General features: G+C 68.6%; 92 protein-coding genes, 1 tRNA gene and 4 pseudogenes (2 of these 97 running past the window's edge). 63 read left to right on the plus strand and 34 right to left on the minus strand.

Annotated features, from left to right (window positions below; all coding sequences use genetic code 11):
- The 4 genes from fdh to QSK39_RS44550 form a co-directional block, all read right to left on the minus strand.
- Window positions 1–300 carry the 5' portion of a formate dehydrogenase gene (gene fdh / locus QSK39_RS44535; RefSeq protein ID WP_285483853.1) on the minus strand. It extends 2,913 nt beyond the left edge of the window, so the window shows 300 of its 3,213 coding nt (coding positions 1–300); it begins with the start codon at window positions 298–300; its stop codon lies beyond the left edge, outside the window.
- A 24-nt stretch (window positions 301–324) separates the two neighbouring features.
- Entirely contained in the window at window positions 325–2,043 is a 1,719-nt protein-coding gene (gene selB / locus QSK39_RS44540; protein WP_285483854.1) for a selenocysteine-specific translation elongation factor, read from the minus strand.
- Window positions 2,034–3,317, minus strand: coding sequence for an L-seryl-tRNA(Sec) selenium transferase (selA, locus tag QSK39_RS44545; protein WP_285483855.1), 1,284 nt, complete (start codon window positions 3,315–3,317; stop codon window positions 2,034–2,036). The genes selB and selA overlap by 10 nt, the downstream gene beginning before the upstream one ends.
- A tRNA-Sec gene (locus QSK39_RS44550) sits at window positions 3,317–3,411 on the minus strand. The genes selA and QSK39_RS44550 overlap by 1 nt, the downstream gene beginning before the upstream one ends.
- Before the next feature lie 54 nt (window positions 3,412–3,465).
- Here QSK39_RS44550 and selD point away from each other — a divergent pair.
- The 13 genes from selD to QSK39_RS44615 all read left to right on the plus strand — a co-directional run bounded on the left by selD (window position 3,466) and on the right by QSK39_RS44615 (window position 14,035).
- Window positions 3,466–4,458, plus strand: a complete 993-nt coding sequence (selD, locus tag QSK39_RS44555) for a selenide, water dikinase SelD (protein ID WP_285484350.1) — start codon at window positions 3,466–3,468, stop codon at window positions 4,456–4,458.
- Window positions 4,459–4,541: 83 nt separating this feature from the next.
- Window positions 4,542–5,858, plus strand: coding sequence for a cation:proton antiporter (locus QSK39_RS44560; protein WP_285483856.1), 1,317 nt, complete (start codon window positions 4,542–4,544; stop codon window positions 5,856–5,858).
- Window positions 5,859–5,899: 41 nt separating this feature from the next.
- Complete coding sequence (locus QSK39_RS44565) at window positions 5,900–6,358, plus strand: Na+/H+ antiporter subunit E (RefSeq protein ID WP_285483857.1); 459 nt, start codon at window positions 5,900–5,902, stop codon at window positions 6,356–6,358.
- A complete protein-coding gene (locus tag QSK39_RS44570) occupies window positions 6,355–6,606 on the plus strand; it encodes a monovalent cation/H+ antiporter complex subunit F (protein ID WP_285483858.1) in 252 nt (83 codons plus the stop codon). The genes QSK39_RS44565 and QSK39_RS44570 overlap by 4 nt, the downstream gene beginning before the upstream one ends.
- The gene (locus QSK39_RS44575) at window positions 6,603–6,902 is read left to right on the plus strand and encodes a cation:proton antiporter (protein ID WP_285483859.1); all 300 of its coding nucleotides are present in this window, start codon (window positions 6,603–6,605) and stop codon (window positions 6,900–6,902) included. Before QSK39_RS44570 ends, QSK39_RS44575 begins: the two co-directional genes overlap by 4 nt.
- A complete protein-coding gene (locus QSK39_RS44580) occupies window positions 6,899–7,135 on the plus strand; it encodes a Na(+)/H(+) antiporter subunit B (protein ID WP_285483860.1) in 237 nt (78 codons plus the stop codon). Before QSK39_RS44575 ends, QSK39_RS44580 begins: the two co-directional genes overlap by 4 nt.
- Window positions 7,132–7,857: an MnhB domain-containing protein gene (locus QSK39_RS44585; protein WP_285483861.1), complete on the plus strand. Its 726-nt coding sequence runs from the start codon at window positions 7,132–7,134 to the stop codon at window positions 7,855–7,857. Before QSK39_RS44580 ends, QSK39_RS44585 begins: the two co-directional genes overlap by 4 nt.
- On the plus strand, window positions 7,854–8,207 hold the full coding sequence (locus QSK39_RS44590; RefSeq protein ID WP_285483862.1) for an NADH-quinone oxidoreductase subunit K: 354 nt from the start codon (window positions 7,854–7,856) through the stop codon (window positions 8,205–8,207). Before QSK39_RS44585 ends, QSK39_RS44590 begins: the two co-directional genes overlap by 4 nt.
- Before the next feature lie 3 nt (window positions 8,208–8,210).
- Window positions 8,211–9,992 (plus strand): complex I subunit 5 family protein, encoded by a 1,782-nt coding sequence (locus QSK39_RS44595; RefSeq protein WP_285483863.1) that lies wholly within the window; start codon window positions 8,211–8,213, stop codon window positions 9,990–9,992.
- Between the two features lie 39 nt (window positions 9,993–10,031).
- Window positions 10,032–10,208 (plus strand): hypothetical protein, encoded by a 177-nt coding sequence (locus tag QSK39_RS44600; RefSeq protein ID WP_285483864.1) that lies wholly within the window; start codon window positions 10,032–10,034, stop codon window positions 10,206–10,208.
- A gap of 70 nt (window positions 10,209–10,278) precedes the next feature.
- Window positions 10,279–10,716, plus strand: coding sequence for a PPOX class F420-dependent oxidoreductase (locus QSK39_RS44605; protein WP_285483865.1), 438 nt, complete (start codon window positions 10,279–10,281; stop codon window positions 10,714–10,716).
- A complete protein-coding gene (locus QSK39_RS44610) occupies window positions 10,716–12,998 on the plus strand; it encodes a phosphoketolase family protein (RefSeq protein WP_285483866.1) in 2,283 nt (760 codons plus the stop codon). The genes QSK39_RS44605 and QSK39_RS44610 overlap by 1 nt, the downstream gene beginning before the upstream one ends.
- Window positions 12,995–14,035, plus strand: a complete 1,041-nt coding sequence (locus QSK39_RS44615) for an acetate/propionate family kinase (RefSeq protein WP_502873371.1) — start codon at window positions 12,995–12,997, stop codon at window positions 14,033–14,035. Before QSK39_RS44610 ends, QSK39_RS44615 begins: the two co-directional genes overlap by 4 nt.
- A gap of 20 nt (window positions 14,036–14,055) precedes the next feature.
- On the opposite strand, the gene QSK39_RS44620 is transcribed toward QSK39_RS44615, so the two are convergent.
- Window positions 14,056–14,253, minus strand: coding sequence for a DUF2795 domain-containing protein (locus QSK39_RS44620; protein ID WP_285483868.1), 198 nt, complete (start codon window positions 14,251–14,253; stop codon window positions 14,056–14,058).
- 273 nt (window positions 14,254–14,526) lie between these two features.
- Between QSK39_RS44620 and QSK39_RS44625 the strand changes: the two are divergent.
- Both QSK39_RS44625 and QSK39_RS44630 read left to right on the plus strand, forming a co-directional pair.
- Window positions 14,527–14,724, plus strand: a pseudogene (locus QSK39_RS44625) (helix-turn-helix domain-containing protein); the annotation flags it as partial.
- Window positions 14,682–14,840 (plus strand): annotated as a pseudogene (locus tag QSK39_RS44630) (integrase core domain-containing protein); the annotation flags it as partial. The pseudogenes QSK39_RS44625 and QSK39_RS44630, both read left to right, overlap by 43 nt.
- Window positions 14,841–14,875: 35 nt before the next feature.
- Here QSK39_RS44630 and QSK39_RS44635 read toward each other — a convergent pair.
- Window positions 14,876–15,841 carry a TIGR03557 family F420-dependent LLM class oxidoreductase gene (locus QSK39_RS44635; RefSeq protein ID WP_285483869.1) on the minus strand — a complete coding sequence of 322 codons (966 nt, stop codon included), beginning with the start codon at window positions 15,839–15,841 and terminating at the stop codon, window positions 14,876–14,878.
- A 198-nt stretch (window positions 15,842–16,039) separates the two neighbouring features.
- On the opposite strand from QSK39_RS44635, the pseudogene QSK39_RS44640 reads away from it, so the two are divergent.
- Both QSK39_RS44640 and QSK39_RS44645 read left to right on the plus strand, forming a co-directional pair.
- Window positions 16,040–16,764: pseudogene (locus tag QSK39_RS44640) on the plus strand (SigB/SigF/SigG family RNA polymerase sigma factor).
- 42 nt (window positions 16,765–16,806) lie between these two features.
- Window positions 16,807–17,418, plus strand: coding sequence for a flavodoxin family protein (locus QSK39_RS44645; RefSeq protein ID WP_285483870.1), 612 nt, complete (start codon window positions 16,807–16,809; stop codon window positions 17,416–17,418).
- A 14-nt stretch (window positions 17,419–17,432) separates the two neighbouring features.
- On the opposite strand, the gene QSK39_RS44650 is transcribed toward QSK39_RS44645, so the two are convergent.
- From QSK39_RS44650 to QSK39_RS44670, 5 genes are all read right to left on the minus strand, one after another.
- The gene (locus QSK39_RS44650; RefSeq protein WP_285483871.1) at window positions 17,433–17,807 is read right to left on the minus strand and encodes an STAS domain-containing protein; all 375 of its coding nucleotides are present in this window, start codon (window positions 17,805–17,807) and stop codon (window positions 17,433–17,435) included.
- Window positions 17,804–20,002: a GAF domain-containing SpoIIE family protein phosphatase gene (locus QSK39_RS44655; protein WP_285483872.1), complete on the minus strand. Its 2,199-nt coding sequence runs from the start codon at window positions 20,000–20,002 to the stop codon at window positions 17,804–17,806. The genes QSK39_RS44650 and QSK39_RS44655 overlap by 4 nt, the downstream gene beginning before the upstream one ends.
- Window positions 20,003–20,348: 346 nt before the next feature.
- Complete coding sequence (locus tag QSK39_RS44660; protein ID WP_285483873.1) at window positions 20,349–22,082, minus strand: thiamine pyrophosphate-dependent enzyme; 1,734 nt, start codon at window positions 22,080–22,082, stop codon at window positions 20,349–20,351.
- A gap of 13 nt (window positions 22,083–22,095) precedes the next feature.
- On the minus strand, window positions 22,096–23,679 hold the full coding sequence (locus QSK39_RS44665) for an FMN-binding glutamate synthase family protein (protein ID WP_285483874.1): 1,584 nt from the start codon (window positions 23,677–23,679) through the stop codon (window positions 22,096–22,098).
- Between the two features lie 190 nt (window positions 23,680–23,869).
- Window positions 23,870–24,586, minus strand: a complete 717-nt coding sequence (locus tag QSK39_RS44670; RefSeq protein ID WP_285483875.1) for a hypothetical protein — start codon at window positions 24,584–24,586, stop codon at window positions 23,870–23,872.
- A 631-nt stretch (window positions 24,587–25,217) separates the two neighbouring features.
- Here QSK39_RS44670 and QSK39_RS44675 point away from each other — a divergent pair.
- Window positions 25,218–25,568 (plus strand): STAS domain-containing protein, encoded by a 351-nt coding sequence (locus QSK39_RS44675; RefSeq protein WP_285483876.1) that lies wholly within the window; start codon window positions 25,218–25,220, stop codon window positions 25,566–25,568.
- A 209-nt stretch (window positions 25,569–25,777) separates the two neighbouring features.
- Window positions 25,778–26,407: a hypothetical protein gene (locus QSK39_RS44680; RefSeq protein ID WP_285483877.1), complete on the plus strand. Its 630-nt coding sequence runs from the start codon at window positions 25,778–25,780 to the stop codon at window positions 26,405–26,407.
- On the opposite strand, the gene QSK39_RS44685 is transcribed toward QSK39_RS44680, so the two are convergent.
- Window positions 26,305–27,642: an NsdA family TPR-like regulatory protein gene (locus tag QSK39_RS44685; protein ID WP_285483878.1), complete on the minus strand. Its 1,338-nt coding sequence runs from the start codon at window positions 27,640–27,642 to the stop codon at window positions 26,305–26,307. The two genes, QSK39_RS44680 and QSK39_RS44685, sit on opposite strands and share 103 nt — an antisense overlap.
- A 26-nt stretch (window positions 27,643–27,668) precedes the next feature.
- Window positions 27,669–28,118, minus strand: a complete 450-nt coding sequence (locus tag QSK39_RS44690) for a hypothetical protein (protein WP_285483879.1) — start codon at window positions 28,116–28,118, stop codon at window positions 27,669–27,671.
- A 112-nt stretch (window positions 28,119–28,230) separates the two neighbouring features.
- On the opposite strand from QSK39_RS44690, the gene QSK39_RS44695 reads away from it, so the two are divergent.
- The 4 genes from QSK39_RS44695 to QSK39_RS44710 all read left to right on the plus strand — a co-directional run bounded on the left by QSK39_RS44695 (window position 28,231) and on the right by QSK39_RS44710 (window position 32,223).
- A complete protein-coding gene (locus tag QSK39_RS44695) occupies window positions 28,231–28,683 on the plus strand; it encodes a hypothetical protein (protein WP_285483880.1) in 453 nt (150 codons plus the stop codon).
- Window positions 28,684–28,708: 25 nt separating this feature from the next.
- Window positions 28,709–29,551, plus strand: coding sequence for an SAM-dependent methyltransferase (locus tag QSK39_RS44700; protein WP_285483881.1), 843 nt, complete (start codon window positions 28,709–28,711; stop codon window positions 29,549–29,551).
- A 220-nt stretch (window positions 29,552–29,771) separates the two neighbouring features.
- Window positions 29,772–30,593 (plus strand): Scr1 family TA system antitoxin-like transcriptional regulator, encoded by an 822-nt coding sequence (locus QSK39_RS44705; protein ID WP_285483882.1) that lies wholly within the window; start codon window positions 29,772–29,774, stop codon window positions 30,591–30,593.
- Between the two features lie 1,261 nt (window positions 30,594–31,854).
- Window positions 31,855–32,223, plus strand: coding sequence for a hypothetical protein (locus tag QSK39_RS44710; protein WP_285483883.1), 369 nt, complete (start codon window positions 31,855–31,857; stop codon window positions 32,221–32,223).
- 1,077 nt (window positions 32,224–33,300) lie between these two features.
- Here the strand turns inward: QSK39_RS44710 and QSK39_RS44715 are convergent.
- On the minus strand, window positions 33,301–36,330 hold the full coding sequence (locus tag QSK39_RS44715; RefSeq protein ID WP_285483884.1) for an AfsR/SARP family transcriptional regulator: 3,030 nt from the start codon (window positions 36,328–36,330) through the stop codon (window positions 33,301–33,303).
- Between the two features lie 522 nt (window positions 36,331–36,852).
- On the opposite strand from QSK39_RS44715, the gene QSK39_RS44720 reads away from it, so the two are divergent.
- From QSK39_RS44720 to QSK39_RS53190, 9 genes and pseudogenes are all read left to right on the plus strand, one after another.
- Window positions 36,853–38,076: a hypothetical protein gene (locus QSK39_RS44720; protein ID WP_285483885.1), complete on the plus strand. Its 1,224-nt coding sequence runs from the start codon at window positions 36,853–36,855 to the stop codon at window positions 38,074–38,076.
- A 242-nt stretch (window positions 38,077–38,318) separates the two neighbouring features.
- The gene (locus tag QSK39_RS44725; protein ID WP_285483886.1) at window positions 38,319–38,633 is read left to right on the plus strand and encodes a hypothetical protein; all 315 of its coding nucleotides are present in this window, start codon (window positions 38,319–38,321) and stop codon (window positions 38,631–38,633) included.
- A 988-nt stretch (window positions 38,634–39,621) separates the two neighbouring features.
- Window positions 39,622–40,047 carry a YbaB/EbfC family nucleoid-associated protein gene (locus tag QSK39_RS44730; RefSeq protein WP_285483887.1) on the plus strand — a complete coding sequence of 142 codons (426 nt, stop codon included), beginning with the start codon at window positions 39,622–39,624 and terminating at the stop codon, window positions 40,045–40,047.
- Window positions 40,044–40,349, plus strand: a complete 306-nt coding sequence (locus tag QSK39_RS44735) for a hypothetical protein (protein ID WP_285483888.1) — start codon at window positions 40,044–40,046, stop codon at window positions 40,347–40,349. Before QSK39_RS44730 ends, QSK39_RS44735 begins: the two co-directional genes overlap by 4 nt.
- Complete coding sequence (locus QSK39_RS44740) at window positions 40,346–40,711, plus strand: hypothetical protein (protein ID WP_285483889.1); 366 nt, start codon at window positions 40,346–40,348, stop codon at window positions 40,709–40,711. The genes QSK39_RS44735 and QSK39_RS44740 overlap by 4 nt, the downstream gene beginning before the upstream one ends.
- Window positions 40,712–40,713: 2 nt before the next feature.
- Complete coding sequence (locus QSK39_RS44745; protein ID WP_285483890.1) at window positions 40,714–41,442, plus strand: hypothetical protein; 729 nt, start codon at window positions 40,714–40,716, stop codon at window positions 41,440–41,442.
- A 23-nt stretch (window positions 41,443–41,465) separates the two neighbouring features.
- A complete protein-coding gene (locus tag QSK39_RS44750; protein ID WP_285483891.1) occupies window positions 41,466–42,050 on the plus strand; it encodes a DUF3558 domain-containing protein in 585 nt (194 codons plus the stop codon).
- A 1,407-nt stretch (window positions 42,051–43,457) separates the two neighbouring features.
- Entirely contained in the window at window positions 43,458–43,877 is a 420-nt protein-coding gene (locus tag QSK39_RS44755) for a DUF7715 family protein (protein WP_285483892.1), read from the plus strand.
- A 210-nt stretch (window positions 43,878–44,087) separates the two neighbouring features.
- Window positions 44,088–44,815, plus strand: a pseudogene (locus tag QSK39_RS53190) (DNA-processing protein DprA).
- A 23-nt stretch (window positions 44,816–44,838) separates the two neighbouring features.
- On the opposite strand, the gene QSK39_RS44760 reads toward QSK39_RS53190, so the two are convergent.
- Complete coding sequence (locus QSK39_RS44760) at window positions 44,839–48,237, minus strand: hypothetical protein (RefSeq protein WP_285483893.1); 3,399 nt, start codon at window positions 48,235–48,237, stop codon at window positions 44,839–44,841.
- A gap of 888 nt (window positions 48,238–49,125) precedes the next feature.
- On the opposite strand from QSK39_RS44760, the gene QSK39_RS53195 reads away from it, so the two are divergent.
- The 5 genes from QSK39_RS53195 (at window position 49,126) to QSK39_RS44780 (ending at window position 53,358) form a co-directional block, all read left to right on the plus strand.
- The gene (locus QSK39_RS53195) at window positions 49,126–49,578 is read left to right on the plus strand and encodes a response regulator transcription factor (protein ID WP_353051118.1); all 453 of its coding nucleotides are present in this window, start codon (window positions 49,126–49,128) and stop codon (window positions 49,576–49,578) included.
- A complete protein-coding gene (locus tag QSK39_RS44765) occupies window positions 49,485–49,694 on the plus strand; it encodes a hypothetical protein (RefSeq protein WP_285483894.1) in 210 nt (69 codons plus the stop codon). Before QSK39_RS53195 ends, QSK39_RS44765 begins: the two co-directional genes overlap by 94 nt.
- Before the next feature lie 396 nt (window positions 49,695–50,090).
- Entirely contained in the window at window positions 50,091–51,056 is a 966-nt protein-coding gene (locus QSK39_RS44770; RefSeq protein WP_285483895.1) for a hypothetical protein, read from the plus strand.
- 263 nt (window positions 51,057–51,319) lie between these two features.
- Window positions 51,320–52,324, plus strand: coding sequence for a DUF932 domain-containing protein (locus tag QSK39_RS44775; RefSeq protein WP_285483896.1), 1,005 nt, complete (start codon window positions 51,320–51,322; stop codon window positions 52,322–52,324).
- Between the two features lie 326 nt (window positions 52,325–52,650).
- On the plus strand, window positions 52,651–53,358 hold the full coding sequence (locus tag QSK39_RS44780) for a helix-turn-helix transcriptional regulator (RefSeq protein WP_285483897.1): 708 nt from the start codon (window positions 52,651–52,653) through the stop codon (window positions 53,356–53,358).
- 111 nt (window positions 53,359–53,469) lie between these two features.
- Here QSK39_RS44780 and QSK39_RS44785 read toward each other — a convergent pair whose 3' ends face one another.
- Entirely contained in the window at window positions 53,470–54,123 is a 654-nt protein-coding gene (locus tag QSK39_RS44785; RefSeq protein ID WP_285483898.1) for an RICIN domain-containing protein, read from the minus strand.
- Between the two features lie 514 nt (window positions 54,124–54,637).
- Between QSK39_RS44785 and QSK39_RS44790 the strand changes: the two genes are divergently transcribed.
- The 4 genes from QSK39_RS44790 (at window position 54,638) to QSK39_RS44805 (ending at window position 59,192) form a co-directional block, all read left to right on the plus strand.
- Entirely contained in the window at window positions 54,638–56,731 is a 2,094-nt protein-coding gene (locus QSK39_RS44790) for an ICP22 family protein (RefSeq protein ID WP_285483899.1), read from the plus strand.
- 142 nt (window positions 56,732–56,873) lie between these two features.
- Complete coding sequence (locus tag QSK39_RS44795; RefSeq protein WP_285483900.1) at window positions 56,874–57,830, plus strand: PP2C family protein-serine/threonine phosphatase; 957 nt, start codon at window positions 56,874–56,876, stop codon at window positions 57,828–57,830.
- Window positions 57,827–58,813, plus strand: coding sequence for a bifunctional DNA primase/polymerase (locus QSK39_RS44800; RefSeq protein WP_285483901.1), 987 nt, complete (start codon window positions 57,827–57,829; stop codon window positions 58,811–58,813). The genes QSK39_RS44795 and QSK39_RS44800 overlap by 4 nt, the downstream gene beginning before the upstream one ends.
- A 148-nt stretch (window positions 58,814–58,961) precedes the next feature.
- On the plus strand, window positions 58,962–59,192 hold the full coding sequence (locus QSK39_RS44805; RefSeq protein ID WP_285483902.1) for an NUDIX domain-containing protein: 231 nt from the start codon (window positions 58,962–58,964) through the stop codon (window positions 59,190–59,192).
- Window positions 59,193–59,766: 574 nt separating this feature from the next.
- On the opposite strand, the gene QSK39_RS44810 is transcribed toward QSK39_RS44805, so the two are convergent.
- The 3 genes from QSK39_RS44810 to QSK39_RS44820 are packed head-to-tail and all read right to left on the minus strand — an operon-like array spanning window position 59,767 to window position 71,110.
- The gene (locus QSK39_RS44810; protein WP_285483903.1) at window positions 59,767–60,099 is read right to left on the minus strand and encodes a hypothetical protein; all 333 of its coding nucleotides are present in this window, start codon (window positions 60,097–60,099) and stop codon (window positions 59,767–59,769) included.
- A complete protein-coding gene (locus tag QSK39_RS44815; protein ID WP_285483904.1) occupies window positions 60,089–67,033 on the minus strand; it encodes an RHS repeat-associated core domain-containing protein in 6,945 nt (2,314 codons plus the stop codon). Before QSK39_RS44815 ends, QSK39_RS44810 begins: the two co-directional genes overlap by 11 nt.
- 51 nt (window positions 67,034–67,084) lie before the next feature.
- The gene (locus QSK39_RS44820; protein WP_285483905.1) at window positions 67,085–71,110 is read right to left on the minus strand and encodes a LamG domain-containing protein; all 4,026 of its coding nucleotides are present in this window, start codon (window positions 71,108–71,110) and stop codon (window positions 67,085–67,087) included.
- A 680-nt stretch (window positions 71,111–71,790) separates the two neighbouring features.
- Between QSK39_RS44820 and QSK39_RS44825 the strand changes: the two genes are divergently transcribed.
- From QSK39_RS44825 to QSK39_RS44855, 7 genes are all read left to right on the plus strand, one after another.
- Entirely contained in the window at window positions 71,791–72,216 is a 426-nt protein-coding gene (locus QSK39_RS44825) for a hypothetical protein (protein ID WP_285483906.1), read from the plus strand.
- A gap of 435 nt (window positions 72,217–72,651) precedes the next feature.
- Window positions 72,652–73,083: a hypothetical protein gene (locus tag QSK39_RS44830; protein ID WP_285483907.1), complete on the plus strand. Its 432-nt coding sequence runs from the start codon at window positions 72,652–72,654 to the stop codon at window positions 73,081–73,083.
- A 502-nt stretch (window positions 73,084–73,585) separates the two neighbouring features.
- Window positions 73,586–74,002: a hypothetical protein gene (locus QSK39_RS44835; protein ID WP_285483908.1), complete on the plus strand. Its 417-nt coding sequence runs from the start codon at window positions 73,586–73,588 to the stop codon at window positions 74,000–74,002.
- A complete protein-coding gene (locus QSK39_RS44840) occupies window positions 73,995–74,432 on the plus strand; it encodes a hypothetical protein (protein WP_285483909.1) in 438 nt (145 codons plus the stop codon). Before QSK39_RS44835 ends, QSK39_RS44840 begins: the two co-directional genes overlap by 8 nt.
- Before the next feature lie 57 nt (window positions 74,433–74,489).
- Window positions 74,490–75,533, plus strand: coding sequence for a DUF4192 domain-containing protein (locus tag QSK39_RS44845; protein ID WP_285483910.1), 1,044 nt, complete (start codon window positions 74,490–74,492; stop codon window positions 75,531–75,533).
- Between the two features lie 390 nt (window positions 75,534–75,923).
- Window positions 75,924–76,436, plus strand: a complete 513-nt coding sequence (locus tag QSK39_RS44850) for a single-stranded DNA-binding protein (protein WP_285483911.1) — start codon at window positions 75,924–75,926, stop codon at window positions 76,434–76,436.
- 257 nt (window positions 76,437–76,693) lie between these two features.
- Complete coding sequence (locus QSK39_RS44855; RefSeq protein ID WP_285483912.1) at window positions 76,694–77,155, plus strand: hypothetical protein; 462 nt, start codon at window positions 76,694–76,696, stop codon at window positions 77,153–77,155.
- Between the two features lie 87 nt (window positions 77,156–77,242).
- On the opposite strand, the gene QSK39_RS44860 is transcribed toward QSK39_RS44855, so the two are convergent.
- Window positions 77,243–77,665 (minus strand): hypothetical protein, encoded by a 423-nt coding sequence (locus QSK39_RS44860; RefSeq protein ID WP_285483913.1) that lies wholly within the window; start codon window positions 77,663–77,665, stop codon window positions 77,243–77,245.
- Window positions 77,666–77,754: 89 nt separating this feature from the next.
- Complete coding sequence (locus QSK39_RS44865; RefSeq protein ID WP_285483914.1) at window positions 77,755–78,237, minus strand: hypothetical protein; 483 nt, start codon at window positions 78,235–78,237, stop codon at window positions 77,755–77,757.
- Between the two features lie 281 nt (window positions 78,238–78,518).
- Between QSK39_RS44865 and QSK39_RS44870 the strand changes: the two genes are divergently transcribed.
- The 6 genes from QSK39_RS44870 (at window position 78,519) to QSK39_RS44895 (ending at window position 90,019) form a co-directional block, all read left to right on the plus strand.
- Window positions 78,519–78,908 (plus strand): DUF6283 family protein, encoded by a 390-nt coding sequence (locus tag QSK39_RS44870; RefSeq protein WP_285483915.1) that lies wholly within the window; start codon window positions 78,519–78,521, stop codon window positions 78,906–78,908.
- Window positions 78,909–78,973: 65 nt separating this feature from the next.
- Window positions 78,974–79,807, plus strand: coding sequence for a DUF6283 family protein (locus QSK39_RS44875; protein WP_285483916.1), 834 nt, complete (start codon window positions 78,974–78,976; stop codon window positions 79,805–79,807).
- Window positions 79,808–80,644: 837 nt separating this feature from the next.
- Window positions 80,645–81,799, plus strand: coding sequence for a hypothetical protein (locus tag QSK39_RS44880; RefSeq protein WP_285483917.1), 1,155 nt, complete (start codon window positions 80,645–80,647; stop codon window positions 81,797–81,799).
- A gap of 68 nt (window positions 81,800–81,867) precedes the next feature.
- Window positions 81,868–82,089, plus strand: coding sequence for a hypothetical protein (locus QSK39_RS44885; protein WP_285483918.1), 222 nt, complete (start codon window positions 81,868–81,870; stop codon window positions 82,087–82,089).
- Window positions 82,090–82,446: 357 nt separating this feature from the next.
- Window positions 82,447–87,558 (plus strand): MobF family relaxase, encoded by a 5,112-nt coding sequence (mobF, locus tag QSK39_RS44890; RefSeq protein ID WP_285483919.1) that lies wholly within the window; start codon window positions 82,447–82,449, stop codon window positions 87,556–87,558.
- A 103-nt stretch (window positions 87,559–87,661) separates the two neighbouring features.
- On the plus strand, window positions 87,662–90,019 hold the full coding sequence (locus QSK39_RS44895) for an AAA family ATPase (RefSeq protein WP_285483920.1): 2,358 nt from the start codon (window positions 87,662–87,664) through the stop codon (window positions 90,017–90,019).
- 132 nt (window positions 90,020–90,151) lie between these two features.
- Here the strand turns inward: QSK39_RS44895 and QSK39_RS44900 are convergent, their stop codons facing one another.
- From QSK39_RS44900 to QSK39_RS44945, 10 genes are all read right to left on the minus strand, one after another.
- Window positions 90,152–91,171, minus strand: coding sequence for a YaaC family protein (locus tag QSK39_RS44900; RefSeq protein ID WP_285483921.1), 1,020 nt, complete (start codon window positions 91,169–91,171; stop codon window positions 90,152–90,154).
- Between the two features lie 46 nt (window positions 91,172–91,217).
- Window positions 91,218–91,901, minus strand: coding sequence for a hypothetical protein (locus QSK39_RS44905; protein WP_285483922.1), 684 nt, complete (start codon window positions 91,899–91,901; stop codon window positions 91,218–91,220).
- Window positions 91,898–93,778, minus strand: coding sequence for a type IV secretory system conjugative DNA transfer family protein (locus QSK39_RS44910; RefSeq protein WP_285483923.1), 1,881 nt, complete (start codon window positions 93,776–93,778; stop codon window positions 91,898–91,900). Before QSK39_RS44910 ends, QSK39_RS44905 begins: the two co-directional genes overlap by 4 nt.
- 45 nt (window positions 93,779–93,823) lie before the next feature.
- Complete coding sequence (locus QSK39_RS44915; RefSeq protein WP_285483924.1) at window positions 93,824–94,933, minus strand: C40 family peptidase; 1,110 nt, start codon at window positions 94,931–94,933, stop codon at window positions 93,824–93,826.
- Window positions 94,934–94,944: 11 nt separating this feature from the next.
- Window positions 94,945–96,312 (minus strand): putative type IV secretion/conjugal transfer ATPase, encoded by a 1,368-nt coding sequence (locus QSK39_RS44920; protein WP_285483925.1) that lies wholly within the window; start codon window positions 96,310–96,312, stop codon window positions 94,945–94,947.
- 167 nt (window positions 96,313–96,479) lie between these two features.
- Window positions 96,480–97,991: an SCO6880 family protein gene (locus QSK39_RS44925; RefSeq protein WP_285483926.1), complete on the minus strand. Its 1,512-nt coding sequence runs from the start codon at window positions 97,989–97,991 to the stop codon at window positions 96,480–96,482.
- Window positions 97,988–99,406 (minus strand): ICP22 family protein, encoded by a 1,419-nt coding sequence (locus tag QSK39_RS44930; protein WP_285483927.1) that lies wholly within the window; start codon window positions 99,404–99,406, stop codon window positions 97,988–97,990. Before QSK39_RS44930 ends, QSK39_RS44925 begins: the two co-directional genes overlap by 4 nt.
- Window positions 99,403–100,215 carry a hypothetical protein gene (locus tag QSK39_RS44935; protein ID WP_285483928.1) on the minus strand — a complete coding sequence of 271 codons (813 nt, stop codon included), beginning with the start codon at window positions 100,213–100,215 and terminating at the stop codon, window positions 99,403–99,405. Before QSK39_RS44935 ends, QSK39_RS44930 begins: the two co-directional genes overlap by 4 nt.
- A 3-nt stretch (window positions 100,216–100,218) precedes the next feature.
- Entirely contained in the window at window positions 100,219–100,509 is a 291-nt protein-coding gene (locus QSK39_RS44940; RefSeq protein ID WP_285483929.1) for a hypothetical protein, read from the minus strand.
- A 92-nt stretch (window positions 100,510–100,601) separates the two neighbouring features.
- On the minus strand, window positions 100,602–101,528 hold the full coding sequence (locus tag QSK39_RS44945; protein ID WP_285483930.1) for a P-loop NTPase family protein: 927 nt from the start codon (window positions 101,526–101,528) through the stop codon (window positions 100,602–100,604).
- Between the two features lie 235 nt (window positions 101,529–101,763).
- Here QSK39_RS44945 and QSK39_RS44950 point away from each other — a divergent pair, with 235 nt between their 5' ends.
- Window positions 101,764–102,411, plus strand: a complete 648-nt coding sequence (locus QSK39_RS44950; RefSeq protein ID WP_285483931.1) for a hypothetical protein — start codon at window positions 101,764–101,766, stop codon at window positions 102,409–102,411.
- 24 nt (window positions 102,412–102,435) lie between these two features.
- Here the strand turns inward: QSK39_RS44950 and QSK39_RS44955 are convergent, their stop codons facing one another.
- A complete protein-coding gene (locus tag QSK39_RS44955) occupies window positions 102,436–103,644 on the minus strand; it encodes a DUF6545 domain-containing protein (protein WP_285483932.1) in 1,209 nt (402 codons plus the stop codon).
- Window positions 103,637–104,263 (minus strand): hypothetical protein, encoded by a 627-nt coding sequence (locus QSK39_RS44960; protein ID WP_285483933.1) that lies wholly within the window; start codon window positions 104,261–104,263, stop codon window positions 103,637–103,639. The genes QSK39_RS44955 and QSK39_RS44960 overlap by 8 nt, the downstream gene beginning before the upstream one ends.
- 97 nt (window positions 104,264–104,360) lie before the next feature.
- On the opposite strand from QSK39_RS44960, the gene QSK39_RS44965 reads away from it, so the two are divergent.
- The gene (locus QSK39_RS44965) at window positions 104,361–105,596 is read left to right on the plus strand and encodes a cytochrome P450 (RefSeq protein WP_285483934.1); all 1,236 of its coding nucleotides are present in this window, start codon (window positions 104,361–104,363) and stop codon (window positions 105,594–105,596) included.
- Here QSK39_RS44965 and QSK39_RS44970 read toward each other — a convergent pair.
- Window positions 105,550–107,808 (minus strand): ATP-binding protein, encoded by a 2,259-nt coding sequence (locus QSK39_RS44970; RefSeq protein WP_285483935.1) that lies wholly within the window; start codon window positions 107,806–107,808, stop codon window positions 105,550–105,552. The two genes, QSK39_RS44965 and QSK39_RS44970, sit on opposite strands and share 47 nt — an antisense overlap.
- A gap of 888 nt (window positions 107,809–108,696) precedes the next feature.
- On the opposite strand from QSK39_RS44970, the gene QSK39_RS44975 reads away from it, so the two are divergent.
- From QSK39_RS44975 to QSK39_RS45005, 7 genes are all read left to right on the plus strand, one after another.
- Window positions 108,697–110,616: a S53 family peptidase gene (locus QSK39_RS44975; RefSeq protein ID WP_285483936.1), complete on the plus strand. Its 1,920-nt coding sequence runs from the start codon at window positions 108,697–108,699 to the stop codon at window positions 110,614–110,616.
- Between the two features lie 82 nt (window positions 110,617–110,698).
- The gene (locus QSK39_RS44980; protein WP_285483937.1) at window positions 110,699–111,571 is read left to right on the plus strand and encodes a L,D-transpeptidase family protein; all 873 of its coding nucleotides are present in this window, start codon (window positions 110,699–110,701) and stop codon (window positions 111,569–111,571) included.
- A 34-nt stretch (window positions 111,572–111,605) separates the two neighbouring features.
- Complete coding sequence (locus QSK39_RS44985; RefSeq protein ID WP_285483938.1) at window positions 111,606–112,355, plus strand: hypothetical protein; 750 nt, start codon at window positions 111,606–111,608, stop codon at window positions 112,353–112,355.
- Between the two features lie 153 nt (window positions 112,356–112,508).
- Window positions 112,509–113,618 (plus strand): hypothetical protein, encoded by a 1,110-nt coding sequence (locus QSK39_RS44990; RefSeq protein ID WP_285483939.1) that lies wholly within the window; start codon window positions 112,509–112,511, stop codon window positions 113,616–113,618.
- Between the two features lie 22 nt (window positions 113,619–113,640).
- On the plus strand, window positions 113,641–114,114 hold the full coding sequence (locus tag QSK39_RS44995; RefSeq protein WP_285483940.1) for a cupin domain-containing protein: 474 nt from the start codon (window positions 113,641–113,643) through the stop codon (window positions 114,112–114,114).
- Between the two features lie 100 nt (window positions 114,115–114,214).
- Complete coding sequence (locus QSK39_RS45000) at window positions 114,215–114,412, plus strand: hypothetical protein (protein WP_285483941.1); 198 nt, start codon at window positions 114,215–114,217, stop codon at window positions 114,410–114,412.
- A 2-nt stretch (window positions 114,413–114,414) separates the two neighbouring features.
- Window positions 114,415–115,343: the 5' portion of a 3-oxoacyl-[acyl-carrier-protein] synthase III C-terminal domain-containing protein gene (locus tag QSK39_RS45005; protein ID WP_285484351.1), read on the plus strand. The gene runs 205 nt beyond the window's last position; only the first 929 of its 1,134 coding nucleotides appear in the window; its start codon is at window positions 114,415–114,417; its stop codon lies off the right edge, out of view.

Below are 115,343 nucleotides of genomic sequence, written 5' to 3' on the forward strand. Positions count from 1 at the left end.
GCTCGGGCTGGTCACGAGCTGCTTGCTGGCCGAGCCCTTCGGGCAGAGGCGGCCGCGGGAGATCGGCGAGTCCGGGTCACCCTCGATCTGGGTGACGGCGCCGTCCTTGACGTACACCTTCTGGCCGCAGCCGACCGCGCAGTAGGGGCAGATCGAGCGGACGACCTGGTCGGCGTCCTCGGTGCGGGCGTGCCATTTCTCCGAACCGTCCGATTTGGCCGCCTGGCCTCGCCCGAGTGGGTCGGGACCGGTCAGCTGCCGGTACACCGGCCAGCCTTCGATCCACTGCCGTATGCCCACGGGATCACGGTAGCTCTTGGAGGGTCAGTGCGCGATGCGGCGCGTGCCGTCGCCGAGCGGTTCGGTCAGCCCGGCCGCGTCGAGTGCTTCAAGGAGCGGGATCATCACCCGGCGCGTGCTGCCCAGGGCCTGCCGGGCTTCGGAGACTGTGAACGTCTTTCTCAGCTCGGCCAGCGCTTTCACGGCGCGTTCGCGTGCGTCCGGGCCCAGCACGACTCCGTCGGCGATCGCACTCAAGCGCCCCAGGCGGACGGCGGCGGCGAGTTCCCGTCTGCCCAAGCCCAGTGCGCGGAGTTCGTCCGCTTCGGGTGCGCGGAACGGCTGCTCGGCGAACCGCTCGGCGAGCACGGCGACCGCGTGCTCGACCTCGGCGGTCAGTCCCGCACCGGGCTTTCGGACGAGCCCCCCGTCCGAGACCAGCCCTCCGCTCAGGATCGCGGCGACGAGGTCCGCGGCCGGGAGGTCCAACCATTGTCGCAGGGTCTCCACGGGCATTCCGGCTGCCACCGGGTGCTCTCGCGACCACTCGGCCATGACGGTGGGGACTTGGCTTCGCAGCTCGGCGAGGTGGGCCGGGTCGGCGTGCCAGTCGCCGAGGCGTTCGCCCACCTCAGGGAGTCCGAGCGCGTGGAAGTCGTCGTGGTGCAGGAAACCCTCGCGGCGCAGGAGATCCCAGCCCGGTTCCGGGGTGGTCAGTTCCTCGCCGCGGGCCCGCGCGGCGCCGCGGCGGGCCAAGGACGGTGGCCGGACGTCGAGGACGTCGAACCCGGCCGGGATGCGGTGCTCGCCCGGGTCGCGCAGCAGGCCGCGGTCGCCCACCCGCAGCGGCAACGGCGTCGCGAGCAGCAGCCGCGCGGTATCCGGCCCCAGCGGACGGACCCGGACAGGCACGGCGGCGGAACCCACGTGCAGCACGAGGTGGCGGTGCAGCTCGGTCGCGCCGCGCAGCCGGACGTCGAGCTCGGACGTCGTGCGCCACGCGCCGGGCGTCAGCAGGGCGTCACCACGCTCGGCCGCGTCCCGGGCGATGCCTCGCAGGTTGACCGCGACCCGGGCCACGGCGGACACGCTCTCGTGCGGCTCGCCGAGGGCCTGCAGCCCGCGGACCTGGACGCGAATGTCGCCGAGGACCAGCTCGTCGCCGACGCGGAGGCTTCCGGCGCCGAGCGTCCCGGTGACCACCGTGCCCGCGCCCTTGATCGTGAACACGCGGTCGATCCAGAGCCGCACGTCCGCGGCCGGGTCCGGCGCGGGCAGACGACCAGCCAGCTCGGCCAGGTGAGCACGCACTTCGTCGAGCCCGGTCGTGCTGCCGGTGCTCACCGCGGGCACCTCGCCGAGCGAGGTCGCGGCGATCTCGGCCAGGGCCGCGGCGGTGGCGGCCGCGGGGTCCGCGCGGTCGGCCTTGGTGACGACCAGCAGGCCGTGCTCGACGCCGAACGCGTCCAGCGCGGCCAGGTGCTCCGCGGACTGCGGCATCCAGCCCTCGTCGGCCGCGACGACGAACAGCGCGGCCGGCACCGGCCCGATCCCGGCCAGCATGTTCGGCACGAACCGTTGGTGGCCCGGGACGTCCACGAAGGCAATTTCCTCGCCGCCGAGGCGGGTCCAGGCGAAGCCGAGGTCGAGGGTGAGGCCGCGCCGGCGTTCCTCGGCCCACCGGTCCGGTTCCATGCCGGTGAGCCGGCGGATCAGCGTGGACTTCCCGTGGTCGACGTGCCCGGCCGTGGCGATCACCCGCATCGGCGGACTGCCTCCCGCAGCGTCGCGTCGTCGGCCGGGCGGACCGTCCGCAGGTCGAGCAGGCATCGGTCGCGCACGATCCGGCCGACGACCGGGGGCTCGCCGAGCCGCAACGCCGTCGCGTACCGGGCTGGCAGGGCGACGGCCGCGCTCGGCAGGTCGACGCCGGGAGCGCCGCCACCGCCGACGACCGCGGTGGACGTCACGGCCTCGGCGTCGATTCCGGCGGACCGCAACGACGTCGCCAGCGCTTCCGCCCGGGTCCGGAGTTCGCCGAGGGCGGCGCCGAGGGCGGCGCGCACCGGTGGTTCCGGCCCGCGGAGGGTGGCTTCGAGCGCGGCCAGCGTCAGCTTGTCGACCCGCAGAGCCCGGGCCGCGGGATGGCGCCGCAGCCGTTCGATGACGTCGGCGTCGCCGAACAGCAGCCCGGCCTGCGGGCCGCCGAGCAGCTTGTCCCCGCTCGCCGTCACGACGGTCGCGCCGTCGGCCAGCGCGGTCGTGACGTCCGGTTCGTCCGGCAGCAGCGGGTGCGGCGTGAGCAGGCCGGAGCCGACGTCGGCGACCACCGGCACGCCGAGCCCGGCCAGCTCGGCCATCGGCGCCTCCGCGGTGAAGCCGGTGACGCGGTAGTTCGACGGGTGGACTTTCAGGACAAACCCGGTGTCCGGGCCGAGGGCCGCCGCGTAGTCGCGCACCGAGGTCCGGTTGGTGGTGCCGACTTCGCGCAGCCGGGCGCCGGTCGAGGCGAGCAGGTCGGGGATGCGGAAGCCGTCGCCGATTTCGACCAGCTCACCTCGGCCGACGATGATTTCCTTGCCCTGCGCCAAAGTCAGCGCGCACAGCAGCAGGGCGGCGGCGTTGTTGTTGACCACGTGCGCCGCGCCCGGGACCGCGTCCGCCAGCGCGGCCAAAGCGCCACGGCCGCGTTTCGCGCGCTCCCCGGTTTCGAGGTCGAACTCGACGTCGGTGGTGCCGCCCGCAGCGACCACGGCGTCCAGCGCGGCCGGTGACAGGGGTGCCCGGCCGAGGTTGGTGTGGACGATGACGCCGGTCGCGTTGAGCACCGGCCGCAGCGACGACACGGTCACCGGCAGCCGGGCCAGCACGTCGTCGACGACCTCGCCGGGCTCGATCTCGCCGGCGCGCGCTCGCTGCTGGGCGGCCACGACCAGCGCCTTCACCAGGTCACGGCCGAGCGTCTCGGCGGCCTTCGCGATGCGTGGTTCGGCGAGGACGGTGTCGGTGCGGGGGATCGCCCGCCGCGGGTCAGCCATGGCGGAGGCGGACGGGAATCGAACCCGCCAGCGGCAGGACCTGCCGCTCAACGGTTTTGAAGACCGCGCCGGCCACCAGGCCGGGTACGCCTCCTTGCACCATGCCGTCATCCTGCCAAGGCCGCGTAGCCTGCGCATCATGGACCTCATGAGCGTCCGGCTGACCCAGTACGCCCACGGCGGCGGCTGCGCGTGCAAGATCCCGCCCGGCGAGCTGGAGGACGTCGTCCGCGGCCTCACCGGCACCACGCCCGCCAACCCTGCGGGCGAGCTGCTGGTCGGCCTGGACGACGGTGACGACGCAGCCGCGGTCCGGATCGCCGGCGGCGTCGCGCTGATCCTGACCACGGACTTCTTCACCCCGGTCGTCGACGACCCGTACGACTGGGGCCGGATCGCCGCGGTGAACGCGCTATCCGACGTCTACGCGATGGGCGGCACGCCCGTGGTCGCGGTGAACCTGCTCGGCTGGCCGCGCGACGTCCTGCCGTTCGAGCTGGCCGCCGAGGTGCTGCGCGGCGGCCTGGACGTCTGCGGCAAGGCGAGCTGCCACCTCGCGGGCGGGCACAGCGTCGACGACCCCGAACCCAAGTACGGCCTGGCCGTCACCGGCACCGCGGACCCGGACCGGTTGCTGCGCAACGACGCCGGCCGCGCGGGTGTCCCGCTGACGCTGACCAAGCCGCTCGGGATCGGCGTGCTGAACTCGCGCCACAAAGCCACCGGCGAACGGTTCGAGCAGGCGATCGCCACAATGACCACGCTGAATCTCGAGGCATCGCAGGCCGCACTCGCCGCCGGGGTCACGTGCGCGACCGACGTCACCGGCTTTGGGCTGCTGGGCCACTTGCACAAGCTGGCCCGCGCCAGTGGCGTCACCGCCCGGATCGACCCGGCCGCCGTGCCCTACCTCGACGGCGCCCGCGAAGCCCTCCGCGACGGGTACGTCAGTGGCGGGACGCGACGCAACCTCGACTGGGTGCGCCCGCACGCCGACCTGTCCCGGATCTCCGAGGACGAGGCGCTGATGCTCGCGGACGCCCAGACGTCGGGCGGCCTCCTCATCGCCGGCGAGGTCCCCGGCCATCCGGTGATCGGCGAGCTGGTCGCCCGCGGCGAGCACACCATCGTCGCAGGCTGAGCGGCACACCGGAGTTTGCGCTCCGGTCCGCCGGGTATCCCGCGAGCCGGTGTCCGCGCGAGATCAGCAGGTGTCCGGTGTCGATGTTGACAGTCCTCTTCGGTGTCGCCGGGCTGCTCGCGCTGGCCGCGGCGGTCCTGCCGAAACTGGTCGCCGAGCGGCCGTTCTCGACCCCGCTGGTCATGCTGATCGCCGGCGTCGGGCTCGGCCTGCTGCCCCTGCCGGCGCCCTACGGCAATGGCTGGGCCGACCCCACCGCCCACCTGACGAGCGTCGAATCGTTCGCCCAGCTGGGCATCCTCGTCTCCCTCGCCGGGGCCGGGCTGTCGGTCGACCGCCCGTTCGGGCTGCGCCGCTGGGCGTCGGCTTGGCGGCTGCTCGGCATCACGATGCCGGTGATGATCGCCGTCGTCGCCCTGCTCGGCTGGTGGTGGCTGGCCCTGACCCCAGCCGTCGCGATCCTGCTGGGCGCGGTGCTGGCCCCGACCGACCCGGTGCTCGCCGGCGAGGTCGGCGTCCCCTCGCCCGACGCGCACCCGGAACAGGCGCGCGACAACGAGATCCGCTCCACCCTCACAATCGAAGCCGGCCTGAACGACGGCCTCACCATGCCCTTCGTGCTGCTGGCACTGGCACTCGCCGGGCAGCGGCCGGAGCTGGACGTCCGGTGGGTCCTCGTGGCCCTGCTGCTGCCGGTGGCCATCGGGGTCCTGGTCGGGCTGGGCGCCGGACGGCTGCTCGGGTGGGCGATGTTCCGCACGTCGTCGTCCCGGTTCCGGCTGGCCGACTACGCCGACGGCCTCGTGCTGGTCGCCCTGGCGTTCCTCCCGTACGCGGTCGCGGAACTCGTGCACGGCAACGGGTTCGTGGCCGTGTTCGTCGCCGCCGTCGCGGTGCGCACCGAAGAGCGGTCCCACGACTACCACGAGGTGCTGCACTCCTTCGGCCGCCAGCTGGAACGGCTGTTCGTCGCGATCGCCCTGCTCGGTCTCGGCCTGGCCCTCGGTGACGGGCTGCTGCGCGGCTTCTCCGTCGTCGAGCTGCTGGTGGCGGGGGTCGCGGTGCTGGTCATCCGGCCGGTGGTGGGCTGGCTGTCGCTGCTCGGCTCCTCGGCTGGGCCGCACGCCTCGGGCGCGATCGCGTTCTTCGGCGTGCGCGGGATCGGGACGATCTTCTACCTCGCCTACGCCCTCGACCGCTTCCCCGTGCCCGGGCAGGACGTGCTCTGGCGGGTCGGTGCCCTCGCCGTCGCCCTGTCGGTCTTGGTCCACGGCGTGCTCGCCGAGCCCGCGATCCGCCGGATCGAAGCCCTCGGCGGCCACCTGCCGACCAGCGGCGACCCCGGCGGGCTGACCGAGGTACGTCGTGACCGGGCGGCCCGGGAGCCCGGCGCCGATTGACGCCGTCGAGGAACGGGTAGCACCCGAGCCGGAGGTGGCGGATGCGGGCGACAGCCGAGATCGTGGTGTGGTGGCTCGCGCTGACCGGGCTGTGGGTGCTCACCCTGGCCACGCCGTCGGCGCCCGAACTGGTCGCGGCCGCGGTGGCTGCCGTTCCCTGCGCCTCCGCGGCGTACTTCGCGCGCCGGGCCATGCGCGGGTCCTGGCGGCCTCAGGCTGCCTGGCTGAAGTGGTGGGTTTCGGTGCCCGTGGCAGCTGTCCGGGAGACCGCTGCCGCGCTCGTCACCGTCTTCCGGCACCCGTCGGCCGGCACCTTCGACGAGGTCACCGTCACGGACGAACCGGAGCCGGAGCACGAAGCCCGGCTCGCCGTCGCCACCGTCGTTGTCGGCTGCACGCCCGGCACGATGGTCGTCACGAGCCCGCCGGACGAAAACCGGCTCCTCGTGCACCGGCTGCTCCCGGGCCGGTCCGGGACGCTCGATCGGGTGACGCGATGACGTGGCTGCTGCTCGCCGCCGTGCTGCTCATGGCGGGCGGGCTCGGGCCCGCGTTGTGGCTGGCGTCCCGCGGCGGCGCCGTCGAACGCCTGGCCGGGATGCAGCTCGCGGGCGCCGTCACCGTGCTGACGCTGCTGTTGCTCGTGCAGGCCTACGGCCCGTCGAGCGCGATCATCCTGCCGTTGACGCTGACCGTGCTCGCCTTCGCCGGCACGCTCGTCTTCGCCCGGCTGCTGGGGACGCGATGACGCTAGTCGCACAGATCCTCGTGTTCGCCGGGGTCGCCGTCGTCCTCGTGTCGGCCGCCGGGATGCTGCGGGCGCGGGACCTGCTGACCCGGCTGCACCTCCTTTCGCCGGTGACGACGCTCGGCGCGCCGCTGATCGGCGCCGGGCTGGTGCTCGTGAACGGCGTGCACCTCGGTTCGGGCGCGATCGTCGTCACGGTCGTCCTGCTCGCCCTCACCGGCCCGATCCTGCAGACCGCCACCGCGCGGTTGGAGGCGCGCCGCCGCGGCGAGATCGACGAGGAGTTCCCGGCATGACGACCGCCGTGCTGCTCGTCGCGCTCGCCCTGGTCGCCGTGTCCGGGTTCGCCGTCGTCGCGACGCACGACCCGAAGCGGCAGGCGATCACCCTCTCGGTGTTCTCGTTCTGCCTGACCGTGCTGCTTGTCGTGTTCCAGGCCCCGGATGTCGCGCTGTCCGAACTCGCGGTCGGCGCGGCCGTCGTCCCGCTGCTCGTGCTGCTGACGCTGCGGAAGGTCGGCAAGCGATGAGGACCCGCGACGTCGTCGGCGGGATCGGGCTGGCCGGGGTCGCCGCGCTGTTCGTGGCGGCATTCACGCGCATGCCGGCGGTCGGTGCGGCCGCACACGTCTACCGGGATCTCGTGCTGCCGCAAGGTTTCCAGCGCGTCACGCCGAACCTGGTGTCGTCGGTCAACTTCGACCTGCGCGCGTTCGACACCCTCGGCGAGGAGACGATCGTCGCTGCCGCGGTCGTCGGGACGCTCGCGCTGCTGCAGCCGCCGAAGTCCCGGGCCCGGCCGAAGCCGGACGACAGCGGATACGTCCTGCCCGCCGTGAAGCTGGCCGGCTACCTGCTGCTGCCGGTTACCGTGCTGCTCGGGCTCGACATCGTGGTCCACGGCCACCTCACGCCCGGCGGCGGCTTCCAGGGCGGCGTCGTCCTCGCGACCGGCTGGCACCTGCTCTACCTCTCCGGCAGCTACCGGGCGCTGGCGCGGCTGCGCCCGCTGGACTGGTGCGAGTACGCCGAAGCGGCCGCGACCGGCCTGTACGTCGTCACCGGGCTGGTGGGGCTGGCCGTCGGCGGCTCGTTCCTGGCGAACGTGCTGCCGCTGGGCGAGTTCGGCTCGCTGCTCTCGGCCGGGATCGTGCCGGTGCTGAGCGTGCTGGTCGGCATCGAGGTCGCGGCCGGGCTCGTCGTGCTGCTGTCGCGGTTCTTCGTGCACGGGCTCGAGGAGGACTCGACATGACCGGCATCGTCTCGATCGCCTGTTACGGCGTCGCCGCCTGGCTGCTGCTGCTCGGCTGCGCCGGGATCATGCGCAGCCGCCACCTCGTGCACACCGTCGTCTCGCTGTCGGTCGCCCAGTCCGGCACCTACGTCCTGCTGCTGGCCATCGGCTACCAGGACCAGGCCGGCACGCCGATCGTGACGCCCGGACAGGCCCAGCCGGTCGTCGACCCGATGGTGCAGGCCATGACGCTCACCGACATCGTCGTCTCGGCGACGATCACCGCGCTGCTGCTCGCGCTGACGCTGCAGATCTCGCGCCGGCACGGCACCGTCGACCCGGACGAACTCCGCGCGCTGCGCGGCTGACCCATGACGATCCTGCCCGCCCTCGCCGTCGCCGTGCCGCTGCTGGTCGCATGCCTGCTGCTCGGGCTCGGCCGGACGCTCCCCCGCGCGGTCGTCGACGTCACCGCCACCGCGACGGCCGCCGCGGTCTGCGTGCTGTGCGTGGTCCTGCTGGCCACCGCCCGGCACGAGCGGGTCGTCGGCTGGCTCGGCGGGCAACGGCCGGACGGCACGCGCTCGGTGGGCATCGTCCTCGTCGCGGACGGGCTGAACACGGCGTTCGCGGTCCTGGCGTCGTTCCTGATGGTCTGCGCGCTGCTCTACAGCTGGCGCTACTTCAAGGCCGTCGAGGCCCGCTACCACGCGATGATGCTGCTGTTCCTGACCGGCATGCTCGGGTTCCTGTTCACCGGCGACCTGTTCACGCTGTTCGTGTTCTTCGAGCTGATGAGCGGCGTCGCCTATGCCCTGACCGGGTACCGGATCGAAGAGGCCGACTCGGTGCAGGGCGCGTTCAACTTCGGCGTGGTGAACTCCCTCGGCGCGTACTTCACGCTGATGGGCATCGGCCTGCTCTACGCCCGGGGCGGGCAGCTCGGGCTGGCTCAGCTCGGCGTCGCGCTCGATGGCCGCCCGGCGGACGCGGTGGTCGTCGCGGCCTTTGTGCTCGTCTGCACCGGGCTGCTGGTGAAGGCGGCGGCCGTGCCGTTCCACTTCTGGCTGGCCGACGCCCACGCCGTCGCGCCGACGCCGGTGTGTGTGCTGTTCTCCGGCGTCATGGTCGAACTCGGGCTCTACGGGGTGCTGCGCGTCCGGACGACCGTGTTCGGCGGCGTGTTCGACGACGCCACCGTGAGCCGGGTCTTCCTGGTGGCCGGGCTCGCGAGCGCCGTGCTCGGTGCTGTTCTGTGCTTCACGCAGCGGCATATCAAACGTTTGCTGGCCTATTCGACGATCGCCCACATCGGGCTGTTCCTCTGCGGGCTGGCCGTCTCGGGCGGCGAGGCGACGACGGCGTTCCTGCTCTCGGTGCTGGGGCACGCGGGCGCCAAGGGTGCGCTGTTCCTGCTGGCGGGCGTGCTGATGGACCGTTACGGCAGCGTCGACGAGGACGAGCTGTTCGGCCGCGCGACGCACTCCCGACCGGAGGCGGTGCTGTTCCTGATTGCGGCGGCCGCGCTGGCCGGGCTCCCACCATTCGGGCTCGCGCTGGGCAAGGACGCGGCCGAGCACGCGGGACCGGGTTGGCTCGCGGTGGTTTTCGTGGTGATGTCCGCGGTGACGGCGGCGGCTGCGCTGCGGGCCGGGTTGCGTGTCTACTTCGGACTCGGTCGCCCGCCGGTGGAGGAGTCGGCGGACACGACCGCCGGCACCGACGAGGAACCCGAGACCGAGACGTCGATCCGGCGGACCCCGTTGCCGATGCTCGCGGCGATTGCCGTGCTGCTCGGGTCCGCGCTCGCCGTCGGCGTCTTCCCGTGGCTGCGGGACGTGGCGGCGTCGGCCGGCGCGCAGGCCGCGGACCGGGTGGGCTACCTGCACGACGTCCTGCCGACGCTGCCGGCGTCACGCGCGGCGGCGGAGGCCACGCCGACGTGGACCGGGTCCGGCCTGCTGACCGCGGCGGCGACGGCGGTGCTGACCGCGGGACTGGCGGCCACCGCGCTGTGGTCACGCCGTCGGGTGCCGAAGCCGGTGCACGACGCCCTGGCCGTGCTGCACCGCGCGCACTCCGGTCAGGTCGGGGACTACGTCGCGTGGCTGCTCGCCGGGGTCGCCCTCCTCGCCGGGCTGGTCTGGCTCTGACGGCGGATTCGCGCACGGCCGGAACGGGTACCGGAAACCATGACCGAGCCCAACGAACAGCCCGAAATCGCACGACCCGCTACGCCGGATCCCGGCCGCACCGGTCGTGACGCGCTCTACGACCCCGGTGAAGGCGAGCCGGCCGAGAACGTGGAGGACGCCGAGGGCGCTGGGCAGCAGGTCATCGCCGAGCAGCGCGAACGCGGCAGGGACTGACCCCGTTTGCCGATCGATCATCCGGGCTACCCGAGATGTCGAAACGCGCGTCCGATCGGAAGGAGATGCCGTGCCTGCCCGCACTTCAGACGGCCCGAAGCTGATGCCCGAAACCGAGGAGCTGGCCACCGGCAAGAACTTCGCCGCGGTCACCACGGTGCTGCCCAGCGGCGCGCTGCAGACCCAGATGATCTGGGTGCACGTCGAAGACGGCGAGATCGTGCTCAACACCGAGACCCACCGGGCCAAGTGCCACAACGTCGCCCGCGACCCGCGGATCACCGTGCTCATCCGCGACGAGCAGGACCCCTACCGCTACGCCGAGGTCCGCGGCACGGTGACCGGCGTCGAGACCGGGGAACGCGCCCGCCGCCAGGTCGACGAACTCGCCCAGAAGTACACCGGCGAGGACTACCCGCCGGACGCGATCAAGTCCGAACGCGTCATCCTGCGGGTGACCCCGGAGCGGCAGACCTTCATCGACCAGAGCAAGGGCGTCGCGGACTGATGACCGACACGCTCCGCCGGTACCGCCGCGCGTGCGACTACCTGGCCGCGGCGATGATCCACCTCAAGGACAACGTCCTGCTGACCGAACCGCTGCGGTCCGAGCACCTCAAGCCGCGCCCGCTCGGCCACTGGGGCACCTGCCCCGGGCTGACCCTGATCTACGCCGGGCTGAATCGGCTGGTCGCCGACACCGGACAGCGCACACTGCTCGTCACCGGGCCGGGTCACGGCGCCCCGGCGATCCACGCCAACCTCTGGCTCGAGGGCACCCACGCCGAATACGACCCACAGCTGGCCCTCGACGGCCACGGCCTCGCCGAGCTCGTCCGCCGGTTCTCCTGGCCCGGCGGCTTCCCCAGCCACCTCTCCCCCGAAGTCCCCGGCGTCATCCACGAAGGCGGCGAACTCGGCTACGCCCTCGCCACCGCCTTCGGCGCGGCGTTCGACGACCCCGGACTGCTGGTCGCCTGTGTGGTCGGCGACGGCGAGGCCGAGACCGGCCCGACCGCGGCGTCCTGGCACAGCCCCAAGTTCACCGGCCCGGGTGACGGGCGGGTGCTGCCGATCCTGCACGTCAACGGCTACAAGATCGCGTCACCGACCCTCTACGAAACGATGTCGGACGACGAGCTCACCGCCTACTTCACCGGCTGTGGCTGGACCCCGCTGATCGTCGACGTCCGCGGCACCGACGACCCCGACGCCCCGCTCGCCGAGGCCCTCGCCCGGGCGCACGGCCAGGACACCGGCCCGCCGCCGATGATCGTCCTGCGCAGCACGAAGGGCATGGGCGTGCCAGCCACCTCGCCAGACGGCACGCCGCTGGAAGGCACGTTCCACGCTCACCAGGTCCCGCTGCCGGGCGCTGCCGACGACCCGGACCAGCTCGCCGAGCTGGAGCGGTGGCTGCGGTCCTACCGGCCCGAGGAGCTGTTCGACGCCGACGGCGTCCCCGCCGAGGACCTGCTCACCGTGCCGCCGGAACCGTCGCTGCGACTCGGGCGCGTCCCGCAGGCCAACGGCGGCATGCTCCGGCAGGATCTCCCGCTGCCGGACCTGGGGAAGTTCGCCGTCGAGGTGAGCGGGCCCGGCGCGGCGCAGGAAAGCCCGACGGAAGTCCTCGGCGGCTGGCTGGCCGAGCTGGTGCGGCAGGCACCGGAGACGTTCCGCGTCGTCTGCCCCGACGAGCTGGAGTCCAACAAACTCGGCGCGCTGCTCGAGGTCACCGACCGGCAGTTCGACCGGGACGTCCCCGGCTACACCGAGCACCTCGGCCGCCGGGGCCGGGTCCTGGAGGTGCTGTCCGAACACCTCTGCCAGGGCTGGCTGCAGGGCTACCTGCTCACCGGACGCCACGGCCTCTTCCCGTGCTACGAAGCCTTCGTGTCCATTGTGGACAGTATGGTGAACCAGTACGCCAAGTTCCTCAAGATGTCCGGCGAAGTGCCCTGGCGGGCGCCGGTGGCGAGCCTGAACTACCTGCTCACCAGCGACGGCTGGCGCCAGGAGCACAACGGCTACAGCCACCAGGGCCCCGGCTTCATCAACCAGATGCTCACCAAGAAGGCCGACACCGCACGGATCTACTTCCCGCCGGACGCCAACACCCTGCTGGAAACCATGCACCGCTGCCTGTCCTCGACCGGCCTGATCAACGTCGTCGTCGCCGGCAAGCAGAGCGGTCCGGTGTGGCTGTCCCCCGAGGAGGCCCGCGCCCACTGCCGCGCCGGCGCCGCCGTCTGGCCGTGGGCCGGCCACGAGGGCGAGGCCGACGTCGTGCTCGCGTGCGCCGGGACCACGCCGACCCTGGAGACGCTCGCCGCGGCGCAGCTGCTGGTCGACGCGGCTCCCGACCTGCGGGTGCGGGTGGTGAACGTCGTCGACCTGCTCTCGCTGTGCCCGGCCGACCGGCACCCCAACGGCCTGTCCGACGAGGCGTTCGCCGACTGCTTCGGCGACGACGTACCGGTGATCTTCGCGTTCCACGGCTACCCGTCCGCCGTGCACGAGGTGCTGCACGGCCGTCGCGACACGCAGCGCTTCCACGTGCACCGCTACCTCGAGGAAGGGACCACGACCACACCGTTCGCCCTGCTGGCCAGCAACCGGATGACCCGCCACGACCTCGCCGCCGACGCCGTCGGCCGCGCCCGCGGCTGGTCGTCGGCCGGCGGCGATCTGGCCCGCGACTTCCAACACCGCCGCGACGAGCTGCTCGACGTGGCCTACCGCGACGGCGAAGATGCCGCCGAGATCACCAGCTGGCGGTGGGCGCGATGAAGGTCCTGACGGTCAACCCGGGGTCGGGCAGTCTGCGGCTGCACGTGGTGGACGGCAACGACGCGACCGAAGTGGACGACGTCGAGTCCGTTGTGGACACGTACGGCACAGTCGACGTGGTCGCGCACCGGCTCGTGCACGGTGGCCCGGACCTCGTCGAGCCCACCGTAGTCACCCCGGCGGTACGCGAAGCGATCGCGGCCGCCCGGTCGCTTGCCCCGGAGCACGTGCCGAAGACCGAAAAGCTGCTGGACCAGCTCACCAAGCTGCTACCGGACGCGACGCACGTCGTCTGCCCGGACACTGCATTCCATCGGACGATCCCGGCCGTGGCCCACACGTACCCGCTGCCGGCGCGCTGGCGGACCCAGTGGAACCTGCGCCGCTACGGCTTCCACGGCTGGTCCTTCAGCTGGGCGACTCGGCGAGCGGCGCAACTCCTGGACCGCCCCACCGCCGAGCTGAACCTGCTGGTGGCGCACCTGTCCGGCGGCTGCTCGGTCTGCGCGGTCTCCCGCGGACGCAGCGTCGACACCTCCATGGGCTTCACACCCCTGGAAGGCACGATGATGACCAAACGGTCCGGCACGGTGGACCCGGGCATGCTGCTGTGGCTGCTGCGGGAAGGCAAACTGTCCGTCGACGAGCTGGAAGACGGGCTCTACCACCACTCCGGCCTGCTGGGCCTGTCCGGCACGTCCGACGACACCCGCGACCTGGTCCGCGACGGCGACGTCAAAACCCGGTTCGCGCTGGCGGTGTTCGAGCACCGGGTCCGCCGGGAGCTGGCGGCGGTCGCGGCGAGCCTCGACCGGATCGACGCGCTGGTGTTCACCGGCGACATCGGCTGGGACCAGCCCGAGGTCGCCGAAGCCGTGGCCGGCGGTCTCGGCGTGCTGGGCATCAGCGGCGGCCTGTCCCGCACGCGGGAGCAGGACGCCCTGATCAGCGCGCCGGACGCGGCAGTCCCGGTGCTGGCTCTCCAGTCACGGGAGGAGCTGGAACTGGCGCGAGCCGCGGGTGACGTGGCCCGCTGAGCCCAGCGGCGGCCGGGTCCTCAGGACATTTCCCTGGGGTCGACGTCGTCGCCGAGCAGCCGATGCACCGCGTCGGCGTTCTCATACCGCTGCTCGGGCAGCTTGCCGAGGTGACCGAGGACGTCCTCACCGGCCCCGTGCGCGGTCGCACTGCGCAGCAGTTCTCCCCGTTCGCACGGGTACTCGACCTCGGAGAGATACTCGCGGACGTCGGGCATCGGGCGGCTCCCTTCTCGGTGATCTTTTGTTCCCCGCATACCCCCGTTCAGCACGGATTACCCGCCCCTTTGCCCGGTCGAACCGTCGGCCATGCTGTCCTCCTCCGGCTCGCCGTCCATCACTTCGCGAGACGCGCAGACAAACGGCAGCTAACTGTATTGACCACGGAGGTTGGGTACGGGGCGACACGTGATCGGATGATCTTGGTGTGAGGGAGGACCTCCGGGTTCGGTGTGGATTGCGACATCTGCACCGGCGACCTGGAGGCCCTCGTGACCCACGTTAACGCACCCCTCACTCCGACCGGGAGACTGCGCCTGGCCCGGTGCGTCGTCGAGGAGGGCTGGCCGTTGCGGCGGGCGGCGGACCGGTTCCAGGTCTCGGTCACTACCGCCGCGCGGTGGGCCCTCCGCTACCGCGACCACTCGACGAGTGGGCCTACGCCCAGCCCTACACCTGCGAGACCGAGCGCCGCGAAGTGTTACCGGGCTGGTTGCACACCTACAATCACCATCGCGGCCACACCGCACTCGCTGGCAAACCTCCCGCCAGCCGCGTCCCCAACCTCACGGGGCAATACAGCTAACGGAGGCCGCTGCTTCGAGTCGTCTCGCCTCGCGATCAACGGAACTCGGGCAGCACATACTCCCGCCAGCCCCGGAAGAATCCTTCGTGATCGGCACCGACCTGCTGCACGTAGATCTCGTCGACACCGGCATCGACGTACTGACGCACCCGTTCCGCATGCGCCTTCGGGTCGTCGCCGCACACGATCGCCTTTTCGACGTCCTCGCGCGGAACGAACGTCGTCGCGGCCTCGAAATCCTCCGGACGCGGCAGGATCTGCGCCAGCTGGCCGGGCAGCGCGTCGTTCGGCCACAGCCGGTGCGCCTGGTCGATGGCGGCTTCGGCGTCGGCGTCCCAGCAGACCTTCATCCCGGCCTGCACCGGCTTCCCATCACCACCCGCTTCGCGGAAAGCACGCACGAGATCGGCGTCGGCCGCGACCGTGCAGTAGCCGTCGCCGATCCGCCCGGCCAGCTCGGTGGCCTGCGGCCCAAACCCGGACACGTAGATCGGCACCGGCTCGGCCGGCATCGTGTAGATCCGCGCGTCCTGCACCTCGTAGTGCTTCCCGTGGTGGCTGACCGCTTCGCCGCGCAACCCCGCCGCGTGCAGCTTGCGGATCACGTCGACGGCTTCCTCCAGCATCTCCAGCCGCTGACCCGCCGAGGGCCACGCGTCCCCGAGGACGTGCTCGTTCAGGGCTTCTCCGGAGCCCACCCCCAGCACGAACCGGCCGTCCAGCTGCACGGCGGCGGTGGCCGCGGCCTGCGCCAGCACGGCCGGGTGAATCCGGACGGTCGGGCACGTCACCGCCGTCGTGATCGGCAACGACACAGCCTCCGACAACGCGCCGATCACCGACCACACGAACGGGCTCTGGCCCTGCGCGTCGTTCCAGGGGTGGAAGTGGTCCGAGATCCACAGCCGCTCGAAGCCCGCGCGTTCCGCCGCCCGGGCCTGGGCAACGAGTTCACGAGGACCGTACTGCTCACAGGACAGGAAGTAACCGATCGACGTCATGGCCGCCGGATACCACCTTCGCGCGGCCGAAACACCTGCGCTCCCCCACATCGGTGATCGACAGATCGCTCGTGTGGCGCGGGCCGATCATAGGTAATAGATCGCCATGGTCGTCCGAGCACCCGAACGAGTCCAGCGGGCCGAGGACGTCGTCGTGCCGCACCTCGACGGTCCGGCGAATACGCCCACTTCCTCCCGGTGTTCGCCGAACGAGCCGGGCTCGCGGCCGAGGACCCCCGTCGTGACGCCCTCCGCGCCGAGCTGATCACCGAGCACCTCTCGCTGGCCGAACACATCGCCCGACGCTTCAGCGGCCGCGGCGAACCCTTCGAGGACTTGCTGCAGGTGGCCCGCACGGGGCTGATCCACGCCGTCGACCGGTTCGACCCCGGCAAGGGCGGCGAGTTCCTGTCCTTCGCCGTGCCGACCATCATGGGCGAAGTCCGCAGACACTTCCGGGACACCTGCTGGTCGATGCGCGTACCGCGGGGCCTGAAAGACCTCCAGCAAACCCTGGCAAGGCCGGCGCCACCTTGTCCCACGACCTCGGCCGCTCCCCGACTCCCAGCGAGCTCGCCACTCACCTCGAGCTGGACGTCGACACCGTCCGAGAAGGACTCCTCGCCGCGGACGCCTACCGGGCGTCTTCCCTGGAAGCGCCGATCGGCGGCGGGGACGACGCGCTCACGATCGCCGACCAGCTCACGGACGACACCTCCGAGTACACGAAATCCGACGACCGGCTCATGCTGAAGGGCGCCTTGGCCGAGCTCTCCCCTCGCGATCGGGACATCGTCCGGATGCGGTTCGTGGACGAGCTGACGCAGAGCCAGATCGCCGAGCGGATCGGCGTTTCGCAAATGCAGGTTTCCCGGCTGCTCGCCAGAGCCCTCGAGCAGCTGCGCAACCACATCGTCATCTGACGCCGTCCCCTGCTGAGCCCGTTCCCGACCACGGAGGTATCGATGACCGGCACCCTGCGCGTGCTCGCGCTGGTCTGCACCCTCAAGCCCTCGCCGGCTAAATCCAGCAGCGACCTGATCACCAAGCAGCTGCTCGACCTCTTCGCCGCACAGGACGTCTCCGGCGAGGTCGTGCGCGTCGTCGACCACGACGTCCGTCCCGGCGTAGAAGCCGACATGGGCGACGGTGACGAGTGGCCGCAGATCCGGCAGAACATCGCTGACGCCGACATCCTGCTCGTGGCCACGCCTACCTGGGTGGGGCACATGTCCAGCGTCGCCCAGCGGGTGCTGGAGCGCCTCGATGCCGAGCTGTCCGAAACCGACGACGAAGGCCGGCCGGCGATGTTCGGCAAGGTCGCCGTCGCCGCGGCCGTCGGCAACGAGGACGGCGCCCACAAGATCATCGCCGACCTGTTCCAGGCGCTCAACGACACCGGCTTCAGCATCCCGGCCCAGGGCGGCACGTACTGGAACGGCGAAGCCATGCAGGGCGGCGACTACAACGACCTGGACGAGACGCCGGAGGCCGTCGCTTCTACGAACGCGACGCTCGTCCGCAACGCCGTCCACCTGGCCCGGCTGCTCAAGAACGCCCAGTACCCCGCCGGCTGACCAGCGCCCGCGGATCAGCTGGAGAGCGCGACGATACCCGCTTCCGTCGAGGTCGCGGTCATGAACGCACTACCCAGGCCCGTGCGTTTCAGACGGCGGACCACCGCCGCGGGAACCATCGCCAAGACCAGGCGCCCCCGGACGCGCTCGGCGTGCCGGCGGACGCGCAGCAGCGCGCCCAGCCCCTCGGCGTTGAGGTGGCTCACACCGGCCAGATCAAGGACGACCGCGCCCTGCGTGATGAGCAGGGTTTCCGCGGCGTCGGCCAGGCTCTCGGCGGTCGTCCAGTCGACTTCGCCCACCGCCGTCAGAACCGCGACGTTCCCTTCGGCCCGGCTGCTCAGCTGCAGCCGCCTGGCCATCGATGCGCGTGAGCCGGCGGTGGTCATGCCGAGGCTACGGTCAGCACGAGAGCGGCTTGGTCGTCCTCGGGCACCGCGTTGCCCACGACGTGCTCGTCGACCGCGCCGACGATGGCGTTCACGACGGTCTCGGCGTCCGCGACCGATGTCCGAGGCAATGTGGCGAGGGTTCGCCGCAGCCGGTCGTCGCCGAACTGACTTCCCGACGGCGCCTGGGCTTCGGTGAGCCCGTCGGTGACCAGCACCAGGCTGTCCCCTGCACTCAGGACTACGCGTTCGGACCGCAGCACCGGCGCGGCGAACAGACCGAGCGCGGCGCCGTCCGGAGCCAGGACCTCGACCCGACCGTCGGCGCGGCGCACCAAGGGCTCGAGGTGACCGGCCCGCACGAACTCCACCTCGACACCGGCCGCGGTGACTTCGAGGTGGCCGTAGACGAGCGTGACGAAGTCGAGGCTGTGCTGCGCGGGCCGGTCCAGCAGGGAGGTATTGATCGCCTCCACCACGGCGACCGGGCCGGCTACCAGCTTCGCGACCGCCCGGGCGGTGTGGCGGACCAGGCCGGTGGTGGTCGCCGCGACGGCGCCGTGGCCACAGACGTCCCCGATGGCGAACGCCCAGCGGCCGGCGCCGAGGTCGAACACGTCGTAGAAGTCGCCGCCGACCGTCAGCCCGTCCCCCAGCGCCCGGTAGTACGCGGCGACGTCCACCCCGGGGATGTCCGGCAGCGTGACCGGGCGCAGGCCGGCCTGCAGGTCTCGCGCCAGCTGGGCGCGCTCGGTGTAGTGCCGCGCGTTGTCCGCGTGCAAGGCCGCTCGCCCGGCGATCTCCTCGGCCAGCGCCACCGTGTGGCCGTCTGCCGCGCGATCCCCGATGGTCAGCAGGCTCAGCACACCGAACGTCCGCCCGCGCGCGGTGAGCGGGACACACAGCCGGTGCGTGACACCCAGACCCGGCCACGACGCGGTGTCCCGCTCGGGCAGGGCCGCGCTCTCGCTGCGCCCGGATGCGAGGACCCGCGCGGCCATCGCCCGCCCGGCCGGCGACGGCGTCCAGCCCGTCTCTTCCTGCGCGGGGACCACAGCGACGCGGCGCAGCTCGCCGTCCTGCTCCACGTCGATGGCGCACAACGGCGCCAGCCTCGGCACCGCCAGCTCGGCCAAAGCGGCCAGCCCGGCTTCGTAATCCAGCTCGCGCGCGGTGACCGTGCTGGTCTCGAGGACGAACGCCAGATCTTGGCGAGCCTGGTGTTCCCGGGCGATCGCGGCGTCCCGGGCCCGGGTGATCCGGTCGCGTTCGATGACCAGGGCGGCGGTCCGGGCGAAGACGGCGTTCACCGCGAGGTCGGCGGGCTGCGGCGCGCGCGGGCGGCGGGAGTAGACGGCGAAAGTCCCCAGCAGCCGCCCGTCGGCGTCCAGGATCGGCGTCGACCAGCACGCCGCCAGCCCGGCCTGGCCGGCGAGCTCGCGGAAGTCCTTCCATAGCGGATCAGTGGCGATGTCAGTCACGATCACCGGCTCCCGGCGGTGGGCGGCGGTGCCGCAGGAACCGATGCCCTCGCCGGTGGCGATCCCGTCGATCGCCTCGTTGTAGAAGGCGGGCAGGCTCGGCCCGGCGCCGTGGTGCAGGTGCGCGGCGTCGTCGTCGGCCAGCAGGACCGACGCGAGCACGTCGGGTGACGCGCTTTCGATGACGCGCACCATCTGCTCGAGGACCTCGCGCAGCGGGGCTTCGGTGACGACCTGCTCCAGCAGCGCGCGGTGCTCGGCGCCGACCCGGTGCGCGTGCTTGAGGTCGGTGGTCTCGACGCCGACCAGGGTGACCCCGGTGATCGTTCCGGTCCCGTCCCGGCGCGGTTCGCAGGTGAAGTCGAAGAACGCCTCCCGCGCGGCCTCGCCCGAGCCGAGCACGACCTGCCCGTCGCGGGCGGTGAACGGCGTCCCGGTGCGGTAGACGTCGTCGAGCAGTTCGAAGAGCCCCTGCTCGACGAGGCCGGGGAGGACGTCCTGGACCGGCAGCCCGAGCTGGTCGGCCGTCATACCGGTGGCGGCCAGGAAGGCCGGATTCGCGCTGTCGACGACGAGCCGCGAACCGGACATCACGGCGAACACGACCGGTATCCGCCCGAACAACGCGGCGAGCTCGTCATCCAGACCGGCAGCCTGCCCCACCGGGGCGCTGACCACGGCTTGGAGCAAGTCGTCCACCTGAGGATCGCCCATACCCGTCTGTCCACCTCCGCACCTATCTTACGGCTAGTCACCGAAGCGTCGGCGCGAATGCCCAGCCCAGAGGCCAGCGGTGAAAGTGGACTCGACCCGGCCGGCGCAAGCCGGATCGGCGGCGGGCGAGACGCGCGTCCTCGCCTGCCGTCGCCGAGTTCCGATCAGGAGCAGCATTCCTCGGGTTGGACCTTGTCAGCCTGACCCCAGCGGCAACGGAGCTGACATCGCCGCCGACGTCGACCAGCGGCTGAGCCCGATGCCGTGACCGCCCCAGCGCGCTGATGGTCGCTCTATCTGGCCCCTTTCGGGCGGGCCGGTTGAACCGGATCTTCCGGGTGAATTCTCAGCTCTTGTCACCGGCGCTGCGCAGGTGCTCCTTGACCTTGGCGATCGCGAAACCCCAGCCCTGGTCCACCGTGGGCTTCGGCGGCACGGACATCTCCTCGGGGTTGGTCAGCACGTCCAGCAGCACCGGTCCCTCGGTGCGCAACGCCCGCCCGACAGCTTCGGCGAGCTCGGCCGGGTCGGTGACCCGGATCCCGGTGAACCCCATCGCGGTGGCGACCGCCGCAAAGTCCGGGTTGTCCAGCTCGGTGCCGAACTCGGGCAGCCCGGCCTGCTCCTGCTCCAGCTTCACCATGCCGAGCCGCCGGTTGTCGAACACCACCAGCTTCACCGGGAGCCGGTAGCTCCGGATGGTGATCAGGTCGCCGAGCAGCATGCTCAGGCCGCCGTCGCCGCAGAACGCGACCACCTGGCGCTCGCGTTCCCACAGCTGGGCCCCGATCGCCTGCGGCATCGCGTTGGCCATCGACCCGAGGTTGTAGGAACCGAGCAGCCGGCGCGACCCGGTCATCCGGACGAAGCGGGACAGCCACACCGTCGCCATCCCTGTGTCCGAGGTGAAGACGGCGTCCTGGTCGGCCAGCTCGTCGATCAGCGCGGCCAGTGCCTCGGGCCGGATCTGGTGGTCCTGGTTGTCGAAGACAGACCGGACCTTCCCGACCAGGCCCTTGTCGTGCTCGGGGGAGGCCAGCCGCGCCTGCCCGGCGCGCCAGCGTTCGAAGTGCGCACGGGCGTCGTCGAGGTGGTCCCGCGAAGCGTGCGGGGACAGCCGCAGCAGCAGCGCCGCGACCGTGGGGGCGACGTCGCCGACCAGGCCGAGCTCGACCGGGACGCGACGCCCGATGTGCTCGGCGACGGCGTCAACCTGGATGACCTTCTTCCCGGTCGGGTACCAGGCCCGGTAAGGGAAGTCGGTGCCGAGCAGGAGCAGCAGGTCGGCGTCGTCCATCGCCTGCGCGGCGGCGGGGTTGCCGATCAGGCCGGTCTGGCCGACCTCGAACCGGTTGTCGTCTTCGAAGCCTTCCTTCGCCTTGAGGGTGAGCACCATCGGGGCGCCAAGCCGGTCGGCCAGGGCCAGCACGTCCTCGCGCGCCTGCCGGGCGCCGCGGCCCACGAGCAGGGTGACCTTCTCCGCCGCGTTGAGCAGCTGCGCGGCCGCGTCGAGGGCGGGGTCATCGGGCCGGGTGCTGCGCTCGACCAGGGAGAACCGCGGCTCCCGGTCGGCCTCGACCTTCTTGTCGCCGACGTCGCCCGGAACGGTGAGGACCGCGGGGCCACCCCGGCTGATCGCCGTGCGGACCGCGATCTCCAGCAGACCGGGGATCTGCTCGGGCGAGGTCACGGTGGCGCGGAAGACCGCGACGTCGGTGAACAGCAGGTCGTTGTCGACCTCCTGGAACATCTCCGTGCCGATGTCGGCCTGCGGGACCTGCCCGGCGATGGCCAGCACGGGAGCGTGGCTCTTCGCGGCGTCGTAAAGGCCGTTGAGCAGGTGCACCGAGCCGGGGCCGACGGTGCCCATGCAAACGCCGATGGTGTCGCCCAGCTGGGCCTGCGCGCCGGCGGCGAACGCGGCGGCTTCCTCGTGCCGGCAGCCGATCCACTCGATGCGCTCGGCGCGGCGGATGGCGTCGGTGAGCGGGTTGAGGGCGTCACCGACGACGCCGAACACGTGCGTGACGCCGAGCTGGGCGAGGCTGTCGACGATGACCTGGGCGACGGTGCGGGTCACGAATCCTCCTGGGTCAGACGGTGAAGTGGTCGGGGTCGGCCGCGGCCCAGTCCGCCGCCCACCCCGGCGGGGCCTCGGACAGGAGCTGCTCGGGCGCGAGCCAGTCGTAGAGCTCGGCGTAGGACAGCACGTGGTGGGGATCGACGCGGCGGCGCAGCAGGTGCGGCCGCAGCTCGGCGGGAAACCGGACGCCCATCGACGCCATGATCTGCTGGGCGCCGGTGACGGTGGCGCGCTGGAACCGTTCCACGCGCAGGGATTTATCGGCGACGTCCAGGGCGCGGGCGCGGCGGGCGTCCTGGGTGGTGACGCCGACCGGGCAGGTGTTGGTGTGGCAGCGCTGCGCCTGGATGCAGCCGACGGCGAACATCATCGCCCGGGCGGCGTTGGTGTAGTCCGCGCCCTGGACGAGGCGTTTGACGATGTCGGCGCCGGTGGCGACCTTCCCGCTCGCGCCGAGCTTGATCCGGTCGCGCAGCCCGGTGCCGACCAGTGCGTTGTGGACGGTGATCAGGCCTTCGGTCAGCGGCGTCCCGATGTGGTCGGCGAACTCCAGCGGCGCGGCCCCGGTGCCGCCTTCGGCGCCGTCGACGATGATGAAGTCCGGGGCGGTGCCTTCGGCGAGCATCGCCTTGCAGACGGCGAGGAACTGGCTTCGCGAGCCGACGCAGAGCTTGAACCCGGTCGGTTTGCCGCCCGCCAGCTCGCGCATCTCGGCGATGAACCAGATCAGCTCCCGCGGGGTGGAGAACATCCGGTGGTACGGCGGCGAGATGACGGTCTGCCCCTGCGGGACGTCGCGGACGCGGGCGATTTCCGCGTTCACCTTGCCGCCGGGCAGCACGCCGCCGATGCCGGGTTTGGCGCCCTGGGACAGTTTCAGCGAGACGCACTTCACCGCGTCGTGGGCTGCTTTGTCGGAGAACTCCGTTTTGTCGAACCCTCCGTCAGAGGTGCGGCAGCCGAAGTAGCCGGTGCCGATCTCCCAGACGAGGTCGCCGCCGTGGCGCAGGTGGTACTCCGAGAGGCCGCCTTCGCCGGTGTCGTGGGCGAAGCCGCCCAGCGCGGCACCCCGGTTGAGGGCCAGGATCGCGTTGGCCGAGAGTGAGCCGAAGCTCATCGCGGACACGTTGAGCAGGGCCATGTCGTAGGGCTTGGTGCAGTCCGGGCCGCCGATCCGGATCTTCGGCGGACTGTCCGGCGGCGACACCGGGGCCATCGAGTGCACGAGCGACTCGTACCCGTCGGCGTAGACGTCGCGTTCGGTGCCGAACGGCTCTTCGGCGTCGGTGCCCTTGGCGCGCTGGTAGACGATGCTGCGGACGTCGCGGTCGAAGGGGCGGCCGTCGAAGTTGCGTTCGATGAAGTACTGCTGCAGTTCGGGCCGCAGCGCCTCGAGCAGGAACCGCAGATGCCCGAGCACCGGGTAGTTCCGCAGCACCGAATGCTTACGCTGGCGCAGGTCCCGGCAGCCGACGCCGGCGACGAGCAGCAGCGGCGCCGCGAGCAGCCACCACCACGGGCCGGCGAACACAGCAAGCGCGACGGCACCCAGCGCCACGAGGGACAACACGCCGACCGCACCGAATCTGAGCACGATTCGAAGCTAGCCGCGTCGCTGGTCAGCCGCAGGCCGAGCGCGGCGATACCAGCACCGATGGGGTATTCGTCCGACACGCAACGCACGCCGCACCTCAGACATCTCCCCCGGCGCAGCCAAGGGAACCCTGACGACAGCGAAATACGAAGGACCGCTCAGCGGACTCCAACCCGGACGTGCATGCCGGCTACTTCAGCACACTGACCGCGCGGGCAATGGCCAGCAGCGACGTCAGCAATGCCGCGACACTCTGCACCGCCATCAGCACCTTCGCCCGCGAGGACAGCGGCATGGTGTCGGTGGGACTGAACGCCGTCGAGTTGGTCACCGACACATACAGATAGTCCACCAGGGTCGGCACCCAATCGGACTTGACGCTGGACCCCGCGGCGACTTCCTCGACGGTGTCGGCGTTCTCGTCCTGGGAGAACCGGAAGTCGGCCAGCGGGAAGTCGCTGCGGCCGGACTGGGTGCGCTTGACCGGGCCACCGCGGTCCAGCTCCCAATAGGCCAGGCCGAACGCGATCACGTTGGTCAGCCACACCTGCAGCGCACCCAGCAGCAAAGCCTGGCCACTGTCGGCCGCGCCGGCGACCAAGTCGTGGATGAGCAGGGCCAGCGCCCCGAGATTGGTCCCCGCGATGACCACGACCAACGACAGGGACAGGACGCGGGAGAGCCGGGTCTGCCGCGTGACCCGCCGCGGGTTGATCGCGGTCAGCGGGATCAGCAGCGCGAACTCGAGCACGGGCACGACGAACCGGGGAGCGACCAGCAGCTGCTGCGGCAGCGCCAGGTAGAGCACGATGGCGACCAGCGTCGCAACGGCAGCCGGCAACCGGGCTTCGCCGCGGCGTTGATGGCGGGGATGGCGGGTGGAGGCCTCGGCGCGGTCGGCAGGCATGGCGGGCGGCTCCTCGCGGACGGCCGCTGACCGGCCCCTGTGATCGACGAGGCAGCCTAACCCTTTGGCGTGTCCGTTCCCCGGCCACCGGCAGCGGACCCGCCGCAGCCCGGCACCGCCGCGACCCTGCATCATCGACCTGACCGCAGTCACGTTCATCTCCCGCACGGGGATCAACGTGATGATGAACCGGCGGCGCGACTACCCCACACCACTGCACCTGCACCCGGTCCTGCTGCCGCCGTCGGCCACGGCTGTGGAACCGGCTTGGCGTCACCGCCCTGCTCAGCATCCATCCCACGCGCGCCGCCGCGCATGAGTTGCCGCGCTGGTTCGCTACCCGGCTTCCTGACGCGGTTTCGACGACGAGAATTCCAGCGTCGTCCAGCCGATGTGGTGATCTTGACCGTGACTGGTTGTGCAGGTCGCTGCCCGTGCCGGTACCGTCGAAATCGCTGCGGTTGAGACCGACAGCCGCTGCCGAGCACCGCACCAGGCTCCCGCACCGCGCGGGGCCGGCGGGGTAAAGCAGGGCTGCACGAATGATCTCGATGGGCTCTGGCTGCCTCGCCTCCGACCGGAGGTCACGATGCGCGCCACCGCCCGCCAAACCCACTCCAGAGCACTCGCGATGACCGTCTCGACCAGCTGCGGACACGTCATACTGAACGTCCGCGGCGAACTGGACGCCGCCACCGTCGACGAGTTCGCCGATCTCGCCGACCACTTGCTCAGCGACCGCCAGGCGGCGGTGATCATCGACCTGTCGAAGGTCTCGTTCTGCTCCGCCGGCGCCCTCGGCGTCCTGCTGCGGCTGACCAGCGACGCCGACGGCCACGGCACTCCACTGGCAATCCTCGCCACCCAACCCGCCGTGCTCCGCCCGATCCAGATCCTGGGGCTGCAGCCCGTCCTCCCCGTGCACACCACACTCGCCGACGCCTCCAGCTGGCTGGAGCTGCTGCCCAGGCTCACTCCGTAGCTCGTCATGGCGGCGACCTGCACCTCGGTAGAAATGGCGTTCTGCGTTCCGGCATTGCACGACCAAGGCAGCCCAGACCTCGGCGCTGACGTCCTCGGGCAACGTGGGGACGCGTTCCTCAGCACCGCATTGAGCCGGCTCGACGCTGACGGGCGCTAGCCGGACCTCACCCCTACGCCGGCCGACGCGCATCGGGGCATGATGGCTCCGTGACGGTCGAGAAGGCGATGCCGGAGCTACGACAGCGGCAGACCGAGCTGACCGCGTTGCTGCGTGAGCGCGCGAGTATCTATCCGGACGTCCCGGGACGCTGCTACTCCAGCATCGAGGCCCTCCTGCTGGAGCAGGGCCGATGGTTCACACCCGCCGACCTGCCCGACGGTGCGGAGCGCGGGCCCGAGCGTCGCTGCTACGCCAACGCCAGCCTCCACAGCGAGGTTCACGGACTCATCTACGTTGAAGGGTTCGCGCTCGCCGCCTCTCGCCTCCACACCGCGCACGCCTGGTGCACCCGTCCCGACGGAACGGTCGAAGACCCGACCTGGGGCGGCGACGGGCTCGCCTACCTGGGCATCCCGTTCACGCCCACGTACTTGCTCGAACACGAGGCCGACGCCGGGGCGTACGCGGTGCTGTTCGACCAGCACCGCACCGGCTGGCAGCTGCTGACCCGAGGCCTGCCCGAGCACGCGCTCGCGCCGGTCGGGCTGCCCCTGCGGCTCGCGTCGTTGGCTCGTCAGCGGCCGATCAAGGCGTCATGCAGATGCTCGTCGAGTTCGGCGACGAAGTCCTCGGTCCGCCATGGCCGAAGCGCCTGCCGGACAAGACGAACCCGCTGAGTAGCCACACGACCTCCCGTCGCCGACGCCACGTCAATGGCGTCGTGCAGGCCCGCGACGCATGCGCGCGGGTCGCCCAGCTTTAGCCGCGCCAATGCGAGGTCCGAGGTCACGATGCCGCGCTGCACGGCGTCTCGGGACGTCCTCAGCGATTCGAGCGAACGTTCAAGGCTGCTGTGCGCGTGGCCGGCGTCGCCCGCGTGGAGTGCGCACAAGCCGTCGAATCCCCTGAGCCGCTCGCCGTCGAACCCCTGGTGCGGATCGTCCATCGACAGCTGGTCGACGGTCGTCCACGCCCGACTGATCGCCTCGGCCGCGTCCCTCGACTGGCCTGCTCGAGCGTTGATCTCGGCGTGAACGGCATGAGCACGCGCACGGACGGCATAGCTCGACCCCCGATGAGCATCGACGGTCGCCGCTCGGGCGATCTCCCGTGCCAGTCGATGGTCGCCCGTCGCGTGGAGCGTCACCATGGTGTGGCTTGTCCGGATCATCGCGCGGAGACTTCGATCCTTCAGCCCGCCGGCAGCCTGGGTCGCCTCCGCGTAAAAGCCCATTGCCGCCTCGTCGTCACGCGTCTCGAAGGCCAGGCGCGCGGCGAGCGCAAACGCCGCGGCCGCCAGCGTCGGCAAGTCCGCAGGGCGTCGGCCAGATTGCGACGCTAGGAGCCGACACGCGTCGACGACGGGAGCGAGCTGGAGCTGCAACCTGACGAACGGCTGCGCGCCCACCTGTCGGTCGATCGAAACAACCGCCTCGTGCAGGCTGGGAATGACCTCGTCGAGATTCGATCGCCCCAATTCGGCCGTTGCCACGCTCGCGCGCGTGGCGGGCTGCAGCAGCATCGCCAAGTCGGTGCCCTCGGCCCCGGCGCACGTGGCGATCACCTCGACGATTTCCTGAATTCGGGGCGACGTCACGTCGAAGTACCGGAACGCCTCCAGAAGGAGTTCGAAGTCCGAACCCGGCCCCAAGCCGACTTGTCCCGTCGGCGTGCTGGCGTAGACGTGCGCCAGCACGACCTGGTATCGCTCCCCCGGATTGGTTCCATCGTCGATGCTCTCCCATCGGGCGACGGCACGCCGGATGCTCGATCGCTGGCTGGCCGCCAGGGACGCCATGCCCAGCTGACGCGCCGATTCCTGCAGTGCACGCGCCAGGTCGGCCCACGACCAGCCGCGCGAAACGCGCAGCCGGCGCAGAATGCGCGCCCCGGTCTGCCTTCCTGTAGCCACGATATTCAGTACACCATTCGACGAGGTCAAAGTGGAACGACCAAACGCGGTTTGCCCTGTTCAGCTGCGTAATTGAGCGTATACCAGGTGCCTTGGGCCTGATTCGTGCCGCGCGGAAATCCGATCACCAGTTCGCTGCGATCCACCATCCACCGGTTCCGCGCGTGGTATGCGGCACCGCCGAGCGCGTCGGCACGGAGCTCGACGACGTCGACTAGGCGTCCTGCTCGGCGGCAGGCGCTGATCGCGGCCGCTGCTTCGGCGGGCTGATCGGTCACCGTGCACGGAACGACGACGCACAGTTCGGAGTTCGTCCGGTCGCAGAGCCAGCTCAACGCGAAGGTGTCGATGCCGACGGCGCCTCCTACGTGGAAGAGCGTGCCTGCGTCCGCGAACGGTCGCAGGTAGGCCTCGAACAACGAGTCGACTCGCTCCCTGTCTGGCTCGCCGATGGAGCGCGTCCCGGTAATCGTCACCCGCCGTCCCAACTCAGTTGCCCCGTCCCGTGTCACCAAATGTCATCTCCCTCGACGCCGCCGTCCACGGTCTCATGAGCACAGGTTCAACGGAAAGATCAAGGGGCTGTGCGTGGGAACCATGACCGACGCGGTGGACGTCGCCGGAGTGCTTTGCGGTTGCACGGTCGGCTTTGCCGGGCTTCTGCTCTGCGGGTGGTGGCTGTGGTCGCGATTCGCCCGACCGCACGGCCAGCATGCCAACCTCGACGAGCGTACTTCGGCCATTCGTCTCCAGCGCGACGCGCACCCGGTTGAAGCTCGGCTATCGGGACCGAGCCGGACGTCGCAGGTAGACCGGCCGGTTTGCTGCCGGACCGGCGATTCCGTACAGCCGGTCACCGTTTTCTCGCCAGCACCTCCCAAGACCGTCCACCGAGCCTCGGTCGTCGCCGCATTCTTCGACTCAGCGACTCGTCGCGATCTTCCGCCCGTTGGCTCTCCGCTGCCGCGTACGTCCGAAGGCTGGGCGCCCCACCGCGGCAACCTCGTCGAAGACGGCGCAGCTCATGTCTCGAACGCCTGACCAGGCGCCGGCATGGAACCGGCCTGTGGGCACGGACCCGGCGCGGGCGAACCTCCCCTACCTCTACGACGCCTTCCTCGTCGGCAAGGACGCCCACGACATCGAACTCGACACCAGACGCCACCTCGAAGCTGTGTCCAAGGACATCGGCTACGTCTTCACCTCCGAGCACGCCACCCACCAGCGGATCGCCCGCTACCTCGCCGGGCACGTGCACCACCTCGTCATCGCCGGAGCAGTCCTCCCGGGCTCCCGCACCGACGACCTCCACCACGTCGTCCGCCGCGCCAACCCGGCCTCGGCCATCACCTACGTCGAGCACGACCCGCTCGCCGCCGCCGTGCAGCGCGCGATCGCCGAGGACCGCGCGAACGACATCCGGGTCGTCGAGACCGACCCGCTCGACCCGGCCGAGATGTGGCTGGCACTGCGCGAGGACCAGGCCATCATCGCTGACCACCCGATCGGGTTGCTCCTCGGCGGTGTCCTGTCCTTCCACGGCGGAACACGCACCGACGTCGCGGACGTCGTCCAAGCCCACATCGCCCAGCTGCCCGCCGGATCGTTCCTCGCCCTGACCCACCTGTTCGACCCCGAAACCCCCGAGCACACCCCCGTCGCCATCGCCCTGGAAGAGAAGCTGCGGACGAGCGCGCTCGGCCGCGGCGCCGTCGCCACGCGCAGCGAGGTCGAAGCCATGCTCAAGGGAACCGACCTGCTCCCGCCCGGCATCGTCCAAGCCGACACCTGGTGGCCCGACGGCCCCCTCCCCCACCACGACACCACGCCCCTCGTGACCGCGGCCGTCAGCCGGATCAAGCCGCCCAAGAGCACTCCCACCGAAGGTTCTCGCAGCTCACCTCCCTGAGCAGCGAGAACCCGGACACACGCTGCGCCGACCAGCACAGCAACCCCCATCCGGCCAGACCGGGACGTGTCCGGGAGCCGGTCGTCACGACACGACCGGCAACACCTGGCCGGGACCGCACACCCGGCCGGACAACACGTCGTGCCCTCCGGGTCGCAACCGACGCCCGGAGGGCACGACCCACAGCCTGGATCAGCCCGAATCGCAGGCCAAAGACCCAATGCAACGACGAAAGAACGGAGCGGTCCCAACCGTGCCCCGAGCAACCCGGCCGGCAGTCATCGCAGTCGCACACGAACTCCGCCGACTCCGCACAGAACGCGGCCTCAGCCTTCGCCAACTCGCCACGAGGACAGGAATCAGCCCGTCCAGAATGTCAGCGCTCGAGACCGGGCACCTCGGGCCGGATCCCATCACCGTCGCGTTTCTCCTCGGCGCCATCGGTATGCAGCTGACCACACTGGAGAAGCTCGTCCCGCTCGCGGCCCGCGCCGACGAGCCCGACTTCCTCGACCCGACCGGGCACGACGAACGCATGCTGCGCACCGGATTCGAGAACCTGGCCACGGAAGTGTTCGAATGGTCGCCGATGTTGTTCCCCACGGCACTGCGCTCCGCCGGGTACTCCCACGCGATACGCGAATCCGGGATGCCCCACCCGGACACCGCCACAAGGGACCTCGTCCCCGCCTCGGCCCGTGTCTCCCTCGCCGACAGCCCGGAGACCCGGTACACGTTCCTGCTCGGCGAAGCCGCCACACGACCCGACGCCTGTCCCCCGGACGTGCTCTGCGATCAGATCGAAGAAGTCGCGGCAGTGTCGAAAATGCTGCGCATCTCCATCAGCCTCGTTCCGGCATCCTTCTGCCCCACCGGCCTGGTTGAACCGTTCACCCTCTACGAAAACCACGACGGGCCTTTCGGCGTCGCCGTTCCCCACCACCGAGGCGTCGCCTACCTCACCAACAAGGCATCGGTGTCGGACTACGCAACAACCGCCACGTGGCTGCGAAGTGGCGTCGCGGCACCCTCCTGGCCATGACCGACTCCCGGCCGGCGCGTCCTGCCCTCCCTCCAGGCGGCGCATCGGCCGGGGCTCCACCCGCCGCTCGCGGCGGAGGCCGGGCCGGTGCACGGCCGACAGCCGGGCACTTCCGGGCGCGCCGGCCCTCGACTGCTGCCTCGTCACGCACAGCTTTCTCACGAAAGGCACGACGTGCTCGCCGCGTCCTGGTCAACAACGCTCGTGCTCTCCACCATGGCCGCACCGATCGCGATCGCGGCCGCGCTCCAGATCGTCGACCACCGTCGCCACCGATCGGCGTCACCGCCCAATCGACGAGCCAACGCAGCACCCCCGTCGACACAAAACGAACCACCACAAGAGCTCATGCAACGAGTCCTCGACGGCCTCCGCAACCTGCCATGACCACCCCGCCACCTCCACAACCAGCTCCAGTTCTGGAGGAAGCCAGGAGCCAGGCATCCATTCTGCACCACCGGCAGCTCGATGAAACGCAATGCCGCTCCCCCGAGTCCGCGACGCTCGACTCACAACCGGGCGCGGATGACCTTCGACGGGGCCCTCCGATGAGGTACCCGGCCGGTGACCCGGCGATCCTCCTCCGCGCAGAAGCCCCACGCGCACCGCCGGCAACCGGCCACAAGATCCACGTCGACAGTCTGAGAGCCAGCGTGCCCCTCCACTCACCTGCCCCTGATCCGCGAGACATCGCCGCCGGGACTATGACGAGGTCAACAAACCGCCGCAGCGCTGGCTCGCCGGTGCCGCAGCCGCCGAACTTGACCGGTTTCAGTTCGACAGCTGCTGCGCCGGGTGTAACAGACGAGGCCGCCACAGCGTTTCTTGGCAAGGCCCCGGTTAGCTCACCGGTGTTGAACAGCATCCGAACGCCCACTCTTCTCGCCCCTGGTGACGATGGAATGCCAATCAATGGCCTGGCCGGCCCTGGCCGTGTCACGCAGGTCGTCGCGCGACTCTCATCGTGCCCGGCGATCCGTGCGCGCAAAGCGCGTCACAAGCCGCGGCGTCGTCAGTCCCATCACCGACGACAGATCGCACAGCACCGGGAACACAGTCGTGATTCGGGAAGTCAACCTGCGATGACCACAACAAAGTCGTATGTCGCTCACACGAACGAACGAGTAGAACTCGTCTGGCGGTGCACACGTCCGTCGAGGTGGCTTTGCCTGGATGAGCACCTCAGATCGCATGAGGCCAGAGCAACGTGGCACCACGCCTCGGCGATGCCGGATCAGCTGTTCGAGCGGGCGGTGATCTCATGAGAGAAGCCGAAGAAGCACATAACCTTCGCGAACAGCCACAGCGACTTGCCGCAGATGTATCTCGTACTGAAGCAGACGAGTTAAGTCGCCGATACCGGGCAGGCGACTCATTGAGCGTGTTGATGGAAAGCTTCGACGGAAGCTACCGCACGCTGCGCAGAGTCCTCCGAAGCCAGGGCGTGGAGTTTCGCGAGAAGCGGCCGATGGTGAAGCCCGCACCGCCAGGAATGGTCGAGACCTATCGCAGTGGCAAGTCGATCATTGATACCGGCAAGAGATTCGGCCTGGGTCGGGACGTCACGAAGCGGATGCTACTGGACGCCGGCGTCGAACTCCGAGGACCGGGACGTCCTCCACAATCATGAACCGAACACGGCGACTTGTTGAATGTTTAATCATAAGATCGTCACGAACGATGAGGTGCCCAGCAGGCTGCCGGGCACCTCATTACGCTCAGTAGTAGCGCCAGTAGTCGCACCGCGCCATCGGAACTGCCAAGTCGGCGTGCGCCGGTGCAGCAACGGACGCAGGCGTCGTCGCTGAAACCGACGCAGGCGCCACCGTCGCAGCAGACGCGATCGCTGCAGAAGGCACCAACATGGCGCCAGCCACAAGCAGGCCCAGGCAGAAACGCTTCATCGTCACCTCGTGGTTCGGAGCGCGTATTGAAATCCGCGCATTGGCGACGAACTTAGCCTACGACTTGATGACCCCCGCCGGGGGGTGCGCAACGCATCCGACAACTCACAGCAACACTAGCCGCCGATTCCACCGTTTACATGAGGTCAATTCACATTACCCAACGGTAACGCCACCCGATCAGGCGATACGCCGCTCCCTCTCCGTGAAGATCTTTCGATCATGACATACGAGAGTCAGCCATCACAAGAACGATCACTACCATGCGGGATCAGCGATATCACAATGAGTAACATTTCTTCGGCATGCTCACCGCGCCGCATCCGAGCACGTCCAACGCGAACTCCACAAAAGAACAGCGTTCAACCAGCGAGATGTCGCAACAACTGATCATTCGCCAGCGAGTGCGCACCCCAACCATGCCAAGACCACCTCAGTGACCGCAGCACGCGACGCACATTCGCCACATTCCCGTGGAATCGGACCGGGCTTCCCCCACAGCCTCGCTACGCTCCTCAGCACGGTGTGCTGCCACCTTGCACCCCGCCGCCGCGTCGCGCACGGCACGATTCAGCCGGAGAAGCCCCCTCTACTCCGGACAGCTGCCGTGGGCACAATGCAACCGACGGCTCAACACGGACGGACACCACACGAGCGATCCGCCCGCTCGGCGCAGCCCGCACACACCGCAAGCCGTGGCCGTTATCGACAACACAGATCTGGCGCCCTGCAGATGAGCGACCACATCGCCGAAGCGGGCGACGCCACCCCGAAACCCCGTCTACGGCCGTCGCCGGCACGGATCACGAGCGCGACAACCTCGGAGACGGCATCGCCACAGTGTCGCCGTCACGAGCCTGCGGAATCACCGCGAAATCCAGCTCCTCCAGCAGCGCCTCGATCCGCTGCGCCTGCCCGACCCGCTCCCGATCACGGAACAGTTGCGCCGCCCGCTCCCACAACGCCCGCGCGTCATCTACGTTGCCCCGGTCTCGCAGAATCTGAGCCAACGTGTCCAGCGCCTTACCACGACCTGTCGCATGCCCGGACCGATCCGCGAGCTCAACCGCCCGATGAGCATGCTTCAACGCAACGCGGTCATCCCCCTCAGCGTGACGCAATCGCGCGAAAACGGTGTTCAGCTTCATCGCCGCCGGCAAGTACTGGCTCGCACTGACCAGCACAGAAGCTCTCTGGCACTGCTCGCCAGCTTCCTCAAAGCGGCCCATCCGGGTCAGCAGATCGCCCATGGCGATGTGAGTGAGGATGCGCCCCGGCCCGTCATCGATGCGCTCCCGCAACACCAGAGCCTCCCGATACAACTCGAGCGCATCTGTCTCATGACCGCCCTGTTCCAGCAGCGCGTCGGCGAGGCGATGCAGCGCCGCAGCACATCGTTCCGGCTCCCCCAGCGCCCGCGCCGCGACCAGCGTCTCACGCGACATCGTCACCGCCTGCGCCACCCGGCCGGCGTGCAGGTGTCGCCGCGCCATGTTCAGCATCACCGTCACCCGGCCGATTCCGATGCCGTGCTCGTCGACCAGCCGCAACGCAGCCTCCAGATACGGCTCTGCACGCGAGTCCTGCCCCATCAGCAGCAGGACGTGCCCAAGATCGTTGAGACTCGAGGCCTCCGCGTCGACATCGCCCACCGCCGCGGCCGACGATGCCGCCACCTTGAATCCGGTGATGATGTCGCCGAAGTAACCATGCCGGTCGAACACATCCGCGGTGAGTGACGGCAGGGTGAAGGCGACCTCGTGCAGCTGAAACTGTGCGGCAAGCTCCACCGATGCGGTGAGGGTCGTGCGCTCACGCAAGAACCACTGCCGTGCCGCGGCCGCTGTGGTGAACCGCGCCGCCACAACGCCGGCGCTGATCTGCGGCATATCCAGGCGCCCCCGCCCCGGGTACACCATCCGATGCGCCTCGAACGCAGTCACCAAGTAGAACTCGAGCAACCTGCGCCGCGCCACATCACCATCGGTCAGCTTCCGCGCCAACGATGCCGCGAACAGCTGCAGCAGATTATGCATACGGTAACGGTCAAGATCGCCGGGTTGCTCAATCAGGTGTGCCGCCACCAGAACGTCCAACGATCGCCGCACGCTCGAGACCGGCCGGCCATCCGCAGCCGCGACCGCGTCCGAGGCCACTTCGATTCCGGGGTGCAGTCCCAACATCGCGAATGTCCGCTGCTCGGCCGACGCCAGCCCCTGAAACGACAGCGTGAACGCCGACCGCAGACTCCCTCCCAGTCCGTCACCGTCGTTGCCCAGGTCCAGCAGCATGTCCGCGTCCCGCAGCGCGTCAGCCAGCGTCGTCAACCGCATGCCTGCCCGCGCGGCCGCGCGCACCGCAACCAGGGTCAATGCCAGTGCGTTGCCCTGGCACAGTCGGATCAGCCCCGTCACTCCGGCCGAGTCCTGGCGGACCCGCAGCCCGATCCGCCGTTCCAATAGCTCCCGCGACGCCTCTTCCGACAGCGGCCCCACCGTCACCACCGGGCATGTCCGTACCGCCAACAACGCCGAGAGCCGCTGTCGGGTGACCACCACGACCGTGCACCCGGCCAGGACGCGCAACAACGGCTCGACCTGATCGGTCCGAGCCACATTGTCCAAGATCACCAGAATCCGTCGCTGCTGCAACAGACGAGTCAGCCGCGCCGCACGCGCGATCGAGGACACGATCTGATCGACCTGAACATCCATTAGCTCCAGGAGCAACTCCACAACGTCCGCGGCGCTTGCCCCGGCGGTCTGGCCATCTCCGCGCAGATCGAGCATCACCACGCCGCCCGGGTAGCGGCTCGCCGCGCGGTGCGCCCATTTCAGCGCCACCGTCGTCTTGCCCACGCCCGGCGCTCCAGTGAGCATGAGCACCTCTGAACGAGGAAGACCGGCCGAGTCGGTGGTGAAGGCGTCGAGCTCCGCGATCACGCCCCCGCGACCCACGACACCGTCGATATCCGGCGAGAGGTGCCAGACAGGCGGAAGTGTCCGATCATCGACAGTCTGCTTCTCCACCTGCGGTGAGGGAGGAGAAAGCTTCGGCAATGCCGGGAACGTGGCCGCACCGGGCTTGATCACTTCGTTGTACACGGCGCGCAGCTCATCGGCTGCCTGCAGGTCCCCGCGCTCCCGGAACTCCCGATAGACCAGCCGGAAGTACTCTGCGGCCTCCAGGCCTCGGCCGGCAGCGACGAGCGCGCGGATCCGCAACTTCGCCAAGCTCAGCTCCATCGGGTGTGCGGCATCCAGCTCCTCCAGACGCGACACAGCCATCTCGGTCTGTCCGAGCAGCAACTGCTGGGCGGCCACGAACGCATTGGCCGGAACCCACTCGTTGCGTTCCCAACGACGGCGCCAGTCGTCGGCGGCATCGGTACGCAGCTCCCCCAGGGGCTCGTCGCGGCGCAGCCGCAGGGCGGCCAACGCTTCGACGTGCGCCCGATCGTGCTGGCCTCGGTCGTGGGATCCGCGCGCATGGGTCATCATCGATCGAAACTGCCGGTAGTCGATCTGCTGTTCATCGACATCGAGCCGGCAACCGGTTTTGGCGATGCTGATGCTGCGTGGATCAACACCTTCGGAGTCGAGGATCTGCCGCAGCCGGGCGCCGACTTGGTGCAGTGTCCCCAGGGCATCTTGCGGCAAGTTCTCCCGCTCATCCCAGGCCCAGGCGACCACGGTGTCCACCGACACCCGCTGATTCGGATGAGCGAGCAAGGTCGCCAGTACTTTGCCAGGGCGACCGCGCACGGGCTTCACGCCCGGATTCCCGTGCAGAAGCAAGGCCGTTTGCCCAAGAATTCCGAAGCTGATTTCCACCCAGACCGCCCTCCCATGGCGAACATCCGTCGCCAGCCCTCTCCGCCCCCGATATTTTCACACTCACCCAGGCAGATAAGCCAGTTCACAGCCTCGAATGCCCTGAATGACGATCACCACTGATCACGTGCCTGCAGATGAATCGGCAGGCCAGCACCCATTTTCGGTCCATCAAGCGCGACTGATGACAGATTGCGGACACCCATCACGACTGGACAATATTGCGACAGAAACTGCCACTATTGGCAGCTTGCCAGCACACGCCGGTCACAAATACACAACGCAACCCGATTATTCCACTTCCATACCACTGAGTCGATCAGCACCGCACCCACCGATGCGCCGCCACCAGCACGCACGCCATCACCACACTCCAACTTTCCTTCACCGACCGATAAAAGACCACACTGACGATCTCCGTTGATCAACTGTCAATGATCAGAACCAGCGACTGAAAGCCGTTTCTCAAGCCCTCCCAGCAACCTGGGGCCACGGCCCCACGATGAGAGGGAGAAATGCGGAATGACGTGCACCTGGGTACGCAGCTCAATTGGCCACGCCGATCAGCACTTCGCCACCCGCCGCGACACGAAATCCGTACTGGTACCCGTACCTCACATCGTCGCCGGCGCACGCTTACTCGACCTGCTGCCGCTACTGGAAGCAGACCACCGCATCCAGGTCGTGTTCACCAACCCCGAAGACAACGACAACTGGCAAGCCACCCACGACTTCCTCCACGCCATCGGCGGCACAGTACTGCCCTGGACCCAAGCACGCCGCAGCGAATTCGATCTCGTCCTCGCCGGCAGCGTCCGCGGTCTTGACCACCTCACCGCACCGACCTTGCTCATCCCGCACGGCGGCGGGTTGGGCCAGTACCGTCACTGGCACCCGCCCGGCGTCGCCACGTCACCGTCGCAGTTGCGCACCGGCCTGGGCCCCGACCAGCTGATGCACGAAGGCCGTGTCCGCGTCGAGACGATCGTCCTGGTCCACGACCGCGAACGGGAGCTGCTTGCCGACGTCTGCCCGCAAGCCCTGCCCGCCGCGGTCGTCGCCGGGGACATCGCCCTCGACCGCCTCACCGCCAGCCTTCCCTACCGCGATCACTACCGGCACGCCTTCGGCGTCGCCGACGACCAAGAGGTCGTCGTCGTGACCTCCACCTGGTCACCGCACTCGGCCTTCGGCCGCTACCCCGATCTGTTCGACCGCACCACCACCGAACTACCCCGCGACCACTACCGAGTCCTCGCCGCCCTGCACCCGCAGATCTGGGCTCATCACAGCCCCTGGCAAATCCGTGCCTGGCTCGCCGAAGCACGACGCACCGGCCTCACCCTCATTCCCCCCGACGAAGGCTGGCGCGCCGCCTTGGCCGCCGCCGACCACATCATCGGAGACGAAGGATCCGTCACCGGCTACGGCGCCGCCACCGGCGCCTCGATCCTGCTCACCCACACCCCCGACCGCGCACTAATGCCCGGTACCCCCGCCGCAGCGCTCGCCGAGCACGCACCTCGCTGGCAGCGTGATCAACCGCTCGCACCGCAGCTGGATGCCGCCGCGCGCGACCGCGACAAGGCCCGACTGCCCGACCTCATCCGCGGCCTGCTCAGCTCCCGCCAAGGGCAAGCCGGACAGATTCTGCGCCGCACGATGTACCACATGCTCGACCTGCCCGAGCCCGCGCACGCCGTAGCGGTCTCCCCAGTTTCCGTGCCTCCGGCGGTGACCCTGTGACCCCTCACTCCGCGATCGTCACCCCACTACCCGCCGAGACAACCACCCAGCCCCTCACGGCCTGGCACTACGTCCACGGCCGACACCTCGGAACAGTCCTCAGCACCCGCATCGGCCGTCGCAGGCACGACCGCCAATTGCTCGCCGACATTGTCATCGCGCCCCCGCAGCGATGTCACGCTGATGGGCGATCGGCCCTGGCGAGGATTTTCGACAAGCTTCCTGGGCTCACCCTGGCCACCGTGCCGCTCGAGACTCCCGGGCTACTGCTCGGCGATCGCGCCGGGGACACGACCGTTGTCCCCGAGGTCGCTGCCGAGATGGCCGCTCTTAGCACCTACCTCTGGCTGATCTCCGGGCGGCGGTTGCGCATGCTCGCAGCTATCCGTCAAACCCAGGGTTTGCGGTGCGACCTGCACCCGATCGAGTGCGCCGCCCTCCACGTCAGTGAGCAGCCCGACCGCTTCAGCGAGGAAGCCACTAGCAATCTCCCGCTGATCGTCACCGTAGGCGACCTCAGCCAACGCCAGCAACACTTCAGCCTCATACACCGCTGAGCCCGATGCGCCCAGCACGTCACGCGCCTGCTGCAGCCGACTCAGGGCGACCTCGGGGCGCCTGGTCGCACGTCGATCCGAGCCAGTCCGAGCGCCACCCGTGCCACGCCTTCGTGCCGCCTGTGCTCCTCGGCCCACCTGCAGCAGCACCTCTCCGGTCCGGAAGTGCCGAGACGCCACGCCCGAAGACTGGATCACGCGATCCCGACACATCCTCGGGATCGCGGCTCTGCTACTGCCCCAAGCTGTGCGATCTCGGTTGATCACCGAGTGGGCGGGCGAGCTTGCCCAACTTGCCACCACACGACAACGCGCTGGATTCGTAGTCGGCGTCATCCTCGCCATGACCGCAACCTCCTCAACACTTGGAAAGCAGACGCCCCGGCACCGACGACGCTCCAGCACCAACGCCGTTCTGTCCGGCGGCGCAGTCGCTGCCGTGGCCCTCAACACCGGCCTCACGTGGCCGGTCGCCGTCATCGTTGTGGCCGTGCCCGCCGTAATCGCGGCAGTTTTAGCGATGCTACGGCCACCACGGCACCGGCAGCTTGTCGCGACCACCGGCCCGGAGTGCTGCACGACCTCCCACAGGTCTCCACAGACACAGCCATAGACACCGTCGCGATACCACCAGCACACCGATGACCGTCAGACGCGCCAGGCTTGCAAAGAAGCAAACGCCGCTCCGTAAGCGATCGTGCCAGCAGCAGGCCATTCACGGTCGCACCGAATACGGATCCCATACGCGATTGCGCGACCTCGATCCAGCCGCCACGATCACCTCACCCCGCCGTTGTCTCTGGTCGCTGCCGGTAGGCAGCCCACCGCACAGGCCAGGACGCCCACGACGGTCGTGACCTACGCCGCTCCTCAACCGCCACCGCTTGCGCTGACACGCAGTCGCAGTAAGGTGCTCGGCGGGCACGTTCTGTCATCTTGATGGGACCTGGAGTAGGGGAATCAGCATGCTCAACATTGTGGCGCCGTCATGACCGCACCACATCGCGATCTGCGGCTGATGCAGCAGCAAGCCGGCGAGCTCGACGCTCAGCTGGCCGCCACACGACACACCGCGCGCTCGGCCGACCAGCTGATCACCGCGACCGTGACCGGCCAGGAAAAGCTCGTCGACCTGCGCATCGACGACCGCGCCCTCCATGGCACCCACTTACAGAAACTCGGACTCGGCATCGTCGAAGCCGTCCGCAACGCCCGCACCGCAGCCCGGGCGTCATCACTGCCGCACCTAAACGCCCTGTTCGGCAAACCAGCTCCCCCGCCCAGCCCCTCAGCGCCGCAGACCGCCGCACCGGAACCCACCCGACGCGCCGCCGCGCCGGCCGACGACGAGAACTTCGAGGAGCTCGACTTCCTCACCGACGATGAGCCCGAAGCCGGGGGTGGTCGCTGGTGAACAGCGAAGAGAAGCTCTACCACCTCGCCAAGGAGATCGACGCCCGGGTGGCCGCCGTCGAGCAGGCCGCCAAGACGGGAGAAAGCCTGCCGCTGGTGCTCGACATCGGCGCCGGCCTCGGCACGGTCACCGTCGACGGGATGGGCGGTCTGGTCTCGGTGGACCTCGCCCGCGACGCGGTCGCCGGACAGACCGGCGCCAGCCTGGCCGGGCACGTCCTGAGGGCGATCACCAACGCCGAATCCACGGCTACGACCCGGCGCAAGAACATGCTCGACGACGCGGCACGGGAGATCCGATGAGCGGCAGCAACTTCAACCCGCTCGGCAACGCCGCCGCCGGTTCCGGGTTCGAGGTCTACCCCGACGCGCTGCGCAAAGCCACCGACGACATCTACGCCGCCCGCGACAAGGTCGCCACGTTCGGCAGCGAGGACCTGGCACAGATCGTCCTGCGCAACGATGACGTCGGGATGCTGGGCGTCCAGGCGGACGTCGTGCACATCTTCAACGAGACCATCGCGCGCATGCGGGACAAGACCGACAAGGGCGTCATGCAGCTCGATCGGCTCGCCGAAGCACTCGACAAAGCCGCTGACTACTACGAGACGCAGGACGAGGCGGACTTCAAGCGGCTACGCGATCTGGAGAAGGGGCTGAACTGACCATGACGGCACCACCGCCCGCCCCACCCGATCCTCGCGCGCAGCCGCAGCCCTACCCCGACGACGCCGACGCCAAGGTGCGACAAATCGCTCAGCTTTTCGGACAGGACAACGTCCTACGGCTGCTGGAAGACGTCCGCAACCGACTGCTCGGCAACGCCCTGCAAGTCCAATCCATGGCCATGGACTTCGCCCAGAAGAAGAACCTGGGCGACGCAGGCGACGACGTCGCCCAAGCCGTCCTGGCCGTGGCCGGGACCTGGAGCGGCCGCGGCGCAGCCCAGTTCACCGGCTACGCCGGCATGGTCAAAGACGCGCTCAAAGGACAGCAAGACATCGTGGCGAGCATGTCCGGAATCCTCACCGACATCGCCGGCTGCATCATCGACACCTACGCCAAAGCCATCGAGTTCATTGGCAACTGCGCCGTCGAACTCGGGAAGGTCGGCTACAAGACGATCATCGCGATCGCGACGGCGGAAATCCCCATCATCGACGTCATCACCTCGAAGGACGTGGTGGACACCGTCGCGGACGCGTTGTTCGACCTGGTCAAATCGGTCAGTGAACTGTTCGGGCACGCCCTCGACACGCTGGGCGAGTTCCGCGGGCAGGCCATCGCGCTGGTGCAGGCCAACACCAAGTTCCCCAACATGCCTCCGATGCCGGGCGACTCCGGGATCGATGACCAGCGGCAGTGGCGTATCGACCCGTCGGCGGCGCCGGCATGAGGGCATCCATGAGGATCGTGTGCGTGACTCTGCTGTCGGCGAGCCTGTTGGCCGGCTGCGGACCGTCGAAACCGGACCGGCTGCTCTCCCAGCCGCCGGCACCGGCGCAGACGGGTGCGCCCCTGCCACTGGACCAGGTCGACAACCCCGTCGACTTGGCGAGGTTCGACTCCGATCCGTGCAGCCTGCTGACCAAGGAGCAGGCCGCGGCCGTGGTAGCTGATCCGCCGAACGGGATGCAGCCGTCCCGGCGGACAAGCCTCCCCGCGTTCGGGTGCTCCTGGCCGAACCCGGCCGGCGCTCTGATGGTGGCGTTGAAACCGGTCCAGAGCCCGAAAACGCTCACCGAGCTCTCGGCGTCCCCTCTGAAGCAGGGCGGCGAGCTTGATCCGTGGACCGAGACCTCGATCAGTGACCTTCCCGCCGTCGTCTACCAACAGGCCCATTTCGCGGAGGAGTGCTCGATCTCGGTCGAGGTCACCGAGCAGCAGATGCTGACCTTCGAGATCGAGGGCAAAGATCTCCGCGACAGTTACTGGGACACCGACCGCTGCGGCGGCGTCGCGAAGATGGCCGAGTTCGTCATCGGCAACCTCCGACAAAGCTGACACGCGCGCCAAGCCCGCGCGTCGATCGGCAACAGAGGCCGCCCTGCCTACCCCGACGCCACGCTGCTGCGGATTCGTCAATCCGCGAACCCGCAACAGCGACCGGCCCCGTCCGATATCGACTGGACGTCGTTCGATCCGTTGCACTCTCGCGATAACGAGCTCCTGAGGAACTGCAACGTCAGCGCCCTGCGCACGTACCACGGCGCTCAGGATGTACGCAGTTGCGACCAGAGTCTCACGGACACCACGGCACGTGCGGCGTCCCCGCACCGCCGGGTCCGGTGTGCTGCTCCACCTCCCACAGATCCCCACGAACCCACCCATAGGTTCCACCGCGATAGGACCAGCCCCATGGATGACCGTCGGAGGCACCACGCTTACACGAGACCCAGAATGTGGCTCCGCGCGCGATCGTGCCCAGCACCGGGCCGTTGACCGGACGCGCCCGGATGCGGGCCCCATCCGCGGTTGCGACGACGCCGATCCAGGCCTGTGCCGTGGACGACGACGCCGGATACGACGACCGCAGCGCCACGTCGGTATCCGTCGGCCAGACGAGGCTGCCGTCCGGAGCCACCGCCGGAACTCCCGCCTGGCGTGATACCTCACCCGGCAGACCCACGTCGGGCTGATCAGGATCCGCCGCCACGACCGAGGACACCGGAGGCATCACCGCCCCCTGCGCCGGGGCAGCCGCGGCCAACAGCGAACCGGTCAACGCGCCGGCGACGAGGACGGACGCCGCGGCCCGCCGCGGCATGCAGGTGTGAAGAGTTACTGACATGAAAGAACTCCTGTCGAGACAGCGTCGCGTCGACGTGACCGGACAGGGGACGCTCTGCCGAGCACAGGCAACAGACTCACGAACCGGCGCAACCACACCGCCCGCCGAAGAGCGGGCAGTAGTTCTCACAGCGGACCGGCCAAATTCCCGATACTGGCTCATGGCCGGCGTGTGAGAGATGTACGGCTCGGGAGAGGTGCCCTCCCCTGCGACCTCTCCCGAGCCGAGAACCGTGCTCCGCCTGGGGGTTAAGCGCGGAGACGGTCCTCAGAAGGGTCCATTGTGGTCACTCCCGTCTGGACCACTGTGGATCACCTTCTGAAACCAGAGTGCCCCAGAAGCCAGTAATTCGCCACAAGTGTGGCGGATTTTCTTGATATTACTGTCGGTGTCCGGTCCTGCGCGATGCGCAGCCCAGGGATATGTTCCTCCCTGCGAGTCGACCGCCCGGTCGCCGTGGCTGGACCTCAGTGCAGCAGACCCGCGGTCCCGGGCAAGCCCTGCACGCCGCGCCCTCGGCGCTCGTCGGTGAGCGGCAGGCTTGCCCCGGGACCGCCGGGGGCCCGCTGTCGCAGGCCGCATCCGCGGCCGCCCGGCCGCCGGCCGCAAGGGAGAACCTCATGCTCAAGTACTTCGTCTCCACCCACCGCACCCAAGGCCAACGGGACAACGACTTCACCAGCATCGCGGGCACAGAATTGGTCGATCTCACCGGCGAATGCCACGACGACCCGGACTCACCGATCTGCGGCTGCGCCCGCAGCTTCGTCGGCATCACCAGCCGGCAAACCTCCACCACCGCCGAAGTCACCGAAACCGACATGACCGCCGCGGAGTACATCGGCCACTTCCACACCGGCCTGCTCGCGCTCGGATGGAAAGACGACGCCAACACCCGCAACGGGATCATCGACGCCGCGGTCGAACTGCTGCTGCTCGCCGCGATGTGGCCGGCCGGCACCGTCGTCGAACGCCGAGGCCGCGAGATCCGCGTGCGGTCCTTCCCTTCCCGCCGACGACCAGGCCTCCGACGCTCGTAGCCACTCTCGCCCGCTCATACCTAGGAGTGCTCATGTCCGATTCCACCGACGCGCGGCGCTCGCGCGTTCCTCCAGCACGCCGCCGAACCCACCAACCCGGTCCTTTCCCGCTACATCGCCGAGGTCGGGCCCGTCGACGCTGCCCACCACATCTGCGAGCGCACCGCGCCGGCCGACGTGCTCGCCGATACCCGCCCCGGCGCCACCTGGATGCTCGCCGAAGCCAGCCTGCGCGCCGCAGCACAGCTCGGCGCCCGCTTCGTGATCCCCGAAGACGACGAATGGCCGGCGGCCGACACCTTCGCCGGCCTGAGTGCCCTGGCCGCCGACGACGACAGCTCCGGCGGCCCGCCCCTGGGCCTGTGGGTCCAGGGCGAGTCACGACTCGACGACCTGACGGCCGCGCGTTCGGTCGCGATCGTGGGCTCCCGGGCCGCGACCGAGTACGGCGAGCACCACGCCGCGGAATTCGCCTACGCGCTGGCGTCGCGCAACATCGCGGTGTGGAGCGGGGCCGCCTACGGCATCGACGGCGCCGCCCACCGAGGAGCGCTCGCGACCGACCCACCGGGCGGCACCGTCGCGGTCCTCGCCAACGGGCTCGACGCGGGATACCCGGCCGGACACGTGGGCCTGCTCAAGCGGATCGCCGCCGCCGGCGCCGTCGTGTCCGAGTACCCGCCGGGTGTCCCGCCAGCACGGCACGCTTCCTGGCCCGCCACCGCCTCGTGGCCGCGTTCACCAGCGCGACCGTCGTCGTCGAGGCCGGCGTCCGCAGCGCCGCCCGCCACATCGCCCGGACCGCCGCCGCACTCGGGCGACCGGTCCTCGCCGTCCCCGGCCCGATCACCTCCGCGGCGTCGGCCGTTATCCGGACTACGATGCTTAGGGTCCACGCCGGAGGCGCTTGCAACCTGGAGCCGGTTGACTACTGCTGATTCGGCACACACCTCGGGGGTGTTCAGTCAAGGCTATGAAGAGCGCGCACCTGTTCAGCCTCCTGACTCCTACCTGCCCTGTCCAGCATCACTGCGTACAGACGAGCGGCTTGTTCCACCTCTTGGTCTGCTTGAGCTTGACCTGGTTCAGAGATGGACAGGTACAAGTCGAGCGACTCCTCGCTGGCGGACAGGGCACGGTCAATGTCACCGCCCGTTTCGTGCAGACTAGCCGCCACGGCCGCTAGCACTACCGCTCGCACCTCGGGGGGACTGGTCGTGTTCAACGCGGCCTCAGCCTGGTCGGCCAACCCCATAGCGTCCGCGTGCTCGCCGCGGATGAGCAGAGCGATCGCAGTCTCAGCGACGAGGTGCACCCACGCGCCCACTCCCCCTTCGTCGTGATTCTCGGCGAAGTACGACGCCCATTGACGGCAAATATCCATGGCTTGGTTTAGCATGAACATTCGATCGGCGGCAGAAATTTCCTGGTTTTCAACTGTCATCAATCGACCGATCAGCCCAGGAATTATTTCTATGAGATCTGCACGATCCTTAACCAGGCCCAGCACATCCACCAATGCCCTGAGTGGCGTCACGCCGTCCGCCAACCCGTCGACTTTCACTACACAAACAACAAGACCTTCCAGTATCCGAACCAAGCGCGATTGTGCCGACGGCGTTCGGTCTGCAGCAACGCGCGCGAACTCGAGCGCGTCGATACGAAGGTTCCAGACATCACCCCGATCCTCACTCCTACCAGCGAGCATGTCGGCGAATTTGTCGAAAAATTCAGCCGCCAAAGTGAGCACCGTTGTCGGCATCGCCATAGCCATGGAATGCGCGTTCGCCACAGCCAACGCGAGCAGAGGACGCGCCTCGTTCCAGCGTCCGACATCCACCAGGGACGCAGCCACACATTCGACAAGAGCGAACATGGTGCCCGCGTTCGAGGAGTTGCTTCTGAACTGGTCCAGGTCCAAGCTTTCCCGCACCATTGCAACAGCGTCGTCCAAACGCTCCTCTGCCATCAAATTTTCCACTTGAGCCAATATCATCAGTGGACTTGACGCGCCCATGTCTCGAAGTTCGAGGCCGCCACCCTGGGCGTATTGCGAGAATTTGGCTTCATGTTCCTTGACTTTATTGGCGTCATCCAGCTCAACGTAACACATTCTGAGTTGCAAGTGAGCATTTTCCAACATCGTTCGCATTGTGCGCGAATCATCCTGCAAAGACTCGATCAGGCGAATGGCATCTTCAAGGACTAAGGCCGCGTCCACGTAACGTTGAAGACCAAGTAGTGCGCTGCCGCGGGCGAGCGACGCGACTCCGGCCGCGCCGGGGCGCTCGTCCTCGGGAAAGTCTCCGACCGAGTCCAATATCTGCTGGCTGAGGACGAGCGCGGCGTCGTGCTGACCAGCAGTCAAGGCCGTCAGCGCCTTCTTGAGCAGGTCGTCGTACACGCTCTCGTAATCAGGTTCTGTCGAGCCGGCTGCAGCTAGCTTCTGACGGACCCTACTGGCATCTGCTGCTGCCTCGGCGCTGCCCGCGTCGTCGCCAACGACTGTTAGCTTGAAGCTGAGCTCGCCCAGCGCGGAGGCCAACGACCGCTGTGCGTCTGGACTGGGGTCCGTCCGAAGCATGTGAACAGCGTCTCGAAGGTGCGCGACGGCGTTGTCGTGCATACCTGCGCAGAATGCGAAGTCGCTTAGGTCGCGCAGGTAGTCACCCGTCGGCTCAACGTCAGGGTGCCGGGACTGGGCATTGCGCATGACCGTGTAGATGCCGATGTCCACGAGAGAGTCACCAGGGGCAGGAGCTTCGGCCATGACGGCCTCGAGGGTGTCGTCGTCGAGGTGGGTGATGGCTGCAAGTGCGGCGTTTCCTGCTGCAAAGGCCACCGCGGGGTTCTCTCGGAGATTGGCCGCCAGATGGGGGGCAACGTGAGGGTTGCGGCCGGGGGCTGAGGCGGCTGCTAGGAAGGTGATGGCGCGGTCGATGTAGCTGGGCCAGCTGCCGTCGGGGTTACGGGCGAGCAGTTCGCGCACACGGTCGAGAGACCAACCCGGGGCATCGCCGCCGTGGCCGGGCATGCACAGGGCGATGAAGTCTTCGGCGAGGTGGTCCGGGTAGAGGGGTTCCAGTCGGGCCACTTCGGTGGTCACCGGCGTCTCAGGTGGGTAGCAGCGGGCGTGGTCGGCCAGCACGGTATCCGGCGACAGGCCCGTGGTAAAGCCCGCGACCGCGGCCTTAGCCTCGGAATACGACAGCCTGCCGGTGAGACAGGCGGTGAAGACCGCGTGACGCATGATCTCAGGTGTGGTGGTGAACGTCCGGGAGCGTTCGATCCATTCATGCCAGTGTCGCTCTTCGCGTTCTAGCAGGTACCTGGAAAGCCGTCCAGGTTCTGCGAAGCCGTCGACCGTTTCGCCCCTTGCGTGCGCGTCGACCGCGACCAGCGCCGCCATGTGCAGTGACAGGGCTGATCCCATGTCTGGCCGATCAAGCGGGACAGGTGGGCGTAGGTCTGCCACGTCAACCAAGCGCAGTGCCTTGGCGAAACAGTCACAGGCGTGGTGAAACGCGTCGAGTCGCTCGTTGAGCGTGTCGGCCAGCGGTGCCAAGGCCATCTCGTCGACAGTCGCCCCCTGCAGTTCCGTCCGCACCCACGACAGGGGCTGGCGTGAACGGCCCACCAGCAACACTCGCGAGTCCAGGGCGGCCCCCAGAGCCGGGTCACGCAGGAAGGACGCGAGGACAGGGACCGGGAGTCGGTCGGCGTAGTCGACCACTAGCAGCAGGTTCCGACCTCCTCGCCCCTTCTCCGGCAGCGGATCGGTCCGGCTCTGGTCGCGGCGCACCACCGACCACTCGGGCTCACTGATGTCAGCAAATTTCTCGGCCAGCCTGGTCTTGCCCTGGCCACCTGGACCGTGCAGCCAGCGGACAGCCAGGCGTCCTGGAGCATCCCGCCAGCGGGTCAGGTCGGCTAGCTCTCTGTCTCGCCCCCTGAAGGAGACCACCTCGTTACGACTGTTCAACAGCTCGCTGGGCGGCGCGGAGGTACCGTCGAACGGCTCGTCGTCGGGCAGGGCGAGTTCGATCGCACGGTCACGTGCGGTTGTATAGCGATCCCACCAGTACTTGAAGGTCGCCCGGTCGTCACTCAGTACATGGTTCCTACCGCGCTTTGTGTCGACCTGCAGGCAGCCTCGGATAAACCCCTTGACCACGGAGTTCGTGGGCTTGTGCGCGCCTTTTAATACGTTGTAGACCGACTTGGTTGACAAGTTTCCCAGGTCTCCCTCCTCGTGCTTGTCGAGCGTGTTGAGTCTGAGGGCGACCTCGCGGGGTGCCGGCTCTTGCACAGCTTTGTAGAGATCCATCAGGACTTCGTGGGCGCTCTCCTGGTCCGTCACGCCAACCTTCCTTCCCCTGTCCTGCGCCGTGCAATCTTGTGCAACTTTGACCATTTCCCCTGCTTGCAGCCTTGCCTGAGTTTTCTTGGAGGTGCACCAGCCGATCTACCTGATGGAGTTGCCATGTGGACGCACTTGATCGACACCCTCGCCGCGATCGAACCGTGGGTGGCCCCGTTCGTCACGGCCGTTCGGGCAGCAACCGCTGTCGTCAGCCTCGTGGCCATCCTTCGTCGGGACCATCGTTCCGGGGGCGGAAATCGTAACCAAAACGGCTAGACATGCGCGGCCACACGATGGAAGCCGGGTTCTGTAGCACACCTAGCTTCCACCGCATGTCGGCTCCATGGCGGCTTCCCATCCGATTTGACGTGAGCGGGCAATTGCGACAGTCCTGGTCATGACTTCGGATCATAATGATGATTGCAACGCTCAGAGGCCAGTCGGGGCGCGGGACCGGCGGGCAATGGCGCAGTCGAGGTCGGTTAGCTTGTCGGCGACAGCGTGCAGGCTGGACCGGTCCCTGGAAATCATCGAGCTATCAGCTAGGCTTCCTTCCCCGTACCCGTCCCCGCCGACGCCGTCTTCGTGTAGACCGCTGATCACGAACCCACGATCGATGCCGTCGCTCCCGGCCACGCGTGACCTTTCGGGTCGGCGCGCGGCCTCAATCACGTAACCAGGCCCCGCGACACCGGTCACTGCGGGCCCTCGATGTCCCGGGGCGTCCTCACACCAAACCCGCGCGAGCCATCTGAATGAACCGGGACCCCAAGTCAACACGCCTTCCCCCGGAGGAGCCGGATCCCGATTCGGGCTGGCCGGTCAGCGCACGCGCCGCGCCGGTCAACCCCCTTTCGCCCGCCAAACGACCACGGAGGTCCGGCCATGACCCGAAGGACCGACCTGACCGACACCGAGCTGGAGGTCCTGCGCGACGTGGCACGCCGTTTCAGCAACATCCAGATCGGACGGCGACAATTTCGTTCGACCGAAACCGCCCGCACTCACACAAAGAACGTCCTCGCGAAGCCGCGGGTCCGCAATCGCGCATGCTGGCGCCATCGCCTACAACACCGACATCTTCCGCTGCCGGCTCCCGCACCTGCCGCTGACACAGCCGATATCGGCCCGGACCTCTCCACCATCGTGCCGACGCGGCGCCGTCCCGACGGCCACCGACCGCTCAGTCGCATGTCGGCCCGCGCAAGGAGGACAGCGATGACCGACCCGGGCGTCCGGCCGAGGTGCGGACCTACCCCGATGACCCGGCGCTGCAGCTCGTCATCGATACCGCTGATCTCTGCGCCGACGCCGAGATCGTCATCGGCGAACTTCTGACCCGGGCGCCGGCGGACGCCGCGCTCATCGTGCGGGGTGCGGCACTGCTGTCCGCCTCAGGTGCAGGAACCGCTGCTGAGTGCCTGGCCACGTCGATGACCTGGCTCTATGGCTGATTCCGCTCGTTGAGCCAACCACCTATCCGAGTGCGAGCGGCAGCCTCCTGCATACTCAGCAATCGCGCTCAAGTCCGGTGAAACCGCGGCCTGCCACCAGCTGATCCAGGACGGCACAGCCCGGCTGGTCACCAACGTCGACGACATCCTCGCCGCGATCGACGACGACGCGGAGACGGACGGGGAGCCGGAGGGCACGGCCCCGGCAGGTGAGGCCGGCCGAGGTTAGCGCGCACCCCGACGGCGGCCCGGACTTGACGATGACCGGTCGCCGGTCGCCCATGAGGGGCCGCCGTCAGGCGCGCGCTCGGGCGGTGGCGGCTCACCCACCCGGTGAGCCACCACCGCCTTCCCGCGCCACGTGCGGGAAGGCTGAGCGACGGGAGCACCTTCACCGTGACCACCTACCTGACCGCCAGCGAAGCGATCGGCGTCCTGCCCGACGCCAGCTCCGACACCCTGTTCGTCATCGGCTTCCCCACCCGCGCAGCCGACCCGATCACACCAGCAGTTCTGGCGTTCCCCTCAGCCGACATCACCACCCTCCACACCCCGGCGATGGGCAAGCACGTCCACGACCAGCTCCCTGCCGGCAGTAACGCAGACCTGCTGATCGTCGTAGTCGGCAACGGCCAGGACAATCAGCAACCACTCCCGCACCGGGCCGCGATCGCCGCACTCGAGACTGCGCTGCGCCCCGCCGGGCACACCGTTGTGGGCTGCTACTGGACCCCACACACCCAACCCGGCGCCATCCTGCGCGACTACCGCGAACCCCACCGCATCAGCGCCATCCTCCCCACCACCACGCCCCTGGACCTCACCCCACCCCTGCGCATCGTGGCCGACGCTGCCCTGCCCTGGGGACTGCCGTTCACCGAGCGCGGCGAGAGCATCCCCACTCGCCTCGGCCGCTTCGCCCGCGCCGTGCTGCCCCTGCTCGTGCGCTGCGACGACCACACCCACCACTTAGTCGAGCTGGCCATCGACGAGGCCGGCCGCGGCGAGTTCCCCGACGACGAGAACGGATTCGCCATCACCTGCGCGCTGCGTGACAACGCACTCTACGGGCCTAGGCTTCTCCCACCGTTCGATCTCGACCTCCGCCGCGTCGAGCAGTTGTGGATGGCCCTCTACCGCGGCAACGCCGACCGGAAGATCCGGGCCAAGCTCGCTGCGCTGATCTCCGCCAGCGCACTGCGCCGCCGCGCACGACACTTCGCTGCCTATGCGCTCGCGCACGCCGCCGGGGCACCCGGCGGCGACGCCCTCAGCGTGCTGCTCCAGCAGCGCATCGCCGGTGCCGCTCTAGACCGGAAACTCGAGCGCCTTGCGGCGCGAATCGCCGCTTCAGACTCCTAGTCCGTCCCTGAGACCTCCGGTACCGGCATTTCGGCAACGCCAGCGGGCGAAGCCCGCCGGTCGATCGGTCGTCGCGGCGTGATCGGGCCCAGAGGACCAGGCCAGCGCCGGCGGTGCACAGCCTCCAGCCCACACATCGACCTCCCGTCGCAGCACAGGGCTCATGCACCGCCGGCGCTTCGGCCTGGTTTGTCGTGGCCGTCCACCCGCGAGCCCGCAGTCCCAAACAGCACGCACTGCGCCACATCGAAAGGGTAAGCCTCGTGTCGAAGGAAACAAGCAAGTGGCTCAACACCGACGTCCTCATCGGATTCACCGACAAACGCGGCCGCGCCTGGCACTACCGTGCCGAAGACCAAGGCACCGAACCGAATCACTATCCTGGTGCAATCCCCGTCGCCGATGTCAAGCGACGCCTGTTCCACTGGACTGCCGAGCCGGCCCGGGTCCTGGTCGAGGACCGATTCGGCCTTCGATTGGCCAAGCACCACCTCGGCGTCACCGCCTCCGACAACGGCGACCTCCTCGGCATCCGCACCGACGAGTACGAGATCCACCAGTTCAGCCACTGGCTGCTCGACAACGTTTCCGCCATCCTCGACGACGGACTCGCCATCGGCTCGGCCGGGCTACTGCGTGACCGCAGGCAAGCCTGGGTCAGCGTCGAGATCCCCGACAACATCGTCACGCCCGAGGGCGTGGAGTTCCGGCCCAACCTGCTCGCCTGCTCCAGCCACGACGCCAGCCTCAAGACCCGCTACAAGCGCATCGTCACCAACGTCGTCTGCGACAACACCATGGGCGCCGGCCTGCGTGAAGAAGGCCAGGAACACGCCATCGTGCACAGGCGCAACAGCAACCTCAAACTGCTCACTGCGCGTGCAGCGCTGCAGATCGTGCACACCGTCGCCGACGACTTCGCCGCCGAAGTCACGAAGCTGTGCCAGACCACCGTCACCGACCGAGCATGGACCGCCTTCCTCGACGCCCACACCCCGATTCCCGATGAGGTGGGGCGCAAGCGCACCAACGCCGACAGGAAGCGCTCGGCCCTCACTCGCCTGTGGACCAGCGACCACCGGGTCAGCCCATGGAAGAACACCGCTTGGGGCGTTGTACAAGCGGTCAACACCCACACCCACCACGAAGCCGTCGTCCACGGCGCCACCCGCGCCGAACGGAACATGACCCGCGCCATCGACGGCGACATCGCCAAGCTCGACCGCGCCACCACGGCCACCCTGCGCAACGTCCTCGCCGCCCTCTGAACACCTCAACCCGGTCCCCGCCGCCCCTTTCCCCGGCCGGTGGCCCGCGCACGGAGCAACAAGCCGCATCACCAACCATGTGACAACTCGCCACTGGCACAGCCACCAAGCAAGGGCAACTAGGAGAATTGCGTAAGGTCAACACTAGCCCATTGGTCGTCGGCTGCTGAGCCGATCAGCCGCAAAGCCCCGACACAGTCGAAATCAACCCGTCACCGTGAGACAGTCTTTATATGCCGAATACATCGACAGGTAGTTGCGAACAGCTAGTTGATATTGCCGTCGCGTACCTGGAGAGCTCAGATCCCGCGTCACCTTGGCCGTTGATGACCGCCGAAGTGGCCCACCGCCTCGACAGCACTGCGTGCACACTGTACGACAACGTCTGCTACGCAGGAGAGTCCGCACACGCTGAAGCGTGGTCCCCGACCTGGCTCGCCGACATCATCCCCCTCGATTTCCCCTCGAAATCAACAGCCGTCAGCATAAAGACGCATCCATTCCCCCGTCACTACGCAGTAACTCGAGACAATGCCCCACGCAGCGCCTGCGACGTCGCAGACACGCATTCCTGGCATCGAACAGAGATCTTCAACATCACCAAGGAAGCCTTCGGCATCACCGAACAGCTATGCATACCGATTTCCGACACAGGCGAGAACTTTCGCATGCTTTTGCTTGGCCGACCCGAAACGCCTTATAGTAGCAAAGAACTGGAACTCGCATCACACCTGCAACGATTGCTGATCTCTCTGGATTCACATGTTCGACATCTTCAACTCCTGAGCAAGCCGTCCTCAGGCAAGACACCCACTGACCGAGCCGCCGACTACCGGCTCACATCTCGCCAACTGATCGTGCTACACCTGCTGGCCGAAGGTCTCCCGGCGGCCGTTATCGCGCGCCGGCTGGCAATATCACAGCGGACCGTCACGAAGCACCTCGAGAACCTGTACCGTAAGCTCGGAACAACCGACCGGCTCGGCACGGTTCTTCTGGCGCAACGTCTCGGAATTATCTTGTCTCACAACTGATGGCTTGTCCGACGTGTCCTGAAGGGACGTTCGCGGCCATAACACCAGAAGCTCGGCGGCAGGCTCGTTGTACGCCCCACGATGCCGGTGGCGCGCACAACGAGCCGATTCTCACGCGTAACTGAGGTACCAACGCTGATTGGTCTGAGCGTTGCTCAGGCACGTCCACTGCTGAACCGGCGTACCGTCAGCCACTGCCGCAGTACCTCCTGTGACGTCGAGACATTTGCCGCTGTGCTGGACGACGATGCTCGTCGTGGCCCCGCTGTCCTGCGTGTACAACGCCCACCGCTGATTGCTTTGCGCGTATCCGAGGCATGTCCACTGCTGGACTCGTACCCCGTTGCCGACCGCCGCGGTGCCACCGACGACGTCCAGGCATTTGCCACTGTGCACGGCGATCGCGTCGTAGGTGCGACCGTCACCCGTATCGGCGAAATACCACATCTGATTGGTCTGCCCCGCCCCGAGGCACGTCCACTGCTGCACTGGTGCGCCGTCGCCCGTCGCAGCGGGGCCGCCGGTGACGTCAAGACACTTGCCACTGTGGACGGCTCGCACGTTGAACGGGCCATACACTGTCGCGACCCGTGTCGATCCGTCAGCCGCCCTGACCGGCAGGTTCACCTTCTTCGCGACGTTGAAGTGGTACACATCCGACGCGGCGAAGGTCGAAGAGGTGGCCAGCGGGGCGGCGAATACCCGGCTCCCACTCACCACCGCCGCCAACGCGACGATCGTAGCGATGATCAGGCTGCGCTTCATCGTGATCCTTTCTAGTCCGAATCCGACGAACACGGAAAGCGTTCGCCAAGCGACTTCGAGGGTTCCAGGCGGCCACACGAACCCCAATACGGAAATCTACGTACGCCGTTCTCGATCACCGTCTGCCAGCTCGTCACACCGAGCCGGGCGCGTAGCGCTGACCACAAGGCCACAGCAACGCAATACAAGGCCACGCAATTAACGAAGGCAGAGCAGTCAACGGCACAGGTGCTGACGCAACGCCGAGAAGGCGCGGGTGCCCAGGTCGGGCCGACGCACTCTAGCGGAGCCTGGCGCCGGCGGAAGCCCGCGCATTCACGGTCTCGGCTGCGGGTGTGCAGCGAGGGCGGGCTTGCCACCGACACGGGCGGCCCCGCTCGGGCGAGTGCGTCCCGACCGGGACACCCGCACTCCGCTCGTTCTCCACCGCGTCACGGCGGTGGGAATGGTCGGTGCGGGGTTCGTGGCCGGCCATCGAGATTCGCGGTGGCCGGCCCGTGTGAAGGAGCCCTTCGTGACCAGGACGATGGATCTGCCGACCCAGCGCGACACCGACGACACCACCCCCGCAACCGCACCGAAAACCGAACTCACACCGTCTGAACCGGACAGTGCCGCCACCGATCGCGACGCCACGGACGACACGTCGTCGACCGACGTGGGTGGCACCCCGGTGGACGAGCTGTCCGACGAACAGCGCACGGCGCTGCACGCGAAGTGGGACGCCGAGATCGACACCATCATCTGGGTCGAGCCGGACGAGGTGCTGCTCGCGGAGAACGTGCGCACCGACAACGCCGAAGCCGACGAGGAAACGACGGCGAACTTCAAAACCCACGGCGTCAAGACCGCGGCCAACGGCTACCGCGACTACGACACCGGCGCCGTCGTGGTCACCGAAGGCCAGCGCCGGGTCCTCAACTCCCGCGAAGCCGGCTGCCTGCTGCCGGTCTGGATGAAGACCCCGCCCCCCGCCGACGAGCGCAAAGCCACCATCGACCGGATCGTCAACCAGTTCATCGAGAACGACATCCGCCGCGGGCTCACCCTGGCGGACAAGGCCCGCGGTTTCCAGCAGCTCGCCGCGTTCAACCTCACCCCGACCGGCATCGCCCGCAAGCTGGCCCTGGGCAAGAAGGGCAAAGCCTGTGTCGAGAACGTCCTGCAGGCCGGGCGCAGCGAGCTGGCGGTCAAGGCCGCCGAACGCTACGACCTCGACATCCTGCAGGCCGCCATCGTCGGCGAGTTCGACCAGGCCGGTGACCTCGACACCGCGAAGGAACTGATCCGCATCGCGCGCGAGAACCCGAACAACTTCACCGTCTTCGCCGAACGCAAGCGTGCCGAACGCGCCGAGAACGAGCGGTTCGCGGCCTTGGCCGAGGACCTCACCGAAGAACTGACCACCGCGGGCGTCACGATCTTCGACGACTCCCTCTCGACCTACGACGGGGACGCCCGCACGCTCGACCGGCTGCGCCCCACGCCCGAGCACGAACCGCGCATCGAACTCACCGCCGAATACCACGCGTCCTGCCCCGGCCATGGCGCGTGGATCGAAGAGGAGTACGACGAGGACGACAAGCGGATTCCGGTGCCCGTCTATGGCTGCGCTGACTTCCGCGCCCATGGGCACGCCCTCAGCTACGCCCCGGCCGGCCGCGCGGACCTCACCACCGTGGTCACCAGCCCCACCGGCGGGGCCGTCGACCTCGACAGCCTCAACGACCCGGCCGCCACCAGCGGCAACGACGAGGTCGCGGCCGCCCGCGCCGCCCAGGCCGCCGCCGAACTCGAGCGCACGAAGGCCCGGATCATCCGCAAGTGGGTGATCCAGAACAACAAGGACTGGGACGCCTCCGAGACGCCGCGCCGGGAATGGCTCGCCGGGCTCCTGCAGCGCAAGACCGCGCCGCAGGGCGCGCAGCTGTTCCTCGCCCTGCAGAAGGCCGAAGGCGGCTACGAGCTCCGGCGCGCGTTCGAACGCAACCACCCCTTGGCGATGAAGCTGATCGGCATGCCGGTCGGCGCCACTCTCGCCGACCTGGCCGACAAGATCGCCAAGGCCCCCACCGCGGGCAAGGCGACCCTCTACGACCTGTTCCTCACCCTGTGTGCGATCGAGTCCGACATCTCCCGCAACACCTGGCGCCACCCGTGGGGCTCCTCGCAGGCGTACATCGCCGCGATCATCAGCTGGGGCTACCCGGCTTCCGACGTCGAGCGGAAGGTGCTCGAACCGGAGACCGAGGCCGATGTCATCGCCGCCCAGCTCGGCGACCTCGACACCGCAGCCACCAGCGACGGCGGCACGGCCGCAGACGGCGGCGAGCCCGGCGAGGTGCACAGCCACCCGGCGGCCGAGGACGCCGAGGGCGGCACCGCCGATGACGAGACAGACCGTGGCGACGGGCCTGACGTCGTCGACATCCAGGACCTCGATGAGGACATCGCCGCCGCGGTCGAGGGAGACGACGCACCGGGCACGGACGACCACGACGACACCGCGGCCGAGGCGACTGGTGACGACGCCGCCGGCAGTGACGAGGAGGCGTCCCAGCACACCGAGACCGAGGTCGAGGCGGAACCGACCGGCACCGCGCTCTAGCCCGCCGGACCACCTCCGCACTCGATTCCTCGCCGGGGCGGGCCAGCGCACTGCATTGCCGGGCCCGCCCCGGCCCCATCCCGTCGTCCTCGCCTCCCGCCGGGCTCCATCACCAGCCCCGCGCGTGAACGGAGTTTCCTCGATGCACCCGCACCTTCCGCCGGTCTTCGACCACATCCACCGCACCAGCACCCACGCCTCGGCACACCACCCCGTCTGGCCGCACGCCCCGCTCCCGTCTGGCCCGTGCTGGACCCACGCGACCTGCCGCTGCGGGTGGGCCGAGATCGCCGAATCCCACAGCGACGCCCGCGTCCTGGCCCGCCACCACCGCCGCTACGCCGCCGACCACCCCGCCTACCTGCCCGGTGCGGCCTTGCGCATCGGCGGCCGCGCCCACCAGGCCGACGCCACCGGCACCCACGTCTCCACTACCGGCGCCCGCCATGGCTGGGCCGTCGCCGACGGCATCGGAGACAGCGCCTTGGCCGCTCACGCCGCCGGCAGTGCCGCGGCCACCGCCGCCTACGTCGCCGCCGACCGCGGTGCCGTCGCCGGGCTGCTCGCCGCTACCGGCACCCTCGCCGCCGTCCATGCCGGCGACACCGTCATGGTCGTCGCCGCCCCACTCCCGCACGAGCAGGGTGGCGGGTGGGACATCGCGTGGGTCGGAGACTGCCGCGCCTACGAATACGACCCGGACACCGACGTGCTGACCCAGCTCACCGTCGACCACACCGAAGGTCAGGAGCTGCGCGAAAGCCTCGTCGAGCGCTACCGGGACCGGCCGCAGGAGCTCGAGGAGCTGGCCGCCCGGCGGGACAACGTCGTCACCAGCTCCGTAGCCACCGCCGATGACCACTCCTTCGGCCGCGTCACCACGACCGGGCCGCGGCGCCGGTTGCTGCTGACCAGCGACGGCGTCCACAAACCAGTGCCGCACGCCTCCCTCGTCCGCGCCGTGCGCACGTTCAGCGACCCAGGCTCGTGTGCGAACCGGGTAACGCTTGCCGCGCGGTACTTCGGCGGCACCGACAACGCCGCCGCCATGGTCATCGACCCCGTGCCCGCCCCGATCGCGGCCGAGCTGGTGCCGTGAACACGCCCACCACGACCGCGCGAGCAGCCATGCTCGTCGCCGGCGCCGACGGTCTGCTCGGCGCCGCGCTGGACGCCGCCGGACGTGGGTGGCCGGTGTTCCCGCTGGCTCCCCGCAGCAAAAGGCCCGCCATTCCCGGCTGGCAGCAGCGGGCGACCTGTGACCCCGACCGCATCCGCCGCTGGTGGATGCGCCACCCGCTGCACAACGTCGGCATCGCCTGTGGCCCGGCGGGTCTGCTGGTGCTCGACCTCGATGCCGCCCACGGGGTGATCCCCATCCAGTGGGCCCGCCGCGGCGTCACCCACGGCCGCGACGTCCTGGCCCTGCTGGCCCACCGGGCCGGCGAGCCGGACCCGGTCGACACGTTCACCGTCGCGACCCCGCGCGGCGGCGAGCACCGCTACTTCGCCCGGCCGTCCGGGTCGCGGCTGCGCAGCACCGTCGGAGCCCGCGGCCGCGGGCTCGGCTGGCACGTCGACACCCGCGGACCCGGCGCGCTCATCACCGCACCGGGGTCGATCGCCGTCGTCCAGGGCGTGCCGGTCCCGTATGCCATCACCTGGGACCTGCCGATCGCTGCCCTACCCGCATGGCTGGTCACCGCCCTCACCCCACCACCACCTCCAGCCCGCCCGGCGGTCGTCCCGGTGCTGCAGGCGACCAGCCGCCGGGTCACCGCCTACGTCCAGGCCGCCCTCGCCGCCGAGTGCCGCAACGTCGCCACCGCCTCCGAGGGCCACCGCCACATCGCCGTCTACGCTGCCGCAGCAGCGCTTGGGGAGCTGCTGGGCAACGGGTGGATCAGCGCCGCCGCGATCACCCACCACCTCACCCACGCCGCCCGCCACCACCTCGGCGTCGCCGAGTTCGACCGCGCCGAGCTGACCAGGACCATCCGCGACGGCATCGCCGCCGGCCGCGAACACCCTCGCGTCCTCATCGACCGCCCCGCACCCCGACCGCGATCGCGCATCTCCTGAGGGCACCGAACCCTGGGCGCCGGGTTTTTCTCACTCCGTCATCGGAAGCGAAGCGGCCGGGGCTTCGGCGTGCTCCGAGAGGGCTCTTCTGAACCTGGGTGCTCGTGCCCGGCCGCCACGCCAGCTGCCGAGCACGAGGACCCACCGAATGACCGTCGCCAGCGAACCGGCCCTGCGGGTCGGCGCCCGCGTCCTGCTGCTCAACAGCGACGAAGAGGTCCTGCTCATCCACGCCCGCGACCCCCACGACCCCGGCCACCACTGGTGGGAACTGCCCGGCGGCGGCCAAGACCCCGGCGAAAAGCTCGAGGACACTGCGCTGCGCGAGATCGCCGAGGAGACCGGGCTCGTCCTGGACGAGATTGGGCGCAAGCTCTAGACACGGGAAAGCCGCTTCACCTACCGCGGCCGCGAACGCCACCGCCTCGACCACGTCTACCTCGCCCGCACCGACCGGACCGCACCTCAGGTCGCCCTCCAGCACACCGCGAACGAGCGCGCCGGTCTTATCGAGCGGCGCGGACCGCGAGCCTGCCAAGATCACGAAACTTGATCGCCAGAAAGACCTTCGAAGGCGGCAGCGGACCATTCTTCTGGTCCCGGTGCTGCAGGCGACCAGCCGCCGGGTCACCGCCTACGTCCAGGCCGCCGTCGCCGCCGAGTGCCGCAACATCGCCACCCGCCGACCCCGACACTGACACCGATCCCAACAACGACGACGACCCGCCGCCTTGCGCAGCACCACGTCCGGGATCAACACCCCGACGGCCGTCCCGACCGGTAACGCCTCGGGCACCTCGGCGCGGATCGTCTCGCCGGACGCCAGGAGCAGGTCGAGGCGGTAGCCGCAGTCCGGTGATGTTGCCGTCACATACTGCCGTTAGGCACCCCGGAGGCCCACCGAAATCAAACCCGGTGGGGCCTCTGGGTCACTCCGCCACGCGCTGCGGTCGCTAACTCAGTTCTTCCAAGATGCCCTGCGGTCCCCCATTTTCAAACACCGCTTCAAGCGCCTGAACCATCCCGGAAATTCCACCAGATCGCACGATCACCAGGTCTGGACACCGGAAGAAAGTCCCTCCTCGATTCTCTCCCGTGTCAGACCAATGCATCATGATGCGCTCAATCTCAAGGAGCGTCATAAATGTCGCGCTCCATCTTGAACCGTCAGGCAGCGTCAGTTCGGCATCAACGTTCTCCACGGTCTCCGCATCGTCGCCAGCCCCCAGCATGAACAGGGCCCTGAACTGGCGAGTCTCGACTACATGGAAGGGGCTATTGGCCATAGAGCTGCATCAACCTCGCGATCACCTTAGACTCATTTCCCTTGTCGGACTTGCCGACAATCTGAATTCCGCCGTCCACGTTTCGAAAAAACAGTCGTCCACCGTTTGCACCGCGAGCATAGGTGACATCAGTGCCCGCGAGCGCCTTTGAGCCAATCCCCGGGTTCATATTTCCATTAGAGAGCTGGCTGAACAGGTTATCCAGATCGCGCTGTACGGCCTGATTCTTGCCAGCCTGCTGCGCAGCCTTGGTAAGTAGTGGGTCGCCGCCAATTGCCGACAACATGGGAATTTCGCAGCCCGTGTTGTGGACAAGGACCGGCGTCGTACCCGCAAGGACATAGTACGTGTGAACATTTTCGACAGTGAGGTTGTAGGTGCGGTTGGTCGCAGTGTAGCGACGCAGGGCTTGTATAGCGACCCGACCGCCGCCCGGTGCGGAAAGTTGATCATCACCCTTGAGGTTGGCGGCGTCGGTCCAAGCGTGAGTAGATGTATCCCAGAAGGGGTGGTGCGCCGTCGTCACGACGGTTCGCGGGCCGGCGGAGGTCGAAACTGTGACGTCGACGAAGTCGTGGTCGTCCTCGGTAACGTGCAGCGCAGTCACGACATGGTGTTCGATGAAGCTGTCGTCGGGCTCGGCGTTCCTGACTTCGTCGCCGACCTTGACCTCGGCGATCGGCTTGCTGGTGCCGTCGGCCATGAGCACCGGCGTGTCGCCGGTGAAGCTGTTCTTCCCGACACACGCGGCCGCTGCGCTCTCGCCGCCAGCTGCTTCAGCGGCGATCTTTGCGGCGACGAGGGAAGCGCCGTAGTCCCCCAGCGCACCCGCGCCTGCACCGGCCGCGACGGCGCCGCCGGCACCGACCGAACCTTCAATGGCCGCGATCGATCCGATCACGAGCTCGCCGCCGATTCGAGCCAGCAGACCGACCGCTCCCCCGGAGGCGAGCAGCCCGACCACCTCGAGAGTCTCTTCGAGGGTGGGTGGCGATGGATCGCAGGAGCGGATATCGGGGAATTCGGAGCAGAACGCAGCCGCGAACTGATCATAATCCGGCGGACGATGATCCGGTGCCTGCAACGACCAGTTGGCGAACTGGGTCTCCCACTTGGCCCGCCGTTGCTTCGGTGACATGAGATGGTTCTCTTTGCCGACGAAGGCGGGATACGTCGGTCGGGTCTTGTGCGTCACCGCGTAGAACCAGTTGCGTGCCACGCCGACGTTGTAGCGGTAGGCACGGTCCCAGGCATCGGGGCTCATAGTGCTCATCGCCGCAGAGCCGACGTACGCGGGACGCCCGTCGATCTGCAGAACCAAGCCGGTGGGGTCACTGAACGACACCGGGCTGTTGTTGCCGTAGCTATAGGCGTTGAGCGCCTGGGGGTTGCTGGTGTCGAGCACCGGGTCCGCAGTCATGAACCGCCCGGTCAGCGGGTCGTAGTCACGAGCACCGATATGGGTGACACCGGTGGTGTTCCGATAGCCACCCAGGAAGCCATGCTTGTCCGGCCAGGTCGACGGCGGGGTCCCGCGGTCGGTCCCGTAGGGGTCCTGCCAACGCTTCGTCACCGCAAGATTGGCCGCGTCGACCGAAGCGTAGGGGGTGCCGTGGTGATCAGCCAGCTTCCAACTGATGCCACCCGAGCTGGTGCGGGTCGCGATGACCTGACCGTTGTAGCTGTAGAAACGGGTACCCGAGGCGAAGAAGCCACCCGTGGGCACCCACAACTCCGTGTCACCGATCGACAGTGTCGTACCGGACGGGTCCTTGGTGATGAGCAGGTTGCCGTCGGCGTCGTAGAGGTAGCTGCTGTCGGCGCCGTTGGCTTCCTTCGCCGTGGCGACGCGCCCCTCTGCGTCGTAGGTGAACGTCTGCGCGGAGCCGACGGGACCACGCGACTCGGTGCTGCCGACGTCGGTGTAGCTGTAGTCGGTTTCGGTGGTCCCGCTGCCAGTCCCTGTGGTGACGGCCTTGACCGCGTGGGGACGTTTCTGGCCGGGATCGGGGTAGGTCGAAGTGCTGGTGATGTCACCGGTGGCGGTGTGCTGAACCTGGGTCTTGCGGTTGCCGGTGTCGTCGAAGGTCCAGGACGTCCAATAAGGCGCCGCGCCGCCGGTCCCCGCCGCGGTCGGCTGCGTGGCGCAGTCACCCGACGATGGCGTCCAGGCGTCGGTGAGCCGTTGCAGGTAGTCCTGCCGGAAGCACTGCACGTCCGCCGGCTCGCCGGGTGGGCTGTCGGCGATCTTGGTGACGTTGCCGACCGGGTTGTAGGTGTAGACGCGGTTGGCGATCCAGTAGTTCGACGACGTCGAGCGCTGGGCCTGGACCGTCGCGAGCCGGTTGGTTCCGTTCTCATAGGTGTTGGTGACTGCGACTTGGTAGGGACTCGCGGAGTCGTTGAAATCGGTGCGCAGGGCCTGGCCGAACGGGTTGTAGCTGGTGTTCGAGACCAACTTGGTCTCGGCGCTCGAGTAGAGGGTCTTGGGCGCACCACCGGTGTAGTAGTCGAGGTACTGCGTTTCGCCGGGCAGACCGCCGGCTTCAGGGCTACTGATGGTGCGAACGGCACCGGAGCCAGGGTCGTAGGTGGTGAAGAAGTTGTAGGTCCCAGAGATGCCCCGGTCCCCGGTGGGAATGGTGACCCTGCTGCCGGTGACCCGGCCGGCGGTGTCGTAGCCGGTGGTCTCCTTGGTGTAGGCCTTGGCGCCGACGTAGCGGGTGGAGCTGGTCGGCTGCCCGGGCAGCAGGGTGTCGTAGGTCCAACCGGCGAGCTTGGTGCCCGTCGCGGCCGGGCCGTCGTACTCGAATGTCTTGCGGCCAAGGTTGTCGTAGGTGTAGCTGATGAGCCGGTTGCGGGCATCTGTAGTGGTCAGCAGACGATCGTCGGCGTCATAGGTGAACATCGTCTTGCCGGTGTCCGGGTCGAACGATGAAACCTTGCGGTCGTGCAGGTCGTAGTCGAAAGTCCAGACGTTCTTGCCGGTGGTATCGGTGACCGTGGCCTGTTGTCCGCTGCGGGTGTAGGTGTACGTCGTCGTGTCGGCGGGTGAGCCGGACGTGTACTTGGCCGGGTCCTTGTACTGTAGGAGCTGGACGGTCTGCCCGAGCCCGTTGGTGACCGTGGTGGTAGCGGTGCCGCCGGCGGGCGGGATCGTGGTCGTGCGATCGCCGTCCGGGATCGTTGTAGTGCGCCACTGTTCGACCGAGTTGAGCAGATAGGCGCTGGCACGAGAGGCACCGGCACTGTCGAACGTCGTCAGGGTGGTGTTCGGGACCGAGGCGTCATCGGTGACGTAGAGCGTCGCCGACGGGGCCGAGCTGTTGAAGTAAGCGTTGTGGGTCTTGTAGGCCCGGCCCTGGGAGTCGAAGTAGGTGTCGGTGATGATCCGGCCGGGTATGTCGTCGGTTCGGGGCGCCTGGGTTTGGATTGTTCGGCCGAGTCCGTCGTAGAGCGTGTACGACGTCGCGTACTGCCCGTTGGCGAGCAGGGTCTGCGCAGCGACATTGCTGACCCCGCCGCTATTGCGGACGCTGTAGGTGAAGATGACGTCCGCCGGCGCGTTCGCCACCTTGCTGTGCCCGGGCTTCCACACCGAGATGATGCGGCCGAGCGCGTCTTGCGTGGCGTCGGTGCGCAGGCCGCTGCCGTCCTTGCCCGCGATCGAGATGCCGGAGACCGGGTCAAGGTACTTGGTCGAGGTCAGTCGGGTGGTGTTGGTGGCGCTGATCGGCGGCGACGTCGTGTCCACCTGGGTGAGCGGTCCCCCACTCACCGGGGTATAGGCAGTGGTGGTGGTCAGGCCGAGAGCATCGGTCGCACTGGTCGGACGGCCGTAGTCGTCGTAGCCGGTGGTCGTGGCCGGGGTCGTCCACTTCTCGGCGCCGCCGGCGGGCCAGTCGTCGAGGGTGTCGGTCCGGGTGAGGCTGCCCTTGGTCGGCGCGGCGCCGAAGGCCTGGGTGTCGTAGTAGTTGCGGACGTCGCTGATGATGTTGGCGGGGCCAGCCGGGTTGACTGCGGTGTCGCAGACACCGGAGATCTTCCGTACCTGGCTCGGGAAGCTGACCAGCCACGCCGCGGTGTTCTCCAGATACGTGGTGGTGGCGCAGGTGGTCTGCTTCGGGTCGCTGATGTCCCCCTCGGTCTGCACGGTGGCGGGCAGGCCGTACTTGCCGTAGGCGGTGTGGGTCCGCGAGACCCGCCAGGTCTTGGTGGTATCCAGCCAGGTGCGGGTACGGCTGGTATCGGTGTCGACGTAGGCCGACGTGCGCCCGTAGGCGTCGGTACCGGTGGGGTCTGACACCCGAGGTTCGTTCACGGTGCCGCCGATGACCTGGCCGTCGCGATAGGTGACCGTCTCGCGAACGAAGCCGGCGACCTCCTTGCGATCGGCGAAGGACTCGTGCCAGTTGTCGCTGGCGACCGTCGCACCCTCCATGCCGCGGAGGTAGAAAGTCTCGGTGACCACCGGCGGCCCAGCGGGGTCGCCCGCCTGCCCGCCGAGCCCGGTGGTGGTTTTAACGTCGCCGTATCCGCGCCATTGCGACCACGTGCGGTACTTCGGGTCGGTGAACGGGTCGTCGTCGTAGTGCCAGGCCGCACCGCCGCGGTAGTCGTACTGGGTGACCGTGTGCTGTTCCTGACGAGTGGTGTGCGCGTCCTCCTCGACCAGTTTGACCCGGAACTTGTTGAAGTAGTCCAGGACAGGGTCGTTCGCACCCGGCGGAGTCCAGTACACCGGGTAGCAGGACAGCTTGTTGTCCTTCAGGTTGGCCGGATCAGGCATCGTGACCCCGGGAACGCACTCGGGGTCGTAGTAGGCGACGGTGGTCAAGCCACCTTGGGGGTTGGTGATGGCATCGATCCGGTTGCGGGTCAGTGCGGTGTACTGGCTTGCGCCGACGCGGTTGGCCATCGATAGCGGATGGAACGTCGTCGGTGGCAGCGTCACCGAGTTCCCGACCGTGTTCGGGCTCGCGATCTTCCCTGTCTCGGTGACCGAGGCCAGCCACAGCGCGGTCTTGTTCCCGTCGGTGGTGGATGGGAACGACTGCGTGAGCGCCCACTCCCGGGCGGGCTTCCAGCCGGTACCGCCGTCGGAGACCTGGGTGGTGATCTTGGTGTAGCGCTTGCGGGTGAAGAAACTCGGCGAGCCATACGTGCAGACAGCGCCTTGCGCGCAGATCGTCTCCGAGGGTACGTCCGGCCAGGACGTGGCGGTTCCCGCGTTCAGCTGGCCCGGATCGCAGGTGACCGCGCCACTCGGAAAGCACCGCTCAGCCGAGTCGAACAGGACTTGTGCGGGTGCGTGGCCGAACGTGTCGCCGAACTTCGTGTTGAACCCGTACTCGATCTTCTGCAGGTACCCACCACGGGTGTAGGGCGTGCCGGGGTTGTTCGCGGTGGAAGCGTTGCGGTTGAGCCCATAGTAGTTCGTCTCGGGCTGGTAGTAGTAGGCGATCGCGTTGCCGTGCGGGTCGACGACGTAGTCGAGGTTCCAGCGCCACGCGCGGTTGCACCAGGACGCGGCGTAGGTCGCGGCGTTGCACGGCTCGTTGGTGTTGTTGCCGAACACCGGCACAGTCCACGTCGACTGGGTTTCCGCCTTGCCCGATGCCCAGCCGGGCAGGTGGTTGAGGCCGAAGAAGTACTGGACACCATCGGGGGTGGTGACCTTCCAGTACTCGCCGAACTTGTCACCGTTGGCGCCGCCGGTCAGTCGCTCGACGCGGGTGCCGTCGTCGTCCTTCGGATGCCAGGTACTCGTGTTCTTGTCGAAGATGAGGTCGCCGTTGGCTCCCGAGAAGGAGATCGTGGCGTTGTCGTCGAACCAGCACAGGTCGCCGGTCTTGGTCTGATTGTTGTTGCCACCGAGATCCTGGCCGCAGCCCTTGTAGCGGCGTTCGATGAACCCGCTGCCCGAGAGGTTCCAACCATCGCCGATGCCCGAGGCCTGGTTGTTGGTCGCCGAGGTGAGACCGTCGACCGCGCTCGAAGAATAGTTCAGGCTGACCGTCGGGCCGGTCCCTCCGACGGCGGCGGGGGTGCTGATCGGGTACGAGTAGGTGAAGTCCGCCGAGGAGCCACCGGCCTTCCAGGCGCCGGCCGGCTTGAGGTCGGTCGCGGCGAAGTCACCACCGCCGCCCTTGGTATCGGCCTCGGCCGCGACCACCATCGACGTCGCGGCTGGGGCGGCTGTACTGCGCCGTTCGATCGTCGGAGCGACGGGGAGGGTGACCTCTGCGGTGACGTGGCTGCTCTTCGTGTCGTTGGCCGAGTCCAGCGGGGTGCCGATGTGGCATGCAGGTTTGTCCGGCGTGGACAGCAGGCAGGAGGGGTACTGCACGAGGTGCAGGCGACCGCCGAAGTCACCGCCGTAGGCCTCGCCGAACGAGCGGTAGTCGACGTCGAGCTCGACCAGGCCGCCGGTGTCCCCAGCCTCGGGCGTCACCTGCATGACGACGCCCTTGATGCCCGTTTTGGCGATGGCAGGCTGATCGAGAGTCGTCACCCTGACCTTACCGGCGGCGTGCGCATCGCGGTCTGCAGCCGGCGTGGCCATACGCTTTTGTCGCTGGCCGTGGCCGCGAGAGACGATCACCGGTTGCCCCGGCGCTCCTTGGGCAGGAGTCGTCGCTGCGGCGCTGGTCGCGGGCAGCTCGACGTCGGCGCTGGTTGCGGCGGGCCAGGTCACCGTCGTGGGAACCGCCGAGGTTGATGGCACGGAGGGGGCCGGCCGCAAGCCGCCGTCTGTGCCGTCGACCGACTGGGTCTGCTGCAAGGGCGGCAGGTCCCAGCCGAGACCGTGCCAGCCACCGACAGCCGCTTCCGCGGCCGCGGTCTGCGCCGAGCCGAACATGACAACGGCAACGCCGAGCGCCGTTGCCCGTCTCCACTTCGTGGAGCGCCCAAAGCCGCGCGAGAAACTCATGTCAACCTGCCTAGGTCCAGCCGGCGTTCGACACGCCGAAGTCAAAAGGGGCTAGTGGACGATCCCGAAGAGGTCGCCCGGGTCGTCGACGCGCCGGTCGGCGTTGATTCCGTCGGTGCCGCGGAGCCCCGAGTACACGCGTATACCGGCGGCGGCTCCACTGAGAATGTTGGTCCGTTGCCCGGTCCAGACCCCACTCCCGATCAACGGGCCGCCAGAGCCGGCGCCCACGTTGACCCCGGTGGCGCTTCCGGACGAGGTAAAGAACTTGCCCTGTTGCAGGGTGCCGTTGACGTAAAGGGACATCGTCTTGGTCGCGGCGTCGTAGCTCGCGGCGAGGTGGGTCCACTGGTTGTCGACCGCGTCGAGGTCGCTGTACTCCGTAGCTGCGTCGACCCCGCCCCCAGCGTTCGGCACGGTCAGAATCAGGCTCCAGGCACCGTGGTCGCGTCCGTTGGTGTCTTTGTAGGGCCGGTAGCTGAGGAAGAACGGCGAAAACTGGGCCTCGTCGGTGCTGATCAGCGTTCTCGTCGCTGGGTCGACCGCACCCTGAGCGGCGGCGTCGGCCGCGGTCCAGGTGTGCTTCACCCAGCCTTCGACGGTAAACGACTTGTCGGTGCGCAGGTTCGCAGGCCGCGGTGCGGCCAGCCGGCCCGTCCAGGTGTTGTCGAACTGGGCGGCGCAACCAACCGGATCGCCGCCGCTGCCGGCCTCGGCCGCGAGCGACACACCGCCGCTGGCCGCGGCCGCCCCGTACGTGACCGTGTCGACGAAGTTCAGGCCGTACATCGCGGCAATCTGGTCATCGGTGAGGCTGTGCGACCACACCTGCCCCTGATCGAGCATGCCCTTGAACAGATTCTTCGTGCCGGACTCGGCACCGAGCAGCAGCGGCCCGTTCGCCGTCCAAGCCGCCGCGACCGTGGCGTCCGCTTCATGTGCCCCGTTCACCGACAGCCGTAGGTGTCGGGTGGTCTTCTCAAACGCCGCAGTGAGCAGCGTCCACGTGCCGACCTGCGGGGCCGACGTCCCAGTCGCCCACGTTATCGACGCCGTGGCATCATCGGCCGGGGACATTCCGAACGCCCAGCGGTTGGCCGTCTTGTCGTAGCGGACGACGAAGTTGGCAGCGTGAGTCCCAGTCTGGGCCAGCACGGTGTGATCGGTAGTCAGATCGCCGAGGTTGACCCAGGCCGACACGGTGAACGACTTTGCGGTGTCGACCACGGGCCCTGCGGTAGTGCCCGAGCCGCTCACGCCGTCGAACTGCAAGCCGCCACCACTGTGACCCTGCGCCCATGCATACCCGCCGGTGAGAGAGATGGTATTGCCGTACCCGGTGCTGTCGCCGGCCACGCTCCCGCCGGTCTCCCCCAGTGTCCAGCTCGCCTGCAGCGACGGGACACGCGACGTCGCGGAGGTCAGCTCCGGACCGCACCCTTCGGCGAGGCCGTAGTTCGCCAGCGGAACGGCGACGTTGGCAAGGTCGTGGACGTCCTGGGCGGACAGCGTGCGCTGCCACACCTGCAGGTCATCGAGCTGTCCGTGGAAGAAGTCGGTGCGCGCCCCGGCCCACTTTCCCGCGCCGAGCACGGCGGGACCGGTTGCGGCCCACGGCGCGGCGATCACGGTACTTTGCCGGGCGCCGTCGACGTAGAGCGTGGCCACCTGGGTCGACGCGTCATACGTCGCCGCCAGATGCGTCCACACCCCGACTTGGGGTGGGCTGCTCGAGACGGCTCGCACGTCGCCTGGTGCGGCTTGGTCTCCCGCCGTGACACGCAGCGCCCAGGCGTTGCGCTCCTTGTTGTACTGCAGGATGAACGGCGCCGACTGGCTGCCATCCTGCGCGAGGACGGTCTGCGAGTGCGTGGTGTCGGCGAGTTTCGCCCACGCCGCCACCGTGAACGACTTCGATGGGTCCAGCACACGGTCGCCGGTCTGGGCGTAGCCGCTGGTGCCGTCGAGGCTGATCGCGCCCTTCACGCCGTCGCTGTAGCCACCGGTGTCCGGGTGGGTCCAGGTGGTGCCGTGGTTGTAGCCCGGCTGCCGGGTGACGCCGCCGGACACCGTCGCCGGGTGTGCGGTCAGACCCGCATTGTCCGGTGTGGACGAGGCGGTGTCGGCCAGCGTGCTTCCGGACGGCTCTTCGGCGCTCCACGCGGCGACCAGACCCTTGCTGGGGGTCAGCGGCTGGACGTGGTAGGAGCACGAGGGGCCGTCCAGTGCAGGGTTGGATCCCGTGATGACGACACAGGTCGCGTTGGGGCTGGGCATCCCGGCCTTGTTGACCGACTTGACCTTGATCAGGTTCTGGTTGCCGTTGACCGCGATCGTCTTCAAGGCCACGGTGGCAACCATCTTGCCGTTGGCGTCCGTGCCCTGAACCGCCGGCGCGGTCGGCGAGCCTTGCGGCTGCGGCTCCGAACCATCGGTCGTGTAGATGAAGTGGTCGATGTCGTAGAGCCCGTCGGTGGCCATGTAGGTCCACACGCTGAAGTCGGCCTCATCGCCTTGGACCTTCGGGTCGGTCCACGACGCCATTGCGAGGTTCGGTGACAGCGGCACTTTCGAGTCGACGGTGAACTCGCAGTTGCCGACCCAGTTCGACCACAGCTCACCGTCGTAGGCCTGCATCGACCAGTTGTAGATCCCGTCCTCGTTGATCCACCCCGACGGAACCGCGGCCAGCTGCGCAGTCCCCTGCTGGTTCGGCCCCGCAGTCCCCACCGGCACCAGATTGGCGGCGTTGTCGTGGATGTAGACGTTGTGGCCGAGCGCGCCGTACGCGACCGCGAACTTCCCGTAGACGGTGCCACCGTCCGGATCGGACACCCGGCCCGCGATCTGCGGCGTCTTCGTGTAGACCCAGGGCCGGTTCGGGCCCGAGGTGCACGGCAGTTGGCCGTTCTGCATCGTCAGGCTCGCCGGCGGGTTCGGGTAGGAGTCGTAGTTCACTGCGAAGTACGGGTTGAGGTCAAACCGCCGCCACGCCGCCATACCATCGCCGTCGTTGGCGGCCGCGAGGGCGAACCACGTGTTCTGCCAGCGATTCGCGGCCGCGTCCTTGGCCGCCCGGGTCGCGTCGAACACGCCCGCGACATTCGGCGCGTCGTGGCAGTTCGCGGTGTTCATCGTCGAGACCTGGTAGACCCAACCTGGCTGCGCGTTCCACCGGGTATCGGAATTGGCCGGGTTCGACAGCCATAACCCAGTCGGCGCCGGAGAACAGCTGGCGCTGTGCTGAATCGTGGTGTTGAGCGTGGCACTGTGCACGACCGTGCCGCCGAGTCGCGCGGAGTTCATCTGGATGTAGGACCGCGAGGTGCCCGCGCTGTCGTAGTTCTCGTAGCCGGCCTTGAGATTCGACAAGTCACCGATCGTAGCGTTCCAGTTTCTCGCCTCCGGGTAGCCGGACTGGACGACCACGTGCGCCTGGATCCCGCACGAGTCGCACCAATAGCCCGGGTCCAGCGACACCGGGTACCGCGTTGCCGGGTCGGTCAGGAACGCCTGGTCCGGAGTGATGGTCACCTTGTCCTGAGTGAGCGCGAGGTCCATCACGGCCTCGCGCCGACCGCCGCCCTCACCGACCTGCTGTTCGGCGGGCGAACCGTCACCGGATGAATCCCACATCCGCGTCGCATCACCGGAGAAAACGACGCCACCGGAGGTGTCCTTGACCTCGAGCCCGTCGGTCGGCGCGGCCTGCGCAGGAGTGCCACGACCTTCCCCTTCGGCGACCGAGACCGTGGTATTGCGGGTGTGGAGACCAAACGGGATCTCACGCAGTTTCGGGTTCTTCGCCGCTTCCGGCGTCTTGATGACCAGATTCTCCGTGAAGCCCTCCGGTACGGCCTTCACCGTCAAGTCGACGCCGGGCAGTACTTCCCCGTAGGTGGCAGTGTCGCCGTCCAGTGTCGGTGCCGGCAGGTCGCTGGTCCACTTCAGACCGACTTCCTTGCCGTCCTGACCCGCCTGAACGATGGGCACGGTCGCCGAGCCACTGCCACCCGGGTTGAGCTTGACGTCGACCGCGACCGCCTTCGGGCCGACCGACCCGTCCGCCCGCCGCACCAGGGTCGTGTCGACCGGCGTCCACGCCCGGCCTGCTTCACTCGGACCGGGTGGACGTACTGCGTCATGGTCCACGAACCGTCGGGGTTCGCTGTGGTCTGCGAGGTCTCGGTGGTCTCCGAGGTCACCTCGACTGGCTTGCCCCCTTCACGGGCATACGCCGCGGCGGTGACCTCGTCCGGAGCCGAGTCCGGAACAGCCACAGGTGCGTCGGCATGAGCCGGCCCGACCGTCACCACGGTTCCGGCAACAACCGCCGCACAGAGCAAAAGAGCGCGCCAAAGCGCACCACGACAACGCACGAGATCCCCCTCGCCAAGAGCAAACCAGCACACAGCCGGGCCCCCGACGAACCCATGATCACCCTTGCCGATCCGACCGCGCAGGGAAATAGGCCAAGAGGGGTATTTACCGCATAGCCACTAGTCGCATGAGTATCTCTCCACGATCCCAGATCCGCCATTCGCGACAAATCGGTCATTAGACCCATGTCTGCGTCAGGCGCGCGACGGCCAGAAAGTTTCCATCCATCTCGCCAACGGTCATCTTCTTCCCCTTGCGGCCGACTGCCGTTGTCCACCGCTTCTCTGGGCAAGCGGTGAAAGTCACCATAATCAGCGCGTTTCAGTAACGCCGCGCGTTGATCAGGCGATGCCGTCAGGAACGAAGGAGCAATTGACATGACCGAGCTCGACACTGGACAGCAGCAATGCGCGGCCACGTCGCCCCGACGAAACCGAGCGCTACTGTACGGTGGGATCATCGCGACTGTTCTGATCGTCTCCGTCGGCGTCACCCTGCTCATCGCGCTCCCCGACGGCCCGCCACCGGTCGACTACTCTGTTTCGGTCACCGGCAACGTCAGCGCCTCCTGGGTCTCCGATGACAGCGAGGGCACGCTCGACCTCACCAACTTCGGCAACTCCGACACGATCCGGGCCGGCTCGCTCACGCTCACCGTCAAGTCGAACATGCCGAGTGGCGCCAGCTGCAGCATCATCGACCTGGACGCCAATGTCATCGATGTGCAGATGGCGTACCCCGCGCGCGGCACCAGCGGCAAAGACGCATTGGTCACAGTCACCTGCAGAACCAACAAGCACTGACCAATCTCGCCCTCAACACTTTCACTCGCGGTTAGGCAAATAGGCGGTCAAAGTCTGCGAGTAGGTCCTTAGCTACCAAGAATGCGACACACCGCAGTCCTGACCTACCTCTGGGCCGACCAGCCGGAGAAACAGCGAACGATCGAGATCACCGGGCCGGGCGCCGCGCGCCTGACCCGATCACCAGAAAAGCACAACGCGGCCCGAGACCGGCACTGCGCAGATCTTCTGTCAGTCCGCAGCAGTCCCAGGCCGCGTTGTGCTCACCAGGCCCCATTCGGGCTCGCCTGCACCACCCTGCGAGGCGACCGAGGCGAACTCAAGCGACAAGAGCTGGCGCGGACATGACGTTCCTCTTCGCGGCGGCAACACGGAGCAGCCTTGTCCAATTGAGACAGAAGAAGGTCATCGGGATGCCCGGAAGGGCTCCTCACCATGGCCTCGACGGCATCATTGTGCGCACTACGAGGCGATTGTGCTTGTGACGACCAACCTTGTTTCCCGGCCCAGCTTGGCGAACCTCAGCTCATAGCCGAAGAAAATCGCAGTCACCGATACCACACCTCGACGCCTCAGTTTCGTCGCGCCGTCGCCGAATGGGTCACCATCACCGCCCAAGCCACCTCCGACCGTCTGGACTTTCACTGGGACAGCGAAGACCTGATCATCATAGATGTTGCCGCGGCCAGCCCCGAGCCCGAGCCCATGCCGACCTACGAGCGCATCCAGCCGGATGCTGACGGCCGGTACATCTTCAACGCCGAGTTGCGGAACGCCCATGACGCCGCTGCCAAGCACCTCGATAACACCACGCACGCTGCGCTGGCCTCCTGGCCAACAACGATCCGCAATCATTTGACACCCTGATCCGCTACGTAGTCGAGAATACCCACCACGGAGCCGCGAATCGGCCTACACCACCGGCCCAAGACACCGACTCCGAGAAGACGCACCATGAGTGAGGACTACGCTGGGCTCTCGGCGCGCTGCGACATGGAGGTAGCGCGCCCCGGCCAAGAGGCCAGCCGCGAACTTCGCGCCAACGAAGAATTTGCCCTCATTCTGAGCGATCACGACAACGACTTGGTCGTTGTCGTCGACGGCCACCCGGCGCAGCTGCTCACCTTTGCCGACCGCACCCAACAGGCACTGGAAGAACGGGTCGACCTCGCCGAGACTCGCCGGCCGGCCGTCCACTGGCACCGACGCAACCCAGGCACTCCGGTCGCTGCGAACGACCGCCGCCAGCAAAGCACACCCGAGCCCTCGGGCGACAACTTCCTTGCCACGTCGCGTCAGCTGACGGGCGCCCGAGGACTCGGGTGTGCTCGGGAAGGCGGGTTCACCCGCACCCGACCCGGAGGTACCCGTGACTGCATCCACCGTCCACACCGGTCCGTCCAACGACACCAACTCCAATTTCGAGCGGGCATGCCGGCTGATCGAAACCGAACTCGGCGGCCGCCGGCTCCCTCCGGAACCTCGAACCTGGCTCGACGACCTCGCTCGCACCCGGCGGCACAAGACCGCGCTCATCACCGCGGTCTGGAACAACTGCTTCCCCTCCGGTGTCGTCGAAGCCTGCCGGGTCGTCGAAGCGATCTACCCCTACCTCGATGCCGACGGGCGCTGCACCGACGCCGCGGTCACCGCCGCCTGGAACATCCTCGAACCCGACGCCCACACCTGGCCCGAGCACTTGCAGGACCAGCGGCGCTACTTCACCGGCAAGTGCCTGAACCGCGCGCTCGCCGAGGCGAACTCGACGGTGACCGACCATGCCTGAGGACCGGTTGTGGTTCACCCCCTACGACTGGAGCCGCTCCTACCTGCTGCCCGAGTCGGTCACCTGCAACATCCCCCACCGCGGCAGCCTCGGCGGCTACGGCGCCTGGAACGTCGCCCGCGGGATCCTCATCGAGCTCTGTCATGCACTGCCGGCGACTCCGGTCTCGCTGGTCTACGACGAGCCCTTGCAGCGACGTGACCACACCCGGATCGCCACACGGATCACCGCGCACGCCCGGCGCACAGACGGGCAGGACGTGCGCGTCATCTACCGCAGCGAACGCAGCGACATCGAGCCATGGCCGGAGTTCTGGAGCGTCGCGGTCAACGGGTTCATCCCCTCCTCCGGCCACGATGTCCGACGGCCGTCGCCGCCGTGGATCGCTCACACCGCCGCGCAGACGCTACGCACCGAACTCGGCCACTGATCCCCGACCCGGTCCCCCGCCGACAGCCCTCGCACGCTCTTCTCGGGAAGGACGTTCATGTCCCTCACACTCGCCAGCACCACCGCCGTCGTCGCCAGCATCCCGGCGCTCATCGGCTTCGTTCCCGACGACTCCCTGATGCTGATCACCACGCTCACCAACGACGACGGCACGGTCACCACCGGCCCGCTCACCCGAATCGACCTCACCCACCTCACCGGCCACGCCGACGACTGCGTGCGGCAGTTCAACCGGCAATGCGGCGACCTGCCCGTTCTCTGCGTCACCGGCATCCTCGTCCGCACCGTCGACGAGGACGCAACGAGCGACGACACGCTGCCGCTGCGCGCCGAGGTCGACACCGTGGTCAAGCTGCTGGCCGGACACGGTTTCACCGACGTCGACCTCGTGCACGTACCGGCCATCACCGAGGGCGCGCGCTGGCGCTCCTACCTCGAGGCCGACCGCTCCGGTGTACTGCCCGACCCCGCGACCACCGCCGCCGCGGCGGCCGCCGTCGCCGCCGGACACACCATCGCCGCCTCTCGGGACGACCTCGCGGCGCGGTTCACCCCCGCACCGGAGCAGCTCCGCGCCCGTCTGCAGCCCCGCATCACCGACGCCGTCGAACGTGCCGTCATCGACCAGCACGGGCACCTCGCCGCACACGCCCGTCTCGCCCGCGCCGACGCCGCGATCCGCGCCGCCACCCACGGTAACCTGCCCGCCGACGACGCCGCCATCGCCGATCTCGCCGCGACCTTCGCCACGCTGCCGTTCCGCGACGCCCTGCTCGCCGTCCCCGACCACACCGCGCGCTCGGCGGCCGGGAACCTGGTCCTGCACCTGTGGCGCCACAGCTGTGACCCGATCGCCGGCCAGCTCGCCACGGTCATCGCGGTGCACGCCTACCTGCGTGGCGACGGAACAGGCGCGCGGATCGCACTCGAGAACGCCGACCCCGAGCAACCCATGACGGCGCTGCTCTCAACTCTGCTCCACCACGCCGTCCCGCCGTCGAAGATCCACCATGTGATCCACAACGCCAGCGCCGACGCTCGTCGCACGCTGCTCAGCGAGCCCGCGGTCGATCAGGCATAACGCCACCCCCGCCACGCCGCTCGCTGGGGCTGGGTACGCGAGGATACGTGCCCACCGACCGAACGCCCGTCGCACGCAACCTGGACGGCCGTGGGTGACGGCACGACGGCCGATGGTGTCACCGGCGGTGGCCACGCCCGGCTCGCCGGGTCGTGGATCGCCCGAAGGTAAGCACACCCCGGCCGGGGGCAGTGCGTCCCCGAAGCCCGGCCCGATCCGCCCGGGTGAACCAGCCCCTCGACTGTCGATCTCCGATGCCGGTCGCACGCGGGCTGGTTCACGCCGGGCGGATGAGCCGGGCCGGGGACGTCGCCTCACGGCGCCCCCCGGGCCGCCGCGTGCTCAGGCTGCGCCGCGTTCCACACCCCAACGAGCACCAGGGAGGCCACCATGGCCGGCGACACCAGCATCACCATCTGCGGCAACCTCACCACCGATCCCGAACTGCGCTTCACCCCGGCCGGAAACGCGGTCGCGAACTTCACCGTCGCCTCCACCCCGCGCACCTTCAACCGCACCACCAGCGAATGGGAGGACGGCGAGGCGCTGTTCCTGCGCTGCACCATCTGGAAGCAGGCCGCGGAGAACGTCGCGGAGTCCCTGACCCGCGGCGCCCGGGTCGTCGTCCAGGGCCGTCTCAAGCAGCGCTCGTTCCAGACCAAGGAAGGCGAGAAGCGCACCGTCGTCGAGTTGGACGTCGACGAGATCGGTCCGTCGCTGCGCTACGCCACCGCCTCTGTCACCAAGAACGCGAAGAGCGAGTCGGCGAAGGTCAACCCGGACCTGGTGACCAGCACGTCCACCGGCGCGACCCCGGCCGGTGACCCGTGGACCGCGGACGCCGGGCGGGAGCTGGTCGGCGCGACCGCGGGCGGCGGGTTCAGTGACGAGCCGCCCTTCTGATGAGACCCGGTGTCCGGCCGGACCTTCCCCGCCGGCCGGGCACCACCCCAAGGCCGGGGCCAGCCTGACGGCTGGCCCCGGCCTTTCTCGTGCCACGCCACGACGTCCCGGAGGCCACGATGCCCGCCACCCACAACACCACGTCCTCCACCGAATCCGATGCGGAGACGAACAGTCGCGTCGCGCGCGAGCGGCGACTGCGTGCCCTGGCCCGGAAATCACCCTTTGGGGTGGGAGAATCGCTTTACGCTCGAAGTATGAGCATTCGTTACGGCGTCACGATCCCCGGGCTCGTCCTCGCCGGAGGCACCGGCTTCTACCTCGGCATCCAGCCCTTCGGCTACATCGGACTCCTCGTCACCCCGTTCACCGACGCCGCCGGGCTGCTCGCCCTCCCCGGCGCGCTCCTGTTCGGTGCGCTGCTCGGGTGCGTCGTCGCCTACCTCAGCCGCCACCGGATCAAGCCCAAGCTCAACCGCACCAAGCGCTACCGGATCGCCGCGATCCTCGGCGCCGTCACCCTGCCCGGCTACCTCTTCCTCGCGCACTTCCCCGGCGCCGACGGCGACGGCCCCGGCAACCGCTGGCCCGTCGGCTTCGCGCTCTGCTGCGGCGCCGCCGCAATGATCGTCTACTACCAGCGTCGCAAGCGCCTCGCACGCGCCCAGCACGCCCGGCGCCTCGCCGACCAGACCACCCGCCAGACGTCCGCACGTTGACCGCGCACGATCGCGACGTTGCCTCACCCGCCGCACCGAGAACGCCACACCACCGGCCGGAAACGCCACACAGCCGCAGTTGTGTCGTCAGAACTTCTCGACGATCCTGTTCACCCACCTCGGCCGACGACGGGGCCACCAACCAGTCCGCAGCATTCGCGCGTACGCCAGGAACACCACGCCCCACACCCCGGCAAGCACAAATGCCAGAGCCGGATTCTCCTTCGGACCCTCACGGGGGAACAGCCACTGCAGTGGCCACGCAACGACCAGAACAACTCCGAGACCGACAACACCGGACACCGCCAGCCGCTGAGGGCGGTGCCCCTCACCGACAACCTGTCCCGTGTCGACAAATGCCCTGATCAGCAAGAGCAGAACCACACCCACCGCCGACTCGATCAGTTCCCAGTCGCCGCCAGACGCCGAGATGCTCACAGCCGCGGCCAGAACCACACCGAGTACAGCTGCCTGGTCCACTCCAGTGCCCCGGCGCTCAGCCGTGCTCATGCGCCGACCGACAGAGACACCGCGTTATCCATGCACCAAACCACGTCAGGATCCATCACGCCCGACAGTCGCCCCGGTCCTCGCGGCCGTTACGCGGTAGACCCGTCCGCGCCAGGTGTGTTCTGCGGCTGTGACCTTTCCTCGCCGGGCCGATCACTCCCACGCGTGAGTGCGTGGCTCACGTTGCCGGCCGGACGGCGCTCCCCCTGCGAGACCGTCGCATCGGCCGGTGCCGGTGCAACGGCCGCCGCCTCACGTGACAACGCGCCCACCTCCTTCGCCGAGATGCCGAGCAACGCCGCCGTCTCCGCCGCGCTGACGTCAGCCGCCCGGATTTGCGCCACCGACGTCGCCATCACCGACCGCCACTCACCGATCTCCAACTCGGCATCCGCGCGCACCTGGTCGGCCTGCCGCTCGAACTCTGCGACCTTCGCCGCGCGCTGCTGCTCCAGCTCGGCGAGCTTCCGGTCCAGTTGCGTCCGCAGCGCCGCGACCCGGTCCTCGCCTCGACGCTCCACCACCTCGACCGCCGTCGCGGCCTCCGCGAACGGGCCGAGTGCGGCGTCCACGCGCCGCTCCTTCGCTCGCTCCCGCTCCAGCTGCTCCACTCGGCGCCGCCGCGCCGCCTCCAGCCGTTCCAGTGCCGCCGACGACCGACGTCGCCGACGAGCCCCCGTAGTCCTGCGTTCAACCATGACGAACCTCCCACCGGGGAGGGCGCACACCACCGAGGCTACTCGCGGCACCCCGACACGCACCCGACCGAACGCCCCGGAACAGCCGCTATCGTCGATCCACGTCACCACCGGCCGCAGCACCATGCTCACCGCCACGACAGGCAGGAGAAACAGTGACCGTCGAGTCCTACCGGACGCTCCCCTGCCGACAATGTCCCTGGCGCCGCGATGCTGACCTCACCTTCTTCACCGACACCGACATGGCGAAACTCGCCAACGCCAACGGCACCTCCGGTGACGAGGCAGCCCCGAACTCGCCCGCGATGTCCTGCCACATCGACCAGCCCGACACCGCGCACCCGATGCGGCTGTGTGCCGGCTGGCTCGCCGTCGTCGGTCGCAACCACCTCGGCATCCGCATGGCACTGCTCGCCGGCAACCTCCCACCCGACGCAGTCACTCCTGCTGCCGGCTGGCCGACCCTGCACACCAGCCTCGACGACCTCCTCGCCGAACGAGCCCGCCAGCAGGCCGAAGTACATCACCCGACCGTGGCAACGTGACCGCGCTCCGGCTCCCCCACGTACGCCACTACCCTCTACGAGGCATCAGCAAAGGAGCGTTGACCGTGCCCACACCGACTGAAGACGACGCCACGACGCCCACCAGCGCCGAGATCCTCGCCGTCCACGACGGCACCGACGGCTGGGGAGTCATCACCGCCGCCGCACCGGCCAGCGCCTACCAGACCAGCCCCTGCGCCCGCTGCCCCTGGCTGCGCGACTCCCCCGTCGGCGCGTTCCCGCCCGAGGTGTTCCGCCACTCCGCCCGCACCACCTACGACCTGGCCACCCACAAGTTCGGCTGCCACGCCAGCACCCCCGCCCAGCCCAAAACCTGCGCCGGGTTCCTCCTGCGCGGCGCAGCCCACAACCTTTCGGTCCGCGTCCACGGCCCCGACGTCACCGCTGCCGTTTCCACCGACCGGCCGCTTTACGACAACTACCGCGAGATGGCCATCGCCAACGGCGTCGCCCCCGGCGACCCCAGCCTCGCGCCGTGCCGCGACAGCCTCGCCGACCTCGAGGACGCCCCGTTGCCCGGCACAACTCCCGGTCCGCAGGCTGACCTCGCTCTGGCCCGCGCAACGCGCATCATTCGCGACTTCATCGTCGCCAGCGTCGGCGCCGACCACGGCGGCGAGATGACCAGCCAGGCGCAACTGCTCGCCGGCCGCCTCGCCGCGCACGGCCACCTCGCCACCGGCTCCACCACGCCCCAGGCAGCCGAGACAGCAACCGCGGTCATCCGCGCCTTCATCGTCGACTCCGTAGGCGAGGACACCGGCGACGATATGACCGAGCAGGCCAAGCAGCTACGCCACCACCTGACCGGAGCGGGCCTGCTGGCCGACGGTGTCTATGAACCCATCCCGCTCAGCCGGGTCACCAGCACCGACTAGCCCGTCGACCTCGGTGGCACGCTCTCAACATCCCGGCACCCGAATCCACCCCGGCACGTGCTCGAGCCCAGCGTTGACGTCCTCGCGTCAGGTAAAGAGCGCGGCACCGCCGCAGTAGCCCCGAGGGGCCACGCCACCGAGGTGGCGAGCGGCAAAACTCGCGGCGGTCCGCTGACACTCCGCCTCAGGGACACGTAGGCCCACGGAGCGCTGCAAGCAGCATACCTGCAGGTCAACAGCACTTGCCTGCGGGCAGGCGCCATCGATCTCCGCTGATCGGGCGCTCACCTCTCAACCCGCGCCAGCCGTGGAACCTTCAGCCTTGCACATTGCGTCCGTGGGCGGTGGGTGGCCCCGAAATTGTATCGGTCGCTCCCCCAAATACAAGGGCACCCCAAACTATTTTTGACCTAAAAGCGTGGTCAAAAATAGTTCGAGGCCCCACCCTTGCATTTGGGGCCCCTACTCCCTAGGTCAGGCGTTAAGGGCAGGCCGGGGGCCTGCCCTGGTTGCTTCGGGGCCACCCACCGCCCACTCAGCACACAGTCACCCCTACCGCACCGACCAGCAACACCACGCAATCCAAGCAGGCCAGCAGCCCCGACAAACCACCACAGAGCAGCCGCGCAGAAAAATCCAGCCACCGGCGATTCCAAGGCTCGAAATTGCCCGCAATAAACGCTGTTTCGACTGGAGATACGCGAGGTCACGCGATAATATTGAAATGCAAGGTGATCGGGACGGCAAACCCGAACGCCGAACTCATTCAACACGTAAGGATCTATTGTCATGGTGTCGACCATTCATCGTAAGCACCGCCCCACAATCGACCGCATCGTGCAGGCGCTGCAGCAGCAGCCGCCACGCGTCCGGACCGCACTCACCGAACTGCGGAACATCTTCACCGACAGCGGCCAGAACCCGCCCGCGATCCTCGCCGCCTGCGCGACGCTGCTCAACACCAACGCCGCGATCAGCGGAGACGTCCTCGCCGCCGTGCGTACCGCACACGCCGACTGGGACAGCTACGGCGAGCAGGAACGCGAGCTGATCAACCTGTGCGTTCACAGCAGCGAGACTCGCCGGAACGTCGCCGTCACCGACGTCAACGACGTGACGGTAATGCTGCGCGAACAGCCCAAGCGGATCGCCGACGCGCTCAACGGCCTGCGGTGGCTCAACGCCCAGACCCAGCACGCGCACCAGGACGTGTTCACCGTGTGCGGGACGCTGCTCAAGAACCCCAGCGCCGACCACCCCGCCATCGTCGAAGCCGTCCAGGCCGCACACCAGCTTTGGCCGAGCCTCACGCGGGACATGCGCACGCTGGTCACGTCGTGCGTGTACGCGAGCACGGCCCGCGCCGCCCACGCGCGCGCCCGCACCGCCGCCCGGCAGCAGGCCACCGAAACCGAATCCGCCGACGTCCACCGGTGCGGCAACTGTGACGGCAACCTCGCCGGACTCCCCGAAATGCGCTACTGCTCCGACGCCTGCCGCAAGGAAGCCGAAGCCGCCGAACGCCCGACCAACGGCGAGCACACCACGACCGTGCCCACCCACCGAATCGCAGCCAGGCACGAGCCGATCGAGCAGCGCGCCGCGCGCCGCTACGTCGACAGCGGCGCCGAGCCCGACTACGACGAGCAGTGGCGCGAAGTGGAGCAGGCGATCCCATCCGCCGGACTCATCCGCAAGAACGAAAGCGGTGTCGACGCCTACGAAGCCGAACGGCAGCGGCACGGCGACCTCGACGACACCGGCGACGTCCTCAACGAGCTGACCGGCCAGCCGATGACCGACGACGACTATGACCGCCTTGCGCTTCGCCCGGTCGCGCCCGGCGGGTTGTGCGTGGCGTGCAACCTCGAACGCACCCCCACCGAGCAGCGCACCCAGGACACCGACGACCGGTGCGAGATGTGCCGAGACCGGAACATGCCGCCGCTGGTCGCGTTCGCGCCGTCGCGCGAACTCGCCGCCGTCGCCTGACCACCCACCCGCCAGCGGGGCACCCGGACCGGGTGCCCCCGCCCAGTCCAAGACAGGGAGCCGTCACCGTGCGCACCTTTGCCGACATTGTCGCCGACATCGACCGCGAGCTAGCCGCCGTCGACATGATCCCGACCGACGAACCCGCAGCCATCGCCGCCTACCTGCGCGCGCTACTCACCCGCTACACCCTGACGCTGCCCGACCTCAACGGGGGCGAGGTCGCCATCGTGCCCGCCGCCGCCATCCGTCTCGAACTGTCCCACCTCACCCAGGACAGCCAGCCCTAACGACCGTCCCATCCCGACGCGGCCGCCGATCTCCGGATCGGCGGCCGCTTTGCTGTGTCGGCACACCCTGGGACCGCGCAGGCGCCGGCAGACGGCGCCCGGGGCGCCTTAGTGCAGGCGCCGGCGCTCGACCGCAATTTCGGTCACCACCACCCCGCCTCACCAACCCCACCCGGCCGCCGCACCCCGCCCACCACCACACCCCAGCCCCGCACCTACCCCGCCACCCCCTCACCCCGCCGACCACGCCACCGCCCCCACCTCACCCAACCCGCCCCACCGCCGCACACAGCACGTCTTGCAGACGTTCTGAACCAGGTGGATGCCGCCGTATTTTCGGCGTAGCCTGATGTGGACATGATGGGCTTGCGCAAGCTGAGCCCTGGTGGTCATGAGTACCTCACGAACACGGTGGCGTGCGCCGATCGCAGCCGTGAGCTCGCACCCGGCGAGCTGTTAAGTGACTACTATCTCTCCCGTGGTTACCCGGCAGGCCAATGGTTCGGCGCCGGAGCAGAGCACTTAGGACTCTCCGGCGCAGTCACCCCTGCCCAGATGAACGCCCTCTTCGGCGAAGGCCGCAACCCGCACGCCGACGCCATCGAAGCCGAAATGATCGCTGGCGGCGCCACCGCCGCAGAGGCGTTGAAGGCAACCCGCCTGGGTCGGCGGTTCCCGCAGTACTCCGCGCTGGATCACCTGCGCTCACAGGTGTCACATGCGTATAAGGACCATAACCTCCTGCACGGCCGTCAGATCGGCGCGCCGATTTCCGCGGCCAAGCGTGCCGAGTTGCGGCGCGGTGTGCAGCTGCAGGCCTACCGCAAAGCGCACGAGGGCAACGATCCCGCCAGCTACACCGAGTTGAACAAGTGGCTGGCGGAGCAGAAACGCAATCTCAAGTCGGCGGTGTCCGGGTTCGAGATGGTGTTCGCGCCCGACAAGTCGGTCTCGATCGCGTGGGCCATGGCGGCACCGGCGGAGCGGGAGCTGATCGCCGGGATGGTCCGCCAAGCCGCTCGTGACACGTTGTCCTGGGTGGAGGGCAACGTCGCGTTCACCCGCCGCGGGAACATGGGCGAGGCCCAGGTCGATGTCAACGGGATCACCGCGGCGCTGTTTGAGCACTGGGATTCCCGCGCCTCCGACCCGCACCTGCACATCCACGCACTCATCTCGTCGAAGGTGCAGCGAAGAGACGACGGCGAATGGACCGCGCTCGACGGCCGCACCGTCCTGGCCGCGACGGTCACCGCCTCGGAGTACTTCGACAACCGCCTGCGCGATCTCTTCCGCGAACAGGGCGCGTCCTGGGTGCAGCGGGGCACGGAAGGCGTGGACATGAAACGCCCCGTCTGGCAGCTGGAAGGGGTTTCGGTCGAGCTGGTGAAACTGTTCTCCCAGCGCCACCGCCAGTTCGAAGCCGCCCGCGCCAAGCGCATCGTCGAGTTCAAGGCCCAGCACGGGAAGGAGCCGACGCCGAAAGACATCTTCGCGATCGACCGTGCTGCCCAGTACGACAACCGCCCCGGCAAACAACCGCCGAAGACGCTGCCAGAACACCTCGCGGCGTGGCGCGAGCACGCTCTCACCCTCGTTCCGGCGACGGTGCTGGACACGCTGAGCCGGAAGGTGTTCCTCAGCGGACACGCCGAGCCGGACGCGGTCGACATCGCCAAGCTCGCCGAGGTCACCCGGGAGGTCGTATCGGACAACTACGCCCACTTCTCCTGGTGGAACCTCGCCGCCGAAGCCCACCGCCAGTCCGCGCACCTGCGGATGCCCGTCGACAAGCGCGGGCAGCTGATCGTCGACGTCGTCGACACCATCCTCGCCCAGCCAGACACCCTCGCCCTCGTCGGCCCGACCGCGGTCAACGAGCCGGCCTCGTTGCGCCGCCGGGACGGCGAGTCGGTGTTCGTCGAGCACCACTCGACCCGCTACACCACCACCGCGACCCTCGCCGCTGAAGGCGACCTGGTTTCGTGGGCGCGCCGCGGTGGCGGGCATCGGCTGCGCGCCGACACCGTGGAGAAGGCTCTCGCGGGTCAGGGGTTGAATGCCGGGCAGACGGAGATGGTGCGCTCGTTCGCGCGCTCCGGACGGCGCCTGCAGCTCGCCCTCGCGCCGGCCGGGGCGGGGAAGACCTCGGCAATGAAAGTCTTGGCGACCGCGTGGCGGTGCACCGGGAGCCGGGTCTACGCCTTTGGCCCGTCTGCCCGGGCGGCGCAGGAGCTCGGTTCCTCGATCGGGGCGAGGCCGCAGACGCTGCATCAGCTGACCACCGCGCTGTGGTTCGGGTTCGCCCACCGCGCGTTCCCGATGCAGGCCGGGGACCTGGTGATCGTCGATGAGGCGGCGATGGCCGGCACGCACACGCTGCACAAGGTCGTGAGGTACGCGCTGAAGAATGGCGCCGATGTGCGGCTGATCGGTGACGATGCGCAGCTGGCCGCGGTCGAGGCCGGTGGGGCGATCCGGCTGATCGCCCACGACGTCGGCGCCGTGCGCTTCCGGGAGATCGTGCGGTTCCGCGGTGACGACCGTAAGAAACAGGCCACGGCATCGCTGCAGATCCGTGCAGCTGATCCCAAGGGGCTCGAGTACTACTTCGAGCACGGCCGGATCTCCGACGGGTCGTTGGAGACGATGCGCGACGCCGCACGCTCGCACTGGCAGGCCGACCTCGACGTCGGTGTCCAGTCGCTGCTGATCGTGCCGACCAACGAGGACACCGTCGCGCTGAACATCGACGCCCGCGAACGGCGCCTCAACCGGGGTGCGGTCGACCGCGGACGGGAGGTGGATCTGCACGACACCACCACCGCGGGTGCCGGGGACTGGGTCGTCACTCGCCACAATCAACGTCTGTTGTCGCTGTTCGGCGGGAAGGACTTCGTCAAGAACGGCGACGTCTGGACCATCACCGACGTCCACGCCAACGGCAAGATCACCGTTCAGCACCGCGTGCATAAGGCCGCGATCACGCTGCCGGCCGGGTACGTCCAGGCCCACGTCGAACTCGCCTACGCCGCCACCATCAACCGGGTCCAGGGCATGACCAGCACCGGCAACGCCCACCTCTTGGTCCCGCCGACGATGACCCGCGAGCAGTTCTACCCCGGCATCACCCGCGCCATGCTCGGCAACTTCATCTACGTCGTCACCCACCACCACGTCATCGACCAGCACCGCGAAACCCCCGAACCAGTGTCAGCACGGTCGGTGCTGACCGGGGTGCTGAACCACTCCGGCGCCGAGGTCTCGGCGACCGAAACATTGCGCGAGGCCCAAGACGCGGCGGTGTCGATGGGCACGCTGGTGCTGCGCTACAACCACACCGCCACCTACCGCGACGAGGACCGCTACCGCGCCATCCTCGCTCAACGAGCTCCTTCGACGGTGGACTTGGACAGCGAGCCGGCGCTCATCCAGACGCTGCGCAACGCACACGACCTCGGCTGGGAACCCGACCCGCTCGTCGTCGCCGTCATGCGCTGGCGCCAGTCCCTCGACGAGGCCGACAACCCCGGCGCGGCCCTGCAAGCCCGGATCACCACCCACCTCCGGCGCCGCCAGCCGCCCTCGCCGACCGCACCACCGCAGCCGGCCGACGTGACCCGATGGCGGGGCATCGTCGATGCGATCGCCCCGCACACCGCCGTCGAAGACCCCGAATGGGAGAAGATCTGGGTCCGCGCTGCCGGTGCGCTTGCGGTCGGGTTCGACATCGACGCCGCGCTGACCGTGGTCGCCCATCAGCTCGCGGCGCGTCCGGCGGTGCCGGATCCCATGCCGGATGACCGGTACGCCGACGCGGCGCTGGCCGCCGAGCTGGAGCGCCGCGGTGAGCGTGGTGAAGCCCATCAACGCGCTGTTCCCTGGCTGGCCCGCCCCGACTTCGCCCACGTACGCCACCATCCAGGGCACGCCCAGTACCTGCACGAAATGAACAACGCGATCGCCGACCGCGTTGCGCACCTGCGCGCCTCGGTCATCCGCGAGCAGCCGGAGTGGGTCTCGGGGCTCGGGCCGCGACCGGACCACCCGATCACCGCCGAGGAATGGGACGACCTGGTCGGACTCGTCGCGGCCTACCGCGAGACGTTCCGCATCAACGGGGAGGCGCCGCTGGGCGCCAAGCCCGACAGCCGCGGCGCGCGGGCACACGCCTGGCGCACTCTGGGCGAGCGCTGGGACGCCTTCGGGCAAGCGCCGGTGACCGACCGACCCGCACCTGCGACCCCCTGGGCGGCCACCCGAGCCGCGGAGCTCGACGACCTGTTCGCCGGGCTCGACGATGCCGAGGAGCGTGTCGTCCTCCAGCCCCTGAACGTGCTCGTGCGTCGTTACGAACTGCTGGCTCGCGACGGTGATGACGACCGCTACCTCGACGTCCTCGCCCGGTACGTCCCCGGCGCGGTCAACGCCGGCGCCGAGCCCGCCGCCCTGGGCGCACTGGCCAACGCCCAGGATCACGGCTGGCAAGCCGAACGGCTGGTCCGCAGACTCGCCGACGAGAGCGGCTTCTCCTGGGCCAGCGACCCGGCCGCCGTCCTCGCCAAGCGCGTGTCAACGCACGTCACCGAGCACCAAGCCCCGGCGAGGATCGGGGCGCCGACCGACGAACAAGTCGACCGGTGGTGCAGCATCGTCGCCGAACATCTACCGGACGCAGCCGTCACCGGCGAACAGTGGGGCATCGTCTGGCGCCACGCCGCCGGCGGCGCCGCATACGGCCTCGACGCTGACACCGCCCTCACCGACGCCCTCACCCGCCTCTCCGGCGACACCACCGGCACCGGGGAAGGTGACTATCGCCGCGCCGGTGAAGCACTCGTCGCCGCCCTGACCGACCGCCACCGCGCCGGAGAAGGGCTGCACGCCGCGCTCCCGTGGCAGGCCCAACCCGACTTCGGAACACCCGGCGACCATCACGGTGCACTGGCACGGCTGGACGGCCTCAACGGCGAAATCGCTGCCCGCGCCGACCAACTGCTCGACCACGTGCACCGCGAGCACCCTCGCTGGGCCGCACGGCTCGGGCAGCGCCCCGACGACTCCGGACCGGCCGCGACCTGGGATCAGACTGTCCGGCTGGCCGCGGCGTACCGTGAAACCTACGGAATCACCACCACCGATACCGCCTCCCCGCTCGGCCTGCGCCCCGCAGGCCACGGCCCCAAAGCCGCCGCCTGGGACCAGATCACCACCCAATGGAGGCAGCTCATGACCACACCAGAACCACAAGACGCCGCGTCGGAGACAATGCTCACCGTCGAATCCCGCCGCGACACGCTCGACGCGCTACGCGACGAATTCACCAGCGGAGTCGCCGCCCGCACCCAGCAGCTCAAAGACCAGGACGAGAAGAAGCGGCGGGAGGCACGCCGCGACGAGGCCGACGATGAGTACGACGACCGACGCGAAAGCCTCGGAGACGGCCTGCACCGCGGCATGGGTTACTGACGATCAGGCTTCTCATCTGGGTACTCATTGACGAGTCGGAACTGTCGGTGGCCACCGGTAAGATCGATCTCCTAAGCTCCCGGGCAGCATAGGAGGTGGCTCGATGTATATCTCGGCCGTGTACGTGCGGTTTTTTCGCTCGTTCAACTACGACTACCTACGCAAGGCACACCGCGATTTCGCGCCCCATCCTTGGGATGTTCTACCCGACGACACCAAGTTCCCGTTCGTGAAGGTTCCTCTCGAGCGCGAGGTCACTACTGTCGTCGGAGCGAACGAGTCAGGCAAGAGTCAGCTGCTGACCGCGATCAAGTGCGCCTTGACCGGCGAGAACATCCGGTTGGGTGATTTCTGCCGATACTCTCAGTTCTTCGCCGTGGATGACTCGATCTCGACACCACACTTCGGCCTCGAACTGTCAGGACTCACCGACCCCGAGCGGTCCCGCTTGGCGAAGGCACTCAAACGGAAGCGCGCCGACATCGGCAGCAAGTTTTGCTTCTTTCGCTTAGGCAACACGACGCCGGTGATTTACGTTCCTGACGGCGACCAGTGGACCCAAGTGTCAACCAGCGCAGAAGACGGTCTGCACGAACTTCTTCCCACAGCGTTCGAGATCGACTCGAAAGTCGCACTCCCAGACAGCGTCCCAATCCGATATCTGGTTGATGGCAAACACTCCTTCCAGACGCGACCACGACCATTGCGCCAAAAATTTCTGCGCACCGTAACCTCCAATGCGACGAGCTGGTGGGGTACTTCAGAACAGCCTCCACCCGAGCAGCAGCACTCGGCAGCGCAAGCGTACAACGATGCGAACCAGTCCTCAGAAGACTACGAGAAGCAACTTCGCCTAGCAGACAAGCTTCTGTTCACCGTCGCGGGAATCAGCAGGAAGGCGTTCACCGCACTGTGGAACGCCGTAGAGGCCGACGACAACGGCTACGCCAACGGTGTGGTCGACCAGATGAACAGGCAGTTGGCCACGACGTTGAACTTCCCGAAGTGGTGGTCACAGGACAACCACTTCCAGCTGATGCTGACACTTCGCGACCAGGATCTGGTCTTCACCATCCGGGATCGCACAGGTACCGAGTACTCAGCAGGCGAGCGCAGCATGGGACTGCGGTTCTTCCTCAGCTACTTCATCCAGTACAAGTCCCACACCGATCCTGGAGCCGACGGCAACGAGGTCTTGCTCATGGACGAACCAGACGCTTACCTGTCTAGCGCAGGCCAACAGGACCTCCTTCAGATCTTCGCAGACTTCGCCAACCCCGAGGACCCCCAACGCACGCCGACCCAAGTCGTCTATGTCACCCATTCGCCGTTCCTAATCGACAAGAACCATGGCGAGCGCATCCGCGTCCTCGAAAAGGGTGAGGACGACGAAGGCACCAGGGTGGTACGCAACGCCGCACAGAACCACTACGAGCCCCTACGGTCTGCGTTCGGCAGCTTCGTCGCAGAGACCACATTCATTAGCAACTGCAACCTCATGCTGGAAGGCCCGGCGGACCAGGTCTTCTTGGCCGGGATGGCGTCGAGACTACGACGCCGGGCCCCTGATTCACCCGACAACCTCGACCTGAACACCGTCACCCTCGTGCCGGCGAGCGGTGCGAAGAACATCCCCTACCTCGTGTACCTAGCTCGCGGCCGCGACGTCGATAAGCCGGCTGTCATTGTCCTGGTCGACAACGATCAGGAAGGACAGGAAGCGGCGGCCGAGCTTCGGCACGGTCCGAAGGGCAAGCCGTTGTTGCAGGATAAATTCGTGGTGGTACTCGGCGGGCCGAACCACGACACCATCCGTAGCGACAATCCCGCTGGCGTCGTAGCCATCGAAGATTTGATCCCACTCGATGTGGCTGTCGAAGCGGCAAAGCGGTACGCCGAGTCGTTCATGGCCCCCGAGAAAGCAGCCGCGATCGCCGACTTGACAGTCGACGAAGTCGTCTTCGACGACAGTAAGGATACTCACGATGCAGTAGAGCAGGCTGCAGCGAAAAGAGTGACGGGGTTCAGTCTCGCCAAGGTAGGTTTCGCCCGGTGCGTCCTCGACGTCATCGGCGATGCAAACGCGCCATCAGGTGCTGGCGTCGCCGACGATAACTTCCGCGCGCTCTTCGCAGATCTCGGCAAGCTGCAACGACAGGCCATGCGCGAGTTAACGACCGATCAGACCAGCAGCAAGATCAACCGGCTCAAGAAGTCGTTCCTACTCGACCACCGGTACAGCGCGACCAAGGCGCAGGTCTCCTACCTGCTGGAGGAGATCGAGACCGCTTTGGACACGTCGCTCGACGCGGACGATGTTCGCAATCAGATAGTTAGCACGAAGCGTGCCTTGCACCTGGACGGCGAGGGCGGTGACCCTATCGCCGACTACGATGAGTTCAAGGAGGAACTCGCGAAGCTCGCCTACAAGCCTCTGAACGATGCCCAGGTCGAGTCCTGAGCTTGCCCAGTTCGGATCACAGAGAAGAGATCTTGGGGCGCGCTCACCGCAGCCGCCAAGGCTTCTCGCCTGCCGCTTCGCAGTCATGGCAAGGTTCACGGCACGGCGAGTCGCCAGGCGCTCAGCGCGCTGTCAGAGGGCAAATTGATGAAGGGTCTCCAAGACCAGCCGCGGAACGACATCCACTGCACGTCGAAGGAGGCGTTCGACAGACATGGCGTAACTGCTTCTGTTGACGTCGATGTGTGACGCCCACTCGCCGGGCTGATACCGGGCCAGCATCGACAGCGCATGGAGAATTGCCCACCACGCCATCAACGGATGAAGACCAAGGGGGTTCTGACCAATTGCCGGGAAGAAGTACCACGTTCCCAGACAGAGTCGACTCTTCGACGTCAGCCACTCCCAGCTCTCAACGCGGTCAACCGATTCGCCACCTCGCACGAGCCAATTCATCTGCAGCTCGCCGCGGCCATCTTTGTGCGCGGTGAATGCCGGCAAGTTCGGGTTCCCCTGCAGATTGCGGAAGCTGTGGTAGTCGCGCGCACCCGGATATGCCGCCAGGTAATCGTCCAACGTGGACTTTTCGGTCTTTCCGTCAACCAGCCACGCTGGGAACCCGACAACGGGAACGACAGCAAGAGGATGCGACTCGATCCACAGCGAATCGGTACCGATCCAGAGTGGAGTACGTCGATTTTGACCACGATCTAACAATGGCACACAATCGTTCTCCGGGAGGAGATCCCACAGCTCATTCAGCGCAATCGGTGAATTTCCCCAGAGCGGAGAATCTAGTAGGGTGGACAGGCGTGCAAAGCTCCCCGCACTCGACGCCGGGTCTGACTTGATTCGCACCGAAGGCAAGTCAGCAGCGAGGTCGATCGTTTTAACCCCGTGCCCCTTGAGTTCCCACTCAAGCAGGGAGGACGCTGCCGAGATCGCCCGACCGGCCTGACTCAGCCCGTAGAAGGCCAGCAGTGGCCGTGCAGCAGTTCCGACCCCCGCCGCAGCGCGAAACAATTGCTCCGCCTGTTCTAGGGCAGACACGTAGGTGCCGCGGCGCGCCTGATCGCTTGAGGCCGAGCCAGGCGGACTCCAACGGGTCGCCCGCAACGCGTCCCACACTGTTGCGACCGAGTCACTATGCATTATCGAACTGTACCTTAGGGCCAATCGTGTCCCGTCACGGTCGCCCTTACCACGCGTGGCTAACGACTTCGTCCTCATGTTCCCGGAGTTGCGTTGTCGACGACGGGACCTCGCCAGCTTGCGGTTCCTCGCTTCGGTCGACTGTGAAGCGATCAACCGCCGGCGTAGCGCCGACGGCCTTATGATTGCCTGTGAGGCAATGCTGGTGAGTCCACTCAGTTACTAAGCGTTCGGTGAAACCGGTCCGCCATCGGTCGTGCCAGTACTGGGCGTCGCTGGCCTCGGCGCCCTTGCCCACGTGCGCTGCCCGCCAGGTGTAAGCCAGCGTCGCCAGCTCGGCCACCAATCCGGGATGCTGTGGCCAGCAGTCCGGGATCGCGACTGCACGGGTACCGCTTTTGCCGACGTAGACGGCGTTGTAGTACTGGACGAAATTAGTGACCGTGAACACCGGGGTCTGCTCTCGCTGTTGCGTGTCCTCCGCGGCCAGCGGTGCCGGGAACGGCAACCACGGCGCAAGCCGCGGTTTGTCCTCGGCGTCGTTCTCCAGTTCAGCGAGCTTCTCCTGGAGCTGTTCGATCTCCGACTGCTGGGCTTGCATTCTCGACCACAATTCCTCAGTTATCGCGTCGAGCTCGGCGCGCGACCGCGCTGGCTGCTGTCGTTCCGGCTGGATTGCCTCGACCGATCGCTCCGGTTCCGGCGTGGAGATATCGTCGTCCTCGCTCATCGCCGCGGCCCCTGAACGTGCGGGCCGTTGACCGTCGTCGACGGGAGCGGGCGGAGGTAGCCGTCGGTGCCGACCGGGGTGTCGCCGCGGCGGATCGCGGCGACGTCGGCCTGCAGCTGCGGCCAGTCCGGTCGTTGCTCGACGTCGATGGTGCGGCCGAGGATGGGGCGGAGGTTGCCGTGCAGGATCAGGACCCGGCCGCGGTCGAGGGTGCGGATGTCGCCGGCGCGTAGCGTCGGGACGGTTTCCTCGCCGGTGGCGCCGCGTCCGGTGCTGAAGATCCCGTCGCTGTGGTGCTGGTGGGTTCGGCGGCGGTGGTGCCCGGCCAGCGTGGACAGCCATTCCAGGGTCTTGTCGTCCTTGAGCCCGGGGAAGGCGGTCAGGGTGAGGGTGTTGTCGATCAGCTGCAGCCGGCCCGGTTCGCCGTAGAGCTCGTCCAGCTGGGAGCGCGACTGCGCGGACCAGTGGATCAGCACCCCGCGGCCCGCGGAGTCGGCGATGATCGCGGGCAGCCGCGGCACCGGCGTCCCGGCGAACAACTCGTCCAGGATCGCTGTGGTCGGCGGTTCCAGCCGGCGGCGTTCGTACCGCAGGGCGGTGTCCTGGGCCGTGGTGAGGATCTGCTCGACCAGCGCGGTCAGCACGGCGCGGGCCTGGGGCGCCTGGTGTTCGCCGGCGACGATGAACAGGCTGCCCCGGCGGCGGAGGAACTCGTCGATGTCGAGTTCCTCCCCGGGGGCGGGGGTGGCGAACCTCCGGATGGCGGGGTTCATGAACGGCTCGATCGCCCGCCGCACCGACATCCAGACCGCGTCGGCGGTCTCGGCGACCATCCCGATCTCCGAGCGCAGGTTGAACGCCAGCTCCGGGAATCGGTGCCGCAGCAGCTCGACCGGTTCCTGATCCGGTGGCTTGGTGACCGACCAGACGACCAGGTCGGTCACCGTCCGGTGATACAGCGCGGCGGCAAGCAGGTAGGCCTGCAGCACGATGGTGGCGCGGCCGCGGAAGACCGCGTCGTTGCCGCCGACGTCGTCCAGCGCGAGTGAGGACGCTTCGATCAGCGTCTCGGCGCGGCGGAGCGCGACGGCGGGGTCGGCACAGCCGGTGATCGGGGACCAGCGGGCGTGCGCGGGCCAGGACAGGGTGCCGGTGGCGTCGATCACCAGCACCGGCCCGGCGCCCGGGCGGCGGGTGCGGGCCAGCAGGCACCACTCGGCGAGGTCGTTCTTCGTCGTCGACGCGATCAGCGCGCCCGGCGCGGCGAGGACCTTGTGCACCAGGTCGGTGCGGGACTTGCCCGAGCGGGTCGGGGCGATCGTCCCGGTCGGGGTCTCCAGCGAAGTGACCAACTGCCGGCGCCGGGGTCCGCGGTGCAATGGCACCGCGATCTGCTCGACCGGCGCGGTCCGGCGTTGCTCGTCGGTGAGGTCACCGCGGGTCCACATCGCAGTCTTGCGTGCGGCCTCGACCGACAGGTTCTTCGCCATCTCGCGTCGAGTGGCGTGCCCGGCATCGGTCGGTGCCACCCGTCGCCAGACCGGGATCGCCGTGCCGACGGTGAGACCGGCGGTGAGCATGGTGATCGTGGTGAACCAGATGTAGAACGCCAGCTGGTGATCGCTGACCGCACCCGACCACGGGACCGGCAGCGCCGGCCCGGGATCGGCGGCGTGGAAGGCGACCATCACGGCGAACCCCGGCCAGGCGGTGATCGGCGGCCACGCCCAGCCACCGGTGTGGAAGCCGGTGACCAGAACGGCGGCGGTGACGACGATCGCGCCCAGGGCGCACAGGATCGCCAGGGCGGCGATCGCGAGGCCCATCAGGGCGACGTCGCGGTCGAGGTTGAGTGTGTCGGTGCGTGTATGCGGCATCGGCCGCTCCTCCCGGACAGCGGGAGGGCAACGCCACGAGGTTCATCAGAGTGGGCTCCCTCCCGGTGGCGGGGAGGGCGAGCTGGGGTCGGCGATCCGGCGGATCGCGACGATCTTCGAGGTCCATGCGGAGAGGGGTTCGAGGATGACGCCGGTGTCGGTGTCGTAGGCGTCGACGATCAGCCCGTGCCCTGCGTACATCCCGACATGCCGCGGCACCTGCGCGGTACCGAGCGCGCCGGGGATGAACAATAGGTCGCCGGGTTGGACCTGCTGGATCGAGGCGACGGCGTGCCCGGCGTGGACCTGGCTGATCGTGCCGGCCGGGATCCCGACTCCAGCGGCAGCCCACGCGGCGAGCATCAGCCCGGAGCAGTCGTAGGCGTCGGGGCCTTTCGCGCCCCACACGTAGGGCTTGCCGAGCTGGCCCAGGGCGAAGCCGACCGCCGCGCGCTGACGGGCATCGGTCGGCAGCGAGTACCCCGGCGGCAGCTTCTTCGGATCGACCTGACTGGGGTCGCGGGGGACGTCGGATCCGCCCTGGTCGGGGCACAGGGTTTTCGCCTGCACGGCCTCCGTGCCACCGCCGGGCGCCACGGGTGGGGTCGGGTTGTCCGGGCCGGTCCAGAACCGATCCACGATCGCCGCGGCGGCCGGCTCGCGTGGGGCATAGCGGTCCGGGAAGCCGCTGCGCTGCACCGCCTGCTCCGCCCGGCCCGGAGCCAGGGTGTCCCAGCCGGGCAGCGCGATGAGGGCGTCGAGAAACTTCCCGGTCGCGTAGACAGGGTCGAGGATCTGCACGCGAGTGCCCCACCCCTGGCTCGGGCGCTGCTGAAACACCCCGACCGAGTCGCGGTCGCCGTAGTCGAGGTTGCGCAACCTGGACTCGACCAACCCGGTGGCGATCGCGAGGACCGCGGCCCGCCGCGGCAGCCGGCGTTGCTGGACGACGTCGACGATGGTGCGGGCGATGCCCATCTCGTCGGCGCCCAACTGCTGGCGGTCCACCACGACCGAGCCGCCGCCCGGGCCGCCTTGCTCGCATCCGCTGAGTTGCACGATCGTCGCGGTCGCTGCGGGCCCGATCATCAAGGCCAGTACGAGGATCGGCAGTAGAACCAGCCCGACCAGCGCGCCGGCGACGCCGGCGAGCATCCCGGCGGGCCTCATGATGGCGACGCCGATACGTCGTCACTCGGTAGCGGGTTCGGCTTCGAGACAAGCTGACTGTTGGTGTCGAAGATCCGCCGCTCGATCCGACTGAGGGTCGTCTGCACCTTGAGCCCGATCCGGTTCTCGATCTTCCACAGGGCCCGGCCCTGACGGTCGTTCGCCCACCCGGTTGTGGCTTCCTGTTCCTTGTCCGAGAGCGCGAGAACGTCGGCCAGTTCGCTCGCGACCTGCGTGGACTGTCCAAGAAGGACACGAATCGAGCACAAGGCGAGCAGGTCGCGGGCGATGGCGACTTCCTGGGAGCCGGTGGCGCCGACGGAGAGGAAGTCGCCGGGTTTGTGGCTGACCAGCACCTGGATCTTGCGCTCCGCCCGAGACAGCCGCAGTTCGCTGTCGACGGCCTGCACCGCGCGCAGGCCCAGGCGGAATTGTCGCCAGATCTCGTCGCGGACGACGATCCGCAGCTCCCCGTCTTCCTGCAGATCCGTGGCCAGCGACGACCACGACCCGAGGCAGGTCAACGCGACAGCGACAGCCTGATCGCCACGCGTGCGCAGCCGCGAGAGGTCGAGGCTTTGGATCGGGGCGTCCCAGTCGACGGTGAAATTCGTGGCCGCGTCGAACAACCCCGCCAGCGGTCCGCTGATCAAGTTCGCCAGCGCGTCGGTGATCGAGCGCAAGTGGTCGAGAAACTGGCGACGCCCGGCGAAGCGCAAGCTCTCCCACAGCCGCTCATCCGGGTCCGCCAGCATCCGGTGGACATCAGGAATCGTGATCGGCTTGAGGCGGGTGTAGCCGTCGTGGACGCCGATCAGCTGCCGCAGCACCGCCGAGAGCGTGGCCTCGTCGGTGACGGTGGGCCGGTAGCCCTGCGCTTCGGCAAGCGCGACCAGCAGCTGCACCCACCGACCTAGGACCCCGTCGAGCTCGTCGCGCTGCCGCTCGGTCGACCAGGCGTCCCAGCGGGCGGCGAGCGGGCCGAGGTCGAGGGCGTTGAGGCGGGCGTTACTGCCGCGGCCGAGCATGATCGGCGTGACACCCAGCGCGTGCAGCAGCGGGGTGTATTCGCCTTTGACGTCGCCGGAGATCAGGGTGCGGACGCCGGTGAGCATCATCCGCAGCAGGAAGGCCACCACCGTGGAGGACTTGCCCCGGCCCGGTTCACCGAACAGGACCATGTTCGGGTTGGTGCAGATCGAACGGAGGACGAACTCGACCGGATGCAGGTAGAACGCGCCGCCGGAGTGGACGTCGTAGCCCATCCGGGCCCCGACAGCCGGCAGCGGGCTCGCCGCCAGCAACGGGAACAAACCGCCGATCTCGTGCGTGCCGGCCTGATACACCTGCAGCGGCGCCGCCACGGGCGACCACCCGTACCCGGGCCGGGCGAATCCCCGTCGAGGCGCGGCCCGCTGGTTCAGGTGAGCACTGCGGCCGTCCGGACGGCGGCGCCCGGGTGGGCGGGTGCTTACCGCAGGTCCGAAGGTGGCGAGCAGTTCCGCGGCAGTTCGTTCCTCTATACGGCGGCTCATGACGCACCTCCGCCGCGCAGCCGGGGCAGTCCCACGCCGACTGGCAGGACGGCGGCGACGAACCCGGCGTCCTGAGCCAGTTCCATGCGCAGGAGCTGGAAGCGGCCGGCGATGTCGTTTTCCAGCTTGGCCGCGTGGTCCTCGACGTTCCACGTATCCGGGATCGTGACCGCGGACGCGACGGCGAACCGGACGATCCCGTGTCCAGCTGCGACCGCGTGCTCCTGCGCCCGCGCCCCGCCCGCCTCCCGGGCCTCCGCGGCGCCGGCGTTGAAGCCTTTGGAGGATTTCCAGTCCCGCACCACGCCGGTGCGGAACCGCAGCCGGCGCACCGCTTTGCGGGACCGGTGCTGGGAGAGGGTTTCGTAGTGGATGGCCAGGCTGCGGCGCTCGCCAGCGGTCTTGACCGCCAGCAGCCCGCCCAGTGACCCGAACACCGTGCCGGCCTCGGGCATCAACACCGAGTACGACACCGTGGCGAAACCGTCGTGGTAGTACGCCCGCGCCGAGGGCGCCGGAGCGTGAACCGGTCCGGCCGTCGCCCAGCGAACGCCCTCCTCGTTGCCCGCGCGATGGCGGCGCGCCGCCAGGCCCGCGGCGCTGGCCGGGTTGAACCCGGTACGGATCGCCACCGCCAGCTCCGGACCCGAGAGCCACTTCACGCCGGTGGCGCCGAGGGACTTCAGCTTGTCCTCGAGCCCGTCCAGCACCCGGTAGAGCACCGCGGCCCGGCCGGCGACCCCGCCGCCGGCCGCGGCGGCCGGACGGCGGAGAGAGTCTTCAGTTCCGGAGAGGGTGACGAACACTTCGTGCCGGACCGACACCGCCCCGACCAGCCGATCCAGCTCCTCCGTAGCCTGGCGCGCGAGCGCCGGCGCATCCGGGACGTCGTGGTCGGCGCGCCAGGCCTGGTAGTCGGCGCCGTCGTCGGGGACCGTGCGCACCAGCAGGCTCATCCGGTCGATGACCTCGCGGTGCCCGATCGACAGCAGCAGGTTGCCCAGCCGATTGGCCAGCCGCTCGCATTGAGCGTCCGAGAGCATCCCGACCCCGGCATGGGTCAGCCGGGCGGTGGCCCCCCACCGGCCCTCGCCGGTGTCGTGGATCAGGCACACCCGGCCCACATCGCGCAGCGGTGGGCCGTCAGGGAACCGCAGCCGAGCCAGCACCCCGGGCAGATCCGGCTCATCGAGATCGGTGGCCTGGCCGGTGACCGCGCGCGACTGCCACCGCGACCAGCCCAGCGCGACGCCGACGCGGTAGAGCAGCAGATGCCCCAGCCAGCGCAGCGCCGGGCGTCCGCGGACCGGTACCACGACCAGCGCCGCCGCTGTGCCGCAGAGACCGCCCAGCGCTAGCGCCTGGCCGAAACGTCCAGCGGCCAGAGCGAGAATCACTGGGATGGCGAGCCCGACGCACACGAACGCCTGCACGGGTGTCAGCCCGATGATCCAGCCTGCCCGCTCTCTGCGGGACAGTCCTTTGTAGATCCGGGTCGCGGTACTCACAACAGCACCGCGGCTTCCTCGGCTTCGCCAGCCGCAACGCCACCGCCGCCCCCGTCGGTACCCGGTGGTGGACCATCAGTTGGCTTCGGGCTCGGCGGTGTCGGTGGCCCGGTATCTCCTCCTGGGTCTGGAGGCGGCAACTCACCGTTGCCATCGTCGTCGGCGGGCCCCGCTGCGCTCGCGCCGCCGATATCACCGGTTTCGGCGGTGGGCGGTGCTGTCGTCTCGGCTGCGGGGCAGGTTCCGGAGTCTGGTGCACCGCTGCCGCCGGTCGCGTCGGCGTCGGCCGTGTTGCCGGCGGGCGTCGTAGAGGCATCGTCCGTCCCGTCAGGTGCGTGCTCGTCGCCTGTCGCGTCAGGCAGCCCGGCGGTCGTGTCGTCGGCGGCTTGGTCAAAGCGGTCGACATTCGCCTGCTCCTGAGCATCGTCGCCGTCTTCGCCGTCGCCGCTGTTTCCCTTATTTTTTAGATCTTTACGGGCCATTTTCCCGAACGCGCCAGCCACGCGACCAGCGAGGCTGTTGGCGCCGTAGGAATCCATGCCCGCATCCGCGAGCTTGTCCCGGAACACGCCTTGCGGATCGGAGTCAGGGTCGACGAACGCGAACAGCTTGAACAGCACCAACGGCACAAACAGCGCGACGAACAGCACGCCAATGCCGGCCAGCAGCCCGGAAAGGCCCTGCGCTCCGCCGACGATTGCGACCGCCAGCACCAGCACGAAGGCCAGCGCGGGCTTCATCACGACCGCGACCAGGCCCCAGCGGACGACTTTCCAGTACCACCGCGCGGTCGCATCGGCGACCAGCCCAGCCGCGGCGATGGGGATCGTCGCGACCACAACGTAGATCGCGGCTTCGCGGAACACGGCCTCGAACGCGAAGCCCAGCCCGGCCGGGATCACCCCGAAGGCGCCGGCGAGGCCGAGTACGACGGTCTTGACCTCGTCCGACAGCGCGTCGGTGAAACCGGTCATGTTCAGCGCGTCGCGGAAGTTCCCCACCCGCAGACCGGTCGACAGGATCGCTTCGGTCAGGCCGTCGGCAGTGGCGAGGAACGCCGCGACCACGCTGACGGTGATCGCGAGGGCGATGCCGTACTGGATCGGGCCGGTGATCAGGCGGATGAAGCCGCGGCCGCCGTGCAGGACGGTGGTGATGATCTGCCAGAAGAACATGCCCAGCGCGATAGCTCCGGAGATCCACAGCGTCATCGGCCACAGAATCGAGACCGGCCCGTCCGTTGTGGACACAGTGAGGATGGAGAACTGGTCAACCAGCTGAAACGCGGTCCGCAAGATGAACAACGCGGCAGCCCAGGTAGCCGCCATCAGTGGCTCCAGAACCCCACCGGCGACCGCGCCGATCGCCCCGCCGGCCAACCCGCCCAGCTTCTCCAGCAGGTCCAGGGGATTCACCGGGCACCGTCCCGGCTCAGAGGCCGATACCCAGCGGTGACCGACTCAATACTGCCCGGCCACGCGCACGTCGCGTACGCCGCGCGGGACCCGGGCGCGATGCGCCACGCGGTGCCGGTCCAGCGCAGGGCCTGGCAGTCGCCGATGCCCATACTCGTGGTCCGGCTCTGGTAGTCGAAGCTCAGCTGCCCGAGCGTGCACGCCACGACGAACCGGCCACCGTCGGCGGTGCCCTTGATCAGGCCCTGGGTGACCTCGTAGGTCACGGCCAGACCGGCCTTGATCTCTGCGGGGCGGATGTCCGCCCGGTCGCGGAATGAACTCAGCAGCGCGTACAGCCCGCTGCCCTGCGGGGCCGGTGCGTGCGGAAGTGCAGATTCGTCATAAGCCCGCAGGTACGTGGCCGGGTCGCCGCCGCGCAACGCGGTCTCGTTCAGGACGGTCAGCCAGCCGAGCGCGCCTTCCGGAGTAGCCGGAAACCCGTCGGAGATCCACCGTGTCGCGATCGGGGCCGGTCGCGGCACGGTGATCGGCGGACCGGCTGTTGCGGTCGTCAGTTCGTGCGGCAGTGCCGCTTCCGGCGGCAGGGTCAGCATGGGACGGATCGCCAGCGCGGTCGCCTCGTCGATCGGTGGCGTGGGCGCTGTCGGGTTCGCGCTGGTGGGTGGCGGTGCTGCCGCGGGCGCGGGCGGATTCGTCGAGTGCCGGGCAAGGAGCACCGCCACGACCGCGGCCACGAGCAAAGCCGTGACCGTGACCAGGCGGCGCGCTCGCCTGCGGGGGCGCGGCGGTGTGGTGGAGGTGAACATGGCTCAGCCGCCCGCGAAGCTGTTGATGAGTGACCAGCCGATGCCGTAGAGGATCGCGCCGGCGATGGCGCAGAGCATCATGACCACGCCGACCTTCCCGGCCCGGTGGTGATCGACCCACCGGCCGCCGGCCCAGACGATCAACCCGATGAAGAATCCGGCGACGAGGGCGACTCCCGCGCCCCACTTGACGTTGTTGAGCAGGCCGAGGATCTTGTCGCCGCCGACGTCGGGTTTGACCGGTGTCGGATCGGGGATCTGGGCGAGCCAGTCGGTGAAAATGTGCGCGAGCATCGAGCCCTCCGCATCGCACCGCCCGACGTCACGTCGAGCGGGTCAGATGGGAGGGCGTTGAAGTTCTTCTCGGGCTGAGCGGCGGGACGCTCTCAGCCGGTATCGCGGTCGGGCGCGCCGCTGCCGCGTCCACGGGCGATCCGCGGCCACTGCGGGGACAGGCGGCGTGTCCGCTGCGGCAGCACATGCCACGAACGAAGCAGGTGTTCGGCAGGCGAGCGCAGCGACGGCGGTGTCACCTCCGCGGTGACTCCGCGCACGGCCACAGCACGCTCATGGGGAAAGAACGCAGCGTCGGGCAACAGGGCGCTGGTGCGGCGCCCCGCAGTGCCTGCGACGCCTTTCGGCCACCGGCGGGCGCCCACGACGAGCAGCTGAGTGGGCGGAGTTACGGCAGCGGCACGCACCCACGGCTCCAGGCGCGCGAGAACCTGTTCGGCGTGTGCGAGTCCGGGCACCGTTGCCCGCACCACCAGGGCGGGAATCGGTGAGGGGCTGCCGACGCGCAGCCACTGCCCCGGCCCGAGCGCGGGGTCGGTCGTCAGCCGCCAGGGATCGTGGCCGATGTCGACCACGGTCACATCGACGCTGCGACCACCGCCGGGGTGCCAGTACGAGGGCGGCGGGAACATCACTGGCCGGGCAGTGTTCTCCGCCATGTCGAGGCGGGCCAGGACTGCGCGGGCGCGTCTGGAGAACCGGATCCCCGCCGCAGGGCCGGGTCCGTCCCGGCGTGGTCCGTCAGCGAGTGCTGCCCGGCCGAGTCCGGAGCGGACGGGATCGCCGGCGTCGATGAGCAGAACCGATCGTCCCGCCAGCTGGAGTGCGTCGGCGATCGCGACGGCAGTGCTCGTGGCGCCGGCCCCGGGAGATGCGGCCAGGACCGGCACGACGCGGCCGAACGGCGACCAGTCGACCAGCTCGATCCCAGGTTCGGTGAGGGTGGGCTGGTGCCGCTCGACAAGCGGCGTGTCCACACTGGAGCAAGCGGCTGGAGTTGCGTCTTCGGATGTGGTCATGCCGCGGCCTCCCCTCAGCGGTGGTGGTGCGCCGGTGAAGGGTGCGGCGGTCACAGCGGGACCGTGCTCCAACCCCCTGGTCGGGGTGGCGTGGGTTGCGTTCTCTCGATAATCCGAAGATAATCGCAACGACTGTGGTTCTTTGCTTCGATGGTAGACGCAACTCGCAATGTGTCAAATATCGACCAACGCGGCAAAGTCAACACCCAGCGGTAACCGTATAGGTGGGGGCGACGTGGGACGACGGCTGGACGATGAGCCGACTTTCGACAGCTGGGAGACGACGTCACCGGCCTACCTGACCTCGCCGATGCCGCGACGCACCTACGCTGCCCAGCAACAGCTCACCCTTGACCTGCTCAACCTCGACACCTTCGCCGAGCGCCTGACGTTTCTGTTCGACCACGCCTCGACTTACTACGTGCTCGGCGGTGAACCGGTCGTCGACCCCGACGAGATCACGCGGCTCGCCGCCGAGGAGGCGGCAGGGTTTCAGAGCTTCACTGCCCGGGTCCCGCTGGTGGCGAGATGGGTTCAGGCTCGAACCGGGCTGACCTTGGCCAAGCAGGCTCTGCACAACTTCAAGGGCGGGGTGCGCGAGAACAGCCGGCCGGCGATTACCCGGGCCTTGGCCGAGTTCTGGCAGATCCACCCGAACCTGCTGGACCCCAGTGTCCCGGCGGCGGAGTTCGAGCTGCCGTATGACGAATCCGACCGCCGAACCCACGAGCTGGTGACCGAGCTCGGGTTGCTCGGTGTCAGCGCCCGCGACATCACCAGCTCGCTGGGTGAGGCACGCGAGGCCGACAAGCGGCAGCTGCTGAAAGTGCTGGAGCGGATTGCCCAGACCCGCCGCGACATCAACCACGGACGATCCAGTTGACAGCGCAACTGCCGTAACGACAGGTCATGCCGTGCTGCGGCTGTACTGCTTGGAGCCCAGTGTCTCCGCCAAGCGCTGAACACGACGCTGTCCGATCAGGTGTCCCACTGTGGCCAGCCACGCGAGCCGGTGGCCGTCGTCGATGTGCAAGCGCTCGGTTTCGGGCCACCATGCCTCGGCGTCGAAGTCGGGGGCATGGTGGCCCGGAGTGTGCGCTGCTGACGGTTGTGACAGGTGCGCGACAACGGCGGCGATGGCTACCTCGATCTCGACGGCTGCGGCCGCCGGTTCGATGTCGTCACCGTCGTGACCGAGCTCCCGGAGGTCAGCGCGGATCCGGCGCTGTGTGTGCAGGTCGATCAGCCGATCGACGATGAGCAATGCATCTTCGATCTCGACCAGCTGCTTCGTCAGGGTCAGCGGTGGCCGGCTGCGATGAGCAAGCAGGATCCGCGCTCGCCGCCACAGGTGCTCGACTGCGGCCTCCTGCCGCGTCCGCCGGCGCTGGTCGAGGCGCTCGAACAGCGTCCGGGTGGCCGCGGCGAACAGAGAGCCGACGACGAACAACGCCAGACCGGCGGCGTCGGTGAAGATCGCGAAATGAGTCCCGTGGGGCGAATGGCGCGGGTCGACCAGTAGACGAAGTACGACCCCGAGCCGCCAGGCCAGCCCGCCCAGCGACACCGCCACGCCCAGCTGGGCCAGGACGACACCGCCGCGCACGCCCGCCACCTCGCCCAGCGCCACCACGGTCAATCCCAGCAGGAGCAGCGCGAGCCAGCCCACCATGTAGGTGAGGTAGATCGCGCTGTAGAGCTGCGACGGTAGCGTCGGGTTACGAGGTGACCCAAACCAGGATGTATGGGCTCCGGCCAGCACGTACAGGGTGATCATCACCGCCGCGCAGACCGTGAAGATGGTGACGACGGCCGGCATGGGAAGGCGAAGCTGTCCCAGGGTGTGCAGGAACCCGGCGGTGCACACCATGGCCAGCATCGCCAGCAGGTTGTGCGCCACGATCCCGGCGTTGTGCAGCCCGGTCAGACGATCGACCCAGTCCAGGGTCATCGGATCCCCGGCGGCCAGAGACAGGGCCATGCAGGCGATGCCTGCGGTCAGGAAGTGGCGGCTGAGGGCGTAGCCGACACCGCGGTTGACCAGCGTCTTGCGCGCCGCTTCGGCCACGCCCGCGGCCGCGGCGCCGTACCAGGCGAGCGAGACCGCGTCAGGCATCGGCGCACAGGTGCCGGCGGGCTCCGAACGCTGCCCGCAGCGCGGTCCTACCTGGCGGCAGCCGATCTCGCTGGCGCGCCGCTCCGCTCTGCACGTGCGCACGAAGCAGGTAGGCGAACTGCTCAGCCTCGGCCTCACAGCGGTCGCCGGGGTGTGTGCGACGCCGGCAGAGGTGATCGCCGAGGTGTCCCAGCACCCAGTGGCCGACCTCGTGGAAGGCGATGTGGGCGACGTGAGCGGGTGCCGCTTTGGCCGCGACCATGAGCCAGCACTCCTCGCGAGACCGCGCCAGCAACCCGCTGGCCCCGCCGCGGGTCGTCGACATCCGCCCGAGGACTACGGTCATGCCGCGTTGCTTTCCGACCGCCTTGAGGAAGGCGCGTAATTCGAACGGGTATCGGATCGGCAATGTGCCGATGATGTCTTCGCAGCGCCGGATGAACTCCCGATCCTCGCGTCCTGTGGTGTTCACTTTCTCCCCTGAGTGTTCGTCGGATCCAGCCGGTCCCCACCAGCCGTCGTGCTCACACTCCTCGTGCCGATCTTCATACCGGCAGGTCAAAGCGTTGCAGTCATCCTGACGGACACGCTCCGCAATCGAGGCCCTGTCGCGCCACATTCGGCCCACATTTCGGCGATGTGGAGTCCACATGCGTGTCCACCAACGCCTGCCCGGCCCTTGAACAAGGGCGCTCACGGCGAGTAGTCAGATGAGTATGGTTCTGGAATCTGGGGGCGCAGAGGCGCACGAATCGGGGACCGGTCCGAGGGATCTGGCGTGGTCGTTCAACCACCTCGAGCCCACTATCGCCGAGACGGCCTACGAGACGCTCGGGGCGATCCGCCGAGGCTGTCCGGTCGCGCGCAGTGGCGAACTGGGCGGCTTCGTGCTGGTCACCGGATACGAGGAGGTCCGCGAGGCCGCGCGCGCCCCCGACCGGTTCAGCGCCTACGTTGACGGGCTAGGCGCGGCGGCGGTGGTCACCGAGATGCGGGAGGCCGTCGCGCCGATGTTCGAGACCGACGGGAAGCACCACAACCAGTGGCGGCGGCTGCTGCAGGACTTTTTCACACCTGCGGCCGCAGCCGCGCAGGAGCAGTATGTCCGGGCGGTCTGCCGGGAGACGTTGCAGGAGCTGATCCCGCACGGCGCCGCCGACCTCGTCGGGGCCTACACCCGCCAGGTACCGCCCCTGGTGATCGGCCGGGTCCTGGGGCTGACCGAGCTCGAACGCGCATGGCTGTCTGAGCACATCCGCGCCCTCTACAGTGCCGAGACGCTCACCGACGCCAGGCACGCGGGACGGATCTACGCGGACTTCCTGCTCGAGCGCATCCACGAACGCCGGACCCATCCCACCGCCGACCTGCTCTCGCAGATGGTGACCGCGCAGGTCGACGAGCGGAGCTCTGACGATGACGAGCTGGTCAAGATGACCATGCTGATGGTCGCCGCCGGGCACCTGACCACCGCCGACGCATGCGCCACCGCGATTCTGCAGCTGCTCGAGGATCCGACGCTGCGAGAACATGTGTCCGCGGAGCCGACTGCTCTGGAGGCGTTTGTGGAGGAGCTGATCCGCTACGAGCCTGCGGTTGCAGTAACCGGCCGCACCGTGACCACCGCGACCCGGCTCGGCGATGTGCCCCTCTCCCCCGGGGATCGGCTGCTGCTGGCCTGGGGCAGCGCAAACCGCGACGAACGCGTCTTCGACGACGGCAACGTCTTCCGCCTCGACCGCGAACACAGCAGGCCACAGCACGTGGGGTGGGGCTCCGGCGAGCACCGCTGCCTCGGTCGGCACCTTGCCTGCGTCGAACTGCGCGTCATGCTCACCGAGCTGCTGCGCGCACTCCCCTGTTTGCGGCTCCAGCCCGGTGCCACGGTGCGCCGGACGTTCGGCGTCATCCGCGGCGTCGCCGCGTTGCCGGTTCAGTGGGAACGCCGGTAGGCGCCGACCGGGCCATGTACCAGTCGGCGAGCTCTCGACGTCCCTCCAGGTTCAGCAGGTCGTAGATCGCGCTCAGCTCGTTCTCGACCGTCCGCACGGAGAACTGCACGGTGGCCGCGATCTGCTGGTTCTTCAGCTTCCTGGCGACCAGCCGGGCGATCGTCCACTGCCGCTCGGTCAAGACGGGCTCTGGTGGGCAGTCGGCGTCGTCGAGGGCGAGGGCCACGATCTGGTCATCGTCGAGCATGCTGCCCTCGCGGTAGGCAGCCGTCGCCTCCACCGGCCCGAGCACCAACGCGATCGCCGCGGCGGCGTGTCCCCGGTGGCGTTTGAAGCCGGCCAGGCCGTTGAAGTGGACGCCGTGACGTGCTTGCAGGCTGTCCGAGCCGCCGATCCGCCGCGCCGCGCCGACGTAGTCGCCGGCCTCCGCGCGAGCCCAGGCATCCTTCTCCACCCACCATCCGGGCCCCCACAGGTCACCGAGCGCGAGCTGTCTCCGCAGTGGCGCGGTGTTGTTGATGACCGGCTCGGAACAGGCAGGCAGCCCACGCGTCCACTCAGCCCACGTCAGCGCCCACTCGGCGCCGCGACGGCGGGCCTCGGCGAGGCAGCGTTGCGACATCCGGTCGGCGTCTTCCGCCGGCCCCAGCACCCCGGCCGTGATGGCATGAAACAGGTCTGCCATGTAGCCCAGGCCGTCGGCACCTGCAGCGCGGAAGCCAGCGGCGGCAGCCGCCAGTTTCGCGAACCCGCTCCGCAGCCCCAGGGCCAGCGCCTCATAAGTGCCCTCGACGAGCTGGACAGCCGGAGTGTCTTCCTTGCCTGCCTCGCGGGCCAGGCGCAGGCACTCGTCCAGATGGATCTTGCCGCGTTCTTGGTCACCGAGCGCGATCCAGACCCAGCCGGCCATCGCCAGCGCCGAGATCCGCACCTCCGTTGCCCCGGTGGGCCCGGCACTCAGCAGGTCTTCGACCAGGCGGCAAGCCTGGATCTCGGTGGCGAAGAAGAACGGCGCCCGGGTCGCGAACAGATCGACCATGATCGCCAGACCGCCCTCAGTCCGATCGTGCTCGGCGCACCAGGCTACGGCGGCGGTGATGTTGCGAGATTCGGCGTTGACCAGGTCCAGCCACCGGATCTCCTCTGGCCCGAAATACCGCACGGCCGCCTCGCGGACCAGCCCTGCGACCCAGGCGCAGTGGCGCTCACCGATGGCGTCCAGCTCGCCGAACGCCCTCAGCCGGCGTCGTCCGTATTCGCGCAGGAAGGTGTGCTGGCGGTATCGCGCGTCGGAGGAGGCGCCTTCGATGACCGAGTGGCGCACCAGGTGATCCAGAGTTGCAAGGATCTCGTCGCGTTCGATCAGGTCGTCCGCGCACACCTGTTCGGCCGCCTCGAGGGTGAACCCGCCGGTGAACACGGTCAACCGCGCCCAGACCCGCTGTTGCTGCTGTGAGCACAGGTCCCAGGATTCGGTGATAGCGATGTCGAGGGCGAGATGGTGCGCTGGGATTCCGCGCGCGCCTGGGCCATACCGCAGCGACGCGCCGCCTTGGAGTCGATCGAGGACCACCGCCGGGGCCCGGCCCGCGCCCAGCTGGGCCGCGACCAGCTCCAGGACCAGCGGAACCCCAGCCGACCAGCGCACCAGGTCGACGATCGCCGACCAGTCGTCCTGGTCCGTCAGCGGCCGTCCGGCAGCGACGGCTCGGTCTGCCAGCAACCGGATCGCATCACACTGTTCGGCCGTCGCACGGTCGGCGTGCTCGGCGGGAATCGACAATGGAGCGAGGTGGACTACGTGCTCACCACGGATGTCCAGGTACGCGCGGCTGGTGGCGACCACCTGCACCGTGGTGGTCTCTGTGATCAAGCGGTCGGCCAGCTCGGCAACCGCGTCCAGTACCGGTTCGCAGTTATCCAGCATGATCAAGACACGGCGTTCGCTGACATGGTCAATCAGCACCTCCACGGGCTCGGCGGCCGGCTGATGATGCGAGATGCGGAGTTCTGCGATAAGCAAGTTGCAGATCCTCTGCATAACATCGGCAGTATTGGCCTGCGCACCGATCTCAGCCAGCCTGATGAACACTGCCGAGTCGTAGCGCTCGTTCATCTGCACGAGCAGCTCTCCGGCGAGCCGCGTTTTCCCGATACCCGGCGAGCCGGTCAGCGTCACCATCCGGGCGTCGCCATTCAGCCGCTCGCGCACGCCGACCAGCTCGTGCGATCGCCCAAAGAATGTCGTCAGCTGGACACCAGCGTGCGGCTGCCCGGCCGGCCTGCAAACGGGTCTATTCATCGCGCCGAATAGGCATACGTCGACCCGCACAGTTCACGCTGACGTCTTATCTCGATCTGCCCCACGCTTCCCCTCCCCAAGTCGCGCTAACCAGCCGGCCCGACCAGTCGGCTTTCGACCTGCCGTGACCCAGGCGGCGACATCCACCCCGAATGTGCCGCGCTCCGTGGCAGATGTCGTACCACGCGTGGCCCACGAAGATCATCCACCCTCTGACCGAACACCCGATCGGGTTAACGGTCGACACACTGCCCACCTCGAGCAACACCGGACACTAAACAGCCATTTCGACCACCTGACAGAAACCGCCGACATGCACCTCTTCGCACTCGCGAGCACGACACAGCACCCCCGCACCGCCCCGCCACACGGCGCGCATGCCACAGTCATCGACTCAGCATAATCGCCACAGTCGTTGACTTTTTTCCAGAATTGGTTAGTGTTCGTCTCAGCAAGGCAGACTCGTGCTCCACCCTGGGGAGGCGTGGAATCTCGCACGGTCAGCCCAACACGTAGGGACATTCACGTGTTTCCACCATCCACACCGCACAGGCCGCAGTTCGCACGCGGACCGCCCACTACGGACGCAACAGTAGTAGATCGTCACGCGCCCGGCGCTGCTTCGGGCTTCTCGAACAGCGACCTGTACATCCGGCCGCACACGGCCGGCTTTGTAGCCCATGACGTCTCCGCTCAGCCCACTTAGCGCATCCCTGGCTGCAGCACGAGGCAGATCCATCAGCCCACCTCACGTGACGCTGATCGGACTTTCCCCTTTCCATTCAAGGAGAAACCTCGATGCACAGCCGTCTTTGGCATGTCCTCGCCGCGACCGCGGCCCTACTAGTCTCCACCGCGGCCACCGCCGTCGCGGCACCCGACACCGCCGCCGGCGACACCGGCGACCGTGCGCCGATCGCCGGTAGCACCCCGGCTTGGGCCACACCACACACCGAAGTCGCCCGCAGCAACGGAAACACCGTCCGGCACATCCAGGTCGCTCTCACGTTGCGCGACCAGGCCGGCGCCGAACGCCTCGCCGCCCAGCTGGCGACACCGGGCAGCGCCGGGCATGGAAAATTCCTGTCCTCGAAGGAGTTTCTCGATCGATTCGCTCCGACGCAGGACGCCGTCGACCAGGTGTCGCGCTGGCTGGGCACGCAGGGCTTGCACGTGACCGGCGTCAGCGCCAACCGGCACTTCGTCGATGCCGAAGCTCCGACCATCGCGCTGGAGTCGGCGTTCGGGACGAGGATCGCCGCGTTCCGGGCCCGGGTCGACGGCGCCACCCGCACGCTCGCGGCCCCGGCGTCGCCGGTGACCGTCCCGGGCTCGCTGCGTGCCTCGATCACCGCGGTGCTCGGCCTAGACGACAGCGCCGCCCTGCTCACGCCCCAGCACACCCGCCCTGCCGCCGCGGCGGCGGAGCAGCACTGTGCGCGGTGGTGGGGCGAGCAGAACAACACCGACGTCCCGCAGAAGTACCCGTCCGGATCCCAATCGAACTCGCTGTGCGGCTACACCGGTACCCAGGTCCGCGCGATGTACAAGCTGGGCAACGGAAACACCGGGGCGGGCACGACGATCGGTGTCGTCGGCGCCTACAACTCCGCCACCGTCGTGGCCGACACCAACCAGGCCGCCACCCAGCTCGGCGTGCCGCCGCTGACGGTCGGCCAGTACAGCGCGGTGCTGCCGCAGGGCGGGTTCGCCGACGCGAGCGAGTGTGGTGCCGACGGGTGGGCCGCCGAGCAGACCCTGGACGTGCAGGCCTCGCACACCATCGCCCCGGGCGCGAAGATCCGTTACTACGCTGGGAAGACCTGTAAGGGCACCGGGCTCTACGACGCGTTCAACCAGGCCGTGACCGACAACGCCGTGGACGTGATCAGCAACAGCTACGGCAACGCCGACGGCGAAGCCAGCTTGCCGCAGGCCGCGCGGGACCAGTTCAACAGCATGGCGCTGCAGGCAGCGATCCAGGGCCAGACCATCACCGTGTCCACCGGCGACGCCGGCAACAACTCCGGCCCCGTCGGCCACCCGACCGCGAGCTTCCCGTCTTCGAGCCCGTGGGTCGTGGCCGTCGGGGGCACCAGCGTCGGCCTGGACCAGAACAACCAGGCCACGGTGTTGACCGGGTGGGAGAACAGCGGCAACACCCAGTCCGGCAACACCTGGGCGCCGCAGCGGGACGCGGACGGCCCGTTCGCCTCCGGCTCCGGCGGCGGCACCTCCGCCCTCTACGACGCGCCGGACTGGCAGGCCGGCGTCGTCCCCGGCAGCGGCGGTAGGCGCGCCGTGCCGGACATCGCGGCCCTGGCCGACTCCTACACCGGGATGCTGGTCGGGCAGACCATCAAGGGCGCCTTCGGGATCGGCTCCTACGGCGGCACCTCGCTCGCCTCGCCGCTGATCGCCGGCCTCGTCGCCGACGCCCAGCAGGCCCGCTCCGGCACCGCCCGCGCCGGACTGCTCACCCCCGTCCTCTACAGCCTGCGCGGGTCCAGCGCGATCGCCGACGTCACGCCGCAGAAGGCTGGGGTCTGGACGCCGATGATGCACGCCTTCGGCGGCGTCGCCGTCCCCGGCGGGCAGGGCAGCTACCTGATCGACTTCGACGCCCGTCCGCAGAACCTGCAGAGCGGTCCCGGCTGGGACAACGTCACCGGCCTCGGCACGCCAGCCGACGGCTTCATCGGCGCGCTTTCTCAGTAACCACAACCTCTTTCGCGGCAGGCCCGCTCGACAGTGGGCTGGCCTGCCGTGGCCTCCATCGACCTTGAGGAAGGACTGTTTCATGTCCGAGATGCCACAGCCGGCACCGAATCGGTGGCGGGTGCTCGCGCTCTGGCTGGTCGGGATCGCGCTGGTCGCTACCGCGGGGGCGCTGCTCGCACCATCAACGACAGCGCCCGACGCCGCTCGCGGCGGCGCCGTGCCGGTCGAGCTGGGAGTCGAGCTCCACAGCCCGGTCATCGCCGCCCGCGCGGTCCCGAATCTGGCCGGGCTGCCCGAGGCCAGCACCTTCGGCACCGTCGCGAACGCTCCGCAGGACGCGATGACCGAGGAGATACCGGACGGGCAGCTCGTGCACCCGACCGAACCGGTTCCGGTATTCGACCAGCCCGGTGGCGCGCCGATAGCCGTTCTTCCGACCACGCAGCTCGGGTCCGACACGTGGGTGCCGGTGATCGCGGAGGAACCGGGCTGGGTGCAGGTGCTGCTGCCGTCGCGGCCCAACGGCTCCACCGGCTGGCTGTCCACTCAGGACAGCACGCTCGCGATTCGGTCGACGACCGACCGGATCGTCATCGACCGGGCGGCTTTCCGGCTCACGCTCTACCGCGACCACCAGCAGATCGGCACCTGGAGCGTCGGCGTCGGTACGGCGGCCGCGCCGACCCCGGCCGGTCGGACGTTCGTCCTCGCCTCGATGACCGACGCGAAGCAGAAATTCAGCCCGGTGATCTTCCCGCTCGGGATCCACTCGGCGACCTTTTCCACCTACGGCGGCGGCCCCGGCACCACGGGCATCCACGGCTGGCCCACCACCGACGTCTTCGGCCGCCCATCCAGCGACGGATGCATCCGCGTCCCCGCCGACGCCCTCGCCACCTTCACCAACCCTGCCGACCCGGTGCCCATCGGCACCCCGGTCCTCATCCGCTAACCCAACGACACCAACACTTCTGGAGAAGCCAGCCATGAACACCTCTCGTACCGCCCTCGCCGCCGCCGGAGCAGGCGCGCTCCTCATAGGCACCCTCACCACGCTCGCCTCCGGCTGCACCCCGGCGACCGCGGCGCCGCCCGCCCTCGCGGCCGCCGCGGCGACGTCGACCGCGACCGGCATCTCTGTCTCCGGCGGAGAACACCTCACCGCGCGGCCGAGCGTGTCCAGCAACGGCGCGATCAAGACCGCCGGCGGCTCGGTCTCCAGTCCCAGCGGCGCGGTCATGGCCAGCGGCATCAGCCTGCAGGCCGGCGCCGGATTCGCCGAAGCCCGGGTCGCGTCCGTGCGGGTCGGCGGGACCACCATCGGACCGTTCACCGCGACCTGCCGCAACGGAGCCCTCACCACCAGCGCCCCCAAGGCCAGCAGCGGCAACCTCAAGGTCACCGGCGGCGGGCACGGCACCGCCGGGGTCATCACCGTCACCACCAGCACCGCACCCACCCACACCAACGGAACCAGCGGCCCGACATCGGCCAAGCCGAGCGCGGGCACGGCGATCACCGTGACGGTGGCGACGGTCAGCTGCGGCGCCGGAACTCCGCCGCCGACGGGCAACCCGCCGACCGGCACCCGCCCGGCCCCGACGCACAAGCCCGGCGCTCCCGGGGCGTCCCAGCCGGGCGTACCGGGCCAGCGGCACCAGCAGGGCGACAACCCGGGCGACCGGACCGCGCCCAAGCCACAACCGAAACCCGGCCACGTAGCCGTCACCGGCTGATCACCCCCAGACCGCGCGGGCCCGCGCCCCCACCTCAACCCGCCAACGCGGGCCCGCGCACCCCCTCCCGCTCCCACGTCCCTGCCGGGCGCTCCTCCCCACGCCCGCGACACCACAACAAGCCATCCGAATCACCCACCAGGGGAGATCTCCATGTCCACACTCGTTTTCAGCCACGCCAGCCACGACTACCCCGACACCGCCACGCCCTCCGAGGACGACCGGGCCGTGCATTTCGTCGGCTCGCTGCCCGCCGTCTTGACCGGCGACCACCGCGCGACCATGCAGTGGTTCCTCGACCACAGTGCCGACACGTCGTTGACCGGGCTGCCGTGTGATCCGGATCCGCGGTGGATCATCGACTGGCTCGACGGCCTCGCCGCCGTCGACGCCCTCGATCCCGTCCGCACCGGCAACTCGGCCGACTACGACGACATGCCGACCTACCGCCTCAAGCGCGGCCACTGGCTCGAATCCGAGGACCTGTCCCTCGGACGAGCCGCACACACCGACACTGTCATGGCCGCCCGCGCCCAACTGCACGGTGACCGGGACTTTCCGCCGCATCAGGTGTCGATCCCGAACCCCTACGACCTGTCGCTGTTCACCTTCGGCAGCCCGACCGCTGCGGTCACGCACCTTCCGGTGTTCCGCCAGGCCGTGCTCGACGACGTCCACACCATCCACCGCCAGCACGGCGTCCAGGTCGTCTTCCAGCTCGAAACCCCCGCCGTCCTGGCGACCCTGGACCGCACCCCGCGGCCACTGTGGCCCGCCGCGGTGCGGGCGCTGGCCAAGCAGGTCGCGCGCGTCGTCGCCGACGGCCCCCGCGAGGCGACCTGGCGGATTCACCTCTGCCACGGCGACCTCGGCCACCAGCCCCTGTTCGAACTGACGGATCTCGTGCCTGCGGTGCAGTTCCTCAACGCGCTGCACAAGCAGCTGCACCGGCTGCGGATCCCGATGCCGGACGCGCACATCCCGATATGCACCGGAACCCAGGCCCCGTCGACAGATCCGCGGTTCTATCGGGCGTTGCGGCACCTGCGCCGCGACATCGACATCATCGCCGGACTCGTCGACGAAACCCACCCGAAGGACTCCCGCACCGCGTTGGGGTTGGTCGAGACCGAACTGGACCGGCCGGTGCTCGCCGTCGCCGCGGCCTGCGGCCACGGCCGTCGACTGGTTCCCGAGGCGGTCGCCAACGCAGCCCTCGCGTGCGAACTCGCTCATCACACCACCGACACCCTGGCCCGCTGACACCACGGAGAGGACTGCCGAGATGGACACCACGACCTCGCCGCTGCCGTCCGCCGCCGGAAATCTGGCCGGCGAAGACGAGACGCTCAAGCCGATCCTGCGCACCGGGATCGTGCCCACCCGCGCGCTGTCCGGTGGCCGGATGCACCTGCCCGGCGCCACCACCCTCGCTCCGCAACGGCACGACACCACCGAGACCGTGATCGCGGTCATCAGCGGCCACGTCGCGGTCCTCTCCGGCAACGCCATGCAGCCCTTCCATCCGCGCGCGGGCGACATGATCTACATCCCGCCGACGCTGCCGTACGCGGTGGTCAACCTCAGCAACAACGCCTCTGTCCTCGCCCTGGTCTTCCGCACCGACCCAGGCTTCGACACCGACGTGCACCGCATACCCGAACTTGACCACACCGCCCGCGACCAGATCCCCGACCTGCGCCGCACCCACCACAAGGCCCTGCTCACCCGGCGCAGCAGCCGCGCCCACCACACCTGACCCTCTCTCACCCTCCGTCCAGCACCACGCCACCCGCCGCCCCTCGGCGCCTCCCCATCACATGGCGTGCCACACCAACCGGCCCGATCAGGAAGACGTCATGCAAACCTGGATCACCGACACCGCTCGCGATCTCCTCAACGACGCGCCACCCGGCGGCCCGGTCACGCTCGACGAGATTGCCGCCTGTGCAGGCATCGCCATTCACCACCTGCGGGCCTATTACAGCTCGGTCGAGGCCATCGTCGCCGCCAGCGCCGACCTTCCAACACGTCCGCCCCAGGTTGGGCGGTGCTGACGATGCGCTGGCAAGACCTCCATCTGCGCGGCATCGGCGCCGCGCTTGGCGAGATCGTGGCCGTCGAAGACCTCGTGTCCGGACGAACGCTGCACGGAGCGACCAGCCAGCGCGCCGTGTCGATCGCCTCCGGCAGCACTGGGATGGATCTGGCCGTCCGCGCCGGCCGCAACGCCCTCGCCAGCATGGCCATGACCACCGCCGGACCGCTGCCCGTCCCCGACCTGCACTTCCACGCCGCCATCTGGCGAGGCAGCCGCGGCATCGACTTCTGGTCACGCGCCGCCTACGTCCGCACCCGGCTCGGCCTGCCCGCCGGCCGCGGGATCGCCAGCGAGCTCAACGCCATGAGCAACAGCCTCATCGGCGGCATCGACATCTCCGCCCGCGTCCTCGCCGGCAGCCCCGACATCGACACCGTCCTGCTCACCGGCGGTGAAACCTTCGGCCCACCCGCCTTCGACCACCTCACCGCCGACCACGGCATCGCCTACGGCGACGGCGGCTCCGCCCTCATCCTCGGCCGCCACCCCGGCCTCGCCCGCATCCTCGCCACCAGCTCCTACACCGACCCCACCCTCGAACAGCTCCACCGCGGCAACCAACCCTTCGCCCCCGCAGGTACCACCGAATACGGCATGGAACGGATCCGCGAACGCAAACGCCAATACACCGACGTTGTCGGCGTCGCCTCGGTCGCCCGCCGCAACCACGACGGCGTCCGCGCCGTCATCGACGAAGCCCTCCGCGACGCCGAACTCAGCATCGACGAGCTGCGCTGGGTACTGCTGCCGCACTATGGCCGGCACCTGCTGGACACTCACTGCCTGCAGCCGCTCGGCATCACCGCCGACCGCACCCTCTGCCACGCCGGAGATCAGTGGGGCCACATGGGACCGAACGACCAGATCATCGGCCTTACCCATCTGCT

Origin of the sequence: Amycolatopsis sp. NBRC 101858 (assembly GCF_030269325.1) — a bacterium.
Lineage (GTDB): Bacteria > Actinomycetota > Actinomycetes > Mycobacteriales > Pseudonocardiaceae > Amycolatopsis > Amycolatopsis ponsaeliensis.

Coding starts and splice junctions, on each gene's coding strand:
- selB (WP_285483854.1), bottom strand. CDS start 2,043: ATGCGGGTGATCGCCACGGCCGGGCACGTCGACCACGGGAAGTCCACG.
- selA (WP_285483855.1), bottom strand. CDS start 3,317: ATGGCTGACCCGCGGCGGGCGATCCCCCGCACCGACACCGTCCTCGCC.
- selD (WP_285484350.1), top strand. CDS start 3,466: ATGAGCGTCCGGCTGACCCAGTACGCCCACGGCGGCGGCTGCGCGTGC.
- QSK39_RS44560 (WP_285483856.1), top strand. CDS start 4,542: ATGTTGACAGTCCTCTTCGGTGTCGCCGGGCTGCTCGCGCTGGCCGCG.
- QSK39_RS44565 (WP_285483857.1), top strand. CDS start 5,900: ATGCGGGCGACAGCCGAGATCGTGGTGTGGTGGCTCGCGCTGACCGGG.
- QSK39_RS44570 (WP_285483858.1), top strand. CDS start 6,355: ATGACGTGGCTGCTGCTCGCCGCCGTGCTGCTCATGGCGGGCGGGCTC.
- QSK39_RS44575 (WP_285483859.1), top strand. CDS start 6,603: ATGACGCTAGTCGCACAGATCCTCGTGTTCGCCGGGGTCGCCGTCGTC.
- QSK39_RS44580 (WP_285483860.1), top strand. CDS start 6,899: ATGACGACCGCCGTGCTGCTCGTCGCGCTCGCCCTGGTCGCCGTGTCC.
- QSK39_RS44585 (WP_285483861.1), top strand. CDS start 7,132: ATGAGGACCCGCGACGTCGTCGGCGGGATCGGGCTGGCCGGGGTCGCC.
- QSK39_RS44590 (WP_285483862.1), top strand. CDS start 7,854: ATGACCGGCATCGTCTCGATCGCCTGTTACGGCGTCGCCGCCTGGCTG.
- QSK39_RS44595 (WP_285483863.1), top strand. CDS start 8,211: ATGACGATCCTGCCCGCCCTCGCCGTCGCCGTGCCGCTGCTGGTCGCA.
- QSK39_RS44600 (WP_285483864.1), top strand. CDS start 10,032: ATGACCGAGCCCAACGAACAGCCCGAAATCGCACGACCCGCTACGCCG.
- QSK39_RS44610 (WP_285483866.1), top strand. CDS start 10,716: ATGACCGACACGCTCCGCCGGTACCGCCGCGCGTGCGACTACCTGGCC.
- QSK39_RS44615 (WP_502873371.1), top strand. CDS start 12,995: ATGAAGGTCCTGACGGTCAACCCGGGGTCGGGCAGTCTGCGGCTGCAC.
- QSK39_RS44620 (WP_285483868.1), bottom strand. CDS start 14,253: ATGCCCGACGTCCGCGAGTATCTCTCCGAGGTCGAGTACCCGTGCGAA.
- QSK39_RS44635 (WP_285483869.1), bottom strand. CDS start 15,841: ATGACGTCGATCGGTTACTTCCTGTCCTGTGAGCAGTACGGTCCTCGT.
- QSK39_RS44645 (WP_285483870.1), top strand. CDS start 16,807: ATGACCGGCACCCTGCGCGTGCTCGCGCTGGTCTGCACCCTCAAGCCC.
- QSK39_RS44650 (WP_285483871.1), bottom strand. CDS start 17,807: ATGACCACCGCCGGCTCACGCGCATCGATGGCCAGGCGGCTGCAGCTG.
- QSK39_RS44655 (WP_285483872.1), bottom strand. CDS start 20,002: ATGGGCGATCCTCAGGTGGACGACTTGCTCCAAGCCGTGGTCAGCGCC.
- QSK39_RS44670 (WP_285483875.1), bottom strand. CDS start 24,586: ATGCCTGCCGACCGCGCCGAGGCCTCCACCCGCCATCCCCGCCATCAA.
- QSK39_RS44675 (WP_285483876.1), top strand. CDS start 25,218: ATGACCGTCTCGACCAGCTGCGGACACGTCATACTGAACGTCCGCGGC.
- QSK39_RS44705 (WP_285483882.1), top strand. CDS start 29,772: ATGCAACGACGAAAGAACGGAGCGGTCCCAACCGTGCCCCGAGCAACC.
- QSK39_RS44710 (WP_285483883.1), top strand. CDS start 31,855: ATGAGAGAAGCCGAAGAAGCACATAACCTTCGCGAACAGCCACAGCGA.
- QSK39_RS44720 (WP_285483885.1), top strand. CDS start 36,853: ATGACGTGCACCTGGGTACGCAGCTCAATTGGCCACGCCGATCAGCAC.
- QSK39_RS44730 (WP_285483887.1), top strand. CDS start 39,622: ATGACCGCACCACATCGCGATCTGCGGCTGATGCAGCAGCAAGCCGGC.
- QSK39_RS44740 (WP_285483889.1), top strand. CDS start 40,346: ATGAGCGGCAGCAACTTCAACCCGCTCGGCAACGCCGCCGCCGGTTCC.
- QSK39_RS44745 (WP_285483890.1), top strand. CDS start 40,714: ATGACGGCACCACCGCCCGCCCCACCCGATCCTCGCGCGCAGCCGCAG.
- QSK39_RS44755 (WP_285483892.1), top strand. CDS start 43,458: ATGCTCAAGTACTTCGTCTCCACCCACCGCACCCAAGGCCAACGGGAC.
- QSK39_RS53195 (WP_353051118.1), top strand. CDS start 49,126: ATGACCCGAAGGACCGACCTGACCGACACCGAGCTGGAGGTCCTGCGC.
- QSK39_RS44780 (WP_285483897.1), top strand. CDS start 52,651: ATGACCGCCGAAGTGGCCCACCGCCTCGACAGCACTGCGTGCACACTG.
- QSK39_RS44785 (WP_285483898.1), bottom strand. CDS start 54,123: ATGAAGCGCAGCCTGATCATCGCTACGATCGTCGCGTTGGCGGCGGTG.
- QSK39_RS44795 (WP_285483900.1), top strand. CDS start 56,874: ATGCACCCGCACCTTCCGCCGGTCTTCGACCACATCCACCGCACCAGC.
- QSK39_RS44805 (WP_285483902.1), top strand. CDS start 58,962: ATGACCGTCGCCAGCGAACCGGCCCTGCGGGTCGGCGCCCGCGTCCTG.
- QSK39_RS44810 (WP_285483903.1), bottom strand. CDS start 60,099: ATGGCCAATAGCCCCTTCCATGTAGTCGAGACTCGCCAGTTCAGGGCC.
- QSK39_RS44815 (WP_285483904.1), bottom strand. CDS start 67,033: ATGAGTTTCTCGCGCGGCTTTGGGCGCTCCACGAAGTGGAGACGGGCA.
- QSK39_RS44825 (WP_285483906.1), top strand. CDS start 71,791: ATGACCGAGCTCGACACTGGACAGCAGCAATGCGCGGCCACGTCGCCC.
- QSK39_RS44830 (WP_285483907.1), top strand. CDS start 72,652: ATGGCCTCGACGGCATCATTGTGCGCACTACGAGGCGATTGTGCTTGT.
- QSK39_RS44840 (WP_285483909.1), top strand. CDS start 73,995: ATGCCTGAGGACCGGTTGTGGTTCACCCCCTACGACTGGAGCCGCTCC.
- QSK39_RS44845 (WP_285483910.1), top strand. CDS start 74,490: ATGTCCCTCACACTCGCCAGCACCACCGCCGTCGTCGCCAGCATCCCG.
- QSK39_RS44850 (WP_285483911.1), top strand. CDS start 75,924: ATGGCCGGCGACACCAGCATCACCATCTGCGGCAACCTCACCACCGAT.
- QSK39_RS44855 (WP_285483912.1), top strand. CDS start 76,694: ATGAGCATTCGTTACGGCGTCACGATCCCCGGGCTCGTCCTCGCCGGA.
- QSK39_RS44860 (WP_285483913.1), bottom strand. CDS start 77,665: ATGAGCACGGCTGAGCGCCGGGGCACTGGAGTGGACCAGGCAGCTGTA.
- mobF (WP_285483919.1), top strand. CDS start 82,447: ATGATGGGCTTGCGCAAGCTGAGCCCTGGTGGTCATGAGTACCTCACG.
- QSK39_RS44895 (WP_285483920.1), top strand. CDS start 87,662: ATGTATATCTCGGCCGTGTACGTGCGGTTTTTTCGCTCGTTCAACTAC.
- QSK39_RS44900 (WP_285483921.1), bottom strand. CDS start 91,171: ATGCATAGTGACTCGGTCGCAACAGTGTGGGACGCGTTGCGGGCGACC.
- QSK39_RS44905 (WP_285483922.1), bottom strand. CDS start 91,901: ATGAGCGAGGACGACGATATCTCCACGCCGGAACCGGAGCGATCGGTC.
- QSK39_RS44910 (WP_285483923.1), bottom strand. CDS start 93,778: ATGCCGCATACACGCACCGACACACTCAACCTCGACCGCGACGTCGCC.
- QSK39_RS44915 (WP_285483924.1), bottom strand. CDS start 94,933: ATGCTCGCCGGCGTCGCCGGCGCGCTGGTCGGGCTGGTTCTACTGCCG.
- QSK39_RS44935 (WP_285483928.1), bottom strand. CDS start 100,215: ATGTTCACCTCCACCACACCGCCGCGCCCCCGCAGGCGAGCGCGCCGC.
- QSK39_RS44940 (WP_285483929.1), bottom strand. CDS start 100,509: ATGCTCGCGCACATTTTCACCGACTGGCTCGCCCAGATCCCCGATCCG.
- QSK39_RS44945 (WP_285483930.1), bottom strand. CDS start 101,528: ATGACCACATCCGAAGACGCAACTCCAGCCGCTTGCTCCAGTGTGGAC.
- QSK39_RS44955 (WP_285483932.1), bottom strand. CDS start 103,644: ATGCCTGACGCGGTCTCGCTCGCCTGGTACGGCGCCGCGGCCGCGGGC.
- QSK39_RS44960 (WP_285483933.1), bottom strand. CDS start 104,263: ATGTGGCGCGACAGGGCCTCGATTGCGGAGCGTGTCCGTCAGGATGAC.
- QSK39_RS44965 (WP_285483934.1), top strand. CDS start 104,361: ATGGTTCTGGAATCTGGGGGCGCAGAGGCGCACGAATCGGGGACCGGT.
- QSK39_RS44975 (WP_285483936.1), top strand. CDS start 108,697: ATGCACAGCCGTCTTTGGCATGTCCTCGCCGCGACCGCGGCCCTACTA.
- QSK39_RS44980 (WP_285483937.1), top strand. CDS start 110,699: ATGTCCGAGATGCCACAGCCGGCACCGAATCGGTGGCGGGTGCTCGCG.
- QSK39_RS44985 (WP_285483938.1), top strand. CDS start 111,606: ATGAACACCTCTCGTACCGCCCTCGCCGCCGCCGGAGCAGGCGCGCTC.
- QSK39_RS44990 (WP_285483939.1), top strand. CDS start 112,509: ATGTCCACACTCGTTTTCAGCCACGCCAGCCACGACTACCCCGACACC.
- QSK39_RS44995 (WP_285483940.1), top strand. CDS start 113,641: ATGGACACCACGACCTCGCCGCTGCCGTCCGCCGCCGGAAATCTGGCC.
- QSK39_RS45000 (WP_285483941.1), top strand. CDS start 114,215: ATGCAAACCTGGATCACCGACACCGCTCGCGATCTCCTCAACGACGCG.